A 113,802-nucleotide genomic window follows, 5' to 3' on the forward strand; every position below is an offset into this window, starting at 1 on the left:
CGAACGCGCACCACGCCCACCAGCACCTGGTGTGCGCGCGCTGCGGCACCATCCGGGACGTGCACCCCTCGGGCGACCCGCTGGCGGACCTCCCCGCCGAGCAGCGGTTCGGCTTCGAGGTCTCCGCCGTCGAGGTCACCTACCGCGGGATCTGCCCCAACTGCGCCTCGGCGTGAGGCGGGACGGGCCGATCAGCCGACCGGCCGGCCGGGCAGCGGCGCCGCCCGGCCGCTCCGCCATGACCTGACGAAAGCCCGACCATGACATGACGAAGGCCCGAATCCTGTCGGATCCGGGCCTTCGTTCGCAGTAGCGGGGACAGGATTTGAACCTGCGACCTCTGGGTTATGAGCCCAGCGAGCTACCGAGCTGCTCCACCCCGCGTCGGTGAAGAAACCTTAACCCGCCGCACCCGACCAGCGCAAACCAGTTCACGCGCCCCCTGCGCCACCCCCGTACGGTCAGGCCGACAGCTCCTGCCGCAGCGCCTCGCGCAGCCGCGCCGCCCGCTCCGCGACCTCCGCCGGCCCCAGCTCGACCGCCCGCGTGCACCACTGCTGCCCCTCCGCCAGCTCCCCGCGCCGGGCCATCAGCAGCGCGAGGCGCAGCGCGGCGCGGCCGTGCCCGGCCTCGGCGGCCCGCGTCCACCACAGCGCGGCCTCCGGCTCGCTGCCCTCGCGGGCCAGCAGCAGCCCGAGGTTGAAGGCCCCGTTGCGGCTGCCGGCCTCGGCGGCCTCCCGGTACCAGTGCGCGGCCTGCACGACGTCGCCGCGCATGGCGGCGAGCATGCCGAGCCGCACCTGCGCGCGCCGGTGGCCCTGCCGGGCCGCCCGCTCGTACCACTCCTCGCACTCGGCGAGCTCCGGGCCGCCCGCGCTGTCGTCGTCGGTGGGGCGGTCGAGCAGCGCGCCGAGCCGGAAGGCGGCCTCCGCCCCGCCGCCGCGCACGGCGACCCGCAGATACCGCTCGGCGCTGTCGTCCGCGCCGTCCCGCAGCAGGGCCATGGCGACCTGGAGGGCGGCGTCGGTGTGCCCGGCGGCGGCGGCCCGGCCGTACCACTGGAAGGCCGCGCGGTCCTCGTCCCGCCCGGCGTACAGGATGCCGAGGTTGAACGCGGCGTCCACGCTGCCCGCCTCGGCCGCCTTGGAGAACCACGGCTCGGCCCCGGCGGAGTCGCCGCGCTGGAGCAGCAGCACGGCGAGCGCGTTGGCGGCCTCGCGGTGCCCCGTGTAGGCGGCGCGGCGGTACCACTGCTCGGCCTGCTCGGTGCGGTTCTGCTCGGTGCACAGCAGGCCCAGGTTGTACGCGCCGTTGACGTCACCGGCGTCCAGGGCGGCGCGGTACCAACGCTCGGCGGCCTGCGGCTCGCCCCGGTCGGCGTGCAGCGCGCCCAGCGCGTTGGCGGCGTTGCCGTCGCCCTCCTGGGCGGCGCGCAGCCACCAGACGGCGGCGCTCTCGATGTCGCCCACATCGCGCAGCAGGAACCCGAGGGCGCACGCGGCGCGCGACTCGCCGTCCTTGGCGGCGGTCAGATACCAGCGGCCGGCCTCCTTGTTCTCGCCGCGCTCCTCCAGCAGCGTCCCCAGGTGCAGGGCCGCGCGGCGGTGGCCGCGGGCGGCGGCCTGCCGGTACCACTGCTCGGCCTCGGTCGGCTGCCCGACGACGTGCCGCGTCCCCGTCGCGGGTCCTTGCCGGCCGTCGGAACGGCGCGCTCCGTCGGCGGCGAGGTCGGTACGGGAGTCCGTACGGGAGTCCGGGCCGGCGTCCGGCCGCGCGGCGGAACGGCGGGCGCCCTTGGCGGCGGCCGCGAAGCCCGTGCCGGTGTCGTTCTGGCGCGCCGCCACGCGGCGCGCGCCCTTGGCGGGGAGGCCCGGGCCGGTGTCGCAGTCGTGCCGGGCGGCGGACCGGCGGGCGCCGGTGGACTGGGCGGCGAGGCCCGTACCCGTGTCGGGGCCCTGCCGGGTCGTCGAACGGCGGGCGCCCTTGCCGAAGGTCGCGAAGCCCGTGCCGGTGTCGGCGGGGCGGCGCGCACCGCGGCCGGCCGTGGCGAGGCCGCCGGTGGCGGCGCCGGTGTCGCCGGGCCGGGCGGCGGATCCGGCGGCCCGGTCGGCCCGGTCTCCCGCGGCGGACGGGCCCGTACGTCCGGTCGTACGGCCGTTCGCCGGGCGGTCGCCGCGCCGCTGCGCCTCTCCCGCCCCCGCGCTCGGCGTGTCCCAGCGGCCGGTGTCCCACAGTCCGGTACCCGTGGAGGTGGCCCGGCCGCGTCCCCGGCCCGTGCCGCGCAGGTCGCCGTAGTCGCCGAAGTCGTGCAGATCGCCGAAGTCGTCGAGGGCCTCAAGGGCGGCTGGGCCCAGCGTGAGGCTGTCGCCGGGGCGGGCGAGGGCGACGCGGCGGGCGGCGGGCCCCAGCGGTTCGAGGTTCTCGGGGCCGCGCTCGCGGACGTCGAGGATGCGCGCGAGGCGGTACGCGGCCTCGCGGTGGCCGCGCTCGGCCGCGGAGCGGAACCAGCGCTCGGCCCCGGCGTCGCCGCGGTGCTCCAGCAGGTCGGCCAGCGCGTACGCGCCGAGCGTGTGCCCGGACTCCGCGGACTGGCGCAGCCAGTACTCGGCGGCGGGCTCGTCGCCCCGCTCGCGGTGGTAGCGGCCCAGCGCGTGGGCGGCGGGCGCGGAGCCGGCGACGGCGGCGATCCGCCACCAGCCGGCCGCCTCGTCGGGGTAGCCGCGCTGGTGCAGCAGGACGCCGAGGTTGTTGGCGGCGGCCCGGTCGCCCTCGGCGGTGGCGGCCCGCAGCTGCCGCTCGGCGCCGTCGAGGTCGCCGCGGCGCAGCAGCATCGCGCCGAGCACGCTCATGGCGGCGGTGTCCCCGGCCGCCGCGGCCCGACGGTGGGCGGACTCCGTCTCGTCGTCGGCCGGATCGGGGCCGGCGTATCCGTCCGGTGTCGGCGTCTTTCGCTCGCGCCCGCCCCCGGGCGCTTCCACAAGCCGACGTGTCTCCAACAACCTCGCCCTATCCCCCATGATCCCCATCGTCGCACCACCCACAACCCGCGTACACCTGGTATACCGCAGCCAGTGAGGTCACTTCAGCGTTTTGTCGACTTCCCGACATCGTGGCGTTCCAAACACTGAACGGCGGTCCCGCACAACCCCCACACATGCCCCGGGGCCGCGCCGGCGCCGAGCCGCACCACGCGCACGACAAAGGCCCGGAGTCCGAAGACTCCGGGCCTTGTCCTATAAGTAGCGGGGACAGGATTTGAACCTGCGACCTCTGGGTTATGAGCCCAGCGAGCTACCGAGCTGCTCCACCCCGCGCCGTTGTGTTCCAACCCTACCACGGCGCGGGGCGGTGCCTGCTCAGCTGCCTGGCTTCTTGCCCTTCTCGGCGGCCTCCGCCTCGGCCTTGGCGGCCCTGTTCAGGGCGTCCTTGAGGTCGCTCTGGGCCTTGCCGTACGCGGTCCAGTCCTTGTCGTCGAGCGCCTTCTGACTGGCCTCGTACGCGTCCTGGGCGTCCTTGACCGCCTGCTTGGTCGTCGGGTTCTCCGAGGCCGGCGGCTTCGTCGTATCACCGCTCGGCGGAGTGGTCTCCCCGGACGGCGCCTTCACCCCGAAGACCACGTCGAGCGCCTTGGGCAGGTTGTCCTCGAAGGCCGTCCGCTCCCCGTAGGTGACCAGCACCTTCTTCAGCAGCGGATAGTTGGTGCCCGCGCCTCTCACGTAGACCGGCTCGACGTACAGCAGCCCGTCGTCGAGCGGAACGGTCAGCAGGTTGCCGTACTCGATCTCGGAGTCGCCTCTCTTCAAGATATTGATCTTGTTGGCGATCTCCGGATCTCCGTTGAACTTGCTCTGCACCTGCTGTGGACCGGAGACCGTGGTCTCCGATGGCAGTTTCAGTATTCTGATCTTGCCGTAGTCCGAACTGGTCGCGTTCGCGTCGACGGCCATGAAGGCGCCCAGGTTCTCCCGGCTCTTCGGCGTGAACGTCGTCGTCAGCGAGAACGCCTGCGCCTTCTGATCCGGCATCTTCATGCTCAGGTAGTACGGCGGCACCGCGTTCCCCGACTTGGTGGTCGGGTCGTCCGGCACCTGCCACCGCTCACTGCCCGTGTAGAAGGTCCCCGGGTCGGTGACGTGGTAGCGGGTGAGCAGCTCGCGCTGGACCTTGAAGAGGTCCTGCGGGTAGCGCAGGTGCTGCATCAGGTCCGAGTCGATCTCGCTCTTGGCCTTCACAGTCCCCGGGAACGACTTCATCCAGGTCTTGAGCACCGGGTCCTTGGTGTCCCACTGGTACAGCTTGACCTTGCCGTCGTACGCGTCCACGGTCGCCTTGACCGAGTTGCGGATGTAGTTGACCTGGTTCTGCTGGGCGACCACGGACCGCTGACCGGTGGTCAGGGAGTCCGCCGTGGTGTCGCCGAGCGTGGTGCGGGACGCGTACGGATAGCCGTTGGTCGTCGTATAGGCGTCGACGATCCACTGGACCCGGCCGTCGACCACCGCCGGATAGGCGTCGCCGTCGATGGTCAGCCAGGGCGCGACCGCCTCGACGCGCTCCTTGGGCGTACGGTTGTACAGAATCCGCGAGCCCTCGCCGATCGCGCCGGAGTAGAGGATCTGCGGCTCCCCGAAGGCCACGGCGTAGGCCGCGCGGTTGATCGGGTTGGAGAGGTTCACCCCGCTCTTGTCCTTGTAGCTGAAGCTCTTCTCGCCGTTGTCGCCGGAGTAGTCCAGCTCCTTCTGCGGACCGCCGACGATCGAGTACTGCGTGGTCTTCTCGCCGTAGTAGATCCGCTGCTCGTACGACGGGAGCTTGCCGGTCGTGGGCAGGTTCTTCTCGGTGAAGTCCGGGGCGCCGCCGTCCAGCGTGTCGGTGCCCTTCGCGGTGATGGCCCCGTACCCGTGGGTGTACTTGAAGTGGTCGTTGATCCAGTTGCGCTCGGGGATGCCGTTGATGTTCAGCTCGCGCAGACCGATGACCGTGTCCTGCTCCTTGCCGTCGACCTTGTAGCGGTCGACGTCCAGCGTGGACGGGAACTGGTAGTAGCCGCGGACCTGCTGGAGCTGCTGGAAGGTCGGCGAGACGATGTTCGGGTCGAGCAGCCGCATGCTGGCCGTGTCGTCCGCGTCGGCGCGCAGCTTCTGCTTGTCCTTGTCCTTCAGCTCGCTCTTGCCCGCGTAGTCCTTCACATCGGAACCGTCGATGCCGTACGCCTCACGCGTGGCATTGATGTTCTTCTTGATGTACGGGGCTTCCTTGGCCTGCTCGTTCGGCTGGACCTGGAACTTCTGCACGATCGCGGGATAGAGCCCGCCGATCAGGATCGCGGAGAGCACCATCAGCCCGAAGCCGATCACCGGCAGCTGCCAGGTGCGCCGCCACAGCGTCGCGAAGAAGAGCCCCGCGCAGATCACGGCGATGATGAACAGGATCGTCTTGGCCGGCAGATAGGCGTTCGCGTCCACATAGCGCAGCCCGGTCCAGCCCGCCGTCGACTTCAGTCCGCTGGACTTCACCGTCAGCCCGTACCGGTCCAGCCAGTACGCGACGGCCTTGAGCAGCACGAAGACGCCGAGCAGCACCGACAGATGGCCGGTGGCCGCGGCGGTGGCCCGCCCGCCGGGGCTGGTGATCCGCAGGCCGCCGTAGAGGTAGTGCACCAGGGCGGCGGCGATCAGCGCGAGCACCGCGGCCGCGAAGCCGAAGCTCAGCAGGAAGCGGTACCAGGGCAGGTCGAAGGTGTAGAACGAGATGTCCTTGTGGAACTGCGGGTCCGTCTGCCCGAAGGGGACGCCGTTGATCCACTGGAGCCAGGTGCGCCACTGCCCGGCCGCGGACGCGCCCGCGATCAGCCCGACCAGCGCGGTGACCGCGAGCAGCACCCACTTCTTGTACGGCGCGAGGCTCATGCGGTAGCGGTCGAGGCTCTGCTGCTCCATCGACATCGCGCTGAGCGGCGGCCGCAGCCGGTGCGCCAGCCAGATGTTGAAGCCGACGGCCGCGGCCATCAGCAGGCCGAAGACGGCGAACAGCCCGATCTTGGTCCCCAGCGTGGTCGTGAAGACCGAGGAGTATCTGACCGAGCGGTACCAGAGCCAGTCCGTCCAGAACCCGGCGAACATGACGAAGAGCATGGCCAGCACGGCCAGCACGCCCAAGGTCATGAGCAGGGTCCGGACCCGCCGGGACGGTCGGCCGACTCTCATCCGTGGCCCTGTCGGGCCTCCGCCGCGGTCCGGCATCTGGAAAGCCAAGGTGCGCACCTCGAAGTTCAATGTCGTTGTGGGGTCATTTGTGCGGCCCCGGTGATAGTAGGACCCAGTGTGGCAACTTACTGAGCCTTTACTCAGTTCCCGTTTTCGGTCACCTTCAGGGCACGATATTGACCATGTCCAACCTTCCCGACCCCAGCACCCCCATGGCCGCCAGTCCGCTGACCCGGGCCGTGCTCGAAATCGACGAGTACGCGTCCGGGCTCGGCTGGGATCAGCCGGCCCGCCTTTTCGCCCTGGTCGACACCGCGAAACTCCGCGCTCAGGAGCCCGGTCTCGCCGAACAGCTCGGCCTCGACAACACGGACGGCGAGGGCTCCCCCGCCGCCGCCATCACCCCGATCGAACAGGACGAACTCCCCGCGGGCGTCGCCCTCGACGAATTTCTCGCCACCATCGCCTGGCCCGACCCGGTGACCGGCTGCGCCATGACGGTGGAGCGGCTGATGCTGCCGCCGTCCGCGGAGGGGTCCGTGCCGAACGGCCTCGACGAGGCGCAGCTCGCCGAGTGGGTCGCCGAGCACCCGGACCGCCAGGAGGTCCGTATGACGGTCGCGGTGCTCCGCGACGGCGCGCGCGAGTCCGCGCTGCGGCTGCGCGAGAAGGACTCGCCGACCGAGGTCCTCACCGGCTCCGACCTCGTGCCGGGGCTCGCCGAGGCGCTGTCCGCGACCTTCGAGGCGTAGCCGCCCAAGCCGCGGCCCCGGAGCGGCTCCGGCGGCGGAGCGCTCCGGGGCCCGCCCCCGTCCGTACGGTCAGCCTGTCGTGCACCGCGGCAGGCCGGCCGTGTCCCCCTTGCGGATCTTCTCCAGGGCCTTCAGCGCGTCGCCTATCGTGCCGACCTTCACGAGCCGGAGCCCGTCGGGAGTGTCCTTGGCGGCGGTCGCGCAATTGTCCTTGGGCGTCAGGAAGTAGCGCGCGCCCTTGTCGCGGGCGGCCACGACCTTCATCGCGATGCCGCCGATGGGGCCGACCGCGCCCTTGTCGTCTATGGTCCCCGTGCCCGCCACGAACTTGCCGCCCGTCAGATCGCCCGGCGTGAGCTTGTCGACGATCCCGAGGGCGAACATCAGCCCGGCGCTCGGCCCGCCGATGTCCGGCAGCTTGATGTCGATGGTGAACGGGAACGTGTGGTCGACGGCGGCCTTGATGCCGACGATGGCGCGCTTGTCCTCGGGGGCCTTGGCGGTGGTCAGGGCGACCTTCCGGGTCTCCTTCGGCTCCTTCTTGGCCTTCTCCGCCTCGGCAGCCTCCTTGACCGGCACGACGGTGAAGACGACCTTCTCGCCGGGCTTGTGCTTGGTGACGAGCTTGGCCACGTCCTCGGGCTGCTTGACCGCGGTACCGTCCACGGCCTTGATCACGTCGCCCGCGTGCAGCTTGCCCTCGGCCGGGCTGGCCTTGACGACGGACCCCACGACGATGCGGCTGCCGACCGGGATGCCGACCGCTTTGAGCGCGGCGACCTTCGCGGTCTCCTGGGACTGGCTGAATTCCTCGGCGTTGTCCTGGCTCACCTGGGCCGGGGTCTTGTCGTCCGGGTAGACCGTCTCGTGCGGGACGACGAGGTCGTCGTGGTTGAGCCAGCCGAAGAGGGCCTCGACGAGGTTCATCCGGTACTGGGAGCCGGTGACCCGGACCGTCGTCATGTTGAGGTGCCCGGACGTCGGATACGTCTTGTGCCCGGTGATCTGCAGCACGGGCTCGCCGTCGTGCTCGCCGATGGTGTTGACGGTGGGTCCGGGGGACATGTCCGCGTACGGCACCGGGATCAGCACACCCGCGCAGAGCAGCGCGATCAGCATCAGGAGGGAGGCGAGCATCGTCGCTGTGCGGCGGGGCATGGAACGACAGTACGGGACAGGTCTGACAGCCCACCCGTGGGGCCGGGCCGTCCGTGGCCCGGCCGGTTGACGCGGCGCGGCGATGTGCCGCGGCGTGCCTAGGGTCGGCCGGGCGCCGCCTGGGCGGGTTCCGAACCGGAATCCGGCCGCTCCATCGCCGCACGGAACCGCGCGTAGCCGGCGAGCTCCGCGATATCCCCGTACGTCCGGTTACGAGTGGCCCAACTTCCCCATATGGCAGCGGCGATCGCCGTCGAAAGCGGAATCAGCAACCAGATGAGCGCACCCACATCGGCCTCCCGGCCCCTCAGCGCCTTCCGGCGTGATCCGCCCCGGCGCAACCCGGTGTACATCACCGGATTTCGCGCGCGGACATGCGGACTCCGCCGGTCGCGGCACCAGCCCAACCGTAATCAGCAAAAAAGCAGATTAACCATCCGTCAGGTCAACGCTTATGCCAGGAGAAGGGTTCCGCAACCGGAGCACCACGTTCGGCCCAACGCTCTTTCTGTGCCTTGCCGATGGTCTTGCTGATGGCCCTGCTGACGGTCTTACCGATCGGCCATCGCCCACTCGCCGATTTCCCGCCGATTCCCCGCCCGCGGCTGAGCAGCGCTTCAGCGGTGGCTCGCCATGACCCGCCGCGCCTCGCCGTGCCCCGCCATGGCTGAGCAGCGCCTCAGCAGGCGCCGACCCACTCCTCGGTGCCGTCCGAGAACTGCTGGTGCTTCCAGATCGGGACCTCGTGCTTGAGGTCGTCGATCAGCCTGCGGCACGCCGCGAACGCCTCGGCCCGGTGCGGACAGGAGACCGCGACCACCACGGCCAGGTCCCCCACCGCCAGATCGCCGACCCGGTGGACGGCCGCCATGGCCCGTACCGGGAAGTCCGCCGCGACCTTCTCGGCGACCCGGCGCATCTCCGCCTCGGCGCTCGGGTGCGCGGAGTAGCCGAGACCGGCGACCTCCGCGCCGCCGTCGTGGTCGCGCACCGTGCCGACGAAGAGCGCGGTGCCGCCAGCGGCCCGGTCGCCGACCGCCGCGAAGACCTCGTCCAGGGACAGCGGGGTGTCCCGGACGGCGAGCAGCCGGATGGGGGAGGCGGCGCTCTGCGCGGGGACGGCGGGACGGTCGTGGATGCTTGCCATGCCCCCATCGTGCCGCACCGCACGGCGGCCCCGGCACCGGCCGGGCGTACGGGCAGCGGCTACGGCCCCGGCAGCGGCCGGGCGTGAGGCGGCGCTCCGGCCCCGTGGGCCGGGCCGCTGGGAGGCCCGTACAGGCTCCCCCGTACGAGCCGGGCCCTCTTTGCCCGGGGCCCTCTGGCCCGGAGCCCCTATAGGCGCCGACGTGCCTTGCGGGCGCGGCGGACCAGCGCGGCCGTGCCCACCAGCGCGACCGTGGCGCCGGCGGCCCCCAGCGTGGTGGCGGCGTCCTTGCGGCCCAGCCGGCGGCCCGCGACCGTATGGCGGCCCGAGACCTCCTCCAGCAGCTCGGCGAGCACCTCCTCATTGGTCCACCGGGGCCGCCAGCCCGCCTCGTGCAGCCGGCTGCCGCTGACCACCCAGGGGTGCATGGTGAACGCGAGGTCGCCGGCCGGGGACGGGGTCAGCCCCAGCCGGTGCAGCCGCGAGGCCGCGCCCAGGGCGACCGCCGAGGGCAGCTCCATCCGGCGGATTCCGGTGAGCTCCTCGACCTCTTCCTGTTCCAGCCAGCCGTCGCAGCCCACCGCGAGCTCGCCCTCGGCCTTCTCCAGGGCGGCGAACTCCAGGGCGCTGACCAGGTCCTGCACATGGCAGAACTGCCAGGTGGGCCGGGAGCCGGCGACGACCAGGAGGCGCGGCGACTCGAAGTAGCGGGTGAGCGCGGTGTCCGTGCCGCCGACGAGGACGGCGGGGCGCAGCACCGTGACGTTCAGCCCGGGGTGGGCCCGCGGGGCGCGCTTGGCGAGCCGCTCGATCTCCAGCAGGTCGCCGACGCCCGTGGCGTCGGCGGTGGCGCGCAGCTCGGCGTCCTCGGCGAGCGGCACGTCGTTCTCGGGGAGCGCCCCGTAGACCATCGCCGAGGTGCACAGCACCACCCGGTGCACGCCCGCCGCCGCGGCGGCGGTGAGCACGGTCTGGGTGCCGCGCACGTTGTACGCCGTACGGGCCCCGGGGTCGGTCTCCAGGTCGAGGTCGACGGCGAGGTGGACGACGACGTCCGCCCCGCGCAGCTTGTCCGCGATGGCCGGGTCCCGGACGTCCAGCACGTGCCATGTCGCCTCGGTGACGTCGCCGCGGCGCTCGTCGATGGCGATGACCTGCTTGATCTCCTCGGACTCGGCGAGGCGTTGCGCGAGCAGGGCGCCGATGCCGGCGGCGGCGCCCGTGACGGCCACGACAGGCCGTCGGCCGGACTTCGCGGCACCATGGGCTGTACCGTTTCGCGCTGCGCGAACGTGCGGATCTGGGGAACTCACCAGGCGTCTCCAGAGGTTGTCTTCAGTACGCATGCGCGATGACGCGTACGCACCAGGTGATGTCCATCCTGCCGCAGGCCTCGGGCCGGCGGAGCACCGAGGCCGCAACCGGGCCCGGTGTCTACGCTGGGTTGTGTTGTCGGGCATTCGCCGTCGGCCCCGGGCCGGCGGCCCTACGAGCCGAGGAAACCCGTGAGTGACACCCCATTCGGATTCGGCCTTCCGCCGGAGGAGCCGGAGGACGGCGACGACGGCAAGAAGAAGGGAGGCCAGGGTGGTGGCCAGGGTCCCGCGAATCCGTTCGGGTTCGACGGGACGGGCGGCGGAGACAATCCGTTCGCCTCGATGTTCGGGTCGCTGAACCCGAACGACCTGGGCGCGGCCTTTCAGCAGCTCGGGCAGATGCTCTCGTACGAGGGCGGCCCGGTGAACTGGGACATGGCCAAGGACATCGCGCGGCAGACCGTCGCGCAGGGCACCGCCGACGGCACCAAGGACGCGAGCGTCTCGCCGGGCGAGCGGGCCTGGGTGGACGAGGTCGTGCGGCTGGCGGACCTGTGGCTGGACGGCGTGACCTCGCTGCCGTCGGGCGCGAACACGGCGGTGGCGTGGAGCCGCGCCGAGTGGGTCGAGGCCACCCTCCCGGTGTGGAAGGACCTCGTGGACCCGGTCGCGGAGCGCGTCGGGGCGGCCATGGGCGATGTGCTGCCCGAGGAGATGCAGGCCATGGCGGGCCCGCTGCTCGGCATGATGCGGTCCATGGGCGGCGCGATGTTCGGCACCCAGATCGGGCAGGCGCTCGGTGTGCTGGGCGGCGAGGTGGTCGGTTCGACCGACATCGGGCTGCCGCTGGGCCCGGCGGGCAAGGCCGCGCTGCTGCCGGTCAACGTCGAGGCGTTCGGCAAGGGCCTGGGCGTCCCGCAGGAGGAGGTGCGGCTCTACCTGGCGCTGCGCGAGGCCGCCCACCAGCGGCTCTTCACCCATGTGCCGTGGCTGCGCTCGCACCTGTTCGGCGCCGTCGAGGGGTACGCGCGCGGGATCAAGGTCGACACCTCCAAGCTGGAGGACGTCGTCGGCCAGATCGACCCGTCCCATCCCGAGCAGCTGCAGGACGCGCTCCAGCAGGGCATGTTCCAGCCGGAGGACACCCCGGAGCAGAAGGCGGCGCTGGCCCGGCTGGAGACCGCGCTCGCGCTGGTCGAGGGCTGGGTCGACGCGGTGGTGCACGCCGCGGCGGCCCCGCATCTGCCGTCCGCGGACGCGCTGCGGGAGACGCTGCGCAGGCGACGCGCCTCGGGCGGGCCGGCCGAGCAGACCTTCGCCACGCTGATCGGCCTGGAGCTGCGGCCTCGGCGGCTGCGCGACGCGTCGCGGCTGTGGGCGTCGCTCACCGACGCGCGGGGCCTGGACGGGCGCGACGCCCTCTGGGAGCACCCGGACATGCTGCCGACGGCCGCGGACCTCGACGACCCGGACGGGTTCGTCCACCACGAGCAGATGGACTTCTCCGAGCTCGACAAGATGCTCGGCGAGGCGGCCGGCAGCGGTCCGAGCAAGCCCGACCTCAACAAGCCGGTCATCGACGAGCAGGACCGCCCGGAGTCCGGACCGGCGGAGTCCGGCGCTTCGGAAACCGGCGCTTCGGAAACCGGCTCGCGGGAAGCGGGTGCTTCGGAGACCGGCGAGTCCGGACCAGACCGGCCCGGGTCCGGCAAGGGTCGTGAGGACGACGACACGGCCACGGGCGACGGCAAGAACAAGGGCAAGCACGACGAGGGCGACGCCGACAAGTGACCCTGCACGAGAACGCCGCGCGGGTCCTCGACCAGTGGCCCGCGCCGGATTCGGGCCAGCAGGAGCTGCGGCTGGCCTACCTGGAGCATCTGGCGACGCAGCCGGCCGGAATGTGGAAGGTGTGCCCGGGGGCGCATCTCACGGCGAGCGCGCTGGTCATCGATCCGGCCGGGGAGCGCGTCCTGCTGACGCTGCACCGCAAGCTGAAGATGTGGCTCCAGATGGGCGGACACTGCGAGCGGCAGGACGCGACGCTGGAGGACGCCGCGCTCCGGGAGGCGCGGGAGGAGTCCGGGATCGAGACCGGGCTGACGCTGCTGCCCGGCGGTCCCGTACTGCTGGACCGCCATTCGACGCCGTGCGCCTGGCACCTCGACGTGCAGTACGCGGCACTCGCCCCGGCGGAGGCCGTCGAGGCGATCAGCGACGAGTCGCTGGACCTGCGCTGGTTCGGGTACGACGAGGTGCCGACGGTGGCCGACGAGTCGGTCGTGCGCCTCATGGAGCGCACGCGCTCTCTTCTTTAAGAAGACGGCCGGTATCGGGGCTTTAAGAAGACGGCCGGTATCGGGGGCACCGCTTCGTGAAGCGGCGCCCCCGACCGGTCGGCGGCTCCGTCAGCGGTTGGTCCAGATGTTGCCCTGGTTCTGGCCGTACGCGCCCTGCTGACCCAAGCCGTACTGGGCCGCGAGCCCCTGGCCGATCTCCGCGCCCTGCGGCGGCAGCAGCTCGCTGGGCTGCACGAGCGCGTAGCCCTGCCCCAGGAAGCTCAGCTCCCAGCCCTCCCCCGCGCCGCCGCGCCGCCGCCACACGCCGGACGAATGCGTCTGCGCCTGCATCTGGACGCGCAGCGAGGACGACCAGGCGACGATCGCGTCGGCGTCCGCGTTGACGTACTTGTCCGGGGTGACCTGGAGCATCAGGGGCTTCCCGGAGGTCATCAGGGCCACCTTGCCCTGCCCGGAGATGTTGAGGTTGCACTTGCCCGAGCCGGAGACGCCGAACTGGCTGTCCACGGCGATGGCCTCCCAGTGCAGCGTGGAGTCGAGCGCCAGGACGTACGCGCCGTCGACGGTCAGCCCGTCGTGGTCCACGTCCACCACATGGACGTGCTGGGCGAGGTTGGCGAGGTACACGGTGCCCTGCCCGGAGCAGCGCATCAGGTCCAGGCCCTCCCCCGTGCGGGCGCGCGCGTGCTTCTGCCCCTGCGACTGGTACTCGCCGTCGAACTCGATCAGCCCCTGGTAGGCGACCATGGAACCCTTGCGGGCGAGTACGTCGTCGTGGCCGCTGAGCGCGACGCGCAGCAGCTGGGCGTTCTGGAGCGCGTAGCGGTCCTGGCTCTGGGCCTCGGTGTAGCCGAAAAGCGGGCTCTGCATGGTCTCCTCGTTCCCCCTCAGCCCCGGGCCCGGAGCCGGTCGGCGCTGTCCTCGCTGGGCTGCACCACGACGAATCCCTTGCCGGAGAAGCCCAGCTGGTACGCCTCGCCGCTGCCCCGGCCGATCATCGAGGACGCCTTGAAGCTGCGCTTCCCCTTCATCTTGAGCCCGGTGGACCAGGCGACGAGGGCGTCCGGGTCCACATAGGTCTCGTCCTCGCCGCGCCCGCAGTCCACGACGATCGGGGTGCCGCGCGAGGTGATCGCGACCCAGCCGGTGCCGGAGACGGCGACGTTGAACAGTCCCTGCCCGGCGAACTTCGCCATTCCCTTGACCCGCTGCACGCCCCACTGGAGGTGCGCGTCGAAGGCGAGCAGATTGGTGCCGTTGACGGAGAGCGAGTCGCCGTTCAGGTCGAGGCAGATGACGTCCGCGCCGTAGTCGGCGAGGTAGAGCAGGCCGTCGCCGCGGCAGGTCATGAGGGGCGCGCCCTCGCCGGTCAGCCACTGGGACGCCAGCTGGCGGACGGCCGGCGGATTCGGCTCGTACTGCACGAACCCCTCGTACGCGACCATCGAGCCGGTGCGCGCGAAGAGGTCCTGGCCGCTGCGCATGGCCACCTTCAGCATGCTGCTGCCGTGGTTCTCCATCCGGGCGGCGGCCGGGGCCGGGGCGAAGCCCGAGATCAGTGTCTGGTCCATGACGGGCTCCTTCAGACCTCGTAGGGCTGGACGACGATGAAGTTGCCGGGCGCGCCGCGGAACTGGAGGTTCACGGTCTCGCCGGAGTGTCCCGGGTAGGCGTGCCGGCGCAGCCGGACCTGGCTGGAGATGATCACCTGCGCGGCGGCGGACCAGGCGACGACGGCGTTGCTGTCCGCGAAGGTGGTCGGGGTGACCGGCAGGACGACGGGGGTTCCGTGCGTCTTGACGACGACGGTGCCCTTGCCCTGGAACTGCATGGTGAACAGCGCACCGCCGGGGATGCCGTGGCCCTCGATGCGGCGCACCTCGTGGCGCAGTGACTCGTCGAAGGCGAGCACGGCGTCGGCGGAGACGCAGATCGCGTCGCCCTGGAGCTCGATGGGGTGCAGGTGGGCGGAGTTCTCCGCCAGGAAGACCTGGCCGCGGCCGGTGCAGCGCATCAGCTGCATCTCCTGGCCGGTGGCGTTGCCGACGATACGGCCGGCGAATCCGGCGCCCTTGTAGCCGAAGTCGACCTTGCCCTGGTAGAGCACCATGCTGCCCTGCCGGGCGAGGACGGGCCCGCCGTCGGCGCTCAGATCGACGCGGATCAGCCTGTCGTTCTGAGAGGTCCAGCGCGCTCCGTTCGGCGCCTCCCGGTACCGCGCGAGCGCGGCTTGGACGCCGGGCGCCGTGGTGTTCTCCTGCGGCGCCTGCGCCTCCGGGGGAAACGGCTGCGTCCCGGGGGAGGCGGCTTGCGGGCCTCCGTACGGTGCGGGGTGGCTGGGCTGGACGGTCTGGTCGTACGGGCCCGGCTGACCGGGCACGCCGGGCGGGGGCGGCGGGGGCTGGACGTGCGGCTGTGCCGGGCCGGGGAAGTGGCCGGGCGGCGCGATGGGGGCGGCGATGGTCGGCGCCGCGTGCACCGGTGGGGGCGGCGGCGGGCTCTGCCCCTGGGGCGGGCCGGGCGGCGGTGCGGCGGCCGCCGGGGGTGCGAAGGGCGGCGGTTCGGCCGGCGGCGGGGCGAAGCCCGGTACGGCGGGCTGCGCGGGCGGCTCGGCTTCCTCCGCCAGGACCTCGCCGCCGAAGTTCTTGAGCAGCGCTTCGAGTCCGCCGTCGAACCCCTGCCCGACGGCCGCGAACCGCCAGACGTCCTTGCGGTAGAAGTCGCCGAGCATCACCGCGCGCTCGGTGCTGAACTCCGTGCCGTCGAAGGAGTAGCGGGCGACTTCCTCGCCCCCGGCGACGATGCGCAGATAGCCGGGGCCGACCTGCGACATCTGGCCCGCGCCGTCGATCGTCGCGGTGAAGGAGAGCCGGTGGATCGCGGCGGGCACGCGGTCGAGGGTGACGCGGAACGACTCCGTGTCCCCCGCCTGCGCGCCGAGCTGCTGGATCGCCTCTTCGGGCGATGCGGGCTGGTTGAAGAAGATGAAGTAGCGGTCGTCCGAGAGCCGCTCCTCGGCGTCGAGACCGAACGCGCTGATGTCGAAGGAGAGGCCGGCCCCGGCGATCTGCACGCCCACGTACAGATCGGTCCCCGCCGTCAGGTCACTGATCCTGGCCTTGTGACCGCGCTGGAATTCCCTGGCCATGCGTCAGCCCGTCCCCCGTCCGTACCCTGCCGTGCTTGCGTTGCGACAGGCTAACGGCTGCCCAAGCCGGGCGGCGATGCCGGGGCACCGGGCCCGGTACGGCCGTGGGCCACGCTCGTCCGCCGCGTGGCCGGCCCCCCGCTACGGGCCGCGGCTATTCGCTGCGGGCCGCGGGCAGGTGCGGCAGCCGGTCCGCGGCGACCACGCCCTCCAGGTAGCCCCGGGCCCGCTCGGTGCGGGGGTAGGACTCCAGGAGGCGCCAGAAGCGCGGGCCGTGCCCCGGCACGAGCAGGTGGGCCAGCTCGTGGACGAGTACGTAGTCCACGACGTACTCCGGCATGCCCTGGAGGCGGTGCGACAGGCGGATGCTGCCTTCGGCGGGCGTGCACGAGCCCCACCGGGTGTTCTGGTTGGTGACCCAGCGGACGGAGGCGGGGCGGGCCCGGCCGCCGAGGTACTGGCCGGAGAGCCGCTCCGCGCGCTCGGCCAGTTCGGAGTCGCCCAGCATGCGCTTGTTCTCCTGCGCGGCGAGCTTCTCCAGCATCACGCCCACCCAGCGCTGCTCCTCGGCCTCGGACATCCGGGCCGGGATGAGGACCACGGTGCGGTCGCCCTCGCGGTACGCCGAGACCGTTCTGCGTCGGCGTGTGCTCCGGCGGACCTCGACCGCGTTCGCCCCGGACGAGCGGGACTGCGGGCTCGGGGCGCTGCGCGGTGATCTTGCGGCACTGTGCAGAGGGTCGACGGACACGTCTCGACGTTACCCGCTGGCGGCGACGGAAGTCCCGACCTCGCTCGGTTGTCGGGGGAAACACTCATCGGAGTGCACTACTTGTACGACAAACACGCCTGCCTGTGGATAACTTTCGGCAGCGATTCGCCGGGCCGCCCATGCTGGTTCCGACCGATGGGGGAGGCGATCATGCATCCGATGATCAAGCCCGCGCTGCGGCGCGGCTGGCGCAACCGCGACACCGTGCAGTTCGGGGTGGCGCCCGCACACGCCGTGGTGCTGGGCCCGGTGGACACGGCGACGGGGAGTTTCCTCGACCTGCTGGACGGGACGCGCGGCCTCCCGCTGCTGCGTGCCCAGGCCAAGGCGATGGGGCTGCCCGAGGGCCGGGCGGACTCGCTGGTGGAGCGGCTGGCCGCGGCCGGCCTGCTGGACGATCCGCTGGGCGGCGGGGAGCCCGCGGCCGCGCTGCGCGACACGGGCCCGGCCCTGGACCGGCTGCGGCCCGATCTGGCATCGCTCTCCGTGCTGCACTCGGAGCCGGGCGGCGCGCTGCGGCTGCTGGGGGCGCGCCGGGCGATGCGGGTACAGGTGCGGGGCGCGGGACGGGTGGGGGCCACGATCGCCGCCCTGCTGTCGGCGTCGGGGGTGGGGCAGGTCGATGTGCTGGAAGGGGGGTGCGTCGAGCCGTGGGACACGGTGCCGGGCGGCGTCCGCGCCGAGCAGATCGGTGAGCGGCGCGACGCCGCGGCCCGGCGGATCGTCCGGCAGTCCGCGCCGGGGTCGCGGCCGCGTGCCCGGTCTCGCCAGGACACGCCGCCCGACAGGGCGGGGGTGTCCGACGGAGCGGAGCAGCCGCCGCTGTCGCTGGTGGTGCTCGCGCCACGGGACGGCCTCGCGGCGTACGCGCCGGAACCGGCCGTCGCCGAACCTTTCATCGTGTCCGGGACGCCTCATTTGTACGCGGGTGTCATCGAATGCACAGGGGTGGTGGGGCCGCTGGTGCTGCCGGGCGGCTCGGCGTGTGCGGGCTGTCTGGAGCTGGGCCGGGCCGAGCGCGACCCCACCTGGCCCCGGATGCTCGCCCAGTGGCGGTCGGGTCGGGCGGTGGGGGTGCCGTCCTGCGACGCCGCGCTCGCTACGGTGGTCAGTGGGCTGGCGGCCGTGCAGGCGCTGGCCTTCCTGGACGGCCGGCCGCCGGAATCGGCGGGGGCCCGGCTGGAGGTCACGCTGCCGGGCGCGGGCTGGGCTCCACGGCGTATCGCTCCGCATCCGGCATGCTCGTGCGGAGCAGCAGGATCCGCTCATCCTGAATGCGCCTCGGCCTCGAAGCCGTTGCACGGGACAATGGTCGGGTAACAGTCGTACTCGGCGTGGCTGTTCAGGTAGTTGGAGGGGTGCATGTCTGATCTTCCCCGCAAAGCGGTCACCCGCACCGCCAAGTTGGCCGCGTTGCCACTCGGCTTCGCGGGCCGCGCCACCTGGGGGCTCGGCAAGCGGATCGGCGGCCGGTCGGCGGAGCTCGTGGGGCGCGAGCTGCAACAGCGCACGGCCGAGCAGCTGTTCAAGGTGCTCGGCGAGCTGAAGGGCGGTGCGATGAAGTTCGGGCAGGCCCTGTCGGTCTTCGAATCGGCGCTGCCCGAGGAGATCGCCGGGCCGTACCGGGCCACGCTGACCAAGCTCCAGGAGGCCGCGCCGCCGATGCCGACCCGCTCGGTGCACGCGGCGCTGGAGGAGCGGCTCGGCGAGGACTGGCGGGATCTGTTCACGGAGTTCGAGGACAAGCCGGCCGCCGCCGCGTCGATCGGGCAGGTACACCGGGCGGTGTGGCACGACGGGCGCGAGGTCGCGGTCAAGGTGCAGTACCCGGGGGCCGGCGAGGCGCTGCTGTCGGATCTCACCCAGCTGAGCCGGTTCGCGCGGCTGCTGGGGCCGCTGATTCCGGGCATGGACATCAAGCCGCTCATCTCCGAGCTGCGCGACCGGATCTCCGAGGAGCTGGACTACGAACTGGAGGCGCGGGCGCAGCGCGCCCACGCGCGGGAGTTCGCGCAGGACCCGGACGTGGTGGTGCCGGACGTGGTGCACCAGGGCGACCAGGTGCTGATCACGGAGTGGATGGGCGGGGTGCCGCTCTCCGAGGTGATAGAGAGCGGCAGCCAGGAGGAGCGGGACCGGGCCGGGCAGCTGCTGGCGCGCTTCCTCTTCTCGGGCACGGCCCGTACGGGGCTGCTGCACGCCGACCCGCATCCGGGCAATTTCCGGCTGCTGACGGGCGACGGCTCCGACGGCCCGCCGGAGTCGTGGCGGCTGGGCGTGCTGGACTTCGGCACGGTGGACCGGCTGCCGGACGGGCTGCCGCCGACGATCGGCACGGCGCTGCGGATGACGCTGGACGGCCATGCGGAGGGGGTCTTGGACCTGCTGCGGGAGGAGGGGTTCGTCAAGCCGTCGATCGAGCTGGACCCGGACGCGGTGCTGGACTATCTGCTGCCGATCATCGAACCGGCGCAAGTGACGAAGTTCACGTTCTCCCGGAGCTGGATGCGGGCGCAGGCGGCGCGGATCGCTGACCCGCGCTCCCCTGCCCACCAGCTCGCCCGGCAGCTCAATCTGCCGCCCTCGTATCTGCTGATACACCGGGTGACGACGAGCACCATCGGGGTGCTGTGCCAGCTCGGGGCGTCTGTACGGCTGCGGGACGAGTTGGAGGCGTGGGTGCCCGGGTTCCACGTGGGCGAGGAGTCCGAGGAGGCTTCCGAGGAGGCCCCCGCCTGACCGGGGCCCGCGCCTGACCGGGGCCCGCGCTCACCACCAGGGCGAGTCGAGGCGTCCTTCGATCGCTCTGATGTTGGCGCGGGCGCAGTCGTCGCAGAAGAAGCGGCGGGCGCCGTTCTCGACGGAGCAGGTCCAGGTCGGCGGCGTCCGGTCGGCGGCGGTGCCGCAACGGGCGCACACGACGGGAGTTTCAGGGTCCGACGGCACCTGTTCATGCGTCTTCTGGTCCACTCCCCGACGATATCCCCGCGAACGGTTCGTGCGGGGCACAACCCGGCCGACACCCGACTCACGCCCGATGGACACCCGACCGACACAGCGCGGCGGGCCGGCCCCGTCCTCATCGGGACAGGACCGGCCCGCCATGCCGCGTGGGCTGATCGCTCTGCGTCGCGCGACGAGCGATCCGCCGCTTCGGGCCGTGCGCGTTCGGGCGTGTGGCCGTTGGGCCGTCAGTGCATGACGGCCATGGCCAGGGCGCGGCGGGCGCGGAGCGAGGCACGCTCCGCGCGGCGCTGCATCCGGCGGGCGGTGGCCAGCCGGAGGGCCTTGCGCTCCGTGTCGGCCTCGCGCAGCCGATCGTTCATATGCGCGCGGGCCAAGGCTTCTGGGATGAGTTGCATTTCGAGGGTCCTGTTCTGGCTCGACTCCGTCGCACCGGAGGTGTCACGGGCGGGGGTCTCGGAGATGGGCGGGGTCATGATCTGGTCCTGCTTCTTGGGGTCGTGCGTCGCTGGGCGATCGATGGTGCCGAGGGTGCTCATGCTGTGACCGGGTTCTTGCGCGGACGGCCACGCGGGCGCTTGCGGGCCACCACCACGCCCTGGACGAAGAGCTCGCCGCCCCAGACGCCCCACGGCTCGCGGCGGTCCTTGGCGCCGGCCAGGCACGCCTCGCGGAGGGGACAGGTCTGGCAGAGGGACTTGGCGTACTCCACGTCGGCCGGGGTCTCGGCGAAGAAGACCTCCGGGTCGTAGGAGCGGCAGGGCACGGGTACGCCGAGGTTCTCGATCGCGTCGTCGAGGTCGGTGAGGGCGGTGAGCGGGGCGGGCGGGGTCAAGGAGTCCTCCGTAAGACCGGGCGGGGGGATCAGGTCGGTTGCTACTGACGGGGTGTGTGCCTTGAGTTGCACGGTCTTGTGTTCCTCGTCTGTCGGTCCGGCTTGTGGCCGGACGTATGGCAAAACAAAAGGGCCGCGAAACCCGGTGTGGGTTCCGCGGCCCTGGAAGGTGCCGACCTGATCGCGCCGATCAGGCTGGATCTCTCCAGGGTTCGAGGCCGCGGTAGGCCCACATGTGGTGCTGGTGCTGCGTCTTCGGGTCATTCAGGCTGTTCACGTAGCCGGCGCCCTTGAGCGACTCGGCGGATGCGAAGGCGCCTGCCTGCGCTGCCGCTGCCACTACTGCCTGTGCCTGAGTCGGCCGCTCACGCTCGGTAAAGCGCGATTCCACGACGCCGGACAGACCGGTGGCGGAAAGCGAAGCCAAGGAAGAGCCGCTCGGGCAGAAGGCGACGACCGGGCGATCGGTCAGTTTGGTGATGATCGTGAAGTTGCTCATTTGGTCTTCGCCTCCTCTCGGCGTCTCGTGGGACCGGCTGAACCAGTCCGCGGTTGTTAAGTACAGCACGAAATCATCGGTTCCAGGAAGAGCCGTTGACCTCGTGCTCGGAAGGCTATGGGTATGCCGTCCGCGCGCGCAAACTATTTTTTCTCAGAGTCTTCGGAAGATTTTTCCGCGGCGTCCGCGACATGCTCCGCGCTCGCGGCCTCAGCGGCGCCCGCCGCACCGTCGGCGGCCGTCAGGTCCTCGCCCGCGCACAGCGCCAAAACGTCGGCGCCGAACCTGCCGAGTTTGCGCACTCCCACCCCGGAGATGCCCGCGAGCTGCCCTTCGTTCTCCGGCACCGCCTCGGCGATGGCCAGCAGCGTCTTGTCCGTGAAGATGCAGTACGCGGGCTGCCCGAGCCCCTTGGCCCGCTCGGCGCGCCAGTCGTGCAGCCGCGCGTACAGCGCCTCGTCGAGCTCGGAGGGGCAGTCCTCGCAGCGCATGAGCTTCATCTCGCCCGCGTCCGTCAGCGTGCGGCCGCAGACCCGGCACCGGGCGGGCACCCGCCGCTTGCGGACGGGCGCGCCGGGGCGCTCCACGCCCCCTGCGCCGCCCGCGCTCGACGCCTCGGGCCGCCGGGCCCCCGAGCCGGGCCGCAGGCCGTTCAGGAAGCGGCTGGCGCGGCGCGTGGCGCGGCCGCCGGGGGTGCGGGACAGCGCCCAGGACAGGCCGAGGTGGAAGCGGGCCCGGGTGACGCCGACATAGAGGAGCCGTCGCTCCTCCTCGACCTGCTCGTCGGTCTTGGCGTAGGTGATCGGCATCATGCCCTCGGTGAGGCCGACCAGGAACACGGCGTCCCACTCCAGGCCCTTCGCCGCGTGCAGTGAGGCGAGCGTCACACCTTCGACGGTCGGCGCGTGCTGGGCGTTCGCGCGCTCGTCGAGCTCGACGACGAGGTCGGCGAGGGTCGCGTCCGCCTTGACCCGTACGAAGTCCTCGGCGAGCCGCACCAGGGCCGCGAGGGATTCCCAGCGGTCGCGGACCGAGCCGGCTCCGGCGGGCGGCTCGGGCGTCCAGCCCTTGGTGCTGAGCACCGCCCGCACCTGGGAGGGCAGCTCCACGATGTCGTCGAGCAGGGCGTCGTTGCCCCCGAAGCGGGCGGCCCCGCGCAGCACCGCCCGCGCCTCGCGCACCTCCGTACGCTCGAAGAACCGCTCGGCGCCGCGCAGCTGATAGGGCACCCCGGCGTCGGCGAGGGCGCCCTCGTAGACCGCGGACTGGGAATTGGCGCGGTAGAGGATCGCGATCTCGCTCGCGGGCACGCCCGAGGCGATGAGGTCGCGGACGCGGCGGGCGGTGCCTTCGGCCTCGGCGGGCTCGTCCGCGTACTCCGTGTAGGAGGGTTCGGGGCCGGCCTCGCGCTGCGAGATCAGTTCGAGGCGGTGTTCGGCGGCCCGGCCGCGGGCGTGGGCGAGGACGCCGTTGGCGAGGCTCACGACCTGGGGGGTGGAGCGGTAGTCGCGGATGAGCTTGACCACCGTCGCGTCCGGGTGCCGGTTGCGGAAGTTCAGCAGGTGGTCGGGGGTGGCGCCGGTGAAGGAGTAGATGGTCTGGCTGGCGTCGCCGACGACGCACAGGTTGTTCCGGTCGCCGACCCACAGGTCGAGGAGGCGCTGCTGGAGGGGGCTGACGTCCTGGTACTCGTCGACCACGAAGTGCTGGTACTGGCCGCGCACGGTCTCCGCGATGTCGTGCCGGTCCTGGATCACGCCGACGGTGAGCAGCAGCACGTCCTCGAAATCGATCACGCCGCGGTCGCGCTTGAGCTGCTCGTACGTGGCGTAGATCCGGCCGATCTCGGCCGGGTCGCGGGACGCCTCGCGACCGGCCTTGGCCATGGCGGCCGGATAGTCCTCGGGCACGGTCTGGGTGACCTTGGACCACTCGATCTCGCCCGTGACATCACGCAGTTCGTTGCGGTCGAGGCGGACGCGGCAGCGCGCGGCGGCCTCCGCGACCAACTGGACCTTGCGCTCGATCAGCCGCGGCACGTCGCCGCCGACGGCCTTGGGCCAGAAGTACTGGAGCTGGCGCAGCGCCGCCGAGTGGAATGTACGGGCCTGGACGCCGCCCGCGCCGAGCTGGCGCAGCCGTCCGCGCATCTCGCCCGCGGCGCGGGCGGTGAAGGTGACGGCGAGCACGTTCGCGGGCTGGAGTATCCCGGACCGGACGCCGTACGCGATGCGGTGGGTGATCGCGCGCGTCTTGCCCGTACCGGCCCCGGCCAGCACGCATACCGGACCGCGCAGGGCCGTGGCCACCTCGCGCTGCTCGGGGTCGAGCCCGTCGAGCACCGCGTCGGCAGAGTCCGGAACCTGAGGGAAGAGGGTGGAACGCGTTGCTGCTGTCACCCCGCCATGCTGCCAGGTCCGCTGGGACGACCGTGACGGTTGTCCACAGGCGTCCGGCTCCGGTCGTACTAATACCGGCCGATGCCGACTGATGCCGGGCCCGGCACGGACCGGGGTCGGGCCCGGACCGGGAATGGTCGGCGTCGGTTGCGCGTTCTACCACCGCAATCACGCCAGTACGAAGGAGCGCGAGGACTGATGTCGGGCACTGTGACGATGTACAGCACCACCTGGTGCGGCTACTGCCGCCGGCTGAAGGGCCAGATGGACCGCGAGGGGATCGCGTACACCGAGGTCAACATCGAGCACGATGCCGACTCCGCGGCCTTCGTGGAGAAGGCGAACGGCGGCAACCAGACCGTGCCGACGCTGCTGGTGGTGGCGGAGTCCGGCACCGAGTCGGTCATGACCAACCCGAGCCTGGCCCAGGTCAAGCAGGCCCTCGCCGCCTGACCGCCCGCGTCGAAGGGCCCGGATCCAGCTGGATCCGGGCCCTCGGTGTCTCTGCGGGCCCCGCCGCGGGCGGCGCGGGCCCGCAGGGCGGCTCAGGACTGCGGCAGCGGCTTGCCGTACCAGAGCTCGATGAGCCGGGCCGCGATCGAGATGCCCGTGGGCGGCAGGACCTCGCCGGAGTCGAACGCGGCCCGCAGGTCGTCCCGCGAGAACCAGCGGGCCTCGTGGATCTCCTCGCCGTCCACCTGGATCTCCGAGGACGTGGCCTGCGCCATGAACCCGAGCATCAGGCTGGACGGGAAGGGCCAGGGCTGGCTGGCGACGTACTCGACGTCGCCGACCACCACGCCCGCCTCCTCGGCGACCTCGCGCCGCACGGCCTGCTCGATCGACTCCCCCGGTTCGACGAACCCGGCGAGGGTCGAAAAGCGGCCCTCCGGCCAGTGCATCTGGCGGCCTAGCAGCGCCCGGTCCTCCTCGTCCGTCACCAGCATGATCACGGCGGGGTCGGTGCGGGGGTAGTGCTCGGCGCCGCACGCCTGGCAGCGGCGGATGTGCCCGGCGGCGGCCACGACGGTGCGCTCGCCGCAGCGCGAGCAGAAGCGGTGCAGCCGCTGCCAGTTCTCCAGCGCCACCGCGTGCACCAGGAGCCCCGCGTCGCGCGGCGACAGCAGCAGCCCCGCCTCGCGCAGGCCCGCCGGGCGCGCGGACTGGTCCATCCGGCCGGGCAGCGCGTCCTTCTGGAGCGCGAAGTAGCGGACGCCGTCCTCGTCCTCGCCGAGGAAGTAGCGGTGCGTCTCGGTGACGGGGGCCTCGAAGGCCGGGGTCATGACGAGTTCGGTGCGGCCGTCGGGGGTGTCGTCGATCAGAGCCTGACCGCCGGAGACCACGAAGACCCGCGTCGTGGGGTGGCTCCAGGCCGCGGCCAGCCACGCCTCGTCGAGCCGGTGGTGCGCGGCGCGGTCGATGCCGCTCTCGACGCTGAGCGTGATGGGCCGGCTGTCGGTGCGATCGGTGGTGGTCACGGCTGCTTCCAACTCCCCCTGCGAACGGGTGGTTTACGACTGGGCGTGCGCTGAAGCGCGTACTTGCGCGTCAGCTGTCGGTGGGCCAGTGCTCGGCGAGGTCGCCCCAGAGGTAGGCGGCCGTCTCGACGCCCTTCATGAGGAGGTCCAGTTCGACCTTCTCGTTCGGCGCGTGCCAGCCGTCCGAGGGCACGGAGATGCCCAGGAAGAGCACCGGGACGCCGAGCACGTCCTGGAGGTCGGCGGCCGGGCCCGAGCCGCCCTCGCGCGTGAAGCGGATCTGCTGCTCGAAGGCCCGCCCCATGGCCCGTACGACGGACTGGAGCGCGGGGTGGTCCAGCGGCGTCAGACAGGGGCGGGTCGCGCCCCAGAAAGTGATCTCGTGGCGGATGCCGGCCGGCAGGCGCGCGGCGATCCACTCGCGCACGCTCTGCTGGATCTTCTCGCCGTCCTGGCCGGCCACCAGCCGGAACGACAGCTTCAGCTGGGCGCTGGACGGCACGATGGTCTTCCCGCCGGGCCCCTGGTAGCCGCCGCTGATGCCGTTGACCTCGGCGGTGGGCCGCGCCCAGATCCGCTCCAGGGTGGTGTGCCCGGCCTCGCCGACGGTGGCGTGGGAGTGCGCGGTGCGCAGCCACCGCGACTCGTCGAAGGGCAGCTCGGCGAAGAGCTCGCGCTCGCGGTCGGTCAGCTCCACGACGCCGTCGTAGAAGCCGGGGACGGCGACCTTGCGCTCGTCGTCGTGGAGCGCGGCGGCCAGCCGGGCCGCCTCGGTGGCGGGGTTGGGCACCGCGCCGCCGAAGGAGCCGGAGTGGATGTCCTGGTCCGGCCCGTAGAGGTCGACCTGGCAGTCGGTGAGGCCGCGCATGCCGGTGCAGACCGTCGGGGTGTCCTCCGACCACATGCCGGTGTCGGAGACGATCACGGTGTCGCAGGCGAGGCGGTCGGCTCGGTCGCGGATCAGGTCGGGGAAGTTCGGGGAGCCGGACTCCTCCTCGCCCTCGATGAGGAGCTTGAGGTTGACCGCGGGCGCGGTGCGCCCGGTGGCCGCCAGGTGGGCCCGTACGCCCAGGGTGTGGAAGAACACCTGCCCCTTGTCGTCGGCGGCGCCGCGCGCGTACAGGCGACCGTCCTTGACGACGGGGTCGAAGGGGTCGGTGTGCCAGCCGTCCTCGCGGGCCGCGGGCTGCACGTCGTGGTGCCCGTAGACGAGGACTGTGGGGGCCGCCGGGTCGCCGGAGGGCCACTCGGCGAAGACCGCGGGCGCCCCGGCCGTCTCCCAGATCTCGGTGGTCGTGAAGCCCGTCGCGGTCAGCTTCGCGGCCAGCCATTCGGCGCTGCGGCGGACGTCGCCCGCGTGGCCGGGGTCGGCCGAGACGGAGGGGATGCGCAGCCACTCGGTGAGATCGTCGAGGAAGGCGGTGCGGTGACCGTCGAGGTACGTGCGGACGGCACTGTCCGGGGTGTTGCTCATGACATCGACCCTATCCGCCTGCGACCCGTGCCCATTACCGGGTTTCCTCGCCGCCGGACGGGCCGAGGAGGAGCTGTTCCAGGGCCGCGCGGTCCGGCAGTCCGGCGGGCCGGACGACCTCGCCGCTGCGTACGTACAGGAAGGCCGCCGAGACGGACGACAGCGGCAGTCCGTGCCGCTCGGCCCAGGCGAGGCGGTAGATCGCGAGCTGGAGGGGGTCGGCGTCGCGGCCGTGGCCGGTCTTCCAGTCGACGATCTCGTAGGTGTCGCCCTCGGGGCCGCTCTCCCGGTACACGGCGTCGATCCGGCCGCGGATCACCCGGCCCGCGAGGGTCAGCTGGACCGGCACCTCGACCTGGCAGGGGGTGCGGTGGGCGTACGGGGTGCGCTCGAAGGCTTCCTTGAGGGCGGCCAGGTCGCGTTCGTCGGCGATCTCGGGTTCGTCGTCGGCGCCGCCGGGCAGTTCGTCGGGGCCGAGCAGCGGCAGCGGCAGCGCCTCGAACCGGGACTCCACCCAGGCGTGGAACCGCGTGCCGCGACGGGCCGCGGGCTGCGGTGCGCGGGGCATGGGGCGGGCCAGGTCGCGTGCGAAGCCCTCGGGGTCGGCGGCGAGCCGCAGCAGCTGCGAGGCGCTCAGCGCGGACGGCAGGGGGACGTCCCGGACGGCCGCGCGGGTGCGCCGCAGCTCCCCGGCGAGCGCGTCGAGGTCCCGGTCCCAGGAGTCCGCGAGGCGCTGTTCCTCGGGCGGCAGGGGGGCTTCAGCGGCGTCAGGGGGGAGCACCGGCCGGGCGTCCGTCTCCCCGGCCGCCTCGCCGACCGGGGCGGGGTGCTCGCGCGCGGGCGCCGCGTCCCGGCCGGTAGCGGAATGCACCGGTCCGGCGGGCACGACGACGGGACCAACGCGGTGGCCGTGCCCCGCTTCGGCGCTCTCCATGGGGCGGGTGCGCGGGGCGGGGCCGATGCGCGTGCTGGCGCCCGTACCGGCTTCCGGGCCGCGGCGCGGCCCCGGCAGGGCGGAGGCCGTCGCCGGCGCCTCGGGCGGGTGGCCGCCGGGCCGCTCGGCCGCCGGCCAGTCGTCCCAGAGGCCGGCGCCGCCGTCTTCGGGCTGCGGGCCGCCGTACGGCTCCTCGTCCGGCGGCCCGTCGTACGGGTCCGGCTCGCCGTACGGGTCGTCGGCCGGCGGTTCGTACAGCGGCTCGTCGTCGAGGAGCGGGTCGGCGGGAAACGGCTCGTCCGGGGGCGGCGGGGCGGGCTCCTGATCGGCGTCCGGGGACGCGGTGTGCGGATACGGGCCGTCCCCGCGCTCGTGCGCCCCCTGCCCGCCAGGGGGCCCCGCCATGCGGTTCAGGTGGGCCATGACTGCGTCGGCGGCGGCGTGGCGGCGGGCGAGGGCCTGCGGGTCCAGGGGCAGCGGCCACGCGCGGTCCGCCTCCGACGCGGCGAGCACGGGGTTCTCCGCGCCCTCCTCCGGTGCGTCGGCCCATGCCTCGATCTCGCCGTAGCCCGCCTCGCAGTGCTCGCGCAGGGCCTCCAGGAACGCGGAGGGGCCCCGCGGCTTCTTCTGGGAGGGCCCCCACCAGTGGCCGGAGCCGAGCAGCAGGGAGCGGGGGCGGGTGAAGGTGACGTAGCCGAGGCGGAGTTCCTCGGTCTCCTGGTGGGCCTTTATGGCCGCCTTGAAGGCGGCCATCCCCTTGGCGTCCCACGCCTTGATGTCCGGCAGCGTGCCGGCGTCGCCGCGCAGCGCGTGCGGCAGCACCTTGGCCTGGGCCGTCCAGGACTCGCGGGACTGCTCGCTGGGGAACTGCTTGCCGACCAGCCCGGGTACGGCGACGACGTCCCACTCAAGTCCCTTGGACTTGTGGGCGGTGAGCACCTTGACGGTGTCCTCCCCTCCGGGGAGGGAGCTGTCGAGTCCCTTCTCGTACTGCTCGGCGGTGCGCAGGAAACCCAGGAAGGCGAGCAGCGTGGTCTCGCCGCCCAGGGCGGCGAAGCCCGCCGCGATGTCGAGGAAGCTCGAAAGGGTCTCGCGGCGCCGGGCGGCCAGCGCGTGCGGGGAGGCGGAGAGCTCGACCTCCAGGCCGGTGGTGGCCAGCACCCGGTGCAGGACGTCCATGAGCGGGTCGGCCAGGGAGCGGCGCAGGTCGCGCAGTTCGGCGGCGAGCCGGGCGAAGCGCACCCGGGCCTCGGCGGAGAACGGCAGCCCGTCGTCCGGGGCGGAGGCATCGGCCGCCAGGAAGGTGTCGAGGGCGTCGGCCAGGGAGACCGTCTCGGCCGGGTCGACGCCCTCCACGGCCTCGGCCAGCCTGCGGTCCGGGTCGCTCTCGCCGCCGCCGTAGGGCACGAGCGTACGGGCGCGGCGGCCCAGCAGCGCCAGGTCGCGCGGGCCGATGCGCCAGCGCGGGCCGGTCAGCAGCCGGACGAGCGCGGCGTTGGCCGTCGGGTCCTGGAGGACCTCGCAGACGGCGACGAGGTCGGCGATCTCCGGCAGGTGCAGCAGCCCGGAGAGGCCGACGACCTCGACCGGGATGTCCCGCTCGACCAGTTCCCCCTGGACGCGCGCGAAGTCCCCGGCCGTGCGGCACAGCACGGCGATGCCGCCCGGCCGGGTGCCGGTGCGCACCAGGTGGGCGATGGAGTCGGCGAGCCAGGCCAGCTCCTCGGCGTGGGTGGGCAGCAGCGCGCACCGTACGAGGCCGTCGCGCTCGGCTCCGGGGGCGGGGCGCAGCGCCTCCACGCCCTCGTGGCGGGCGCGCAGCGGGGCGGCGAGGCGGTTGGCGAGGTCGAGGAGGCGGCCGCCGCTGCGGCGGTTCTCGCTGAGCGCGAAGCGCCGCGCGGGGGTGCCGTCCTCGTACGGGAAGTGGTCCGGGAAGTCGTCGAGGTTGGCCACGGAGGCGCCGCGCCACCCGTAGATGGCCTGGCAGGGGTCGCCGACGGCGGTGACGGCGTGCCCCGTGCCGCCCCCGAACAGTCCGGAGAGCAGCAGCCGCTGGGCCACGGACGTGTCCTGGTACTCGTCGAGGAGGACCACCGCGAACTGCTCGCGCAGGATGCGGCCGACCTCCGGCCGGTCCTGGGCCAGCCGGGCGGACAGGGCGATCTGGTCGCCGAAGTCGATGAGGTCGCGGTCGCGCTTCTCCTTGCGGTACCCGCCGATCAGGTCGAGGAGTTCGAGGCGGGCGCGGGCGGCGTCGGGGGCCTTGCGCAGATCGGGGTTGCTGAGCTTGGCGCCTTCCAGGGTGCGCAGCAGCGCGGTGTCATGCGCGCGCAGCCGCTCCGGGTCCACCAGGTGCTCGGAGAGTTCGCCGTCGAGGGCGAGGAGGTCGGCGACGAGGTCGCTGAAGGAGCGGGTGAGCGCCGGGTAGGGGCCGGGCGAGGTGCGCAGGACGCGGGCGGCGAGCTGGAAGCGCGTGGCGTCGGCGAGCAGCCGGGAGGTGGGCTCCAGGCCGATGCGCAGGCCGTGCTCCTTGAGGAGCCGGCCGGCGAACGCGTGGTACGTCGAGATCTGCGGATCACCAGGCGCCTCGTCGGGGTCGATCGGCTCCGGGTCGGTGACACCGGCTTCGACGAGGGCCTTGCGGACCCGCTCGGACAGCTCGCCCGCCGCCTTGTTGGTGAAGGTGAGGCCCAGCACCTGCTCGGGCGCGACCTGGCCGGTGCCGACCAGCCAGACGACGCGCGCGGCCATCACCGTGGTCTTGCCGGACCCGGCTCCGGCCACGATGACCTGCGGGGCGGGCGGCGCGGTGATGCAGGCCGTCTGCTCCGGGGTGAACGGGATGCCGAGGAGCTCCTTGAGCTGCTCGGGATCGGTGATGCGTGCTGCCACTCCAGTGAGGCTAACGGCGCCCACTGACAACCGGCGACCATCAGCCGTCAGGGGGCTCCCGGCCCCCTGCGACACCCTTGCCATCGAACTTGCCATCGAACGAAGCGCTCTGCGCCCCTGTCCCCGGAGGGTGTCACGCGTCACTCCACGATGTGCTGCCCCTCCGGGCGGGCCGTGCAGGAGCTGCGGAAGGAACAGCGGGTGCAGTGCTGGCCCGGGCGGGGGGCGAAGCGTTCGTCGAGTACGCGGCCCGCGGCGGTGGCCAGCAGGTCGCTCACCCACTCCCCTTCGGGGGGTTCCTGGGCCTGCACCTTGGGCAGGGCCTCCCCGCCGTCCTTCTTCGCCGCGCCCTGGCGCAGCTGCACCAGTTCCGCGCCGCCGTCCTCGGGGCGCCGCCCGCCGAACAGGTCGTCGACCGCGCCTTCGCGCACCGCCAGCTGATAGGCGGCGAGCTGCGGGTGGCGGGCGACGTCGTGCGCGGTCACGGCGGCCTTGCCGGTCTTGAAGTCGACCACGTAGGCGCGCCCCTGGGCATCCGTTTCCACGCGGTCCATGGAGCCGCGGATGCGCACCATATAGGCGTCGGTTTTGAGGGTGACGTCGAAATCGTGCTCCGTGGCGACGGTCGAGCGGCCGCCGCGCTCCATGACGTGCCAGCGGAGGAAGCGGTCCAGGGCGGCGCGCGCGTTCTCCTTCTCCTGCCGCGATTTCCAGGGGGCCTCGAAGGCGAGCGCGTCCCAGACGGAGTCGAGGCGCTCCATGAGGACCGCGAGGTCGGCGGGGGTGCGCCCGGACGCCACTTCGTCGGCCAGTACGTGCACGACGTTGCCGAACCCCTGCGCGGCGGTGGCCGGCGCGTCGGCCTTCACCTCGCGGCCGAGGAACCACTGGAGGGAGCAGGTGTTGACGAGCTGGTCCAGGGCGGACCCGGAGAGCGCGACGGGGCGGTCGCGGTCGCGCAGCGGCACCGCGCTGTGCGTCGGTTCGTTCAGGCCCCACCAGCGGTACGGGTGGGCCGCCGGTACGAGCGGCTGCCCCTCGTCGTCGTGCAGCGCCGCGAGTCGGGCGAGCCGCTGGGCGGCGGCGGCCCGCAGCTCGTCCGAGGCTGCGGGGTCGACGGTGGTGGCCCGCAGTTCGGCGACGAGGGCGGCGACGGCGAGGGGGCGGCGCGGGCGCTGCGTGACGTCCACGGGCTCGGTTCCGAGTTCGCCGAGGAAGCGGGAGGGCTGGTCGCCGTCGTCCGCGGCGGCCTTGACCGCGGTGACGACGAGGCGCTCGCGCGCGCGGGTGGCCGCGACGTAGAACAGCCGCCGCTCCTCGGCGAGGAGCGCGCCCGGCGGCAGGGGGTCGGCGAGTCCGTCGCGGCCGATCCGGTCGGCCTCCAGCAGCGAGCCGCGCCGCCGCAGGTCGGGCCAGAGCCCTTCCTGTACGCCCGCGACGACCACCAGCCGCCACTCCAGGCCCTTGGCGCGGTGCGCGGTCATCAGCCGCACGGCCTCCGGCCGCACGGACCGGCCGGAGAGGGTATCGGCGGCGATGTCCTGCGCGTCCAGCTCGTCGAGGAAGTTGAGCGCGCCCCGGCCGCCGGTGCGCTGCTCGGCGCGCGCGGCGGTCTCGAAGAGCGCGCACACCGCGTCCAGGTCCCGGTCGGCGTTGCGCCCGCCGGGGCCGCCTCTGCGGGCCGTACGCTCCAGGCGGTCCGGCCAGGAGGTGCCGGACCACAGCTCCCAGAGCGCCTGTTCGGCGGTGCCGCCGCCGGCGAGCAGTTCGCGGGTCTTGCGCAGCAGATCGCCGAGTATCCGCGCGCCCCGCGCGTACGCCGGGTCGTGCGCCACGAGGCGCTCCGGCTGGGCGAGCGCCTCGGCTATCAGTACGTCCGACGGCCGCGGTACGCCCTTCCCCGCCGCCCGCTCCTCCTCGCGCAGCGCCCGCCCCAGCCGCCGCAGATCGGCCGCGTCCATGCCGCCTAGGGGCGAGCCGAGGAGGGTGAGCGCCGTCTCGACGTCCAGGGAGGAGGGGGGCGGGGCGAGAGCGTCCATGGGCTCGACAGCTTCCGCAGGCTCATCAGCTTCCGCAGGCCCGTCAGTTTCCACAGACTCGTCGGCGTCCGCGGGTTCGTCAGAGTCACGGGCCTCGTCGGTGTCCGCGGGTTCTTCCAAGTCCAGGACCCCGTCGGCGTCCGGGACCTCCTCGGCGGCCGGGGCGGTGCCCGCTGAGAGCGCGTCCCCCGGCCCGTACAGCCCGTGCGGCTCGTGCGAAGCGCCGGTCCCCTCCCCCGGCCCGTACGCCCCCTCCCGTTCCGCCAGCGCGGCCTCCGCCGCCGCCCGCAGGGCCGTGAGCAGCGGGCCGACCGCCGGTTCGTGGCGCAGCGGTATGTCGTCGCCGTCGACCTCGACGGGAACGCCCGCCGAGGTCAGCGCCCGGCGCACGCCGGGGAGGGAGCGCGCGCCGGCGCGTACGAGGACGGCCATGTCGGGCCAGGGGATGCCGTCCTCCAGGTGCGCCCGGCGGAGGATGTCGGCGATGTTGTCGAGTTCGGCGCCGGGGGTCGGGAAGGTGAGGGCGTCGACCCGGCCGCCGGGGCGTACGGCCGCCAGGTCGCGGTGGGCGCGTACGGCGGCGGCCGGGAGGCGGGTGAGGGGCATGCGGCGGGTGAGGAGGCGGGTGGCGGCCAGCAGGTCCGCGCCGGAGCGGCGGGAGGTGGTGAGGACCTCGACGGGCGCCGGGGAGCCGTCCGTACGCGGAAAGGCGTCCGGGAAGTCGAGGATGCCGTTGACGTCGCCGCCGCGGAAGGCGTAGATCGACTGGTCCGGGTCGCCGAAGGCGACGAGGGTCCGGCCGCCGCCCGCCAGGGCGCGCAGCAGCCGCAGCTGGGCCGCGTCCGTGTCCTGGTACTCGTCCACGTAGACCGCGTCGTACCGGGAGGCCAGCTCCGCGGCCGCCTCCGACCGCTCGGCCAGCAGCACCGCCCGGTGCACGAGCTCCGCGTAGTCCAGCACCCCGCGCGCGTCCAGGACGTCCAGGTACTCCGCGAGGAAGGCCGCCGCCGCGCCCCAGTCCGGGCGCCCCGTGCGGCGCGCGAAGTCGTCGAGCGCGCCGGGGCCCAGCCCCAGCTCGCGGCTGCGCGCGAGGACGGCGCGCACCTCGTCGGCGAAGCCGCGCGTGGTCAGGCACGCGCGCAGCTCGTCGGGCCAGCGCACGCCCCCGCGCCCCGCGCGCCCCAGTTCGGCCTGTCCCGCGAGCAGCTCCCGCACGGCGACGTCCTGTTCGGGGCCGGACAGCAGCCGCAGCGGGTCGGCGAAGAGATCGGCGTCCTGGTGGGCGCGGACCAGGGCGTAGCAGTACGAGTGGAAGGTCGTGGCCTGCGGGCCCGTCGCGCCGGCGCCGAGCCGGGCCGCCATCCGGTCGCGCAGTTCGACGGCGGCCTTCCGGCTGAAGGTGAGGACGAGGACGCGCTCCGGGTCGCCGCCCCGCCGTACGCGCTCGGCGACCGCCTCGACGAGGGTGGTCGTCTTCCCGGTGCCGGGGCCGGCGAGGACGAGCAGCGGGCCGCCGGGGTGGTCAACCACCGCGCGCTGCCGTGCGTCCAGCTCAGGAGGGGCCACGGGTCCCGGCCGGGCGCGCACCAGGCGGTAGCCGCCCGATGGCGGTCGCACCTGTGGGTGCGACGAGCGGGACGAGAAGGAGGAGCTCACGTGGATCGCCGGTCCTGGTGGGTGTGCTGGGTGCCTTGCGGCCGTACGTGCCGGGTGGTGGCCGGGGGGTGAGGGCAGTTCCCGACGCTACGCCAGAGGGCCAGTGGGGCGCAGCGCGTCCCGGGAGCCGCCGGTCCGGTGCGGCCGCCTCACCCGTTCGGGCCAGTGGGCGGCAACGGGATCGTGCCCGTACTCCGTACGGGCTCCGATGCGCGTCCGCACCCTCCGGGTGGCGGAAGCTGTCATACGTGAGGAGTACCTTCGCCGCCGCCCCGCCCGGGGGCCCGGCCACCGCCCGGACCGCCGGAGCCGCCGCCGCGCGGCCCGCCGTCGGCCCTGCCGTCCCCGTAGGGACCGCCGCCGCCCCTGTCGCCCTCGTACGGACCGCCGCCGGCCCCACTGCTGTACGGACCGCCGCCGCCCCGCCCGTCGCCCGTACCGCCGTCGGGCCCGCCCTCGTACGGACCGCCGCCGCCCGTATCTCAGCCGTCGTCGGCGCCGCCCCCGCCCCAGCGCGCGTGCCTCATGTCGATCCGCGGCACATGCCCCTCGGCCGAGCGCGCGGCGGCGCGCAGCGGGGTCGCCTCGTCGCGGTAGTGCTCCAGCGCCCGCAGCTCGCTGCCGGGCAGCATGGCGCCGTCCGCGCGGACCACACGCCACCACGGCACGGCGCCTCCGTAGAGCGCCATCACGCGTCCCACCTGGCGGGGGCCGCCCTCGCCGAGCCATTCGGCGACGTCCCCATAGGTCATCACGCGGCCGGGCGGGATCTCTTCGGCGACCGCCAGCACCCGCTCCGCGTACTCGGGGAGTTCGTCGGCCGCCCGTACGTGCTCGCTCATCCGACCCATCCTGCCGTACCCCACCGACAGTGGCCCAGCGCGTTCCTGAATTCGATCACCGTAGGTGTACGGATGTGCGACGGAGCGTACGATCTCGGTTCCGCGCCCCCGAAATGCACCCTGATGCCCCCCTGTACGGCGTGGCCATGCCACCATCTTCCGGGCGGTGACTGGTGATACGAGATCAAGAAGAAACGGACGAGCAGCAGGGCGCGCAGCCTCCCGAGGGGGAGCGCGCCCGCGAAGTGCTGCCCTGCTCCGACGGATCACACGCCTCCGACGAGCACCGCTGCGAGGACGACGAGGCCCATATCGACCGGGTCTCCGGTGACGAACCGCTGCTGCCCGCCCGGGTGCACCGCCCCTCCGACCTGGTCCGGCTCTTCCTCGGCATCCTCGGTCTGGCACTGGTGCTCGCGCTCGCCGCGTTCGCCCACAGCACCACCGCCGGCCTGGAAAAGGACATCGGCGACTCCACCGGCAAGGCGCCGCAGCTCCTGGCCGACTTCGCGGGGCTGACGGCCAATATCGCCGTCTTCATCGTCCCGGTGGCGTTCGCCATGGAACGGCTCATCAAACGCGACGGGCTGCGCATCGCCGACGGCGTGCTCGCCGCCGTCCTCGCGCACGGCGTCTCGCTGGCCACCGACCTCTGGGTGGCCCGCGCCGCCCCCGAGACGATCAGCGACGCGCTCACCCGGGCCGCGCCGAGCGGCGGCGTCACCGACCCCGTGCACGGCTATCTCGCCCCCGTGATCGCCTATATGACGGCCGTCGGGATGTCGCGCCGGCCGCGCTGGCGCGTCGCGATGTGGGCCGTGCTGCTGCTGGACGCCTTCGCGGTGCTGGTCGGCGGCTACACCACACCGTTCTCGATCGCCGTCACCGTGCTGATCGGCTGGACCGTCGCGTACGGCACGCTGTACGCCGTCGGCTCCCCGAACGTACGGCCCACCGGCCAGAACCTCCTCGCCGGGCTGCGCCGCGTCGGCTTCAAGCCGGTGACCGCGCTGCGCTCGGAGGACGTACCGGACGGCGAGCACGCGAGCCACCACGACCGCGGCCGCCGCTACATCGTCACCCTGGAGGACGGCCCGCCGCTCGACGTGACGGTCGTCGACCGCGAGCAGCAGGCCCAGGGCTTCTTCTACCGCGTCTGGCAGCGGCTCGCGCTGCGCGGCTTCACCCAACGCCGCAGCCTCCAGTCCCTGCGCCAGGCGCTGGAGCAGGAGGCGCTGCTCGCGTACGCGGCCATCGCCGCCGGCGCCAACGCGCCCAAGCTGATCGCGACCTCCGAACTCGGTCCGGACGCGGTCATGCTCGTGTACGAGCACATCGGCGGCCGCACCCTCGACGCACTGCCGGACGAGGAGATCACCGACGAGCTGCTGGCGGGCGCCTGGAAGCAGCTCAAGTTCCTCCAGTCGCGGCGCATCGCGCACCGGCGGCTGGACGGCGACGCCCTCCTGGTGGATCGTTCCGGCAACGTGGTGCTCACCGACCTGAGCGGCGGCGAGATCGCCGCGGGCGATCTGGTGCTGCGCATGGACATCGCGCAGCTGCTGACCACGCTGGGCCTGCGGGTCGGGGCCGAGCGGTCGGTGGCCGCGGCCGTCGACATGCTCGGCCCCGATGCCATCGCCGACAGCCTGCCGCTGCTCCAGCCGCTGGCGCTGACCCGCATCAGCCGCGCCACGCTGCGCCAGCTGGCGCGCGAGCGCTCGCAGCGCGAGCGGGAGGCGGTGCTGGAGGCGTCGCATGCCCGTAAGGCGGCCAAGGAGGCCAAGGCCGCGGAGGAGGCAGAGGAGGCGGAGGAGAAGGCGCGGGCGGCCGAGGCGGCCGAGGCCGTAGCGGCTGGAGAGACCGAAGGGGCCGCCCGGGCTGTCGAGGAAGCCGGGGCCGCGGGGGCCGATCAGGTCACTGGGTCCGTCGAGGCCGCCGATGAGGCACGGTCCGGAGCCACGGCCGGGTCGGCCCAGACCGTGAGCATGGCCAAGACCGGTGGCGGAGCCACGGCCAGTAGTGCGGTCAAGGCCGGCAATGGAACCGGCAATGGAACCAGAACCGGCAGTGGGGCCGACGGCGACGCCGAGGCCGGCGGCGGCAGCGACCGCAAGGCGGCCAGGGCCGAGCGGCAGGCGGAGAAGCGGGCGCTCGACGAGGCCGCCGAGGACGCCCGTGAAGAGGACCTGCTCTCCCAGATCCGTCAGCAGGTGCTGCTGATCCGGCCGCAGGCGGCGATAGAGCCCGTCCGGCTGGAGCGGATCAAGCCGCGCACGCTGTTCACCTTCATGGCGGGCACGCTGGCCGCGTACTTCCTGCTCTCGCAGCTCACCAACACCCCGATCGGCGACATCGTCAGCAACGCCAACTGGGTGTGGGTGGCGGTCGCCGTGTTCTTCTCCGCGCTCACCCAGGTCGCCGCCGCGTTGAGCCTGCTGGGGTTCGTACCGGAGAAGGTCTCCTTCCGCCGTACGGTCGTCGCCCAGGTCGCGAGCTCGTTCGTGAAGCTGGTCGCCCCCGCCGCGGTCGGCGGCGTCGCCCTCAACACGCGCTTCCTCCAACGCGCCGGGGTGCGGCCGGGACTGGCCGTGGCGAGCGTCGGGGCGTCGCAGCTGTTCGGCATGGTCTGCCACATCCTGCTGCTGCTGTCCTTCGGGTACGTGACCGGAACGGAGCGCGCCTCGTCGCTGTCGCCGTCCCGGACGGTGATCGGCGGGCTGCTCACGGCCGCGGTCCTCGTGCTCGTCGTCACCGCCGTGCCGTTCCTCCGGAAGTTCGTCGTGACGCGGGTGCGGTCGCTGTTCGCGGGCGTGGTGCCGCGCATGCTGGACGTGCTCCAGCGGCCGCAGAAGCTCGCGACGGGCATCGGCGGGATGCTGCTGCTGACGGCCGCCAACGTGATGTGCCTGGACGCCGCGACGCGCGCCTTCGGCGGGGACCTGAGCTATGCCAGTACGGCGGTGGTCTTCCTCACCGCCAACGCCATCGGCTCCGCCGCGCCGACGCCGGGGGGTGTCGGGGCGGTCGAGATCGCGCTGACGTCGGCGCTGACGCTGGCGGGGATGCCGGCGGATGCCGCGCTGTCCGCGGTGCTGGTGTTCCGGCTGATGGTGTTCTGGCTGCCGGTGATTCCGGGGTGGATCTCGTTCACGTATCTCACCCGCAAGGGAGCCATTTAGTAGTCGGCGCGGTCGGGGGTGTCCTCAAGCGCCGGACGGGCTGGGATGCGGGCGCCTGCCCGTACCCGTGCCGGGCCGGCCGAGGTGGATGCGCGCGCTCGCGCACAAGCGTCCTCAAGCGCCGGACGGGCTGAAATGAACGCGCCCGCCCCCTCCCGCGCACAAGCGTCCTCAAACGCCGGACGGGCTGAAGTGAACGTGCCCGCCCACCACCAGCAGCAACCTCCACGCCGCATTTGCCAGTGCCTTTATCCGATTTACCTTGCATCTACAGGATGAATAGCCATACGGTGCCGCACATGCGGTCCTACACAATTGGCCAGGCGGCGCGCCTCCTCGGCGTCAGTTCCGACACCGTCCGGCGCTGGGCCGACGCCGAGCGGATTCCGACGCGTCGGGACGAGTTCGGCAAGCGGCGCATCGAGGGGACCGACCTGGCGGCCTTCTCGGTCGCGCTCGCGGCGGACGCGAACGGTTCCGACAGCGAGGACTCCGGGTACACCAGCGTCCGTAACGCCTTCCCCGGCATCATCACGGCCGTCAAGCTCGGCGACGTCGCCGCCCAGGTGGAGATCCAGGCCGGGCCGCACCGGCTCGTCTCCCTCGTCACCCGCGAGGCCGTCGAGGAGCTGGGGCTGGCCGTCGGCATGGAGGCCGTGGCCCGTGTGAAGTCCACCAATGTCCATATCGACCGCGCCTGACACCCGGCTTCTGGAGTTTCGATGTCCCGCACGTCCCCCACGTCCCGTACGCCCCGCGCTCCCCGCACCCTCGTACGCCGTGCCGCGCTCCCCGTCCTGGCCGCCACCCTGCTCGTACCGCTCGTCGCGGCCTGCGGCAGCGACGACAAGAAGGACTCCGGGGCCTCGGGCGACGGCAAGAAGAACACCACGCTCACCGTCCTCGCCGCGGCCTCCCTCACCGACGTCTTCAAGCAGGCGGGCGCCGCGTACGAGAAGGAGCACCCGGGCGTCAAGGTGAAGTTCTCCTACGCGGGATCGCAGGAGCTGGCCTCGCAGGTGCGGCAGGGCGTGCCCGCCGACGCCCTCGTCACCGCCGACACCAAGACCATGGACGGGCTCAAGTCCGATTCGGAAACCCCCTCCGTCATCGCCAAGAACCGGCTGACCATCGTCACCGCCAAGGGCAACCCGAAGCACGTGAAGGGCCTCTCCGACCTCTCCAAGAGCGACCTCAAGGTGGTACTCGCCGCGCCCCAGGTGCCCGTCGGCCGCTACAGCAAGAAGGTCCTCGACAAGCAGCACATCAGCGTGAAACCGGCCTCCCAGGAGCCCAACGTCCGCGCCGTCCTCACCAAGGTCCAGCTGGGCGAGGCCGACGCCGGGATCGTGTACGCCACCGACGCCGCCGTGGCGGGCAAGAAGGTCGCCACCGTCGACGTGCCCGACGACCAGAACGCCATCGCCTCCTACCCGGCGGCCGTTCTCAAGGGCTCCAAGCACAGCTCCGACGCCGCCTCCTTCGTGAAGTGGCTGAACACCGACGAGTCGCAGCGGCTGCTGCGCGCCGCGGGGTTCCAGAAGCCGTGACCGCGAACGCCACGCGCGCCCCCGGCCGCACGCGCGCGGTCCGGGGGCGTACGCCTTTCACCCTCTCCGTTCCCGCCGTACTCGCGGTGGTCTTCCTGCTGCTCCCCCTCGCGGGGGTGCTGGCCCGCACGCCCTGGTCCACGCTGACCACCCGGCTCTCCTCGCACGAGGTCAGCCAGGCGCTCGGCCTCTCGCTGTTCGTCTCCGCCTGGGCGCTGCTGCTCGCGCTCGTCCTCGGCATCCCGCTGGCCTGGCTGCTCGCCCGCGTGGAGTTCCCCGGCAAGGCGCTGGTGCGCTGCCTGGTGATGCTGCCGATGGTGCTGCCGCCGACGGTCGCGGGCGTCGCGCTCCTCCAGGGGTACGGGCGGCGCGGGCTGCTGGGCCCGGCGCTGGAGTCGTGGTTCGGCGTCTCCCTGCCGTTCTCCACCACGGGCGCGGTGATCGCCTCGGCGTTCGTCTCCATGCCGTTCCTGGTCATCAGCCTCGAAGGGTCCCTCGCCGGACTGCACCCCCGGTACGAGGAGACGGCGACGTCCCTGGGCGCCGCGCCCCTGCGGGTCTTCCGCACCATCACGCTGCCGATGATCGCGCCGGGGCTCATCGCGGGGGCCGCGCTGTGCTGGGCGCGCGCGCTCGGCGAGTTCGGCGCGACGATCACCTTCGCCGGGAACCTGCCCGGTACGACGCAGACGCTCCCCCTCCAGGTCTATCTGCTGCTCCAGGACGACCCCGAGGGCGCGACCGCCGTCTCCCTCCTGCTGCTGGTCATCGCGACGGTGGTGCTCCTCGCGCTGCGCGGCCGCTGGCTGGGCGGCAAACCGGCCGAGCCGAAGGCCGCCGCCACGGGTTCGACGGACGACAGCGGCGACAACGGCAGCAGCGGGACCGGCGGCACCGGCGGCAGCAGCAGCGACGCCCGGTCGTCCGCCAAGGAGAGCGGCCGGTCCCCCGTCCGCGACCTGCCCAAGCCGGCCCTCGCGCCCCTGCGCACCACCGTCACCGGCGCCACCAACGCCGCGCTCGACGCCCCCGCGGGCACCACCATCGCCGTCGTAGGACCCAACGGCGCCGGAAAGACGACGCTGCTACGGGCGCTGCTCGGCCTCACCCACCGGGCCACCGCGCGGCCCCTCGCCCTGGGCGACGCGGAGGTCTCCGCCGAACCGCCCCACAAGCGCCGGATCGCCTGGGTCCCGCAGGACGGGGCGCTCTTCCCGCACCTCACCGCCCTCGCCAACACCGCGTACGGGCTGCGTGCCCAGGGCACGGCGAAGGCCAAGGCGCACGCGGAGGCGCAGCACTGGCTGGACGCCCTCGGCGTCGGCCATCTCGCCCTCCGCAAGCCGGGCGGTATCAGCGGCGGCCAGGCCCAGCGCGTGGCGCTCGCGCGCGCCCTCGCCGCGCGCCCCCGGCTGCTCCTTCTCGACGAGCCCCTCGCGGCCCTCGACCAGTCCACGCGCGCCCGGGTCCGGCACACCCTGCGCACCCACCTCGCGGACTTCCCCGGCGTCTGCCTGATCGTCACCCACGACCCCGTGGAGGCGGTCTCCCTCGCCGACCGGATCCTCGTGCTGGAGGACGGTTCGACCCTCCAGTACGCGACGCCGACCGAGCTGACCCGGCATCCCCGCTCCCCCTGGGTGGCCCGGATGCTCGGCCGCAACGCCTGGCCCGGCACCGCGAAGGGCGAATCGCTGCGGCTGGCCGGCGGCGCGGACCTCATCGCCGCGGACCCGCTCCCCGCCGAGCACACGCCGGGGCTCGCCGTCGTCGGCCCCGAGGCCGTCTCCCTGCACACCACCCGCCCCGAGGGCAGCCCGCGCAACGTCTGGGCCGGTACGGTCCGCGAGATCGCCGCGCAGGGCGGCCGGCTGCGGGTCCTCGTCGACGGCGAGCCCGAGGTCGTCGCCGAGATCACCCCGTCGGCTGCGGCGGAGCTGGGCCTCGTGGAGGGCGCGGAGGTGTGGGTGAGCGTGAAGGCGACGGAGGTGACGTTCGTACCGCTGTAGGGCGGGGGACGCGTCCGTACGGCGACAAGGCGCGTCCGTACGGCGGCAGACTCGTCCGTACGGCGGCAGGGCGGAGGGCGCGTACGCACGCGGCCCGGGTCTCACCCGTACGGACCGCGAGGCGCGCGCCCGGCGGCGGCCCGACCGGAGGATGGCAGTCCGCGTACGTTCCCGTTCCGCGTACGCCCCGCCGACCTCCGGGAGAGCCGCCGTGTCGAGATCCGTACGGACCGGGGCCCTGTCTTTCGCCGCACTGCTGGCCGTCGCCGCCGTCGGGGGCTGCTCCGACGGCGGCGCGGACAGCGCGCGGGCCGACACGAGCGCCGGCCAGAAGCTGGACTGGAAGTCCTGCCCCGCCCCCAGCGACAGCGAGGACGCCTCCTCGGGCCAGGCGCCCGGCGACTCCTGGGAGTGCGCCACGCTGCACGCCCCGCTCGACTACGGCCGCCCCAAGGGCGACACCATCGGCATCGCCCTGATCCGCGCCAAGGCCACCGACCCGGACCACCGGATCGGCTCGCTCTTCTTCAACTTCGGCGGGCCCGGCGGCTCCGGCATCAGCACCCTCCCCGCCTTCGCCGAGGACTACCAGAACCTCCGCACCCGCTACGACCTCGTCAGCTTCGACCCGCGCGGCGTCGGCCGCAGCGACGGCGTCAAGTGCCTCGGCGACAAGGACCTCGACTCCTACTACGCGGCCGACTCCACCCCCGACGACGCGGCCGAGCGGCGCGCCCTCCTGGACCGCGTCAAGAAGTACGCCGCCGCCTGCGAGAAGAACTCCGGCAAGGTCCTCGCCCATGTGGGGACGTCGAACGCGGCACGCGACATGGACCTGATGCGCGAGGCGCTCGGCGACGCCAAGCTGCACTACTTCGGCATCTCCTACGGGACGGAACTCGGCGGCGTCTACGCCCACTTGTTCCCGAAGAAGGTGGGGCGCGCCCTCCTCGACGGCGTCGTGGACCCGACGAACGACCCCGTGCGGAGCGCCCTGGGCCAGGCGAAGGGCTTCCAGCTCGCGCTCGGCAACTACCTGCGGGCGTGCGCCGGGAGCCGGGACAACTGCCCGACCGAGCGGCAGATCCAGCGGTTGCTGGACCGCTTGGACAAGCGGCCGGCGCCCGCGGCGGACGGCCGTAAGCTCACGCAGTCGCTCGCCAGCGGCGGCATCGCCCAGTCCCTGTACTCGAAGGACTTCTGGGACTACCTCACCGAAGGCGTGGAGGACGCCGAGAACGGCGACGGCAAGATCCTGCTCGCCCTCGGCGACTCCATGAACGGCCGCGACAAGGACGGCGCGTACAGCTCCTTGCAGTCCTCCCTCACCGCCGTCACCTGCGCCGACTTCAAACAGCGCTACACGGCCGACGACATCGCGGGCAAGGTCGGCGAGTTCCGCCGAGCGTCGCCCGTCTTCGGCGACTTCATGGCGTGGAGCCTCACCCAGTGCACCGGCTGGCCCGTGTCCGGCGAGTGGGACACCCCCGAGGTGAGCGCCAAGGGCGCTGCCCCGATGCTGGTGGTGGGCAACACCGGGGACCCCGCGACGCCGTACGAGGGCGCCCGGCGAATGGCCCGCGAGCTGGGCAAGGGCGTCGGCGTCGAACTCACCTACAAGGGCGAGGGCCACGGCGCGTACAACAGCGGCAACGCGTGTGTGAAGCGCGCGGTGGACGCGTATCTGCTGGACGGCACGGTCCCGAAGGACGGCAAGGTCTGCTCTTGAACGAGCGCTGGGCCGGGCGAATCTCGAACGCTGGTCAGAGCTGGTCTTGAGCACTGCTCCGGACAGGTCTTGAGCGCTGGGCAGGACAGGTCTCGAACGCTGGGCAGAGGGGGTCTTGAGTGCTGGTCAGAGCCGATCCGGGCCGTTTCCCCGCCCCGCTGTCAGTGCCCCCAGCTACGATCGCCCGCACAGCAGTCCACCGCTGAGGGTTTCGGGAGGGGGCGGGGGTGGCGGACGGGGGTGCGTCGGGCAGCGCGGCGGTACGGGCGGATTGCGCGGACCGTCCGGCGGTCTACGCCATGCGCACCGGCCGTGCCGCCACCGGCATCGGCCGTGCCGCCACCGGCACCTCGCTCGACGATCCGGGCGCCGTCTTCCCGCGCTTCGTGGAGGCGGCCGCCCGCTTCGCCGACTGCCCGGCGGCCGGCGCGGACGCCTCGCGCTGACGGACGACGTCCGGCCACTTCCGGCAGAGGGCGAGCTCGCGCGCCCGCCCATATGGCATCCTCCGGTCACAGGCTCGCAAATCCGAAGAGTTCGAGCCTGTCGGACAGACAGGCAGGAGACTGACAGACGATGCGGAGCCCCATACGGAGCCGCCCCCGGACCCTGCCCAGGCTTCGGGCCCGGACGCTGGCGGCCACGGCCCTCGTGGTGGCCCTCGCGGCCACGGCGTGCAGCGGCGACGGCGGTGGCGGCGAGGCCGCCGGGGACAAGAAGGGGGACAAGAAGTCGGGCACCTCGTCCCCGTCCGCCCCGACCGGCGGTTCGGGGCTCGGCGCGCAGCGGCTGAGCTGGCACGGCTGCTCGGCCCCCACCACCGCGCAGGGCGGCACCGGCAAGGCCCCGGAGCCGCTCTCGGACGGCACCCGGTGGGAGTGCTCCACGCTCAAGGTGCCGCTGGACTACGCGAAGCCGGACGGGTCCGCCATCGACCTCGCCCTGATCCGCGCGAAGGCCCGTAGCGGCGCCTCCCGCGTCGGCTCGCTCGTCTTCAACTTCGGCGGGCCCGGCGGCTCGGGCGTGGCGACGCTGCCCGGCTTCGCCCGCGACTACGAGGCCCTGCGCGCCGGTTACGACCTCGTCAGCTTCGACCCGCGCGGCGTCGGCGAGAGCTCGGGCGTCAAGTGCCAGAGCGACAAGGAGATCGACGACTCGAACGCGATCGACGCCACCCCGGACGACAACGACGAGCTGAAGGCGGCGCTGGCCGCCAACAAGGCGTACGTCGAGGCGTGCCGGAAGAACTCCGGGAAGCTGCTCGGGCACGTGGACACCACGAGCGCGGCCCGCGACCTGGACGTCCTGCGCCAGGCGCTGGGCGACGACAAGCTGCACTACTTCGGCATCTCCTACGGCACCGAACTGGGCGCCGTCTACGCCCACTTGTTCCCCAAGCGGGTCGGCCACGCGGTGCTCGACGCCGTCGTCGACCCCACCCAGGACCCGCTCCAGGGCGACCTCAACCAGGCCAAGGGGTTCCAGCGCGCGCTGGAGGACTACATGCGGGACTGCGCGGAGAGCGTCACCGGCTGCCCGACCGGCAGCGGCCCCGAGGAGGGCACCAAGCGGATCACCGCGCTGCTGAAGAAGCTCGACTCGGAACCGCTGCCCACCCGCGACGGCCGCAAGCTGACCAAGGACCAGGCCGTCAACGGCATCGCGTCCGCGCTGTACTCCAAGGAGACCTGGCAGTACCTCACCCGCGGGCTCCAGGAGGCCACGACCCTGGGCAGCGGCAACTACCTGCAACTGCTCGCCGACTCGCTCTCCGGGCGCGACCGCAACGGCCACTACAGCAACCTCCAGGCCGCGAACCGGGCGATCACCTGCGCCGACGCCCAGCAGCGGTACGACGGCAACGACGTGCAGGCGTGGCTGGCGAAGTTCCGCAAGGCGTCGCCGGTCTTCGGCGAGTCCACCGCGTGGTCGCTGCTGAGCTGCGCCGGCTGGCCCGTGGAGGGCCGCTGGAAGACCCCGGACGTACGGGCCGCGGGCGCGAGTCCGGTCCTCGTCGTGGGCAACACGGGCGACCCGGCCACCCCGTACGAGGGCGCCCGGCGAATGGCCCGCGAGCTGGGCAAGAGCGTGGGCGTCGAGGTCACGTACAAGGGCGAGGGCCACGGCGCGTACAACAGCGGCAACGGCTGCATGACGCGGACGGTGAACGACTACCTGCTGCACTCCAAGGTCCCCGGGAACGGCAAAACCTGCTCGTAAGGCCCGAAGGGCCTGAGACCCGGAGACCCGGAGGCCCGGAGACTCGCAGAATCGCAGACCCGGAGACCCGGAGACCCGCAGGCCCGAAGCCCCTCAGGCCCGGAGGAACAGCGCATGACGGCGGGGCCCGCTCACCTTCTCCATTCCAGGTGAGCGGGCCCCGCGGGCCGTACGCGTTCGAGGAGGGCTAGTAGACCGGCTTCTCCGGCTCGATCTGGTTGACCCAGCCGATGACGCCGCCGCCGACGTGGACGGCGTCCGAGAAGCCCGCGGACTTCAGGACCGCGAGGACTTCCGCGGAGCGGACACCCGTCTTGCAGTGCAAGACGATCTTCTTGTCCTGCGGAAGGTCCTGAAGGGCGGTGCCCATCAGGAACTCGTTCTTGGGGATCAGCTTGGCGCCGGGGATCGAGACGATCTCGTACTCGTTCGGCTCGCGGACATCGATGACCTCGATGTTCTCGCCCTCGTCCAGCCACTCCTTGAGCTGCTTCGGCGTGATCGTCGCACCGGCCGCGGCCTCCTGGGCCTCCTCGCTCACGACGCCGCAGAACGCCTCGTAGTCGATCAGCTCGGTAACGGTCGCGTTCTCGCCGCAGACCGCGCAGTCGGGGTCCTTGCGGACCTTGACCTGGCGGTAGGTCATCTCCAGGGCGTCGTAGATCATCAGGCGGCCGACCAGCGGTTCGCCGATGCCGGCGAGCAGCTTGATGGCCTCGTTCACCTGGATCGAGCCGATGGAGGCGCAGAGCACGCCCAGCACGCCGCCCTCGGCGCAGGAGGGGACCATGCCGGGGGGCGGGGGCTCCGGGTAGAGGCAGCGGTAGCAGGGGCCGTGCTCGGACCAGAAGACCGACGCCTGGCCGTCGAAGCGGTAGATCGAGCCCCATACGTACGGCTTGTTCAGCAGCACGCAGGCGTCGTTGACGAGATAGCGGGTGGCGAAGTTGTCGGTGCCGTCCACGATCAGGTCGTACTGGGAGAAGATCTCCATGACGTTCTCCGCCTCAAGGCGCTCCTGGTGGAGAACGACGTTCACATACGGGTTGATGCCCTTGACCGAGTCGCGGGCGGACTCGGCCTTGGGCCGGCCGATGTCGGCCTGGCTGTGGATGATCTGGCGCTGCAGGTTCGACTCGTCGACCTCGTCGAACTCCACGATGCCCAGGGTGCCGACGCCGGCCGCGGCGAGGTACATCAGGGCGGGCGAGCCGAGGCCGCCCGCGCCCACACAGAGCACCTTGGCGTTCTTCAGCCGCTTCTGCCCGTCCATCCCGACGTCCGGGATGATCAGATGGCGCGAGTACCTGCGGACCTCATCGACGGTGAGCTCGGCAGCCGGCTCGACCAGGGGTGGCAGCGACACGGGGACTCCGTTGGTCGGTGGACGGGACCGGCCCCGCTCCCGCGGGGCACTTCTCCCCGTAACACTGCCACGCCCCTCCTCATTCCGAGACACCAGGTCCGATGCGCGAGACGATCTCGTCCCAGTAGCCGGGCAGCGACTCCCAGGCGCCGCCCCCGCCCGCCCCGCCCGCCGCTCCCGGGCGCGGCGAACGGTCCGTGAAGTAGACCGTTCCCGCGCCCTGCCAGCGGGCGATGCGCAGGGCCTCCTCCAGATGCGGGCCCGGCACACCGTGCACGAGGTGGCAGAACCGCTCGGGCGGGTAGTCGGCGGTCCACTCGGCGACCTGGGACCACCGGTAGTCGGACCACGCCCCTTCGAACGTCACCAACTGGTCCCCGCTCTCCACATATCCGGGGAAGGGCTGCGAGCCGTGGGCGAGGACGACGTACGCGCGGTCGAGCAGCGCGCGCAGGGTGGCGGCCGTGCGGCGCACCTCCGGCAGGCCGGAGCGCTCCGTGGGGCAGCGGTCCAGATAGAACCCGTCGACCTTGTACCAGTCCAGGAAGCGGTGCGCGTCCGAGATCAGTTCGCCGAAGGGGCGCGCGCCCGACCGCGCGTCCAGATGGCCCAGGACCCGCACCCCGGCGTCGCGCAGCCGCCCGGCGACGGCCAGGCAGTACGGGTCCGGGCGGGCCCCCGGGCCCTGGGCGACGTTGAGCACGCACCAGTCCAGCGGCACGTCGGAGCCGAGCAGTTCGCCCCACTCGGCGGGCGCGACCATCGGGTGGGCGTAGCCCGGCACCCCGATCCCGAGCCGCTGGGCGACGGGCGGCCGTGCGGCACCCGACCGGCCGACCGCATCCGGCCGGCCCGCCGCACCCGACCGGCCGGCCACTCCCGCCCGTTGTACCCGTGCCGTGATCCCACGAGGCGTCAGATACGGCATGCCGCCTCCATCCAGATGTCCGCGAGGGACTCCTCCAGGGCGATCCGCGGCCGCCAGCCGAGCCGGTCGCGGGCGGTACGCACGTCCGCCTGCTGCCAGCTGCCGCAGCCGTCCGGGTAGGGGAAGGCGGGCGCGCCGCCCGGGTGGTCGCCCGGCCCGCCGCGCAGCGCCGGCGCGTCCATCTCGTGCAGCGCCCCGGTGAACCCCGCGACGCGGGCGAGGACGGCCGCCGCGTCGCGCAGCCGCACCGCGCGGCCCGTACCGATGTTGACGACGCCCTGCGCCGCCGACAGGGAGGCGGCGTGCACGGCGCGGGCCACGTCCCGTACGTCCACGAAGTCCCGCTGCACGCCGAGACCGCTCAGCTTCAGCTCGCCCTCGCCGCTCTGCATCGCGCGCCGCATCGCCTCCGCCAGCCGCCCCAGCGGCGATCCGGCGGGGGTGCCGGGGCCCACGGGCGAGAAGACCCGCAGCACCACGGCGTCGAGGTCCGAGCCCAGCACCAGCTCCGTGCCGGCGAGCTTGCTCACGCCGTACGGGCCGCCGGGGCGCGGCACCGCGTCCTCGGCCGTCGAGGAGCCCGGCTGCGAGGGCCCGTACTCCGCCGAGCAGCCGATCTGCACCAGGCGCGCCCCGCAGCCGCTGCGCCGCAGCGACTCGCAGACCGTGGCGACGGAGACGGTGTTGTGCCGGGTCAGCTCGCGGGCGCCGCCGCGCGTGGTGCCCGAGCAGTTGATCACGACGCCGGGGTGCACGGCGTCCAGGAACCGGGTCAGCGCGCCGGGGCTGCCCGTGGACAGGTCGAAGCGGACGTCGGCGTCGTCACCGCGGCCGAGCGCCGTGAGCTGGACGGCGGGATCGGCGAGCAGCCGGTCGGCCACGTACCGGCCGAGATAGCCATTGGCGCCGAGCAACAGGGCCCTCATCGGTCACGCCCTCGCTCCCGCTCGGCCGGCCCGGAGGGTTCCGGGGCCCCCGTGTCCACTCTGCTGGTGCGTCGAACGGTCATGTGCGTTGCTCCTCAAGGTGATGGGCACCCGGCCGGGACCACCCCGGCCGAGCGATCGGACACGACGGCCCCACTGCCCGCCGTCGGCGAACGGGCAGGCGGGGACGCTGCGGCCGGTGAGGGCCGCTGGACGGGCCGGGGACGCGACGGGGCCTTCGGCGTACGCGCCCGGGGCGGTGCCGAGGAGGCCGTCGGGGTCTCCGCCGGGTTCACGGACTCCGCGCGCCGGGCGTACGGGCTCCCGCTCGCGCCGGGCGCGAAGGCCGGCGCAAGCACGGCGTACGGCCCCAGGCCCCGCCCGGGCCACCGGCCCGGTCGGACGGGCTCCCGTACGCGCCGCGCGTACCCGCCCGTGGGCGTACCGCGTACGAACCGACGCGGCCGCCCGGACCGCCGGCCCGCCCGCGTGCGGCGTACGGACATCCGTCCCGGCGGGTCCGCCGATCCGCCCTCGCACGGCGTACGCCCCCCGCGCCCCGTCTGGCTCGCGGCCCCCGAGGGCGTGCGGCAGACGGGCTCCCGCGTACGCCGAGCAGGCGGCCCCGCGCGCGTACGCCGCACGGACTCCTGCCGCCATCGGCCACGCGCTCCTCGCCCTCACCCCGGCCCCGCCCGTCACATCCGCCCCGTTCGGGACGTGGTGTGGGCCGAGGCCCGGGTGAGGGCGAGGAGCGCCCGCACCAGGAGGGCCAGGGCAGCGACGGTGCAGGCGGCGATGGGGACGGCGGCCGGGCCGTGGGCGGTGACCGCCGAGGCGACCGGGCGGGCGACCGCCTCACAGCCCGGCAGGCGGGCGATGAGCACGGCGCACACGGCGGCGGCCTCGGCGCAGCAGACCGTCGCCATGCCGGTGACCGCGATACTGGCGAAGCCGTGCGCCGCGAGCAGCCGGGCGGTGAAGAGGAGTGCGGCGAGCGACGCGGCGGCGGCCATGTCGCCCCAGACGACGAACGGCCGCTCGCCCAACGCGAGACGAGCCGCCGGGACGAGCGCGAGCACCGCGCACAGGAACAGCGCGACAGCCCCCGCCAGGAGCGGCCGGACCCGCCCGGCGAACTCCGCGAGACCTCGACTGTCCGTGAGCGCCCGGCGGGACCGTACGGCGAACCAGTGGGCGCACCACGCGGCCGGCGGCACGGCGAACGCCAGGGCCAGGGCGATGGGCGCGCCATCATGACCGGGGTGCTCGGCGGTGGGCAGGGCGTCCGGGCCGCCGGCGAGGACCTCGGCGAGCAGCCAGTCGCCGAAGAGCGCGTACCCGATCAGCCAGCCGACCGACAGCGCACCCGAGAACCCGCCGCCCCTGCCCGCACAGAACCGGAGCGCCACCGCCGCCACGGCGGCCCCACACGCGCCGACGCCGACGCGCGCCTCCGGGGCCTCTCCCCCGACGCACGACAGCGCCGCCACGGTCGCGGCGCACGCCGCTCCTGGCAGCAGATGCAGCGCGGCGCGCCGCACGCGCGCACCACGGGAACGGCGCGGGGCGACGGATTCGCCTACAGAGACGACGGTTTCGCCTACATAGGCGACAGATTCGCCTACATAGGCGACGGATTCGTCGTCAGGGGCGTCGTCGCGCGGCACGCGCGCGTACAGCTCCTCGGCGAGCGCGAAGACGTCCCGGTGGCGGCAGTTGGCGGCTATCCGGTCCGTGACTCCCCGCTCCTCCAGCCCAGCGGCGATCTCCAGCGGGTCGACGGCCCGCGCGCACAGCTCGCGGTGCTGGCGCATGAGCGCCTTGACGGGATCGGCGGGCCCGCGCGGGGGCTGACGAGCCGGACTTGTCGACCGGGGCCGATCCCGCGTTTCCGGCCGCTCCGGGGCCTCGTCCTGGTCCAGCGCGCCAAGGGGGCCGCCCTTAGCATCCGAAAGCACGGCTACGGGCTCGCTCCCGGCAGCCGCGCCCTGTGACGTCGTACGGGCCCGGCTCCCCAACTCCCGCCGCGCGCCTAGGCGGCCAGCCCGCCCGTCCGGCAGTGCGGATACAGGCTCAGCCCCGACAGCCGTGCCGTCCGGCGGCGTCGTCATACGGGTCTGTTTCACGCGTCCTCCTCGAACCGGCGGGACGGCTCGGGCCCGCGAGCCGCGCCGGGCCCGCGAGCCGACTCGGAACGGCGAACCGACTCGGGCCGGCAAGCCGACGCACCCACCGCTTCGGCCGCCCCCGGCCCTCGGTCCAGCGCGTCCGCCGACGCCCCCTCGCACCCGGCCGCACCCCGAGCCCAGCCGGGCACGTGCGCCGCGCTCTCGTCGGCCGCCGGCTGCCGCGTCCGGACCGCCGTGCCGCTCCCCGGCAGCCACTGCCGGAAGCGGGCGGTGCGCCCAGAGACGGAGGCCGACGCCGACCAGTGGCCCGGGACGTGGGTCTCGGCGGGACGGGCGAAGGGGAGGGGCTGGCCGTCGGCGCCCACGGACGCGCCGCGTACCGGGCAGTGGGCGACGAGTTCCAGGTAGATGCCGTGGAAGGCGGCGGTGTTCCGCTCGGCGGTGAAGAGTTCCAGGGCACGGGCGCGAGCCGCGGCGCCGAGGCGGGCGCGGCGCTCGGGGGCGCGCAGCAGGTCGACGCAGGCTTCGGCGAGGGCGTGCGGATCGCGGGGCGGGACCACCAGGCCCGTGCCGCCGATGACTTCGCGGACCGCGCCGACGTCCGTGGAGACTGTGGCCCGGCCTCGGAACATCGCCTCAGCGAGGGGGAACGGGAAACCCTCCGCGACGCTGGACAGGACGACGACGCTGCCCGCCGCGCACGAGTCGGCCAGGAGCGCGGGCCCGGGGCCGTCCGGCTCCTCGAAGGAGACCGTGCCCTCGTCGGGGAAGAGCTCGGCGGCGAGCGCCCGGCAGCGTCCCAGATAGGCCGTCGCCCCCCGCTCCGGCGCCGGGGCGCCGACGATGCGCAGCCGGGCGTCCGGCTCGGACGCGCGGATCAGCGCGAAGGCGTGCAGGAGGCCGACGAGGTCCTTGGCGGGGGCGATCCGGCCGGTCCACAGGAGAGTCCGGCCGTCGTCGTCCGCGCCGCCCTCCCCCACCTCGGCGTAGGGGCGCGCGTCCAGGCCGGGGTGCACGGTGCGCACGCGGGCGCGGTCCGCGCCGCAGCGCTCCTGCCAGCGCCGGGCGTGCGCGTCGCCGCAGGTGATGAGCGCGGCGGCGGCGTACACCTCGGCGGCCAGCAGCCCGTGGAAGGCGGCGAGCAGAGACCGCGCGGCCGGTGCCTGGCCGCCTGGCGCGGACGAGGGGGTGAGGTAGTGGGCGCGCAGCCGCACGTCGTGCTCGGTGACGAGCAGCGGCGTACCGAAGAAGCGTTTGGCCAGGAGTCCGGGGAGGGCGACGGCCCCTCCGGTGGTCGCGTGGCACAGGTCGACTCCGGCGAGCCCCCGGTCGCCGCCGCGTCCCCCATCACCGTCGGGCCCCCCGTACCAGTCGAGCGAGAGGGGGCGCAGGGCGCGTTCCAGCAGCGCCGTGGTGGTGAGCAGGTCGCCGACGTGCGCGCCGTGCGCGCGGCCGGTCGCGCCCGGCGCGTGGCAGGCGGCTTCGAGGAGGCGTACGGCGTCCTCCGAGCGGAGGGCGCGGGACAGTCCGCCCGCGTCACGGGCCAGTTCGGCGAGGCCGTAGAGGCCACTGGCGAAACGGTCCGCCAGCCACGTGGAGCCCCCAGAACCGCCGGGACGACCGGCACCGCCGAGACGGTCAGGACCACCGGGACTGCCAGGACCTCGCGAACCGCGAAGCCCGTGAGCGCCGCCATCATCACCGGGCTCGCCAGCGCCGCCGGCCCCCTCGCCGTTCACGGAAGCCCCGAAGGCGGCAGCGGCGGAGGCCGCCCCGACAGCGGCCGCGAGTTCCCCGAAGTGCTCCGCGAACCGGCGGCGTTCGCGCCGTCCGTACGGCCGGGAAGCCCCCATGGCGGCCGCCGGTCGGCCCGACAGTGATGCCGTACGGACCCGGCCCACGCGACCGGGCCGGTCTCCGGCCGAGGCGGCGGCCCCCCGCGAGGCGGTGCCCCTCAGCGCAGAGACGCCGCCGACACCGGGAACGCCGGAGGCCCCGGAATCCCCAGAAACCCCGAGGGCATCCGAAATCTCGAAGATCTCGAAGTCGTGCCGCGCGAGCCCGCGTACGAGCCGGTCGCACCACTCCGGCCCCTCACCACCCGGATGCGGATATCCACCCTCCGTAAGCAGTCCAACGCGCACGAGCGCACCCCCGTCCTCCCCTTGGGCAGCCGCCGAACGGCAGCGAGTGCACGCTATGCGGGGCCGCGGGTGGCGCGACGGACGGTTGTCCATCGCGCCACCGGAAGGGGTGAACAGGCGTAACTTTCCCGGCGGTGGGGCGTTTGGGGGCGCTACACGGCGGCCTCGACCGGCGCCAGGGACGGCGCCGCGGCCAGCAGGCCCCGGGTGTACGGGTGCCGCGGCTCGTCGTAGACCGCGTCCGCCGGACCCTCCTCGACGATGCGGCCGTCCTTCATGACGACGACACGGTCACTCACCTGGCGTACTACGGCGAGGTCGTGCGCGATGAAGACGAGCGCGATCCCCGTCTCCCGCTGCACGTCTCCCAGCAACTCGACCACCTGGGCCTGCGTGGTGACGTCGAGCGCCGAGACGGCCTCGTCGCAGACGATCAGCTTCGGCTCGGGTGCCAGCGCCCGCGCGATGCCGACGCGCTGCCGCTGGCCGCCGCTGAACTCGTGCGGGTAGCGGTGGTACGCGTCCGGGTCCAGCCCCACCCGGGCGAGCAACTGCCGTACGCGCTCGACGATCTCACTACCCGTCAGTTCCCCGGCCGTACGCAGCGGGTCGGCGATCGACTCGCCGATGCCGCGCCGGGGATTGAGCGAGGAGACGGGGTCCTGGAAGACCATCTGCACCTCGCCGCGGAAGCCGCGCAGTTCGCGCTCGCGCAGACCGCCGATGTCCTGCCCCCGGTACCGCAGCGCGCCGCCGGAGGGTTCCAGCAGCCGTACGAGCATCCGGCCCAGCGTCGTCTTGCCGCTGCCGGACTCCCCGACGACGCCCACGGTCTCCCCCGGCCGAATGGTCAGCGAGACCTCGTCCACGGCCGTGACGGCGCGCTTCCCGCGCCCGAACTCCCTTCTCAGCGCCGTCGCTTCGAGCAGCGGCTCCCCATCGACCGACGCCGCCCCTTCGCTCGCCCGCCGCACGTCGAGACGCGGCACCGCGGCCAGCAGCGCCCGCGTGTAGCCCTCGCGCGGCCCGTCCAGCACCGCCCGCGCCGGGCCGTGCTCGACCCCGCGCCCCTCCTTCATGACGAGCAGTTCGTCGACGTTGCCGGCCGCCACCCCGAGGTCGTGCGTGACCAGGAGCAGCCCCATGCCGGTCTCCGCGCGCAGTTCCCGCAGCAGGCCGAGGATCTGCGCCTGCACGGTCACGTCCAGGGCCGTCGTCGGCTCGTCGGCGACGAGCAGGCGCGGCTCGCAGGCCAGCGCCATGGCGATCAGCGCGCGCTGGCGCATGCCGCCGCTGAACTCGTGCGGGCGGGCGCGGGCCCGTCGCTCGGCGTCCGGGATGCCGACGCGGTCGAGCACCTCGACGGCGCGCGCCCGCGCGGCCCGCCGCGACGCACCGCGCCGGTGCACGCGGTACACCTCGGCGATCTGGTCGCCGATCGCGGCGTAGGGGTCGAGGGAGGAGAGCGGGTCCTGGAAGACCATGGCCGCCACCGGGCCGCGCAGGGCGCGCAGTTCGGCGTCCCCGGCGGCGAGCACGTCGCGGCCCGCGACCCGTACCGCGCCCGTGACCTCGGCGCCGGTGCCCCGGTGCAGTCCGAGCAGCCCGTACGCGACGGTGCTCTTGCCGGAGCCGGACTCGCCGACGATGCCGAGGGCGCCGCCGGGCGGCATGGTGAAGGAGAGGCCGTCGACGGCCCGTACGGCCGCGCCCTGTCCCACGGGGAAGGCGACGGAGAGGTCCGCGACCTCCACCAGCGGCTCGGGGATGTCGCGAGGGCTCATGCGAGGACCACCCTTCGGTCGGCGACGGCGTACAGCATGTCCGCCACGATGTTGGCGACGACGACGGCCGCGCCCGTGACCAGCACGACGCCCACCACGACCGGCAGGTCGATGGTCCGGGTGGCGTGCACGAGCAGCTGCCCGAGCCCTGGCAGCCCGAAGAGCGTCTCGGTCAGGACGGCGTTGCCGAACATCGAGCCGAGGTCGAGCGCGGTGAGTGCGATGACCGGCGGCAGCGCGCCGCGCAGCGCGTGCTTGCCGACGATGGTCCGCTCGGCGACCCCGTACGCCCGGAACGTACGGATGTGGTCCTCGGCGAGCGTCTCCAGCATCGAACTGCGCGTCAGCCGCGCGTATTTGGCGGACTCGATGAGGGCGAGCGCCGTCCATGGCAGCAGCAGGTTCCAGGCCCACTGCTCGGGGTCCTCGGTCAGCGCCACGTAGGAGGGGAAGGGCAGCCAGCCCAGGTACGCGCAGAAGAGCATGAGCAGCAGCAGCCCGATGATGAAGACGGGCGTGGCGGTGCCGGCCAGGGTCAGCCAGGTCAGCACCCGCTCGGTCGCGCCGCCGCGGCGCAGCGCGGAGAGCAGCCCGCTGCCGACGCCGAGCAGCAGCCACAGCACCATGGCGCCGAGCGCGAGCGAGGCGGTGACGGGCAGCCGCTGCGCGATGAGGTCGGTGACCTGCTGGTCGTTCTGGTAGGAGAGGCCGAAGCAGGGGGCGTCGCAGTGCAGTACGCCCGTGCCGGTGGAGTAGTCGTGGCCGGCGACGAGCCCTTGCAGGAAGTGCCAGTACTGCACGTACACGGGGTCGCCGAGGGCCAGTTGCTCGCGGACCTGGCGGATCTGTTCGGGGTTGCAGCGCGGTCCGCAGGCGAGCCGGGCGGGGTCGCCGGGGGCGATGTAGAAGAGCGCGTAGATGACGAGCGAGAGGGCGAAGAGCACGATGACCGCGCCGATGGCCCTGCGCAGCAGGTAGCCCCTCATGCGGGAGTCTCCTTCTTCCGCCGGACCGGCCGGGCCGTGCGTCCCGCGCGCCCCGTCCGGCCGACCCTCAGCCGGGACGCGGCGCGCGGGTCGAGGGCCGTGCGCAGCCCGTCGCCGAGGACCGTGAAGGCGAGCACGGTGATGAACAGGAGGAGCGCCGGGAGGAGTACGTACATGGGGTCGGCGCGGAACCAGGTGGTCGCGGTGGACAGCATCTGCCCCCAGGAGGGGGTGGGCGGCGTGACGCCGACGCCCAGGAAGGACATTCCGGCCTCGGTGACGATGTTGGTGGGCAGCAGGATCGCGGCGTAGGTGATGACGGGCGCGGCGAGCGCGGGCAGCAGTTCGCGGCGGGCGACGCGCAGCCGCGAGGCGCCGCCGAGCCGGGCCGCGGCGACGTAGTCGAGTTTCTTGAGGGTGAGGGTCTGGGCCCGTACGATCCGCGCGGTGCCGCCCCAGGCCAGCAGCCCGATGACGATGACGAGCAGCACCGGGCGCGGGAAGGAGGACGGCACGACGGCGGTGACGCCGATGGCGAAGACGAGCATGGGCAGCGCCACCATCACGTCGCTGAAGTGGCTGAGGACGCTGTCCACGAGCCGGTTGCCGAGCCCGGCGGCCAGCCCGACCGCGACGCCGATGAAGACCTGGACGAGCGTGGCTCCGGCGGCGACGGCGAGCGAGACGCGGGCGCCGTAGAGGAGCCGTACGAACAGGTCGCGGCCGGTGCCCGGTTCGACGCCCAGCCAGTGGTCGCCGCTGACCCCGCCGTACGAGCCGAGGGGCACCCCGCCGCGCGCGGAGTCGACGAGGTGGTCGTGGTAGGCGTTGACGTCCTGGCCCTCCAGGGCGCCGAGCAGCGGGGCGGCGAGCGCGAGGACGACCAGCAGGGCGAGGACGGCGGCGGCGATCAGCGCGGATTTACGGGCCCGCAGCCGCCGCCATACCTGATGGGCGCCGGAGGGCGGGGCCGGTGGCGCGGCTGCCGCGGGCCGCTCTTCGAGAGTCCCGGCGCTCACTTGACCGCGACCTGGGAGATGTCGAGGACGCCGGTCCAGTCGCTGATCACGATGTTCTTGGCGTCCTTGCCGTAGAGCCGCTTGTAGACGGGGTGGAACAGCGGGACGGTCAGGGCCTGTTCGCCGATCTTCTTGTCGAGGGCACCCCAGCGCTTCGCGGCGGCGTCGTGGTCGGTGATCTTGTTGATCTCGTCGATCTCGTCGTTGACCGCGGGGTCGTCCAGGCGGGCCGAGTTGAAGTTGGCGCCGTCCTCCACGATCTGCCGGCCGTCGAAGATCGGCGCGAGGAACGGGCCGCCGGAGGGCCAGTCCGCTCCCCAGTGGCCGAGGAAGAGGCCGGGCTGGGTCTTGGTCGAGTGCACCCGCTGCTTGTAGTCGTTGTCCTCCAGCCCCTGGAGCTTGACGGCGATCCCGGCCTTCTTGAACCCGGCCTGGAGCGCGGTCGCGATCTCGGGGCTGGCCTCGAAGTCCTGGGCGGTGGAGTGGGTGAGGGTGATGCTCAGCGGCCCCTTGGAGGCGCCCTGCCCGTATCCGGCCTCCTTCAGCAGCTCGCGCGCCTTGTCGGGGTCGCCGGTCTTCCCGGCCGGGAAGTGGTCGTACGGGGTATAGCCGAGGGCCTTCTGGTTCGGCAGGAAGGTGGTGGCGGCCTCGGCGAGCGAGGAGCCGCCCGCGGCGTTGACGACGCTGGTGCGGTTGACCGCGTACGAGATCGCCTGGCGCACCTTCGGGTCGTCGAACGGCTTGGTCCGCGGGTTGAAGGCGAGGTAGTTCGTATAGCCGAAGTGGCCGGTGCCGACCCGGTCCGCGAGCTGCTTGTCGCCGCTGACCTGGGCGAGTTCGGCCGGGCCGAGGTTGGTGTCGGTGGTGATGGCGGCGGCGTCCGGGCCGGTTCCGGTGGACAGCCGCTGGTTGATGACGGCGGGGTCCAGCCCCGACTTCACGTCGATCCGGTCGGGGTAGGCGTGCCGCTGACCGTCGGTCTTCGCGGACCAGTGGGGGTTGCGTTCCAGCAGCAGCCGCTCGCCGTCGCCGGTGCTGCGGACGACCTTGTACGGGCCGGAGGAGACGGGGTGCTCCTCGTACTTGGTGCCGGTGTCCTTGGCCTTGGGGACCGGTGTGAACTGCGTCTGCGTGGCGAGGTAGGGGAAGTCGCCCTCGGGCTTCTTGAGGTGGAAGACGATGGTCTTCGCGTCCGGCGTCTCGATGGACTTGAGCCCCTCGCCGCTCTTGTCCTTGTAGGGCCCCTGGTAGTGCTCGCCGCCGACCAGCCAGTCCCTCAAGTAGGGCGCTCCGCCGGAGAGTTCACCGGCGAAGGAGCGCTCGATGCCGTATTTGACGTCGGCGGTGGTGATCGGCGAACCGTCCTCGTAGGCGAGGCCGTCCTTGAGCTTGTACGTCCAGACCTTGGCGTCCTCGCTGGGCGTGCCGAGGTCCGTGGCGAGGTCGGGGACGACCTTGGTGCCGGCGGCGCCGTCCGCGCGGTTGCGGGTGGTGAGGGTGCGGAAGACGAGGGAGGGGATGTTGCCGCCGCCGGAGGTGTAGAGGCGGGCCGGGTCGAAGTCCTTCTGCGGTTCGCGGTTGAGGACGGTGAGCGTGCCGCCCTGCTTCGGGGCGCCGGCCGCGCCTCCGCTCTTGGCGTCGCCGGCCTCCTTGGGGCCGCAGGCGGCCACACCCCCGACGAGGGCGATTCCGACGGCGGCGGCGGCCGCGCGGCGCGATATGAGGGGCAGTTGACGCATGGCTGAGGACGCCTTTCGAAAGGTGGCGGCACGAAGCACCCACGGAAGGCGGCAGGGAGGAGCCCGTATGCGGTGGCCGGGCGCTGGACCGCCCCCGGCGGGCACTCGGAGATCAGGGAGTGAGACGCGGGGGAAAGCGTGAAGGCTTGAAAAAGCGCGGTCTCAGCGACAGAGAATGTCGGCGATCGCATGCGCGGCCACGCCGATCAGCGCCAGCTCGAAGCCGGCGTCATCGGGGGCATGGCGATGCGACATGCGGAGAATCCTGGACGAATATCCGTTCGCTGGCAAAAACGTCCCAGGATCAGAGACTTCCGGTATCACCCATTGAGATCGTCACCCTTCGGGGTGCGGCCAGGGGTTGGCCCGGCAAGTCGCGCCGTCCAGCGTCAGGAACTTCGTCTGCTGCATCATCACGGGCGCGAGCGCGCCCTGCTTCGGGCAGGTCTCGTGGTTGCGCCCGAGCCGGTGCCCGACCTCGTGGTTGATCAGCATCTGCCGGTAGGCGTGCATCTTGTCGTCGCCGTAGGTCACCGCGCCGCGCGCCCACCGGTAGGCGTTGATCATCACGCGCTCGGTGGCCGCCGAGTCGCACGAGACGTTGTCCTGGGTGGTGTCCAGGCCCGACTTCGCGCACCACTTCGCGGTGGTACCGGGGCTGGCCAGGCTGATCACGAAGTCCGCGTGGCCGGACGAGACCCGCTCGAAGGTCCGCCGGCCGCCGTGTGCCCAGCTCCGGTCGTCGTTCAGGGTCTTCTGCACGGCCTCGGCGAACAGCGCGCCGTTCAGCCCGAGCCCCTTCTCCACGTCCACCCGGTAGCGCAGCACCTCGCCCTTGCCGGGCGCCTTGTCGTGCCCCGGCACCGGCTCGAACTCCCCGGACGCCTGGAGCTTCGCGTCCAGCGGGAACACCTGCGCCATCTGGACGTCGTACGCGGCGTGGTTCTCGACCGTGCCCGGCGGGGGCGCCGGCCGGCTCTTCGTGCGGGGTGCGGCGTCCGTGTGCTGCCGCTCGGAGCCGCCCGCCGCCCGCGTGGCGCCGCCCTTGCCGTCCTGGTGGTGCGTGACCTGCCCGGAGACCACGACGGCCAGGACCGCCGTGACGGCCGCGGCGGCGACGCCGGTGAGCGTCCGGGCGAGGCCGCCCTTGGCCGCGCCCGTGCGCCGCTCCGGGGCCCGGCTCGCCGGCGCCTCCTGACCGGCGGGCACCGGCGGGACCGTGGGTCCGACGATCGGCCCGGCGGGTCTCGCGTCGTCCTTCACCTGGTCGGGCGCTCCTGCGGCGAACACATCGTCCTCGTTTCGCCGGCGGCCCCCATCGCGCGGGCGGTCCCCGTCGCGCCGGTGGTCCTCATGGTCGAAGGTGTCGAAAGCGTCGATGAACTCCTGGCGCGGGCTCGGCACCAGGCCGGCCGCCATCGGGCCCTGCGCCCGCGGTTCCGGCCGCGCGGCCCGGGGCCTGCCGAAGGCGGAGAAGTCCTGCTCGCCGCCGCGCTGGTGCGACTCGTCGGCGGGCTCACCGGCCTGACGGCCGATCACCCCCCAGCCGCCGCCGGGTTCACGGGCCTCCGGGTGGCCGGCGGGGCCCTCGTCCAGCCCGCGCGGCGACGGCGACGGCGCGCCGCCCGTCTCGGTCTCGTTCCGGGACGCGCGGCGGCGGCGCCCCGTCCCGGGGGCGGCGGGCGCCGCCGGCCGCGGGGTGTCCGCCGCCTGCCCGGCCTCCGTGCCGCGCGCGCTGTGTTTACCCACGGGGCGCCCCGTCCCCTCCCATGTCGCGTGCGTGCCGCGCATCGACGTCGTCCAGCAGTTCCTCGAAGGCCCGCGCCACTGTCTCCGGCTCCTCCATCATCGCGACGTGTCCCGCTTCGACGAGCTCCAGCAGCCGCGAGTCCCGGAAGGACCGGCTCGCCCGGCGTGCCATGCGGAAGCCGACCAATTGGTCCCGCATGCCGTAAACGAGCAGAGTGGGCGCGAGGACTCGCTCCGCCTGCCGCCACAGGGAATGCTGCCCGCCGAGGGTATAGGCGTCGACGATGCCACGCGCCGAACGCATCATCACATCCCAGAAATAAGGAAGCCCGAGCCGCCGCTCGTACTCGGCGACCGCGTCCTCGAAGGTCTCCGTCGAGACCCGCCCCGGGTCGCCGTAGCAGAGCGCGAGCACGTCGCGGGTGCGCCGCTCCGGCGTCCAGTCCCTGGTCGCGCGGACGAAGAGCGGCACCATCCCCGGCACCGCCAGCAGCGCCGTGGGCACGGCGGTGCGCTGCGGGCGCAGCTCGGGCAGCGCGGGCGAGATGAGCGTGGCCGTACGGACCAGGTCCGGCCGCACCGCCGCGACGCGGGTGGCGACGGCGCCGCCCAACGAGTTCCCGACCAGGTGCACCGGGCCGCGCTCGCTCGCGTCGAGGTAGCGGATGACGGCCCGCGCCTGTCCGGTGACGGAGTAGTCGCCGTCGTCCGGCGGCGGGGAGTGGCCGAACCCCGGCAGGTCGAGGGCCTCGCCGTCCACCCGGTGCGCGAGCCGCGCCATCAGGTCGGACCAGTTCTGCGACGAGCCGCCGAGCCCGTGCACGTACAGGGCGGGCGCCAGACCCTCGGCCAGAGGCGGCCGGGAACGGACGACCAGGGTGAGGCCGGGCAGGGTCACGGTCCGCAGCGCCTCCCCCGCGCCGCTTCGGACAGAACCCCCGGGCGGCACCGTGGGGACGGTGCGGGCATCCGGCGACTCGGTCGAAGACATGCGGGCAATGTTACGAGACGATCACGCCGCGAGCTCGTGTGTGCGCCGTCACAGATCGCGTGGCGGCGCGGACGCGCCTCTCCTAGGCTCGGAGGCAGGGCGCACGCCCGGCGGCCCGTGTGAAGGGCGCGCGCCCGGGAAAGGGGCCCACCATGCCTGTAGACCCGACCCACCCGGACACTTTCGACGACTACGCCGAGGACACCGACGGCGGCGGCGCTTCCGGCGCGTCGGAGATCGACGTCGAGGCCCCCGAAGCCGACACCGCCGAGCAGCGCGCCGACCTCACGCCCCACCGCGACGAACCCCTGAGCGGTGTCGACACCGACACGGCCGACGCCGGGGACGCGGCCGAGCAGGCCCGCGTGGTCGACGCCGACGAGGACGACTACCGGTGACGGGGCGACTACGAATGAGAAAGGAGCTTTGTCGGCAATCTCCGCTTTATCGATCTCGCACTGTGCTCAGAGCGTGAAATTCTCCGCCCGGACCGCGCGCCGGCGTGTTACCCAAAAGTACGATGGCGAGCGCGGTGCACACCGTGCATGGAATGGATCTTGGGAGGCGGCGTGACAGCCATCGAGCAGACCGAGGCGCGCCCGCGGGGCACACGCCTGCCGCGCCGGGCCCGACGCAATCAGCTCCTGGGCGCGGCCCAGGAGGTATTCGTCGCACAGGGCTACCACGCGGCGGCGATGGACGACATCGCCGAGCGTGCCGGTGTCAGCAAGCCCGTCCTCTACCAGCACTTCCCCGGCAAGCTGGACCTCTACCTGGCCCTGCTGGACCAGCACTGCGAGGCCCTGCTGCACGCCGTGCGCACGGCCCTCGCCTCCACGAGCGACAACAAGCTGCGCGTCGCCGCGACGATGGACGCCTACTTCGCGTACGTGGAGGAGGAGGGCGGCGCGTTCCGGCTCGTCTTCGAGTCCGACCTGACGAACGAGCCCGCGGTGCGCGAGCGCGTCGACAAGGTGTCGCTGGAGTGCGCGGAGGCGATCTGCGCCGTCATCGCCGAGGACACCGGCCTCTCCAAGGACGAGTCGATGCTGCTGGCCGTGGGCCTCGGCGGCGTCTCCCAGGTCGTCGCCCGCTACTGGCTCTCCAGCGGCAGCACGGTGCCGCGCGACACCGCTGTGCAACTGCTCACGTCGCTGGCCTGGCGCGGCATCGCCGGCTTCCCGCTGCACGGCACGGACGGGGCCTGAGCCTCCTGGGCGCGGGACGGCCCGGCCGCTGATCGTCTGTTCGCTGCGGGCGTGCGGCCCGCGCCCCGCCACATGCCCGTACCGGGCTAATGTGTGCTGCGTACGGCGCGGCTGACCGCGCACCCAACTGACCGTCGGAGGGACAAAAGCCGTGGAGGTCAAGATCGGCGTGCAGCACGCGCCCCGCGAGATCGTTCTGGAGAGCGGGCAGTCTGCCGAGGAGGTCGAGCGCGCGGTGTCCGAGGCGCTGGGCGGCAAGGCGCAGCTGCTGAGCCTCATGGACGAGCACGGACGCAAGATCCTGGTGCCGGCCGAGCGACTCGCGTACGTCGAGATCGGCGAGCCGACCGCCCGCAAGGTCGGTTTCAGCGCGCTCTGATCAGCGTTCGGCGTTTCGACGGCGGGGCCCCGGTGGGAATCACCGGGGCCCCGCCGTTGTCGTCACCAGTACAAGCACCGCCGCGGAGACGTCTTCACGGACTCCCGGAGGTGGGAGAGCGGTAGAGGGTTGTTCGATATGGCCCTTGGGTAAGACCGGCTACGACCGATTTGCACTTGCGCTTCGGCCGTAGCGGGAGGGATCGCACCATGATTTTCCTGGAAGCGTTCGGCTCAGTCCTCATTGGCTTCGCCATGGCCTTGGCCGCCGTACGGCGCCTGCCGGACCGTTTCCCCTCGCGCCCCCTCACCCTCGGCACGGGACCGGTCGGGGCACTCTTCGGCACGCTGCTCGCGCACGCGGTCCTCGGCCCCGGTCACGCCATCGCGACGCTCATCGCGGGAGCCGCGCTCGGCGTGGCCCTGCTGTCGCTGCTCCTGCGCCCCGCGAGCCGCGTCCGCCGATCAGTGACGGCCTGAAGGACCGGACGGCCGCCCGGCCGGCCCTGACGCCCGTTCGACCGGCGCGCGGGGCCCGTCAGCGCGTCGGTCGCCCTCACGTCCACGGCTCCTACCGGGGCCGGGCGCGTACCGGCGCCGAGGCCGCCGGACCGGCCGACCCCCGACACCGTGATGCCGGGAGGTCGTGATGCCGGGAGGCCGTCGTGCCGCGAGGCCGTCGCGTCGACAGTCCCGTCAGGCGGCGAGGCCGAGTGCGGCCATGCGCTTGGTGTGGGCCTCCGTGATGCGGGAGAACATCTTGCCGACCTCAGCGAGGTCGAAGCCGTCGGCGACCCCGCCCACGAGCATCGTCGAGAGCGCGTCGCGGTCCGCGACGACCCGCTGCGCCTGCGAGAGCGCCTCGCCCATCAGCCGCCGGGCCCACAGCGCGAGCCGCCCGCCGACCCGCGGCTCGGCCTCGATCGCGGCCCGCACCTTCTCGACCGCGAACGTCGCGTGCCCGGTGTCGTCCAGCACGGTCAGCACCAGGCCGCGCGTGTCGGAGTCGAGCCGGGCCGCCACCTCCCGGTAGAAGTCGCTGGCGATCGAGTCGCCGACGTACGCCTTGACCAAGCCCTCCAGCCAGTCGGACGGCGCGGTCTGGCGGTGGAACTCGTCCAGCGCGGCGGCGAACGGCTCCATCGCCCCGGTGGGCTCGGCGTCGATGGCCGTCAGCCGGTCCCGCAGCCGCTGGAAGTGCTGGAACTCGGCGGACGCCATCTTCGCCAGCTCCGCCTTGTCGTCGAGGGAGGGCGCCAGCTTCGCGTCCTCCGCGAGGCGCTCGAAGGCGGCCAGCTCGCCGTAGGCGAGCGCGCCCAGCAGATCGACGACCGCGGCCTTGTACTGCGGTTCTGCGGATGCCTCGGCCCAGTCCTGGGCAGCGATTCCGGTGTGTTCTTCGGCGGCGGCAGCGGCGTTGTCAGGCGTCTCCATGGTCCGCACAATAGCCCGCTCGTCAGGAGAGGGAACCCCCTGGTCAGCCACGTGTGCCACACTCGTACAAAGGTTTGCCCCAACACATATGCACGATTCCGGGGTACAGTGGTATTGCGCCTGCCGAGTATCGGCGGGCCGTCCCTATGCTGTGTCTTCCGGAAGCAAGCCTCCCGGACTCCAGCGGATGCCCGGTCGGTGGCCCGATCGGCTTCCACCCGACCGCCCCTCAGCGCGGCGCGTACGAGCTGTACGCACGCCAAGCAGGGAACCGCTCGCGGCACGTGCGCACGAGCGAAGGCAGTGGTCCCGCGTCATCCGGCCCCTCCACGGCCGGCCGAGTACCCGGCGCGGTACGACCCCCTTCGCCGCCTCGCTCCGCGTCTCACAGAAGAGGCAAGATTCTGTCCACTTTCCGAGACCTCGGGATTCTTTCCGAGACGGCCGAGGCCCTTGAGGCCGTCGGCATCGTGTCCCCCTTCCCCATCCAGGAAATGACGCTCCCGGTCGCCCTCAGCGGCTCCGACGTCATCGGCCAGGCCAAGACCGGCACCGGCAAGACGCTGGGCTTCGGCCTGCCGCTGCTGGAGCGCGTCACCGTCCCCGCGGACGTCGAGGCGGGCCGGGCCACGCCCGGGCAGCTGACCGACGCCCCGCAGGCGCTCGTGGTCGTCCCCACCCGCGAGCTCTGCCAGCAGGTCACCAACGACCTGCTGACCGCCGGCAAGGTCCGTAACGTGCGCGTTCTCGCCATCTACGGCGGCCGCGCCTACGAGCCCCAGGTCGAGGCCCTCAAGAAGGGCGTCGACGTGATCGTCGGCACGCCGGGCCGGCTGCTGGACCTCGCGGGCCAGAAGAAGCTCGACCTCTCGCACGTCAAGGCGCTCGTCCTGGACGAGGCCGACGAGATGCTCGACCTGGGCTTCCTGCCCGACGTCGAGCGGATCATCACCATGCTGCCGGTGAAGCGCCAGACGATGCTGTTCTCGGCGACCATGCCGGGCGCGGTCATCGGCCTCGCCCGCCGCTACATGTCGCAGCCCACGCACATCCGCGCCACGTCGCCGGACGACGAGGGCCAGACCGTCCGCAACACCACGCAGCACGTCTTCCGCGCCCACTCCATGGACAAGCCAGAGCTGGTTTCGCGCATCCTCCAGGCCGACGGCCGGGGGCTCGCGATGGTCTTCTGCCGTACGAAGCGCACGGCCGCCGACATCGCCGACCAGCTCGCGCGGCGCGGCTTCGCGTCCGGCGCGGTCCACGGCGACCTCGGCCAGGGCGCCCGCGAGCAGGCGCTGCGCGCCTTCCGCAACGGCAAGGTCGACGTGCTGGTCTGCACCGACGTCGCCGCCCGCGGCATCGACGTCGACAACGTGACGCATGTCATCAACTACCAGTCCCCCGAGGACGAGAAGACCTATCTGCACCGCATCGGCCGTACGGGCCGCGCGGGCAAGTCCGGCACGGCGGTCACCCTGGTCGACTGGGACGACATCCCGCGCTGGAAGCTGATCAACAAGGCGCTGGACCTGCCGTTCGACGAGCCGGAGGAGACCTACTCCACCTCCGAGCACCTCTACGAGCTGCTGTCCATCCCCCAGGGCACCAAGGGGATACTGCCGCGCGCCGAGCGCACGCGGGCCGGGCTGGCGGCCGAGGAGATCGAGGACCTCGGCGAGACGGGCGGCCGTGGTCGCGGCCGCAAGCCCGCCACGGCGGCGCCCGTCGTGACGGAGGAGCGCCCGGCGCGGAACCGCACCCCGCGGCAGCGCCGCCGCACGCGCGGCGGCTCGACGACGGACGCGGAGGCCACGGCATCGCCCGTGACCCCTGTGACCGCCGAGACTGCCGAAACCGCCCAGGAAGCCGTCGCCGAGGGCGCGCCCAAGACTCCCCGGACGCCGCGCCGCCGTCGCCGCACCCGCAACGGCTCGGGCGGTTCCGCGGCGGCAGCGCCGCAGGCCACGACCGCCGCTCCGGCCGCTCCGGCCGCTCCGGCAGCGAGCACCACCACTGCGGAGGCCCCGAAGGCCGCACACGCCGCGGACACGGTGACCGCGAAGAGTGCGCACGCCGCGACCACCGCGGACGCTGTAGCGGCCAAGCCCGTCAGCGCCGCACGGCCCACCTCCGCACGGCCCGCTGCCGGTTCCGCCGCCGTCGAGGCGGCCGTGGTCAAGCCGCGCCGCCGTGCGCGCGTCGCCAAGCCGGCGGTGGACGAGCCGTCCTTCATCACCGTCGAGAGCACGATCGCGAGCATGGCCGCCGAGGCGGAGTCGAACTCCACCGCCAAGGCGAAGCGCACGCGGTCCGCGAAGCCGAAGGCCGAGGCGGCCGAGACCACCGTCGCCGCAGCCGAGGGCGCGGACGCGGCCGCCGAGACCCCGGCCAAGCCGAAGCGCACCCGCGCCACGAAGCCCAAGGCCGCCGAGGCAGCCGTGGCAAGCGACGAGGTCAAGCCCAAGCGCCGCGCCACCAGGGCCGAGACCGCCGTGGCGACGGCTGAGGGCACGGACGCGGCGGCTGAGGCCCCCGCGAAGCCGAAGCGCACCCGCACCACGAAGCCCAAGGCCGCCGAGGCAGCCGTGGACACGGCGGAGGCCGCCGCCGAAGCCCCCGCGAAGCCCAAGCGCACCCGCGCCGCCAAGCCCAAGGCCGCCGACGCGGCCGAGGCCGCCGTGGACAGCGCCGAGGCCAAGCCCAAGCGCGCCCGCACCACCAAGGCCAAGGCCGCCGAGGGCACGGACGCCGCCGCCGAGGCTCCCGAGAAGCCGAAGCGCACGCGCACGGCCAAGCCGAAGGCCGACGTGGTAGAGGGCTCGGTCGAGGGCGCCGTAAAGGGCGCCGAGGCCAAGCCGAAGCGCCGCACGACGCGGGCCGCGAAGCCGGTGGCCGATGACGGCGCGGACGCGACCGCCGAAGCCCCCGTCAAGCCGAAGCGCACCCGCGCCGCCAAGCCCAAGGCGGCGACCGAAGGCTGACCCGCCGGCACGGCGACGCCGAAGGCCCGTATCCCCGAACAAGTACGCCGGGGAGCGGGCCTTCGCCGTGTTCGCGGCCCTCGCCCCTTGGGCGGCGGCTGCCTGACGGCGGCAGCGGGGCGGCGGATAGCCTCAGGGCATGAGCAGGCCGCCGATACTCACCTTGCCCGCGTGCGCCCGTGCGTACCGACTGAAGACCGAGCGCGGCGCGTTCGCCGTGTGCGACGCGCGCCCCCCGTCGGCCGAGCCGCGGGCCACCGCCCTGCTCGTCCCCGGATTCACCGGCAGCAAAGAGGACTTCAACGCGCTGCTGGAGCCCTTGGCGCAGGCCGGGTTCCGGGTCGTGTCCGTCGACGGCAGGGGCCAGTACGAGAGCGAGGGCCCGGCCGACGAGACCGCGTACGGGCTGGACGAGCTGGCGGCGGACGTCCACGCGCAGGCCGCGGCGCTCGGCGACGGTCCGGTGCATCTGCTCGGCCACTCCCTCGGCGGGCTGATCACGCGCGCAGCGGTGCTGCGCGACGCGTCCCCGTTCCGGTCGCTGACCATCATGAGCAGCGGCCCGGCCGCCGTTTCGGCGGAGCAGCAGGCTCGTACGAAGCTGCTCATCGACGCCCTGTCCACGCGGGACAAGGAGGCGGTGTGGCAGGCGATGCGCGCCATGGACGCCGAGAACGCGGCGGACGCCGGGACTCCGCCGGCCCTGGACGAGTTTCTGCACCGTCGCTGGATCGGCACCGAAGCCGCTCAACTCATCGGTACGGGGCGGCAGTTGATCAGTGAGCCGGACCGGGTGGCGGAGCTGGCGGCGGTGGCGCTGCCGAAGCACGTGGTGTCCGGCGCGGTCGACTACGCCTGGCCGGTGCCGCTGATGGACGAGATGGCCGAGCGGCTGTCGGCGCGCCGCACGGTGATCGAGGGGGCGGAGCACTCCCCCAACGCGGAGCGTCCGAAGGAGACGGCGGCGGCGCTGGCGGCGTTCTGGTCGCGGCACTGAGCCCGCGGGCTCGTTCGACGCGGCGGGACGGCCTGTGAGGGCACCAGGTCAGTACTGGGCCTGAAGGTGTCCCCAGAAGCCGTCCCGCAGGGCGCGGCGCAGGTCGGCGTGGCCCCGTAGCGAGAGCCCGAGCAGTCCCTCCGCCTCCACCAGCAGCTCCTGGTCGACGGGGCCCGGCAGGTAGGGGTGGCCGGGCAGCAGCTCGGCGAGGGATTCGCGACCGCGTTCACCGAGCCACCGCGCCGCGACCTGCGCGCCCACGAACCGCACCTCGTCACGGCTGGGCGCCGGCCCGTCGCCGCCCCCGGCGCCCGGGGCCGGATCGGCGTACGGCTCCTGCGGGCACGTGCCCGCACGCCGCACCACGTACGGCTTGCAGAAGTCGAGGTCGAACGTGCGCTGGCTGTCGACCTCCCACAGCAGGGGGTCGGCCTGGTTGCGCCCGCAGGCGGCCTCGATGCCCCACAGGTGCACCCGCGCGCCGTAGCCCTGCGCGGCCTCGACGGCCGAGACCAGGTCCTCGTCGCCGCCGATGAGGGCGGCGTCGCTGATGGCGCGGTGCCGGGCGAGCGACTCCAGGTCGGTGCGGATGAGCGAGTCGACGCCCTTCTGCTGGTTGTTGGCGTTGAGGTTGCCGAGCCGCACCTTGACGTCGGGGAGCTCGGCGATGCGCTGCTGCTCGGCGGTGTGGATGCGGCGGCGGGCCCCGTCGTACCAGTAGACGCGGAGCAGCCGGCTGTCGGCGAAGATCGTGCGCGCCTTGTCGATGAAGGCTTCGATCAGCCCTTCCGCGTCGAGCTCGAAGGCGCGCCGGTCCTCGGTGCCGGCGATGAGTCTGCCCGCGGCGGCGTAGACATAGCCGGCGTCCACGAAGATCGCGTGCGTGGAGGGGGTGGTCGCCACTTCGGCGAGTACGCGCGTGAGCAGCTCATTGGCGCGTTCGATGCCGGTGGCGATCGTGGTGAGGTCGATGGGCCCCGAGGGCTTGGCGTCGTTCATACCCGCCTCATTGTCCGGGGGTCCGCTCGGCAGGCACAACCGGCCACTTCACCAGCAAATACTTAGGCTCCCGAAAATTTTCTTTAGCGTAGGGAATCTTTTCATACTGCACCTCGTTGTACCCACCAGGAACGGGGCGCACAGCTGCGCCGCGCACCACTACTCATCAGTTCTCCTCAGGAGGATCAGACGAAGGGAGAAGCCATGCGCTTCGAGATCATGCGACTGGACGATGTGGACGGCAGCGCCGTCGACAGCACCGTCGTGGACGCCGCCTCCGTCAATCGGATCGTGCAGCAGGCCGCAGCGATCGGCCAGCGCATCTATATCCGTCCGGCCGACACTGCGGCCCGGTAACGCCTTACGCAGCACATATATAACACCGATACAACGCCGAGCGCCCCGTACAAGAAGGTACGGGGCGCTTCGTGGTCTCCGGGGCGGGCACGGAGACCCACACACCTCATGACGCGGCGTACGGGCGCGCGGCCCGGTCGGCCGCACGGCGCCGTGCACGGCCTACGCGGCGCCGTTCACGACCTGGGTGACGCCGTTGATGATCTGCTGCACCGCGAGCGCGGAGAGCATCATGCCGGCGAGCCGCGTCACCAGCACCACACCGCCGTCCTTGATCACGCGGATGATCAGCAGCGAATAGCGCATCACCAGCCACAGCACCACGTGCATCGCCGCGATGGCGGCCCAGACGGAGATCTGCTCGCCGACGCCGTTCGCGTGCTGCACGGCGAGGATCACCGAGACGATCGCGCCGGGCCCGGCCAGCAGCGGCATGCCCAGCGGCACCAGCGCGACGTTGACGTCCTTCGTCTGCGTCGGCTGCTCGGACTTCCCGGTCAGCAGGCTGAGCGCGACGAGCAGCAGCAGCAGCCCGCCCGCGATCATCAGCGCGGGCGGCGTGATGTGCAGCCGGCCCAGGATCTGGTGGCCGAAGAGGCCGAAGACGGCGATGACGCCGAACGCGACGGTGGCCGCCTGCCAGGCCATCTTGCGCTGGATCTTGGCGGGGCGGCCGGAGGTGAGGGCGAGGAAGATGGGCGTGATGCCGGGCGGGTCCATGATCACAAATAGCGTGACAAAAAGGGATCCGAAGACAGCGAAGTCGAACACAGTGATGGCCTTGCACGAGGTGGTACGAGTGAGAGGGGGGAGGTATGGGAGCGCGGACAGCGCTACGGGCCCACGGCGGCGCTACGGGCCGCCTGCCGTACGTACGGACGTGGCTTGCGGACGCTGCTTACGGACCCGGCGGGGTGGCTCAGCCGCCCGCGCCGGGCACGGGGAAAGCGCCGGTCGCGCGGCGCGTGATCTCGCCGTAGATCTCCGGGTCGGTCGTGAACTCGCCGAGTTCACACGCCTTGCGGCTGCCGTGGTAGTCGCTGGAACCGGTGGTCAGCAGCCCGAGGTCGGCGGCGAGCCCGCGCAGCCGGGCGCGGGTCGGCTCGTCGTGGTCCATGTGGTCGACCTCGATGCCGTCGAGGCCGGCCGCGGCCAGCTCGGCGATCGCGCTCTCCGGTACGCACCGGCCGCGCTTGACGGCCATCGGGTGCGCGAAGACGGTGACGCCGCCGGCGGCCTTGACCAGGCGGATGGCGTCGAAGGGGTCGAACTCGTACTTGTCGACGTAGGCGCGCCCGTCGTTGGCGATCCACTGCGGCGTGAAGGCGTCGGAGACGCTGTCGACGACGCCCAGCTCGACGAGGGCCGCGGCCACATGCGGCCGCCCGACGGCCCCGTCGCCGGCGATCGCCGCCACCCTCTCCCAGGTGATCGGGACGCCGAGCTCCTGGAGCTTGACGACCATGCCCTGGGCGCGGGGCACCCGGCCGTCGCGTACGAGCTCGCGCCCGCGCCACAGCTCGGGCTCCCGAGGATCGAAGAGGTAGGCGAGCATGTGCATGCCGATGCCGTCGCCGTCCGGCGACTCGGGCGCCCAGCGGCAGGACAGCTCGGCGCCGGTGACCAGGGTCAGCCCGGCGGGCAGCGCCGCGACGGCCTCCGCGTAGCCGCCGACGCTGTCGTGATCGGTCAGCGCCACGACGTCCAGCCCGGCCGCGGCGGCGTTGCGCACCAGTTCGGCGGGGGTGTCCATGCCGTCCGAGGCCGTGGAGTGGGTGTGCAGGTCGATGCGCACGGCACGGCTCCAGACTCGGCTCGGGACACTGAGGGGACCTGATCAGGATAACCGCCGTTCGAACACGGCCGTGCCGCCGGACGCACCCGGCCCCTCACGCACCCCAGCCCCCGCGCCTACTCCAGTCCGTACGCACCCCGGCCCCGGACGCACCCCAGTCCAGTGCGGGGGCTGCGGCCCGTACCGCGCGAAAGCCCCGTCAGCGGGCGTCGGGCGGGGCGATGACGCGCGGCGACAGCGCGCCGCACGGCAGCAGGTCGACCTCGGCGCCCGCTTCGCGCAGGTCGGTCAGGACCAGCTCGTCGTACATCATCAGCCCGGACCGCTCCGGCCAGACCACCGCCCACAGCCACAGCCCGCGCGCCTCGCCCGCGAAGACCGCGCGGTCGTCGGGCGCGCCCTCGACGTGCCAGAGCGGGGTGGGCCGGCCGGCCGCCAGGACCTTGGCGTCGGGCGGGCGGTTGACGCACATGTACGGGCCGGGGTCGGGGCCCGCGATACCGGCGTAGCGCGCGCCGAGGCCGACGCCCAGTTCCTCCGCCACGAGCACCAGCTCCCCGGGGCCGCCGAGCGGGCCGGGGCCCGAGCAGGCCACCGCGGTGGCGCGGCCGCCGCCGCGGTCGTCGCCCGCGCAGGCCACTCCGGTGAACAGCCAGCCGACGGGCAGCGGCCACGGCATCCAGACGGGGACGCGGGCGCGGTTCACCACGACGGCCAGCGCTTCCACGCTCGGCGGCACGACCGGCTGGAGGGGGTGCACGATGCCGTGCACGCCGCACTGCCAGGTGTCGGCAAAGAGACCGGGCGCTCGCACCCGGCCACCGCACTTCGGGCAACTGGGTTCGCCCCTCATAGGGACCAACGGTCCTCTCCGGTGGTCGCCGCGTCAAGGACGATCACCCACTGATCACCCGGCCGGGCGTCGGCCACCCGCGAGAACCAGGCCCTCCGCCCGAAAGAAATAGATGGCACTTGCACTTATTAGGGTCTCTAAATTATTGTGTGTAAACAGCAACGATCTCCGCGGAGACCAGCACACCACATCGGTCACACGCCGGACACGCATCGACGCGCCCGGAGAAGGGTGGGGCACGCATGAAGCAGCACAGTGCCGGAGAGGATCCGTTCGACGAAGGCGCGACCAGTCTGCTGCGCCAGCCGAAGGCCGTCTGGGCCACGGCGGGCGCGTCGGTCGTCGCCTTCATGGGCATCGGACTCGTGGATCCGATCCTCCCCTCCATCGCCAAGGGCCTGGACGCCTCCCCCAGCCAGGTGTCCCTCCTCTTCACCTCGTACTTCCTGATCACCGCCATCGCGATGCTGGTCACCGGCTTCGTCTCCAGCCGCATCGGCGGCAAGAAGACGCTGCTCGCCGGCCTGGCGCTGGTCATCGTCTTCGCCGCCCTCTCCGGCACCTCCGGCTCCGTCGGCGAACTGGTCGGCTTCCGGGCCGGCTGGGGCCTGGGCAACGCGCTCTTCGTCTCCACCGCCCTCGCCGTCATCGTCGGCGCCGCGGCCGGCGGCAGCGCCGCGGCGATCCTGCTGTACGAATCCGCCCTCGGGCTCGGCATGGCCTGCGGCCCGCTGGTCGGCGCGATCCTCGGCGACATGAAGTGGCGCTATCCGTTCTTCGGCACCGCCGTGCTGATGGCCGTCGGCTTCATCGCCATCACCGCGTTCCTCAAGGAGCAGCCGAAGCCGGCCCGCAGGACGTCGCTGCTGGACCCGGTCAAGGCGCTGGGCCACCCCGGCCTCGCCTCCGCCGCGGCCTCGGCCTTCTTCTACAACTACTCGTTCTTCACGGTGCTGGCCTTCACGCCGTTCGTGCTGAACATGTCGCCCTACAAATCCGGCGGCGTCTTCTTCGCCTGGGGCGTGCTGCTCGCGGTCTTCTCCGTGCTCGTCGCCCCGCGGGTCCAGGCCCGCTTCGGCTCGCTGAAGGTGCTGGGCGCCTCGCTCGTCCTGCTCGCCGTGGACCTGCTCCTCCTCGGCTACGGCAACCACACCGTGGCCATCGCCTGCACGATCGTCTCGGGCGCGTTCATCGGCCTGAACAACACCGTCTACACGGAGCTGGCGCTCGGCGTCTCGGACGCGCCGCGTCCGGTGGCCAGCGCGGGCTACAACTTCGTGCGCTGGTTCGCGGCCGCCGCGGCCCCCTTCCTCGCACCGAAGATCGAGGGCTGGACCGACATCCACATCCCGTTCGTGGTCGCCGCCGCCACCGCGGTCATCGGCGCCGCGATCGTCTGGGCCCGCCGCCGCCCGCTGACCGTGGAGGCCGAGGAGCTGGAGCCGGCCCACGCCACGGAGGACGGCGTCTCGGTCTTCGCGAGCTGAGTTCCGCCCACCGGGACCCGCTCCCCACCCATACCGCCCCGCCGCGCGCGTTTCCCCCACCGCGCGGCGGGGCTTCCACGTGCCCGTAGTCGCTGGGGAACGGCGGGCGTCAGTCGCCCAGCGGGACGCTGCCGCGCAGCGGGTCGCGCAGGTCCGTGCCGTGCCGGAGCCACCGCTCCTCCAGCGCCGCCGCGCCGTGCACACGCTTCCAGGCCGCCTCGTTCGCCGTCATCGGCAGCAGCGGCAGGAAGGCCACCGGGGACATCGGGTCCCCCAGCTCCAGGTCCGCCACGAGCCCGCCGCCCGCGCCGACGAGTACGGACGTGAAGGGCGCGCCGGGCCAGAGCGGCTCGCCGACGTCCAGGGAGCCGCCGGGGGCCACGACGACGCCCTCGACCTGCGGCGAGGCCGCGAGGACGGCCAGCGGGCGGAGCACCCGGTCGGTGTCGGCGCGGCCCGTGCGTACGGAGAACACCAGCTCCGCGCGGGGCCCGCGGACCGGGTCGGCGAGGATGTCGGCCGGGTCGGCCATCGGCTGGGCGGACATGCCGAGAGTGGCGTAGCGGACCGTGCCGCCGCCCTCCGCCGCCCCGGCTCCGGTTTCGGCCACGAAGCGCAGCACCTCGATGCGGTCCGTTCCCAGGAAGGTCACCGCGGCCCGTGCGTCCGGTTCGCCCAGCGCCGTACGCAACCGGGCCTCGACCTGCTGAAGAACGTCTGCCATGGAGCGAGCATAGAACGCGTATCGAACGGACAAAGGCGGACCGGGCCCCTTGTCGTGGCTGCTAGCCTGGCCGCTGGTGTCAGGGAGTTACGTCAGTCCCCCAACGGGGACCGGCCGGAGGAGGTGGGGCTGCGGTGGGTGATCCAAGTCGACCGTGCAGTACCGACAGTTCTCCCGTTCTCCCGCTCGGTATGCGTCCCCCGGTGATCTGAAGCCTTCCGTACCCGGCTTCTCAAGCCTCAAACACCGGAAGTCCTTTCGCGTCCGCAGCACTTGACGGAAGAGCGCCTTCGTCTCGCTTGTTCCGTGTTCCCCGCGAACTGCCGACAGCCTCATCGCACGGAACGCCGCCCGCTTCGCGGACGTGGCCTGGTTCAAGGCCGCACGTCCACGTTCCGGGCCGCGTTGCGCTCCGCGCCCGTCGCTGCCGGCCGGCCCGTGAAGGAGTCAGCCTTGTCGATGATTCGCGACCTGCGCGCCGCCGTCCGCCCTGCCCTGCGGCGCGGCCACGCCCCGTACGACTACGACACCACCCGCGACCCGTCCGCCAGCAGCGCCGTCGTCGACTGCGCCGTGTACCGCGACGGCCGCCGCGTCAGCGAGCACGTCAGCCCCGCCGAGGCCATGCGGCGGGTGCGCACCGAGAGCGGCGGCGGCTTCGCATGGATCGGGCTGCACGAGCCCACCGAGCGGGAGTTCTCCGGCATCGCCCAGGAGTTCGGGCTGCACCCGCTCGCCGTCGAGGACGCCGTCCACGCCCACCAGCGCCCCAAGCTGGAGCGGTACGACGACACGCTGTTCACCGTCTTCAAGACCATCCACTACGTCGAGCACACCGAACTCACCGCCACCAGCGAGGTCGTGGAGACCGGCGAGGTGATGTGCTTCACCGGCCGGGACTTCATCATCACCGTGCGGCACGGCGGGCAGGGGTCGCTGCGGGCGCTGCGGCACCGGCTGCAGGACGACCCGGAGCTGCTCGTCAAGGGCCCGTCGGCCGTGCTGCACGCCATCTCCGACCAGGTCGTCGACGGCTATATCGCGGTCGCCGACGCGGTGCAGGACGACATCGACGAGGTCGAGATCGATGTGTTCTCGGCCCCGGCCAAGGGCAGTTCGCGGGGCGGCGACGCGAGCCGGATCTACCAGCTCAAGCGCGAGGTGCTGGAGTTCAAGCGGGCGGTCACCCCGCTGATACGGCCGATGCAGGTGCTCAGCGAGCGGCCGATGCGGCTGGTCGACCCGGACATCCAGAAGTACTTCCGTGACGTCGCCGACCACCTCGCGCGCGTGCACGAGCAGGTGGTCTCCTTCGACGACCTGCTCAACTCGATCCTCCAGGCCAATCTGGCGCAGGCGTCCGTGGCGCAGAACGAGGACATGCGCAAGATCACCTCCTGGGCGGCGATCTTCGCGGTGCCGACCATGATCGCCGGGGTCTACGGCATGAACTTCGAGCACATGCCCGAGCTCAAGTGGAAGTACGGCTACCCGGCCGTCATGATCGTGACCGTCGTGATCTGCTTCACGATCCACCGCGGCTTCAAGCGCAACGGCTGGCTCTGACCGGCCGCTGTCCGAGCCCCCGCATAAGCTGGCGCGTATGACGCAGACGCGGGCGCTGATCGAAGAGGCCACCAAGAAGTCCGGCCTGGTCTGGGTGCGGGGCACCGGGGCCGCCGCCCGGGCGCTGTGGCACGTATGGCACGAGGGCGCGCTGCACCTCGTCGGCGACGGGCCGGGCGAGCAGCCGCTCACGGGCCTCGGCCTCGCCGACGGGTCCACGGCGACCGTCACGGTCCGCAGCAAGGACAAGGGCGGGCGGCTCGTCGAGTGGACGGCCCGCGTCAGCGAGCTCGCGCCGGACAGCGAGGCATGGGCCGCGGCCGTCGCGGACCTGAAGGGCAAGCGGCTGAACGCGCCGGACGCCGACCGGATCGAGGAGCGCTGGGCCCGCGAGTGCCGCGTCCTGCGGCTGGAGCCGAGCGGCGACACGGCGGAGCTGCCGGACGGGTCGCTGGCCGCCACGCCGGTCGTCACGGCCGCTACGACCCGTGAGCCCGTGCCCGCGGGCCTCCCGAAGCTCCTGGCGCGGGGCCGCAAGGCCGCCCGCAAGGCGGGCAAACGCTGACCGGGGCGCTGCCCCGGCCACGGCTGTGTCCTACAAGGGACGCGGGGAGGTAGTCCCCTGACGGACTGTGTCCGCGGACGGCCGTGCCCCACAAGGGCACGGGAGCCGCGCGAGCGGCCACGGACGGCCCACAGCCGTCCGATTCGGTGGAGGCGGGTGCGGACGCGCCTAGTTTCCGCGCGGGATCTTCCGGCCGTAATCGACCATCTGGTCCTTGGCCGGCGCGGCCAGCGCGAAGTCCTTGTCCCATTCGGCGAGCTGGACCACGCCCGCACCACCGGCACGCTGCAAGCGCAGCGGATAAGGCGTGCCCTTGAGCGCGACGTCGAGGGACCCGCCGTCACCGCCGCCCCCGCTGATCCGGATCGTACGGACACCCCCGACGGAGCCGTGGTCGCCGCGGGAGAGCTTCCCGTGCAGCCCCAGGACGCCGTCCAGCAGCACGGCCTTGTCGGTGAAGCCGCTGAGCTCCTTGTACGAGGGGTCGCCGGAGGGGACCTTCACGTACTTGGCGTCCAGCTTGTCGGCGGCGGAACCGCCGCTCTGTTTGCCCTGCTGGTCCTTCTGGTGCGACCAGAAGGCGGCATCGGCCTTCAGGTACAGGTCCGCGCCGATGCGCAGCAGTTGGAAGGTGCTCGCCTCGCTGGCGACCTTGCCGCTGCCGCCGTTCTTCTTGAGCCGCATGTCGAGCTTGTACGTGTGGCCGCGGCTGACCAGATTGCCGGTGAGGTGGACCGCGCTCGCGCCCTCGGCCGCCGTGCGCGCCTTGGTCGCGATGGCCGACGCCTCCAGTTTGCCCACGCCGTTCGTGCCCGCGTCGGGGTCCTCGGCGCACCCCGCGAGCGCCGCCGCCAGGCCTGCGCACATCGTCCCCACGAGGACCGCGTTCCGGGTTCGCACGTCTGCTCTTGCCTCCTGATGCCGCTGCAGTACGGAGCGTACCCGTGCCGTCCAGGGGCACCCGTCAGGAGCCGTACGGCCGCCGTCCCCACGGCGGCACGCACCAGGTCACGCTAGCCTGAAACTGACATCGAGCCAGATATGAGGAGGAACACGACATGGCGTCTGGCGCCTCCAGGGTGTTCATCTCACACCTCTCGGGAGTCGCCGTCTTCGATCCCAACGGCGACCAGGTGGGACGGGTCCGCGACCTCGTCGTGATCCTGCGCGTCGGCGGCCGGCCGCCACGCGTGCTGGGGCTGGTGGTCGAGGTGGTCAGCCGGCGCCGGATCTTCCTCCCGATGAGCCGGGTGACGGGCGTCGAGTCCGGACAGGTCATCACCACCGGCGTGGTCAACATGCGCCGCTTCGAGCAGCGCGCCTCCGAGACCCTCGTCCTCGGCGAGCTGCTCGACCGCAGGGTGCGGCTGGTGGACAGCGGCGAGGAGGCGACCGTCTTGGACGTGGCCATGTCCCAGCTGCCGGCCCGCCGCGACTGGGAGATCGACAAGGTCTTCGTCCGCAAGGGCAAGGGCGGCGCGCTGCGCCGCAGGGCGGAGGCGCTGACCGTCGAGTGGTCGGCCGTCACCGGTTTCTCCCTCGAAGAGCACGGGCAGGGCGCGGAGAGCCTGCTGGCCGCCTTCGAGCAGCTGCGCCCGGCCGACCTCGCGAACGCCCTGCACCACCTCTCCGCCAAGCGGCGCTCGGAGGTGGCCGCGGCCCTGGACGACGACCGGCTCGCGGACGTACTGGAGGAGCTGCCCGAGGACGACCAGGTGGAGATCCTCGGCAAGCTCAAGGAGGAGCGCGCGGCCGACGTGCTGGAGGCCATGGACCCCGACGACGCCGCCGACCTCCTCTCCGAGCTGCCGGAGGACGAGAAGGAGCGGCTGCTGACGCTGATGCAGCCGGGCGACGCGGCGGACGTACGGCGGCTGCTGTCCTACGAGGAGCGGACCGCGGGCGGCCTGATGACCACCGAGCCGGTCGTGCTCCAGCCCGACGCCACCGTCGCCGACGCCCTGGCCCGGGTGCGCAACCCCGACCTGTCCCCCGCGCTCGCCGCCCAGGTGTACGTGTGCCGGCCACCCGACGAGACGCCGACCGGCAAGTACCTGGGCACCCTGCACTTCCAGCGGCTGCTGCGCGATCCGCCGTTCACGCTCGTCAGCTCGATCGTGGACAGCGATCTGCTGCCGCTGCCGCCGGACACCCCGCTGACCGCCGTCACCAGCTATCTGGCGACGTACAACATGGTCTCCGCCCCCGTCGTCGACGAGAACGGCTCGCTGCTGGGCGCGGTGACCGTCGACGACGTCCTGGACCATCTGCTGCCCGACGACTGGCGCGAGCGGGAGCTGCACGGGACGCCGGGCCCGGAGTTCGAGCCGGAGGGGGCCGACGATGAGTGGTAACCGTCTCGACCAGCCCAGGGACCGGCGGCGCAGCCTGCTGCCCGCCTACGACCCGGAGGCGTTCGGCCGCTTCTCGGAGAAGATCGCGCGCTTCCTCGGCACCGGCCGCTTCATCGTCTGGATGACGGTCGTCATCATCCTGTGGGTGGTGTGGAACACCTCGGCCCCGGTCCACCTGCGGTTCGACCGCTATCCGTTCATCTTCCTGACGCTGATGCTGTCGCTCCAGGCTTCGTACGCGGCCCCGCTGATCCTGCTGGCGCAGAACCGGCAGGACGACCGGGACCGGGTCAATCTGGAGCAGGACCGCAAGCAGAACGAGCGCTCCATCGCGGACACGGAGTATCTGACGCGGGAGGTGGCCGCGCTGCGGATGGGGCTCGGGGAGGTGGCGACCCGGGACTGGATGCGCTCCGAACTCCAGGATCTGCTCAAGGAGATCGAGGAACGCAGGCCGCGGGAGCCGGACCGGGAGCGCTGACGGCGGGGCCGCGGCGGCCACTGTTGTGGCCGCTGTCGCGACCACCGCCGGGACGGCTGCCGCCACCGCCGTTGTGACCCCGCCCACCGCCGTCCACCTGTGCTCCGCCGCGGGCCGGTACCGCCGTACCATCGTCGGTATGGCTACCGACACGCCCCAAGCCCCCGCGCCGAGCGAGGACGCGGTACGCGCCGCGCTCGCGACGGTGAACGACCCCGAGATCCACCGCCCCATCACCGAGCTGGGGATGGTCAAATCGGTGGAGATCGCGGCGGACGGCTCGGTCGCGGTCGCGGTCTATCTGACGGTCTCGGGCTGCCCCATGCGCGAGACCATCACCTCGAACGTACGAGAGGCCGTCGCCGCCGTAGAAGGCGTGCGCGGCGTCTCCGTCGAGCTGGACGTGATGAGCGACGAGCAGCGCAAGGAGCTGGCCACCGCGCTGCGCGGCGGCACCGCCGAGCGCGAGGTGCCGTTCGCCCAGCCCGGCTCGCTCACCCGCGTCTACGCGGTGGCCTCCGGCAAGGGCGGCGTCGGCAAGTCCTCGGTGACGGTCAACCTGGCGGCGGCGATGGCGGCCGACGGGCTCAAGGTCGGCGTCGTGGACGCGGACATCTACGGGCACTCGGTGCCGCGCATGCTGGGCGCGTCCGGCCGTCCCACCCAGGTCGAGAACATGATCATGCCGCCGTCGGCTAACGGCGTGAAGGTCATCTCGATCGGCATGTTCACCCCCGGCAACGCGCCTGTGGTGTGGCGAGGGCCGATGCTGCACCGGGCGCTCCAGCAGTTCCTCGCGGACGTCTACTGGGGCGACCTGGACGTGCTCCTGCTCGACCTGCCGCCGGGCACCGGCGACATCGCGATCTCCGTGGCGCAGCTGGTGCCGAACGCCGAGATCCTGGTCGTGACGACGCCGCAGCAGGCCGCCGCCGAGGTCGCCGAGCGGGCCGGCTCCATCGCCGTGCAGACCCACCAGAAGATCGTCGGCGTGGTCGAGAACATGTCCGGGCTGCCCTGCCCGCACTGCGACGAGATGGTGGACGTCTTCGGCACGGGCGGCGGCCAGCGGGTCGCCGAGGGGCTGACGAAGACGACCGGCACGCAGGTGCCGGTGCTGGGCTCCATCCCGATCGACGTGCGGCTGCGCGAGGGCGGCGACGAGGGCAAGCCGGTGGTCCTGACCGACCCAGAGTCCCCGGCGGGCAGCGCGCTGCGGACGATCGCGGGCAAGCTCGGCGGCCGGCAGCGGGGGCTGTCGGGGATGTCGCTGGGGATCACCCCGCGCAACAAGTTCTGAGCGGACGACGGTAAGGGGCGGCACCCCATGGATGCCGCCCCTTACCGTTGCCGTGTGCTCAGGCGGACCGCCGACCGCTCCGTACGCGCTCAGCGCTCGTACGAGGCGATGTCCTTGATCACCGAGAAGCCCAGCCCGTACGCGCTCATGCCACGCCCGTACGCGCCCACATGGACCCCGTCCCCCGTCGATCCGGCCAGCACCCAGCCGTACTCGGACTCGCGGTAGCGGAAATCGGTCGGCACGCCCTCCACGGACAGCGACAGCAGCGACCAGTCCGGGCCCTCCAGGTCGTCCGCCAGCTCCCAGGCGATCGACGTCTGCTGGTCCAGCCAGTCCTGGCGCAGGCCGCGCTCCATCTTCGCGGGCCAGGTACAGGCCAGCAGCCCGGAACCGGCCAGCCAGGCGGCCGAGGAGACCGAGGTGGCCTCCAGCACGCCCGTACCGTCCGCGCTGCGCCGTACCGGGCGGTCCGCGATGGTCACCACGACCGCGAAACGCTGCTGGTCCGGACTCTGGTCCAGGCGCAGCGAGGGCTCCTCGCCGTGGCCGATGGAACCGTGCTCGACCGTGTCGTCCGCGGCGGAGCCGACCTGCATCAGCCAGCGGCTCCCGGTGTACGCGTCGTCCAGGCCGTACCAGGGGAACGAGGCCAGCAGATACCCGTCGACGGACCGCCGGGCGCGGGGCGCTCCTCGCGGCGCTTCCCGCGCCGCCGCCGCGGCCTCACCCTCGGGCGCCTCGGCCGTACCGGCTCCCTGCGCCTCTACCCGACTCGTCGTCTCCATCTGCGCGGCGCCTCCTCATTACCCCGTTGTCGCGGACGGCCCGCCTCCGCGGGCGTCGTCCCGGACAAAGGGAGGATAGCCATACTGGCCCGCTCCGTAGGGCATACGGGGGATCAGGTGGCGTCGGGATCGAAGGGCGGGCGCTCGTCGGCGGCCGGCTTCTCCCGTTTCTTCAGCAGGTCGGGACCGCTGCCGGCGGGCGCGGACGGCGACGCGGGCGAGGCGGCCGGCGGTACGTCCTCCTCGCGGCCGTGCACGGCGTCCGTGACCTCCGCCATCTCCTTGCGAAGGTCGAAGCCGTTGCGGATCTCCTTGAGGCCCAGCTCGTCCTTGTCCAGGACGTGCTTGCGCACGAACGTCTTCGGGTTGAGGTCCTCGAACTCGAAGTCCTTGAACTCCGGCCCCAGCTCGGAGCGGATGTCTTCCTTCGCGCTGTCCGAGAACTCCCGGATCTTCCGTATGGTCCGCGAGACGTCCTGGATCATCTTCGGCAGCTTGTCCGGGCCGAAAATGAGCACCGCAAGGATGACGAGCGCGACCAGCTCTAGGGGTCCTATGTCGAAGAACACCTTGCAGCTCCTTGATACGTCTGTGGCCGACGGGCCAGGCCGCCTATCACGGTACCTGGCCGCGCGTGCCGTACGGGAGACACCCGGACCAACATCAGGCCAAAGCTCCGGCCCGGCGTGCCGCCCGGACGGGCTTCTGGGGCCCCGGAGTCAGCTGCCACTGGCGGAGCCGAGCGTCAGCCGCACCGTGCGCGCCTGCCCGTCGTGCTCGACCGTCAGGTCCAGCACGTCTCCCGGACGGTGGCTGCGGATCTTGACGATCAGCTCCCGGCCGCTGCGCACCGGCGCCGCGTCCAACTTCGTGATCACGTCGCCCGGCTTGAGGCCCGCCTTGTCGCCGGGGCCGTCCGGGGTGACGGCCGGACCCTTCACGCCCTTGGTGTTCACCCGCGCGCCCTCGCCGGAATAGGCCATGTCGACGGTGACGCCGATCACGGGGTGGGTGGCCCGGCCCGTATTGATCAGCTCCTCGGCCACCCGCCGGGCCTGGTTGACCGGTATCGCGAAGCCCAGCCCGATGGAGCCCCCCTGGCTGCCGCCGAGGCCGGAGCCGTCGCCCACGGAGCGGATGGCGCTGTTGATCCCGATGACCCGGGCTTTCGCGTCCACCAGAGGGCCGCCCGAGTTGCCGGGGTTGATCGGCGCGTCGGTCTGCAGCGCGTCGACATAGCTGATGTCGCTGCCGTCCGACTTCTCGCCGCCGGCCGTTATCGGGCGCTCCTTGGCGCTGATGATCCCCGACGTCACCGTGCCCGCCAGCTCGTAGGGCGCGCCGAAGGCGACCACCGGGTCGCCGACCTGTGCCGAGTCGGAGTTGCCCAGGGCCAGGGGCTTCAGGCCGGAGGCTCCGGCGACCTTGATGACCGCCAGGTCGTAGCCGCTGTCCCGGCCGACGACGGTGGCCTTCGCGGTCCGGCCGCCGTTGAACGTCACCGATATCTCGCCGTCGTCGCCCGCCGGCTCCACGACGTGGTTGTTGGTGAGGATGTGCCCCCGCTTGTCCAGCACGAAGCCGGTGCCGGTGCCCTGCTCGCTGGCGCCGCGCACATGGATCGTCACGACCCCGGGCAGCACGGCGGAGGCGATGCTCGCCGTCGAACCGGGGGCCCGGCTGGTCCGCTCGGCCGACGCCTGCGGGAGGCTCACATCGACGATGTTGCCGTTCCGCTCCAGGTACGAGCCGATGCCGCCGCCGATGCCGCCGGCCACCAGCGCCACGACGATGATCGCGGCGGTCAGCCGGCCTCGCCCCCACGGCTTGCCCTCCGGCGGCTCGGGCCGCGGCTCGCCCCAGGGGTCGTACCCCTGCCACTGCGCCGGCGGCGGAGGCGGCGGCCCGGACGGCGGTACGAACGCACCGCCGTATCCCGCCGCGCTGTGGCCGTGAGCGCCGTGCGGCCCGTACGAGCCGTCGGCGGCAGCCGTCATGCCACTGCCGTGCGGGCTGTGCTGCCCGTACGCACCGGGCTGCTCGTACGAGCCGGGCTGCCCGTACGAACCGTCGGAGGGCAAGCCGTGCGGGCCGTCTTGGCCGTACGGACCACCGGCCGGAGGCGCCGTCGGCCGCTGTACGGGCGGCGCGGGCGCCCACGGGCCGGGGCCACCGTACGGGGGCGTCCCGTACGGGTCGGGGTCGTGCAGGGGCTTGCTGGGGACGGCCTGACCCCCAGTCGCGGCCGGAAGGCTGACGGTGGGGCGGTCGGGCTGGGGCTGACCGACGGGCGGCTGGCCGCCCGCCGGTGCGTCAGCCGCCGGAAGCGGCGGCTCCGGCTCCGTCCGGACCGAGGCCGGCTCACCGGCGACCGGTGCAGGGGCAACAGGAGCAGCAGGGGCGGCAGCGGCAGCCGGCTCGCCGGAAGGCGCCCGGTCGGCGACCGGGCCGGCCGCAGGCGGCTCGGCCGCAGCCGCCTGGCCGGCTGCGGGCGGCCCGCCCGCAGCCTCGTCCCCCGGGGCCCCCGAGGAGCCCATGGCCTGCTGCGGACGGCTCCACCACTTCGGCTTGGGCCCGGGGGCCGTGGCCTTTGCGTCGTCCATGATCTCCCCACAGTTCGCCTGCGACCCGGCTCGGGCCTGTCGGTCGGTCGCATGGCCCACCTGGAGATTCAACCAGGTCGGCGCGGGTTCGCGCAGGGGGCCGTCAGCGGTGCGGGGTGAGCGCGGAGGCGGCGTTGGCGGTGAGGAGCCGGGGAGCGGCGTCGGCCGGCGGCAGGACGGCCGGGGCCTGGACGGGAGCGGGGACGTTGGACGGGCCCGACGCCGGCTGTTCGACCGTCGTGGCCGACCGTACGAGCGGCGGAATCGTGCTTCCGGGGCGCGGGGGCGCCGCGAACGGGCCCATCGGCGGCTGCGCGTGCGTCGTCGCCGTCGGGAACGACGACCCGAACCGCTCCCCCGGCGCGCTGAACATGCCGGGCCGGTCCCGCGAAGCCGCCGCGAGCCCGATCTCCCGGCGGGCGCCGTCGGTGTTGAGCGTCCCGAACGACGTGGTCCCCGGCGCGTCCGACTGGGCGCTCGGGGAGTCCATGGCCGCGTCCAGCGGCAGCGCGCCGCCGAGCGCGAACGCGGCGAGCGAGACCGCGCCGGCGGCGGCGAAGGCGAAGCGCCTGCCGCGCGGGCCCGGCCGCTCCACCTCGTGGATGCGGAAGCCGCGCTCACGAGGCTGCGGGGCGATCGCCGGCAGCAGCGTCAGCCCCTCGCCCATCGCGCCGAGAGCGGCGTCTCTTCCCGGGCCGCCGAACGGCGGCCCGCCCCTGTCGTCCCCGGGCCCGCCGCCGGGCAGGCTCTGGAGCCGCGCGAGAAAACCTTCCGAGGGCGGCGGCGCCGCGGTCTCGGCGAACACGCTCTTGAGCCGGCGCTGGGCGTCGGCCTCCGCTTTGCACTTTCCGCACGTAGCCAGGTGCGCGAGCACCCGCTCCCGAGAATCGTGCCCCAACTCCCCGTCGACCAGGGCCGCGAGGCGGTCGCCGAGATGTTGCTCGGCGGGGGACTGACCGCCTGATCCGGTCACGCGATTCCTACCTCCCCACTCAGCGGAGCCACGGTCGCGACGGCACGCTGCTCGGCCCGGGCGGCGGGCGAGCGGTGCTGGAGAGCCTTGCGCAGGTGCGAGCGGCCGCGGTGGATGCGGCTGCGCACGGTGCCGAGCTTCACGCCGAGGGTGGCGGCGATCTCCTCGTAGGACAGCCCTTCGATGTCGCAGAGCACGACGGCCGCGCGGAACTCCGGCGCGAGCGTGTCCAGCGCCTGCTGGACGTCGGCGTCGAAGTGGGTGTCGTTGAAGTGCTGCTGGGGGGAGGGCTCGCGACTGGGGAGCCGCTCCGCCGCGTCGTCGCCGAGCGCGTCGAAGCGGATGCGCTGGCGGCGGCGGACCATGTCGAGGAACAGGTTGGTGGTGATGCGGTGCAGCCAGCCCTCGAACGTGCCCGGGGTGTACGTGGACAGCGAGCGGAAGACCCGGACGAAGACCTCCTGCGTGAGGTCCTCGGCGTCGTGCTGGTTTCCCGTGAGGCGATACGCGAGGCGGTAAACCCGTGCGCTGTGCGTGCTGACGATCTCCTCCCACGTGGGAGGGGTCCACGCCGGCGCATCCGCATCGGTGGCGAAAGTCGCGGTGGCTGCGGAGTTTGCGGTGCGGGAACGGTCAGCGGTGTTGGTCACGGATTTCGGCTCGCCGGAGGACCTCCGGAAGCGCCTCAGCACTCCCTTGCGGTCGCCGGCCGAAGCCGCACCTCCCCTATCGGCTCTGGCGGTGTCCAGTAGAGCCCCTACCATATCCACCTCGCCCGTTAGCTCCGGATAAGCATTTTTGACCTGCATTTGGTCCAGGTTCATCGGCTTCCCCCACCCCTTACCAACGCCCGGTCCCATCTGCGGGTTCCCGTGGGCAGCGGATACAGTCACGGTTGCGTGGACGACGGGGACAGAGGAGAGGGCCATTACCGGCAACCGGCAGACGAGCTGGGCATTCGCGGATGCGTTCGTCGCCGAGGACGAGGTGTTGCGCTGGGCCCGGGACCGGGCTCGTGAGGCAGGTCTCCACTCGGTGTCGTCCGGCACCGGCGCCGCGCTGCGCCTGCTCGCCGCCACGGTGGACGCCAAGGCCGTCGCCGAGATCGGCACCGGCACCGGGGTGTCCGGCATCCACCTGCTGCACGGCATGCGCCCGGACGGCGTCCTGACCACCGTAGACAGCGAGCCGGAGCGGCAGCAGTTCGCCCGCGAGGCGTTCCGGGCGGCGGGGTTCGCGGGCAACCGGGCCCGGTTCATCCCCGGCCGCGCCCTGGAGGTCCTGCCGCGTCTCGCCGACGGCGGCTACGACCTGGTCTTCTGCGACGGTGACCGGCTGGAGTGCCTCGACTACCTCGCCGAATCGTTGCGTCTGCTGAGACCCGGCGGGCTGGTCTGCTTCGAGGGCGTGTTCGCCGACGGCCGCACCGTGGACTCCGCAGCCCAGCCCGCCGAGGTGCAGCGGCTGCGGGAACTGCTGCGGGCCGTACGTGAGTCGACGGCCCTGCTGCCGTCGCTGCTGCCGGTGGGCGACGGCCTGCTGTGCGCCGTCAAGCGCCCCTGATCGGCTGCCGAGCCAAGCCGCTGCCCCAGACCCAGATCGGTCCCCCAGACCGCCGAACCGGCCGCGAATGCACCGGGCGCGAAAGAACCGGCCACGGAAATTCGGACAATCCAGCAAGGGGCACGCCACAAGGGGCGTTCAGGAATCGTGCGCCGGGAACCCGGGAACAACGGAAGGGCGGCGAAAATGCCACCGCCCCACCGCTCGGTTCACACCGGAACGGCAGGGCAGCGCAGAAAAACGCGGGCCAAATGTGTCAGCCGACGACCTTCTTCAGGGCATCCCCGAGGGCGTCCGCCTCGTCCGGTGTCAGCTCGACGACAAGCCGACCGCCGCCTTCGAGCGGAACGCGCATGACGATGCCCCGCCCCTCCTTGGTCACCTCGAGCGGGCCGTCGCCCGTCCGCGGCTTCATGGCCGCCATGCTCGTTCCCCTTCCTGAAACCAGCTCATCGCAGCCGACAACCCAGGTGTCACCGGCATCGAACACATTGCTTCAAGGCCATTATCCCGCATCGAACGACCCGATGACCAACATCGGTCGGCATCCCTTGTGCAACGCGCTCGCGCAAAACCACCCAATTCGGCGATCCGACTGCGATACTGCGCCGCCATCGCGTGCCTGTCCCGGCCCGATTCTTTGACGCAGGTCACATGTCCACCTCCGGCGATCTCCGGCATGCTGAGCGCTGCGCGCCGCCGCCGCGGACCGCCGCGGCGCGTACCGAGCCCCGAGGGAAGGGATGCACCATGGCCGACACCGTGCTCTACGAGGTGACCGACGGACTCGCGACGATCGCCTTGAACCGACCCGACGCCATGAACGCGCTGAACACGGAGGCGAAGGTCGCGCTCCGCGACAGCGTGGGGCAGGCGGCGGCGGACCCGGCGGTGCGGGCCGTCCTGCTGACCGCCACCGGGCGCGCCTTCTGCGTGGGCCAGGACCTCAAGGAGCACATCGGCCTGCTGAGCGAGGACAGCGAGCACGGCGAGAGCCGCACGATGAGCACCGTGCGTGAGCACTACAACCCCATCGTCACCGCGCTCGCCGAGATGCCGAAGCCGGTCGTGGCCGGGGTCAACGGAGTCGCGGCGGGGGCCGGAGCCGGGTTCGCGCTCGCCGCCGACTACCGGGTCGTCGCGGACACCGCCTCCTTCAACACCTCGTTCGCCGGGGTCGCGCTCACCGCCGACTCGGGCGTCTCCTGGACGCTGCCGCGCCTCATCGGTCACGGCCGCGCCGCCGACCTGCTGCTCTTCCCGCGCAATGTCGGCGCCCAGGAGGCGTACGAGCTGGGGATCGCCAACAAGGTCGTCCCCGCCGCCGAGTTGGCCGCCGAGGCCGAGGCCGTGGCGCGCCGGCTCGCCGCGGGACCGACCGCCGCGTACGCGGCGATCAAGGAGTCGCTGGCCTACGCCGGCGGCCACGGCCTCACCGAAACGCTGGAGAAGGAGGACGAGCTCCAGACGCGCGCGGGGGCCTCGGCGGACCACGGCATCGCGGTCGCGGCCTTCGTGAAGAAGGAGAAGCCGACGTACCTGGGCCGCTGACACCGGGACGCCCGCCCCTGACGGGGCCCTGAGCCCCGTCAGGCCCTGTCCACCGCGTCGCGCACGTGGCAGGCCGCCAAGTGGTCGTTGACGAGGCCGCAGGCCTGCATGAGGGCGTACGCGGTCGTGGGGCCGACGAAGCGGAAGCCGCGCTTCTTAAGGTCCTTGGCCAGTGCCGTCGACTCCGGTGTGATCGGCGGCACATCGGCGAAGGTGCGCGGGACCGGGCGGCCGGCCCGCTCGGGCGCGTACGACCAGATCAGCGCGTCCAGCTCGCCGGCCGGCAGCTCCGCGGCGACCTTGGCGTTGCTGATCGTGGCCGCGATCTTGGCGCGGTTGCGGATGATGCCGGCGTCGGCGAGCAGCCGCTCCGCGTCCGCGTCCGTGAAGGCCGCGACCTTCTCGATCCGGAAGTCCGCGAACGCGGCCCGGAACCCCTCCCGGCGGCGCAGGATCGTGATCCAGGACAGCCCCGACTGGAACGCCTCCAGGCACATCCGCTCGTACAGCGCGTCGTCCCCGTGCACCGGACGGCCCCACTCCGTGTCGTGGTACGCGCGGTAGTCGGCCATCGAGTCGGCCTCCATCCCCCAGGGGCAGCGCGGCACCCCGTCCGGGCCGTACGCCACGCCGCTCATGACGCGGCTCCCTGGTCCTGCGCGCCCGGTTCGTCCGGCCGGTCGGGCTCGGCGGTGCTGGGCAACTCGCCCTTGAGCAGCTCCGGGCCGCCGACCGCGGCGGCCTGCGCGCCCGCGAGGGCGGCCTCCAGCTCGGCGATCCGGGAGTCGCGCTCGGTGAGCTCGGCCGCCAGCCGGTCGAGGGCGTCGTCGGCCTCCGCCATGCGGTAGCCGCGAAGGCCGATCGGCAGCCGCAGCGACTCGACGTCGGTGCGGTGCAGCGGCCGGTCCTCGGGCAGCGGATCGCCGATCCGGTCCGGCTCGGCCTCGCCCAGCACGCCGCCACCGCCGTCGCCGCCCGCGACGGCGAGCGTGACCGCGCCCACCACCACGACCAGCGCGATGAGAAAGAACCAGAACACGACCATCTCCCCGCAGTGCGCCCGCACCCCATCGGCCGGCGCCCCGTGGGCCGGCCCGGCGTACGTCTTCCGTCCGTCCCGATCGTGCCATGCCGCACTGACAACGGTCCCTCACGCGCGGCTCCCCGGCCCCGCCGGGCCGGGAGGGGGCAGAGCTCGAAGGGCTGGGAGCCGCAGAGGGTTAAGGTCGCTGCCGGACCACGTGCGAAGGAGTTACGGAATGCTGCGGCTGGGACGGCGCGAGTTCGGGGAACACGAACCCGTGATCATGGCGATCGTGAACCGGACGCCGGATTCCTTCTACGACCAGGGCGCCACCTTCAGCGACGGCCCGGCGCTCGAACGCGTCGAGCGGGCGGTGTCGGAGGGCGCCGCCATCATCGACGTCGGCGGGGTCAAGGCCGGCCCCGGCGAGGAGGTGAGCGCCGCGGAGGAGGTGCGGCGCACGGCGGGTTTCGTGGCCGAGGTGCGCAAGCTCCATCCGGACGTGGTGATCAGCGTCGACACCTGGCGGCACGAGGTCGGCGAGGCGGTCTGCGAGGCGGGCGCGGATCTGCTCAACGACGCGTGGGGCGGGGTGGATCCGGCGCTGGCCGAGGTCGCGGCCCGCCATGGGGCGGGGCTGGTGTGCACGCACGCGGGCGGGGCCGAGCCCCGGACGCGGCCGCACCGGATCGCCTACGAGGACGTGATGGCGGACATTCTGCGGGTGACGCTCGGGCTGGCCGAGCGCGCCGTGGAGCTGGGCGTGCGGCGCGACGCGATCATGATCGACCCGGGACACGACTTCGGGAAGAACACCCGGCACTCGCTGGAGGCGACCAGGCGGCTGGAGGAGATGGCCGAGACGGGCTGGCCCGTGCTCGTATCGCTGTCGAACAAGGACTTCGTCGGCGAGACGCTCGACCGGCCGGTCAAGGAGCGGCTGATCGGAACGCTCGCGACGACGGCGGTCTCGGCGTGGCTCGGCGCTCAGGTGTACCGCGTGCACGAGGTCACCGAGACGCGGCAGGTGCTGGACATGGTGGCCTCCATCGCGGGCCACCGGCCCCCGGCGGTGGCCCGCCGGGGGCTCGCCTGAGCCGTACGGACGGGCCGGGGGCCGCGTAGCCGGGGTCCCGGCCCCAAGGCCCCCAGGCGGGCCGAGACGCCCAGCCGAGCGCCCCGACAGCCCGCCCCTGCGGCCGGTTCAGGCCCCCGCGCCCGGGCTCAGGCCCCCGCTTCCTTCGTGACCAGGGCGATGGCCTCGTCGATGTCGTCCGTGATGTGGAAGAGCTCCAGGTCCCGCTCCGCCGCCTTGCCCTGGGCGATCAGCGTGTGCGTCACCCAGTCGACCAGGCCCTGCCAGTACTCCGTGCCGAAGAGCACGATCGGGAAGCGGGTGACCTTCTTCGTCTGGACGAGGGTGAGCGCCTCGAAGAGCTCGTCCAGGGTGCCCAGCCCGCCGGGCAGCACGACGAACCCGCTCGCGTACTTCACAAACATCGTTTTTCGGACGAAAAAATACCGAAAGTCGACGCCGATGTTCACGTACGGGTTGAGCCCCTGTTCGAAGGGCAGCTCGATGCCCAGGCCCACGGAGACGCCGCCGGCCTCCGTCGCCCCCTTGTTCGCCGCCTCCATCGCGCCCGGCCCGCCGCCGGTGATCACCGCGAAGCCGGCCTCGACCAGCCCGCGCCCGATCTGCACCCCGGCCTCGTACTCCGCCGAGTCCTTGGGCGTACGGGCCGAGCCGAAGACGCTGATGGCGGGCGGGAGTTCGGCGAGCGCGCCGAAGCCCTCGACGAACTCGGACTGGATGCGCATGACCCGGAACGGGTCCTCGTGCAACCAGTCCGTCGCCCCATGGGTGTCCAGCAGGTGCTGGTCGGTGGTCCCCGGCTGCATCTGGTCCTTTCGGCGCACCACCGGTCCCCGGCGCTGTTCGTGCTGTGCGCGCGCTCCTTCGGGGTTCCCCATACTGTGCTCCCTCTGCTGCGGATCTTTGCAGTTCAGGGTAGGCCCACAAGGGTTTCGCGCAGGGCCACTTCAGCGAGACAGCCAGGCGCGCAGCCGCTCTTCGGCCTCCAGCACGGCCGCGGTCGCGACGTGCTCCTCGCGGGTGTGGGCCAGCTTCGGGTCGCCGGGGCCGTAGTTCACGGCGGGCACGCCGAGCGCGGAGAAGCGCGCGACGTCGGTCCAGCCGTCCTTGGCGGCGACCTCGGCGCCGACCGCGTCGACGAACGCCGCCGCGGCCGGGTGCGCGAGCCCGGGCAGCGCGCCGGGCGCGCTGTCGGTCAGGACGACCTCGAAGCCGTCGAAGACCTCCCGTACGTGCGCGAGGGCCGCGGCCTCGTCGCGGTCGGGCGCGAAGCGGAAGTTGACGATCACGGCGCAGGCGTCGGGGATGACGTTGCCCGCGTTGCCGCCCTCGATCAGCACGGCGTTGAGGCACTCGCGGTAGAGCAGGCCGTCGATCTCCGCGTGCCGCGCCTCGTAGCCGGCGAGCCGGTCGAGGATCGGCGCGGCCTTGTGGATGGCGTTGTCGCCGAGCCAGTCGCGCGCGGAGTGGGCGCGCTTGCCGGTCGTCTCGACGCGGACCCGCAGGGTGCCCTTGCAGCCGCCCTCGACCCGGCCGTCGGTGGGCTCCAGCAGCACCGCGAAGTCGCCCGCCAGCCACTCGGGGTGGTGGTCGCCGAGCCGCTTCAGCCCGCTGAGCTCCGCGGCGACCTCCTCGTTGTCGTAGAAGACGTAGGTCACATCGCGGTTGGGGGCCGGCAGGTTGGCGGCGACGCGCAGCTGCACGGCGACGCCGGACTTCATGTCGGAGGTGCCGCAGCCCCACAGGACGCCGTCGGCGTCGAGCCGCGAGGGCACGTTGTCGGCGATGGGCACGGTGTCGATGTGTCCGGCCAGCAGGACCCGCTCGGCGCGTCCCAGGTCCGTACGGGCCACGATCGCGTCGCCGTCGCGCTCGACGCTCAAATGCGGCAGGGCGCGCAGCGCGTGCTCGACGGCGTCGGCGAGCGCTTTCTCGTCCCCGCTCACGGAGGGGAAGTCGACGAGCTGTGCGGTGAGTGCTGCGGCGTCGAGGGACAGGTCCAGTGCGGCGTGATCCATGCCGCGACTCTAGCGGGGGCCTCGGACAGTACGCCCGGCCCTCCCCTCAACTCCGCCTCAAGGCTGAAATACGGTCTCATCCGGCACAGAAGATTCTTATGTCTCTCCAGTACCGTATGCGCCATGTCCCGCACCTCCCCCGCACCGCGGGGCCGTTTGCTGCGCCTTGCCGCCGCCTGCGCCGTTCTGCTGGCGCTGGCCGGCTATCTGATCGCCCACTTCATGACGGCCGGGCCGGGGGCGCCCCGCTGCACCGCGGCGGCCGGCGGGAAGGACTTCTCGCTCGATCCGGAGCAGGCCGTGAACGCGGCCACGATCGAGGCCGTCGGCTCCGCCCACCGGCTGCCGGAGCGGGCGGTGACGATCGCGCTGGCCACCGCGATGCAGGAGTCGGGGCTGCGCAACATCAAGCACGGGGACCGGGATTCGGTCGGCCTCTTCCAGCAGCGGCCGTCCCAGGGGTGGGGCACGGCGCGACAGATCATCGACCCGGTGTACTCGGCGGGGAAGTTCTACGACCACCTGGTCGAGGTGGACGGGTACGAGCGGCTGCCGCTGACCGTGGCGGCGCAGCGGGTGCAGCACAGCGCCTTCCCGGAGGCGTACGAGAAGCACGCGGCGGACGCCGCGCTGCTCGCCTCGGCGCTCACCGGCCGGCCGGCCGCGTCGTTCACCTGCACGACCAGTCCGTCCGACGGCGAGCCGGGTTCCGCGTCGGCGGTGCGGACCAAGTTGCGGACCGACTTCGGCATGGCGCTGCGCCCGGTCGAGGGGACCGGGTCCGGCACGGGCGCGCATACGGTCACGGTGCCGGTGAAGGGGAGCGGCGGGTCCGACGGGCCGCGGCGCGGCTGGGAGTTGGCGCGGTGGGCGGTGGCGCACGCGGAGGAGTTGCGGATCGAGAGCGTCTCCTTCGGCGGCCGGCGGTGGGCGTCGGCGCATTCCGGCGACGGCTGGCAGAAGTCCGCCGACGCCGCCGCCACGGATGTACGAATCACCACCGCGCAATAGTGCGCCGGGTCCCTCGAAGGCGGCATGCGCAGTGCCGCCGAATGAGGTGTGCAACCCGTCAAGGTGACGCACACTCAATCGAGTCAACTCCCTTGTGACTCAAGGGGAGTGACGTTTCCTCCACCATTCCTGGGCCACCGTTTTCGCCCGGTTTTCGGCAGAGCCGATAATGCGACGCATTGCAGATTCTTTACCTGGGCGCACCGCAACCTTCCGGGGGCTCACGCGGTAGTCACTGCGTCCGGTCGCCGGACAGCAAGCGTTCTTATCTCTCCCGTCGAAGGAGCAACATGTCTCTCCCCCTCTCGCGTCGGATCGCCCGGGCCGCGCTTCTGGTCGCAGCGGCAGCTCCGGTGATCGGCGCGGCCGGTGCCGCGAGCGCGGCGGCCCTGCCGAGCGCCCCGGCTCTGGGCGGGCTGTCCGCCGTCGACGGCGGACAGCTCGGCAACGCGGTGGACGGCGCCTCGCAGAAGGCGACCAACGTGGCGGGCGACGCCGGCAGCAAGGCCGTGAAGAAGGCCGTGCCGGCCGCGGGCAAGGTCGTCGGCAAGGCCGGCAAGACCGCCCTCCCGGCCGCGCAGAAGGCCACGGGCGACGCGGGCGGCCTCCTCGGCAGCACCGCCAAGGGCGCGACCGAGGGCGGCCTGCCCACCGGCCCGCTGCCGAAGGGCCTGCCGCTGGGCGGCTGACCGACCGCGGGAGGCCGGGCGCGCTCCGCGCGCACCGTGGCCGCCCAGCCGAAGGGGCCCGAGGAGCGTCTGCTCCTCGGGCCCCTTTCGTACACGCCGCGCCCCAGGGCCTCCTGGTGCCGCACGCGCGGACGGGCGCCCCGCGCGCGTACCGGCCGAAAACCCGAAATGGCCTCCCTGAGGGACGCCGAAGAGCGTCCCGCGCGCGTACCGGCCCGTACGCCCGTGCCGGCCGTCCCCTCAACACCTGGGCGCGGCCGCCGGGCCGCTACTCCGTCAGCCGCTGTACGGCCGCGTCCACGCGCTCGTCCGTGGCCGTCAGGGCGACCCGCACGAAGCGCTCCCCCGCCGTCCCGTAGAAGTCGCCCGGCGCGACGAGGATGCCGCGCTTCGAGAGGTCGCCGACCGTGTCCCAGCACGGCTCGTCCCGCGTCGCCCACAGGTAAAGCGACGCCTCGCTGTGCTCGATCCGGAATCCGGCGGCCTCGAAGGCCGCCCGCAGCACGGTCCGCCGGCGCGCGTAGCGGGCGCGCTGCTCGTCCACGTGCGCGCGGTCGCCGAGCGCCACCGCGGTGGCCGCCTGCACGGGCGCGGAGACCATCATTCCGCCGTGCTTGCGGATCTGGAGCAGCTCGCCGAGCACGGCCGCGTCGCCGGCCGCGAACGCGGCGCGGTAGCCCGCCAGGTTGGAGCGCTTGGAGAGCGAGTGGACGGCCACGATGCCCTCGTACGAACCGCCGCAGACGTCCGGGTGCAGCACCGAGACCGGTTCGGCCTCCCAGCCCAGCTCGATGTAGCACTCATCACTGAAGACCAGCACCCCGTGCTCGCGCGCCCACTCCACCGTGCGCCGCAGCTCGTCGGCGCCGAGCACCCGGCCGGTCGGGTTCGAGGGCGAGTTGAGCCAGAGCAGCTTGAGTCCCGCCGGGTCCAGCTCCCAGGGGTCGTCGTAGACGACGGGCTCCGCGCCGGCCAGCCGCGCGCCGACCTCGTACGTGGGGTAGGCGAGGCGCGGGTAGGCCACCTTGTCGCCGGCGCCGAGCCCGAGCTGGGTCGGCAGCCAGGCCACCAGCTCCTTCGAACCCACCACCGGCAGCACGTTGGCGTGCGCCAGGTCCCGCGCGCCGAGCCGCTCCGCACACCAGCCGGTGAGCGCGTCGCGCAGCGCGGCCGTGCCCCACACCGTCGGATAGCCGGGGCTGTCGGCCGCGTCGGCGAGCGCGCGGCGGACCAGCGCGGGAACGGGGTCCACGGGCGTGCCGACCGACAGGTCGACGATGCCGTCGGCATGGCCGGCGGCCGCCGCCTTGTACGGTTCGAGCCGGTCCCACGGGAAGCGGGGAAGCCGGGCGGAGACTGCGCCCACGGTGCTCTCTTTCCTCACGTCGTGCTCAAAACGCCTCGGTCCCGCGCGGCGGGCAGGCCGTACGGGACCGGGGCGGCGCGCTGCGTACCCGCTTACTGGTTCTGCGGGTCCAGCGCGGCGATGAAGGGGTGGTCGCGCTCGATCAGACCGAGCTTCGAGGCGCCACCAGGCGAGCCGAGCTCGTCGAAGAACTCGACGTTCGCCTTGTAGTAGTCCTTCCACTCCTCGGGAGTGTCGTCCTCATAGAAGATTGCCTCGACCGGGCAGACCGGTTCACAGGCGCCACAGTCGACGCATTCGTCCGGGTGGATGTACAAGGACCGGGAGCCCTCGTAGATGCAGTCGACGGGGCACTCCTCGATGCACGCCTTGTCCTTCACGTCGACACAAGGCTGCGCGATGACGTAGGTCACGCTGTCGTTCCTCCTCGGTAGGGCTCATCTCGCGCGGGAGCGCGGCGTCGTCGATGCCCGCACCTAGTATCTCCGTTCCCGGGCAAGAGACGCACAAGAGGGGTGGAGAGAGCTGTGGAATTCACCACGGGCGGACGGTTCGAGGTTCGGATCACCCCTGCTGATGTGGGGAAAAGGGTATCGGTGCGGCGCGTCATCGACACCAGCGGGATGACGGAGAAATTCACCGACACTGTCGGCGTTCTCACATCATGGTCGGAGGGTGTGCTGCGGATCACACGAAGATCCGGCGAAACCATCCCTGTGGACGAGGCGACGCTGGTCGCGGGGAAGGTCGTGCCGCCGGCCCCCGCCCGGCGCCGCGTCCCCGCCACGAACGCCGAGGAACTCGACCGGGTCGCGGCCCGCGCCTGGCCGCCGGTGGAGAGCGAGCGCCTCGGCGGCTGGCTGCTGCGCGCGGCGGCGGGCTTCACCCGGCGCGCCAACTCGGTGCTGCCGCTGGGCGACCCCGGACTGCCGCTGGACGCGGCGCTGCGCCGTACCGCCCAGTGGTACGCGGCGCGGGGGCTGCCCCCGTACGTACAAGTCAGCGAGGGCACGGTGGGCGCCGGCCGGCGGCTGGCGGACGCGCTGGCGGAGCACGGCTGGCGCGCCGAGGGGTCCGCGCTCATACGGATCGGGGCGCTCGCGCCCCTCGCGGACACCGGGGCGGACCTCTCGTCCGTAGCCCTCTCGCGGGTTCCGGGCGAGGACTGGCTGCGGCGGTACGGGCGCCTGACGCGGCACGGCCCGGAGGCCGCCGAGGTGCTGGGCGGCGGCCCGTCCGTCTGGTTCGCGACGGTGCCGGGCGAGGGCGGCGAGCCGCCCGCCGCTATCGGGCGGTGCGTCGTGGACGGCCGCTGGGCGGGGTTCACCGCCATCGAGGTCGATCCGGGGCGCCGGCGCCGCGGGCTGGCCTCGGCCGTGCTGGCGGCGCTCGCGGACAAGGCGCTGAGCGAGGGCGCCTCGGCGGCGTATCTCCAGGTGGAGGAGGAGAACGAGGGCGCGCACGCGCTCTACGACCGGCTGGGCTTCGTCACCCACCACCGCTACGACCACTGGCGTGGCCCCGTATAAGGAGTGTGCGGGTCCACCGCCCCGAGTGGGTACGAGGCACATATGTACGACACCACCGGCCGACGGCAGCGGTTCGCGGAGGCGGCGCGCGAGGAGCGCCCCGACCTCGCGCTGCTCTGCCTGCTGCTCGCCGCCGAGGCCGATGCCGGGCTGGACGAGTCCGGCATCGACGCCGCACAGATCGAACTCGACCGGCTGGCCGGGCAGCTGCCCTCGCCGGCCTCCGCCCGGCTGCGGCCGGAGCCGGCGAGATGGGCCCGCGCGCTCGCCGAGCTGCTCGGCGAGCGGCACGGCTTCCAGGGCGGCCCCGCCGACTACCGCAGGCTGGAGTCCTCGCTCCTGCACGAGGTGCTGCGCAGGCGGCGCGGGCTGCCGATCCTGCTGTCCGTGGTGTGGCTGGAGGTGGCGCGGCGGGCGGGCGCCCCGGTGTACGGGGTGGCGCTGCCCGGCCACTTCGTCATCGGGTTCGGCGATCCGTACGGGCCGCACGCGCTGGCCGACCCGTTTGACGGCGGGCGGCCGCTCTCCGACGACGACGCCGGGCTGCTCGTGGCGGGCGCGACGGGCGCACCGCTCTCCCCCGCCATGCTCTCCCCGGCGGAGCCGCTGGAGATCGTGCAGCGCATCCTGAACAACATCCGGGCCTGGGCCACGGCCCGCCCGGAGCGCAGCGACGTCCAGCTGTGGGCCGTCGAGCTGACGCTGCTGCTACCCAGCCACCCGGCCCGGCTCCGGTACGAACACGCCCAGCTGCTCGTACAGCGCGGGGACTTCACGGGCGGCGCCCGCGAGATGGAGGAGTACGCGGACGTGATCGCGGCCATGGAGCCGAGCGCCGCCGAGTCCGTACGGCGTCAGGCGCGCTCGGCGCGGGCGATGCTGAACTGAGCCGGGCGGGCGGACGGCAGCGGCTCAGGCGGCCGGGGCCGGGCGCCTCTCAGCGGTGGCCAGGGAGGAGCGCGTACGAGCCGGCCTCAGGCGGCCTGGGCCTCCTCCGCCGCATCCGCCGCATCCGCCGCGGCGATCGGCACGTCCACGGCGCGCGGCGCCCCGGCGAGGCGCTGGGCGGCCTCGGCACGCCGCACCACCAGCACCGCCGCGTCGTCCCGCAGCTCACCGCCCGTGTACGCGTCGAGGTCGGCGCGGAGCGTGCGGGCGAGGTCGGCCGGGCTCAGGTGCGTCCAGCCGGCCAGCCGCTCGCGGAGCGGGTAGAACTCCCCGGTCGCGTCGCGCGCCTCGGTCACCCCGTCCGTGCACAGGACCATCCAGTCGTCCGCGTGCTGCGCCATGTCCGCGGCCCGGCGCGGCCGGCCGGTGAGCCCGCCCAGCCCGAGCGGCAGCCCGGCGTCGGGCGGCAGCCGCTCCTCCACCCGGTCGCCGCGGATCAGGTAGTAGGGGATGTGGCCGCAGGAGAGCACCCGGCCCTCGCCCGGCGCCGTCATCTCCAGCAGCAGCGCGGTCACGAAGCGCTCGTCGGCGCCGGTGCGGGAGAACGCGTCGTTGTGGCGGACGAGCGCGGCCTCCAGGTGCTCGGCGACGTCCTCCAGGTTCCGTTCGTGGTACGCGGCCTCGCGGAAGGAGGTGAGCACGGCGTGCGCCGCTCCGATCGCGGGCATGCCCTTGCCCTGCACGTCGCCGATCACGATCCGCAGCCCGTACGGGCTCTCGACGGCCTCGTAGATGTCGCCGCCGACCCGGGCGCCCTCCTGGGCGGAGTTGTAGAAACCGGCTACGCGCAGCGCCCCGGCGTCGATGGGCAGGTCGCGCAGCAGCGTGCGCTGTACGGCGTCGGCGACCATGCGGGTCCGGTCGTAGACGGCCTCGCGCTCCGTGAGGGCCCGCGAGAGCGACATGGCGCAGACGCCGATGAGCAGCGCCGCGAAGAAGGCGACGAGGGTGCTGGCGACGGACCAGTCCGGCGCGACCACGCGGTACACGAGCGTCTGGGCGACGGTGTACACGGCGGCCACGAGGACGGTGCCGCGGTAGGAGCAGCGGCGCGCGGCGATGAGCGGGGCGACGGCGGCGAACATGATCACGCGCAGCTGGGGCCCGGTGAGCGCGTCGGCCGCGGCGAGCGCCACGATCGTGGTGACCAGGACCGCGGCGACGAGTCGCCCGCCGTCAGGCGAATGCTTACGGGGCATGGCGGCGGCGGATTCCTTCCTCGGACGAGCGGGATGCGGGCGAGCGGCCGGACTCGCACGCGCGACTCCAGTATCGATTGTCCCGTGCAGTGAACACAGCACGTAGGGACATAAGTCCTCACTGGTCCGGACCGGGCGTTCCTACAGCCAGCCCTTGTCGCGGGCGATGCGGACGGCCTCGGCGCGGTTGCGGGCGGTGGTCTTCTGGATGGCCGTGGACAGGTAGTTGCGGACCGTGCCGGGCGACAGGCTCAGGACCGCGGCGAGTTCCGCGTTGGTCGAGCCGTCGGCGCAGGCGCGCAGCACGTCCTGCTCCCGGTCGGTGAGCGGGTTCGCCCCATCGGTGAGCGCCGCGACCGCCAGCGTGGGGTCGATCACCCGCTCGCCGCGCAGCACGCGGCGCAGGGCGTCGGCGAGCTGCGCCGCGGGCGCGTCCTTGACGAGGAACGCCTCGGCGCCGGACTCCATGGCCCGGCGCAGATAGCCGGGCCGCCCGAAGGTCGTGAGGATCACCACCTTGACCTCGGGGAGTTCCCGCCGGAGCAGCAGGGCCGCGTCGAGCCCGGACATGCCGGGCATCTCGATGTCGAGCAGCGCCACGTCGGGGCGGTGCGCCCGGGCGGCGTCCACCACCTCGTCGCCGCGCGCCACCTGGACGGCGACCTCGATGTCCCCCTCCAGCCCCAGCAGCGCGGCCAGCGCCTCTCGCACCATCGACTGGTCCTCGGCGAGGAGAACTCTTATGCGTCGGGCGGGCCGCTCGCCCCCGGGATCGGTCATGCGCGCAAGCGTAGCCAGCGGCGCGGCCTCCCCCTTCCCGTCAGCTGCCGAGCCGCGTGGTCAGGGCCCCACCTCCAGGTCCGGAGCGACGGGGGCGACACGCCGGGACAGCGGTACGGACGCCCGCAGCACGAAGCCGCCGCGCTCCCCCGGTCCCGTCTCCAGGCGGCCGTCGGCGAGCTGGAGCCGTTCCGAGAGGCCCGTCAGCCCGTTTCCGTACTCGCCCTCGGGGCCCCGGCCGTCGTCCGCGACGGTCAGCCGCAGCTCGTCGCCGCGCTCCTCCAGCGTCACCACGCAGGACCGCGCGCCGCTGTGCCGCACCACGTTGGTGACGGCCTCCCGCAGCGCCCAGGCCAGCGCGCCCTCCTCGTCCAGGGGCAGGTCGGGGTGGTCGGTCGCGACCCGGGACAGGTCGGCGTTGACGCCCGCGGCGGCCAGGGTCGTACGGGCGCCCGCCACCTCGGCCTCCAGAGTGGGGCGGCGGAAACCGCTCACCGCCTCCCGTACGTCCACGAGCGCCTGCCGGCTGACCCGCTCGATGTCCGCGACCTGCTGGGCGGCGCTCTCGGGGCTGGCCGGGAGCATCCGCCCGGCCAGCTCGCTCTTCAGGGTGATCAGCGAGAGCGAATGGCCGAGGAGGTCGTGCAGGTCGCGGGCGAGCCGCAGGCGCTCCTCGTTGGCGGCGAGATGGGCGACGGTGGCGCGGGCCTCGCGCAGCGCCCGGGTGGTGCGGACCATCTGGCGCACCCCGGTCATCGCGAAGCCGCCGAGGAAGGAGGGGATCAGCAGGGCCGCCAGCAGGGTGCCGGCGTCGCCGTCCATGGTCAGCCCCACGGCGAGCAGCACGACGGTGACGAGCGCGATCGAGATGCGGGCTCCCCGTGTCGGCAGCACCGCGCCGCAGGCCACGGAGACGTAGACGCAGAGCACCAGCCAGGGCGGGCCGAGGGTGAGGGCGAGCACGACCCCGAGCGCCATGAGGACACCCAGCGCCGCCAGGACGCGGGCCCCGCGCAGCGGGAGCACGGTGTTGCGGAAGACGAGGACGAGATAGCCGGTGACGAACACGGCCAGCCCGGCCCAGCCGAGCACGGAGCCGCCCCCGCTGTGGTGGCCGTCGAGCAGGTCGGAGATCGGCGCGGCCATGTAGGCCAGCCAGATGCCGATCCACAGCAGCTTGATTATCACCTGTCGGCCGTGCTCGGGCTCCTGGGCGATGGCGAGCCCCCGGCCGGGCTCGTCGTCCTCTTCCGTGAGGTACCGCCACAGCCTGCGGCGCCGCGGAAGACCGGCCCGTTCGCCCCGTTCAGTCATGCTCGTGCCCTCTCCTCGGCCGTCAGGCCTTGCGGGTGTCCTTGCGGTACAGCCAAGCGGCAGCGCCGGCGAAGAGCACAAGATAGACGGCGAGCAGGGCGACATCCTTGGCGTGCGGGGCGTTGCCCAGCTCGATGGCCTGGCCGAGCCCGGCGTACGCGTGGGTGGGCATCCAGTCCGCGATGTTCTGCAGCCACTGCGGGAACGTCGTGGTCGGCATCCACAGGCCGCCCAGGACCGACAGACCGAAGTAGATGATCATCGTGATGGGGCGCACCGCGTCGCCCGTGGCGAGGTAGCCGACGGCCACGCCCAGCGCCGCGAAGACGATGCTGCCCGCCCAGATCGCGACGACCAGCGCGCCCCACTGCCAGGCCGCGTCCAGCCGCACGCCCTTGACCGTGACGGCCACCAGGAAGACAACGACGATCGACGGGAGGGTCACCACGGCGGCCGAGGCTATCTTCGCGGCCACGTAGCCGCGGCCGGGCAGCGAGGTCAGCCGCAACTGGCGCACCCAGCCCTTCTCGCGCTCCTTGGCGATCCGCTCGCTGTTGCCCATGAGGACGGCGGTGATCGCGCCGAAGGACGCCATGGACACCATGAAGAGCAGCGGCAGCGACAGATGGGTGTCGCCGATCGGCTCCGAGGTCTTCGCGCCGCCCGCGATCAGCAGGTAGAGCGCGGAGGGGTACAGCACCGAGAAGAACATGAACTTCTTGTTGCGCAGGGTGCGCTTGATCTCCAGCTTGACCAGGGTGTTCATCGGTTTCCCCCCTCCTCGGCGGTGGCTGCGTCGGTGATCGCTATGAATGCCTGCTCCAGGCCGAGCCCGGCGACCTCCAGGTTGCGCGGGTACAGGCCGAGTCCGTAGAGCGCGTGCACCGTCGCGTCGGCGTCGTGCGACTGGATGCGGACCGTACGGCCGGAGACCTCCGCGGCCGACAGGCACGGCAGTCCGCGCAGCGCCGTCTCGTCGATGGGGCCCTCCAGGTCGAAGACGATGCGCCGCGCGCCCGCCTTCGCCTTGATCTCGGCCGCCGAGCCGTCCGCGAGGACCCGGCCCCGGTGCAGCACGATCACCCGGTCCGCGATGGCGTCGGCCTCTTCGAGGTAGTGCGTGGCGAACAGGACCGTACGGCCGGCCTGCGCCTGCTCCCGCATCGCGCCCCAGAACGCCTGACGTACCGTCACATCCATGCCGGTGGTCGGCTCGTCGAGCACGATCAGGTCATTGGGTCCGGCCGTCGCGAGCGCGAACCGCACCCGCTGCTCCTGGCCGCCTGAGAGCTTGTTGACCATCCGGTCGGCGATATCGGTGATGCCCGCGGTCTCCATCACCTGCCGCGCCGAGTACGCGCGCGGGTGCAGGTCGCACGCGAGCTGCACGATCTCGCGGACCTTCACGTCCTCCATCAGGCCGCCGCTCTGGAGCATCGCGCCGACCTTGCCCCGCATGATGGCCTGCTGCGGCGAGGTGCCGAAGACCTCGACGGTGCCGGAGTCCGCGTTGCGCAGCCCGAGCAGCAGGTCGAGGGTCGAGGACTTGCCCGCGCCGTTGGGGCCGAGCAGCGCCACCGTCTCGCCCGGGAACAGCTGGAAGTCCAGGTCGCAGACGGCGCGCACGCTGCCGTAACTCTTGTTCACATTGCCGAAGCTGACCACGGGAGCGTCAGTGCGGCGCTCGTCCCCCGTGCGTTCGATCGCTGAAGTGGTCATGAGGACAACCTTCGCGGACGCGGGCGGCGCGCGGCAGTGTCAGCGGTCGTGAACTCGGGATGACAGATGTCATGGGTCGCGCCATGACCGAGCCCCCGCACCGGCGGTGCGGGGGCTCTCGGGCCGTGCGGTACGGACTCGTCAGGTGCCGTTGACCGGGATGACGCCGATGCGCTCGGCGGGCGTCTTGCCGACCAGCGCCTTGCCGAGGGCCACCGCGACGTCCTGCGGGGTGACCGGGGTCTTGGAGCCGTTGCCGCGCTGGATCAGGACGCCCTGGAAGGTCGTCCCGTACAGCTCCTTGAGCACGGGCAGGTTGTAGCTCTGGACGAGCTGCCCGTTGACCACCTTGACCGAAAGGATCTTCGGCAGCGACAGCGCCGGGCTGAACGGGATGCTGTGCGCGGGGTCGGTCTGGACGTGGACGAGACCGGACATCGCGGGCTTCGCGAAGTCCTTCATCAGCCGGTCGACCTCGGCGTTGCTGACCGCCGGCTGCCGGCTGGTGCTGGGCAGCGCCGTGACCTTGTCCTGACCGGTCTCCGCACGCCGGCGATAAGCGTCGGTCACGGCCCCGATGGCCTTCTTGGTGTCCAGGCCCTGGTGCGCCTTGCCGTAGACCGGCACGGCCTTGCCGGGCTCGAACTTGATGGTGCCGTCCTTCGCCCCCGCCGTGCCGCCGGCCAGCGTGTCGAGAGCGGAGGTCATCTTCTCGTCGTCCGCGACGATCGTCGGCTCGGCCTTCCGGGCCCCGCCGAACAGCGAGCCGATGACGGTGACCGGGTTGTACTCCCGGCCCGCCAGACCGCGCACGGTGGCCTGGGTGTCGACCGTCAGCCCCGCGATGGACGGCTTGAGCTCGCTCTGCTTGCCGCCGATCGACACCTTCAGGGGCGCGGTCTTGCGGTTGCCCAGCGCCTTGTCGAGCTTCTGGACCGCGGCTTCCTTCGTCGTGCCGCCGATGTCGACGCCGAGGACGGTGGTGCCGGCCGGCACGTCCGAGTGGTCGAGCAGCAGGCCCGCGCCGTACGCGATGCCGACGAGCGCCACGAGGCCGCCGCCGAGCAGCACGATCTTGGAGCGGCCCTTCTTCTTCGCCTTCTTCGGCGCGGCCTTCGCGGCGGCCGGTGCGGGCGCCGCCGCACCCGGCTTGGGCGCCGGGACCGCGACGCGCGGCGCGCCGCTGTCCACCGCGCCGCCGCCCTGCCCGGGGCCGCTCTGTCCGGGCGTGCCGGAGACCTGGCCGTCGGCCATCGCCGCCGCCGGGAAGAGCGGCTTGGCGCGGGCCTCGGAGGGCGGTACGACCGGGATGCCGCTGACGAGGGTGTCGCTGGACGTACGGTCCGCCGAGGCGCTCGCCGCACCCGGCGCCTTGGCCTGCGCGTCGAACGAGGGCTTCCCGTCCTGCCCGAAGGGGGCCTGCGGGGTCAGCCGCGCGGTGTCGTCGCCGCGCGAGGGCGCACCGCCGGGGCCGCCGGGGCCCGAGCCGGGTGCTGTCCCGGCGTCCGCGGCGCCCCCTTGGGGACGCGAGCCGAAGGCCGTGTCAGGTCCGGACCCGAAGGGGGAGGCGGAGCCCGCACCGGCCCCCGCACCCGCGCCGAAGCCCGCACCGGGGCCGCCGGAGCCCGCGCCGGACCCGAAGGCCGGACCCGTGCCGGGCGCGCCGGAACCGAAGTCCGCACCGGGACCGCCGGAGCCCGCGCCCGCGCCGAAGCCCGGACCCGTGCCCGTACCGGGTACGCCGGAGCCCGGACCGGCGCCCGTGTCCGAGCCCGAGCCGAAGCCCGGACCGGAACCCGCGCCCGCACCGCCGGAGTCACGCCCCGCGCTGAAGCCCGAGCCCGCGCCGGACCCACTGCCGCGGCCCGCTTCCGGGCCGGAGCCGAAGGCCGGGCCGGCGCCGGGGGCCGTGCCCGCCGGGCGGGCGGGCGGCGTGCCAGGGAAGCCGCTCGGCGGCTGTACGCGCGGGGAGCCGGCCGCCGGCGTGTCCGTACGAGCCGGGGGGCCGTCGGCGGAGAAGGGGAGGTCGGAGCGGCCGCCGATGCCCGGGGCCTGGAACTCCTGGGTGGTCTCGGCCGCCGCGGCCGGGCGCGGCGTCGCGCCGGTCGTCGAGGAACCCGACGCTCCGGAGGACGCGGCGGGCTTGCGCGGCGCGAACCAGTCGCTGGTCTTCTCCTTCTGCCCCGAAGGCTGCCCCGGGCCCTTTCCGGGGTTCTGTCCCGAGCCCTGCCCCGGGGCCCCGGGCGCGCCCGAAGGCGCTCCGGGCCGCAGCGGGTCGGGCTCCGTGCGCGGCCCCGGCGGGACCGGGGGCGCCGCGGCGGCGGGCGCGCCCGGCCTGGGGTGGGCGCCCGTGCGCTCGCCGCCCTTGCCGGAACCGGCGCCGGCGCCGTTGCCGCCCCCGGTCTGGGTCGGGTCGTCCGCGACCGACGTGCGCATCACGACTGGCGGAATGGGCCGCGAGCCCGGGATGTTGATCCGAATCCGGGTGGTCAGCGTGGTCTCGGTCTTCGGCTCCTCCGGCTTGGGTGCCACGGTCGGCTCCTCTGCGCCTGCGCCGACTTCGTCCTGCGTGGGATGCAGCGACGGATACTGGCGGGCTCCGTACGGCGGGGTCCCCGACGGGTACGCGGTGCCACCGCGCCCCTGGGACCCAGAGGACGAACTGTCAGATTCACGGCTCAATGCAGGTTCTCCCAGTTAGCTCCGCCGCCCGTCATGACCTCGTGCGGGCGGCTCGGCGGCGCGCACCACCATACTGGCCGCCGCACACGCCCACTTGACGTCCGGCGGGCGGCCGTCGCGAGCGGGGGTCGGGTACGGGGCTCGACGGACCGATTTCCGCAATCGGACGTCAAGCGGAAAACGTCACGTCACTTACCAAGTCGGGCTGTCGATCTGTCCGGTTGCGCCGCTTTCGGGAGCGTGGCACACATCACAGCCGCGAACATCCCCCCCAGCAGGAAAACGTAGGTGCCGAGCCCCGCCCCGAAGAGGAAGTCGCCCTCCGGCCGGGTCGCGGTCAGCAGCAGCACGACGATCAGCCAGCCCGCGCCGGGCGCGGCCCCGCCGACCCTGCTGCCGGTCGCCTTCACCCCGCCGTAGCAGAGGGCCGCCAGGCCCAGCAGCGCGAGCAGCAGCCCGCCGGGGAACCAGCCGGCCTGTACGAGCGCGCCCGCGATCCCGACCAGCGCGCCGAGCACGAGCAGGCCGAGGTACGCGGCGATCCGCCCCGCGGTCATCGGCTTGGCCAGGCCCGTACCGAAGACCGCCGCGCGAGCCGCCTGGGCCGAGGCCCCGGCGGACCCGCCGGGATTGCCCGCCCCGGCGGATCCGCCGGACGCGGCCTTCGCGCGCTTCGCACCGTCGCCCGCGGCCGTCACAGCGCCACCCCCGCGAACAGGTCGTCCTCGCGAGCGGCGCCGGCCGTACCCCGTACGAGCTGGTAGTACTCGGTCGAGAGGAGCGGCTGCCCCAGGTCGTTCGAGAGCGCGAAGAAGGGGCCGTCCACGGCGATCTGGGTGGCGTGGGCGCGCATCGCGGCGGTCTTGGCCGCGCTGTGCGCCGAGCCGTCGATCGCCGCCGTGATGTCGGCGTCGTCGACGACGCCCGGCACGTCCTCGGTGGAGGCGATCTCGGGGAAGGGGCTCTCCTTCCCGGCGGCGCGCAGCCGTGCGATGCCCTCCTCGATGACGGAGAGCGGTATGCGGTTCCAGTAGATCTTCGCGATGGCGTGGGCCGCGCCGAGCTCCGGCCGGAAGGCGGGGTCGGCCGCCAGGTCGGCGGCGCGCATCGCGACGCGGTGCGCCTGGATGTGGTCGGGGTGGCCGTAGCCGCCCTCCGGGTCGTAGGTGATCAGCACCTGCGGGCGCACCTCGCGGATCACCTCAACGAGGTACCCGGCGGCGTCGTCCGGCTCCGCCCGCCAGAAGGAGTCGGGGCGCTCGTTCTGCGGCGCGCCCATCATCCCGGAGTCGCGGAACCGGCCCGCGCCCCCGAGGAAGCGGTGGTCGGCGACGCCCAGCGCCCGCATCGCGGCGGCCAGCTCGCCCACGCGGTACGGGCCGAGGGCGTCGTCCCGGTCGGCGGCGAGGTGCGCCAGCTCGGGCGGGATCACCTCGCCCTCCTCGCCGAGGGTGCAGGTCACGAGCGTGACATGGGCGCCCGAGGCCGCGTACGTGGCCATGGTCGCGCCATTGTTGATCGTCTCGTCGTCCGGGTGGGCGTGCACCAGGAGGAGTCGGCGGGCCGGAAGGTCACTCATGGGGAACAGCGTACGAGCCGCGCGCCGCCGGCGAGCGGCGGGAACCGGCTCACCGCCGCCCGCTCAGAACTTGAGGTTGCCGATCATCCCCGCGACGTTCGTGGTCAGCTGGTGGAGGGTCGGGGCGACGGACGAGCTGGCCAGGTAGAACCCCAGCAGCATGCAGACCGCCGCATGACCTGCCTTCAGTCCGGACTTCCGGACCAGCAGGAAGACGATGATCGCCAGCAGCACCACCGCCGAAATCGAGAGTGCCACAGCGGTTCACCTCCAGGGACGCGCGGTCGGATGGACAGCATGGAACGCAGGCATGGGAAAGCCAAGGAAAGGCATACCCACTATGCGCGAGTGATCATAACTTTCCGTACGCGCGCATGAGTCGGTGCACGGGAGCAGAACGGGGCGCACACCCGCCTCGGCATCGGCATCGGTACCCGGCGGATATGCCCCTGTCCGTAGGCCAGTTGATGTTTCAAGCGGCAAGATCGCGTGAAGGTCCCCTGGCTGTGGCCGAAACCGTGGGTCCAGGAGAGGAAACGTAGGGTCAGAGCATGACTTTTCCGCGGCAGCACGCGCGTACCCAGCGCTTCTCCCTCGGCGCCCCGCGCGCCTTCACCGTGTCCCCCGACGGTTCTCGTGTCGTCTTCCTGCGCTCCCGAACAGGCACCGATCGGGCGAACGTCCTATGGGTCCTCGACCTCGACGAGAACCGCGAGTATCCGGCGGCGGATCCGGGGGAGCTGCTCGGCGGCGCGGGCGAGCGGCTGTCCGCCGAGGAGCGCGCCCGGCGCGAGCGCACCCGCGAGGGCTCGGCGGGCGTGGTGGGCTACGCGACGGACGCGGCGGCCGAGTCGGCGGCGTTCGCCCTCTCCGGCCGGCTCTTCGCCACCGACCTGCGGTCCGGCGCGGCGCGCGAACTGCCCGTGCCCGGACCGGTGGCCGATCCGCGCCCCTCCCCCGACGGGCGGCACATCGCCTACGCCGCGGGCGGCGCGCTGCGGCTCGTCGCCGCGGACGGCTCCGGAGACCGCGCCCTGGCCGGGCCCGAGGGCCCTGAGGACCCCGCCGTCTGGGGCCTGGCCGAATTCATCGCCGCCGAGGAGATGGACCGCTACCGCGGCTTCTGGTGGTCCCCCGAGAGCGACGCGCTGATCGCCGCCCGCGTCGACGACTCCCCCGTGCACCGCTGGTGGATCGCCGACCCCGCCAACCCGGACCGCGAGCCCGCCGAGCAGGCGTACCCGGCCGCCGGCACCCCGAACGCCGACGTCTCCCTCGCCCTGCTGCGCCTCGACGGCACCCGCACGGACATCGTGTGGGACCGCGATCGCTACCCCTACCTCGCACGCGTCCACTGGTCCGCGGACGGGCCGCCGCTGCTCCTCGTCCAGGCCCGCGATCAGCGCTCTCAACTGCACCTGGCCGTGGACGCCGAGACCGGCGCCACCCGGATGCTGCACGCCGACGAGGACCCGGTGTGGCTTGATCTTTTCCCCGGCGTGCCCGCCTGGACGCCGGACGGACATCTGCTGCGGATCGCGGACGAGGGGGGCGCGCGGGTGCTCGTCGTCGGCGACCGCGCCCTGACCGGACCGCAGTTGCACGTACGGTCCGTGCTGGACGTGGGCGGCAACGACGTGCTCGTCTCCGCGTCCGCCGGACCCGAGGCCGCCGCCCCGGAGACCGGCGAGGTGCACGTCTACCGCGTCAACGAACTGGGCGTGGAGCGCGTCTCGCAGGGCCGGGGCGTGCACGCGGCCGTACGCTCCGGCGACGTCTGCGTCATAGTCTCCGCGGTGCTGGAGCGCGCCGGGGCGGCCGTCGAGGTGCTGCGCGACGGCAAGCGGGCCGCCGCCGTGGACTCGTACGCCGAGAAGCCGGAGCTGACCGCACGCCCCGAGCTGACCGAGGCCGGGCCGGACCGCATCCCCTGCGCCGTCCTGCTGCCCACCGGCTACCGCGACGGCGACGGCCCGCTCCCCGTCCTCATGGACCCCTACGGCGGCCCGCACGGCCAGCGCGTCGTCGCCGCGCACAACGCGTACCTGACCTCGCAGTGGTTCGCCGACCAGGGGTTCGCCGTGGTCGTCGCCGACGGCCGGGGCGCCCCGGGCCACTCGCCCGCCCGCGAGAAGGCCATCCGCGACACCATGGCCGACGTGGTCCTCGACGACCAGGTCGCGGCGGTACGGGCGCTCGCCGACCGCTACCCGCTGGACCTCGGCCGGGTCTCCATCCGCGGCTGGTCGTTCGGCGGCTATCTCGCGGCCCTCGCGGTGCTGCGCCGCCCGGACGTCTTCCACGCGGGCGTCGCGGGCGCGCCCGTCACCGACTGGCGGCTGTACGACACCCATTACACGGAGCGCTACCTCGGCCACCCGGACGAGCAGCCGGGGGTGTACGACGCCAACTCGCTCGTCACGGACGAGGGGCTGTCGGGCGCGGCGGAGGAGGCCCGGCCGCTGATGATCGTGCACGGCCTCGCCGACGACAACGTGGTGGCCGCGCACACCCTGCGGCTGTCCTCGGCGCTCCTCGCGGCGGGCCGCCCGCACGAGGTGCTGCCGCTGTCGGGCGTGACGCACATGACGCCGCAGGAGCAGGTGGCCGAGAATCTGCTGCTGCTCCAGGTGGACTTCCTCAAGAGGTCGCTGAAAATCGACTGATCCTTGAGCGGTCGGTGGGAAAAGCGGCCGACCATTCCCCTGATCGGCGGTCCGGAAACTCGTTCGGCCCGCGAGGCAGCCTGATCCGCGTCCCACCCTGTCCTGTCGGAGGAGCGTGACAGGGGCGACGCGGACAGGAACTCGACGGCAGGGACCCGGCGGTGGCGGGCGGCGGCGAGCCGGGCTTCGAGGAGTTCGCCGCCGCCACGGCTGCCGCGGGTCGCGTGGCTGCTCACGGGCGACGCCCGTCAGGCCGAGGGCCTGCTGTACGAGCGGGCGTCCGCGGGCCGGCGGGCGCGCGAGTCCCCGACCGCCGCCGGTCCCGGGCGTGCGGCCCGGACCGTTCATCCGAGACTGCCCATCCAGTCGCCGGAATATCCCAATACCCCTCGCGCACCTCGCTATTCAGTTCCCAGCCGTGTACCGAAAGCCATTGTCAAGCACGCCCGCACCTCGATCTGCAAAACCTTCGCTCAAGATACGAAGGAACGCCGCATCCGCCGCTGACGCCCTCTTGACCGGCCTGCGGATTCATTGCAAAAGTCCGGTCAACTCGCGGCGCACACAGCGCCCGCGACGGCTCCACGAGTTGACAGTGCGGACGACAGTGCGGACGACCAGTGCGGGGGCTTCACGCGATGACGAGTCCTTCCCAGGCCGCGGCGGCGGGCGCCGGCGGCGCCTCCCCTCTCGACCCGCTGAATGTCACCCCGGACGGCGGCGGGGATTCGGGAAAACTGGTCGGGAGGTCGCCGGGCCAGTTGATGTGGCGGCGGTTCAAGCGCGACCGCACGGGCGTCGTCTCGGCGTTCGTCGTGCTCTTCTTCCTGCTGGTGGCCGTCGCCGCGCCGCTGATCTCCAAGCTGTACGGGAAGGACCCGACGACGACGTACGGGCTCGACGAGCCGGGCCTGCTGAATGAGTTCGGATATCCGATCAAACCGAACGGCGGGATTTCCGGCGACTTCTGGTTCGGCATCGAACCGACCCTGGGCCGGGACGTTTTCACCCAGCTCGTCTACGGAATCCGCACCTCGCTGCTGATCGCCACGATCGCCACCGTGCTCTGTGTGGTCACGGGCGTGCTGATCGGCGTCACCGCCGGCTATATCGGCGGCCGGACCGATTACTTCCTCGGCCGCTTCATCGATCTGCTGCTGGCTTTCCCCAGCCAATTGTCCTTCGTCGCCTTCACCCCCGTCGTGTACTCCCTCTTCGTCTCCCCGGAGAAGGAGACGCCCACCTATCTGCGGGTGGTGACGCTGATTCTGGTGCTGTGGCTGCTCGGCTGGATGGGAATGGCCCGGCTGCTCCGCGGCCAGGTGCTCAGCCTGCGGGAACGGGAGTTCGTGGAGGCCGCGAAGGTCACCGGGGCCGCGCCGTGGCGCATCATCACCAAAGAGCTGCTGCCCAATCTGTGGACGCCGATCCTGGTGCAGACGACGCTGATGCTGCCGACGCTGGTCACCGTGGAGGCGGGGCTGTCCTTCCTCGGCGTCGGGATCGTCGAGCCGACCCCCGACTGGGGCCGCATGTTCAAGGCGGGCGCCGATTACTACGAAAGCGATCTCACCTACATCTTCTTCCCGGGCATCGCCATGATTGTTTTCGTGGTCGCCTTCAACCTGCTCGGGGATTCGGTCCGGGACGCATTCGACCCGAAGACGAACCGTTAGGCGACGCCCCGGATATCCACACCACAGGTGTGCACGCCACGGATATCCATCCGACACCCGAGGCAGGAGCAATTCATGACTTCGTCTCCCCGGCGCAGAGCCCGGCTCGCCGCCGTCGCCCTGGCCACCGGAGCTCTCGTGCTCACCGCCTGCAGCAGCGGCGGCGGGGGCGGTGGCGACAAGAAGGAACAGGGCCCGTCCTCGGACAAGAACAAGGCCTCCAATTTCACGATCGGCACCGAGGCCGATTCGAAGGGCCCCGCCCCCGAGGTGCCCGGCGCCAAAAAGGGCGGCGCCGTCACCGTTCTCCAGCGGGACGCCTTCAACCACCTCGACCCCGGCCAGATCTACTACTCCGACATGCTGACCGCCCAGATGCTCTACAACCGCTCCCTCACCTCCTACAAGGTGGACCCCTCGGGCAAGGCCAAGGTCGTCGGCGACCTCGCCACCGGCCCCGGCACCGCCTCCGACGGCGGCAGGACCTGGACGTTCAAGCTCAAGGACGGGCTGAAGTTCCAGGACGGCTCGCCGATCACGTCCAAGGACGTGCGGTGGGGCATCGAGCGGCTCTACGCCGACTTCGAGACCGACGGCCCGATGTACATCCCGCAGTGGCTCTCGGGCGACGGGACCTCCTTCCGCAAGGCGCTGCCGGACGGCCCGTACAAGGGCGATCACCTGCCGTCCTCGGTGCTGGACACCCCCGACGCCAAGACCGTCGTCCTGCACTTCCGCAAGCCGCACGCGGACACCCCGTTCGCCACCGCGATGCCCAACGTCGGGGCGGTGAAGGCGGCCAAGGACACCCAGCGCAAGTACGACAACGCGCCCTTCTCCTCCGGCCCGTACCAGGTCGCGGACTTCAAGGTCGGCAAGTCGCTGACGCTGGTGAGGAACCCCAACTGGGACCCGGCGACGGACCCGATCCGGCACCAGTACGCCGACCGGTTCGACATCAGCTTCGGCCACCAGCCTCAGGACCTGACGCGCCGCACCCTGGCGCAGCAGGGCGGCGACAAGAACGCGATGTCGTTCACCAACGCCGTCGACCCCGGCATGACGCAGAACGTGCTGGACGACGCCGGGACCAAGGCCCGCCGCTTCGTGGAGATCCAGCCGTACGTCGACTACATCAGCTTCAACATGACGCGGCTCAAGGACGTCAAGGTCCGCAAGGCGCTGGCGTACGCGATGCCCAACGGGCAGATCCTCCAGCAGAACGGCGGCACGACCGCCGGCACCATCGCCACCAACTACCTGTCCCCGGCGATGGACGGCTACCAGGCCACCGATCCGTACGGGAAGAAGACGCACCCGGCGGGCGACGCGGAGAAGGCCAGGGCGCTGCTGAAGGAGGCCGGGAAGGTCGGCCAGGAGATCGTCTACGCCTACCGCAACACGGACGTAGAGCAGAAGGTCGCGGTGGTGGTGACCCAGGCGCTCCAGAAGGCCGGTTTCAAGGTCCAGAAGAAGGAGGTCGACGCCAATACCTGGCGGACGGCGACCTCCCAGGTGGACAACAAGTTCGACATCTACCGCTCCTCGTGGGGCGCGGACTGGCCGGTCTCCTCGACGGTCGTGCCGCCGCTCTTCGACGGCCGGGTGATCGCGGACGGCAGCCAGAACTACGGGCACCTCGACAACCCGAAGGTCAACTCCGAGATCGACCGCATCAACGCGATCACGGACATCAAGCAGGCCGCGCCGGAGTGGATGAAGCTCGCCGACAAGATCTTCACGGAGGACGTGCCGGGCGTCCCGACCTTCTACAACCGCCAGTTCTCGCTGTGGGGTTCGGGGCTCGGCGGCGTCAAGTACATGCCGGTGTACGGCTCGGTCGACCCGACCGGCGTCTACGTGAAGTAGCGGAAGCAGCAGACGTAACAGCAAGCAGCACCGGCCGCACGTACGGCCGTGCCCGCCGGTCACCGAGGCGGGCACGGCCCCCTCCCACCAGCCAGGACGCCCCGCGCGCCCGTACCGGAACGCGCCCGTACCGGAAGAACCGCGATGCCATGCTCCGTTTCCTCGCCCGCCGTTCGCTCGGCGCGCTCGTCATCATCCTGCTGATCAGCGCGATCACGTTCTTCCTGTTCTTCGCGCTGCCCTCCGAGCCGGCCCTGATGTCCTGCGGCAAGAACTGCACGCCGGACGCGCTCGCCGTCATCAACAAGAACCTCGGCCTGGACCAGCCCGTGCCCGTCCAGTACTGGCACTACATGATCGGCATCTTCGCGGGCCGCGACCTGACCGTCGGCCACTGCCCGGCCCCCTGCTT

At 72.8% G+C, this 113,802-nt stretch carries 96 protein-coding genes, 2 tRNA genes and 2 pseudogenes (2 of these 100 only partly in view); 38 read left to right on the top strand and 62 right to left on the bottom strand.

The window, feature by feature from the left end; genetic code table 11:
• On the top strand, window positions 1-176 hold the 3' end of the coding sequence (locus AB0I22_RS03020) for a Fur family transcriptional regulator (RefSeq protein WP_030878544.1). It extends 241 nt beyond the left edge of the window; 176 of the gene's 417 nt are visible here — the last part of the coding sequence; the start codon falls outside the window, past its left edge; the stop codon is at window positions 174-176.
• Window positions 177-310: 134 nt separating this feature from the next.
• Here AB0I22_RS03020 and AB0I22_RS03025 read toward each other — a convergent pair.
• The 4 genes from AB0I22_RS03025 to AB0I22_RS03040 all read right to left on the bottom strand — a co-directional run bounded on the left by AB0I22_RS03025 (window position 311) and on the right by AB0I22_RS03040 (window position 6,242).
• Window positions 311-384, bottom strand: a tRNA-Met gene (locus tag AB0I22_RS03025).
• Window positions 385-461: 77 nt separating this feature from the next.
• Window positions 462-3,026 (bottom strand): tetratricopeptide repeat protein, encoded by a 2,565-nt coding sequence (locus AB0I22_RS03030; protein WP_363128840.1) that lies wholly within the window; start codon window positions 3,024-3,026, stop codon window positions 462-464.
• Between the two features lie 214 nt (window positions 3,027-3,240).
• Window positions 3,241-3,314: transfer RNA gene (locus AB0I22_RS03035), tRNA-Met, on the bottom strand.
• A gap of 42 nt (window positions 3,315-3,356) precedes the next feature.
• Window positions 3,357-6,242: a UPF0182 family protein gene (locus AB0I22_RS03040; protein WP_363129093.1), complete on the bottom strand. Its 2,886-nt coding sequence runs from the start codon at window positions 6,240-6,242 to the stop codon at window positions 3,357-3,359.
• 146 nt (window positions 6,243-6,388) lie between these two features.
• On the opposite strand from AB0I22_RS03040, the gene AB0I22_RS03045 reads away from it, so the two are divergent.
• Window positions 6,389-6,958: a PPA1309 family protein gene (locus tag AB0I22_RS03045; protein WP_363128841.1), complete on the top strand. Its 570-nt coding sequence runs from the start codon at window positions 6,389-6,391 to the stop codon at window positions 6,956-6,958.
• A 69-nt stretch (window positions 6,959-7,027) separates the two neighbouring features.
• Here AB0I22_RS03045 and AB0I22_RS03050 read toward each other — a convergent pair whose 3' ends face one another.
• The 4 genes from AB0I22_RS03050 to AB0I22_RS03065 all read right to left on the bottom strand — a co-directional run bounded on the left by AB0I22_RS03050 (window position 7,028) and on the right by AB0I22_RS03065 (window position 10,576).
• A complete protein-coding gene (locus AB0I22_RS03050) occupies window positions 7,028-8,116 on the bottom strand; it encodes a PDZ domain-containing protein (protein ID WP_363128842.1) in 1,089 nt (362 codons plus the stop codon).
• 98 nt (window positions 8,117-8,214) lie between these two features.
• Entirely contained in the window at window positions 8,215-8,406 is a 192-nt protein-coding gene (locus AB0I22_RS03055; protein ID WP_363128843.1) for a hypothetical protein, read from the bottom strand.
• A gap of 389 nt (window positions 8,407-8,795) precedes the next feature.
• Window positions 8,796-9,263, bottom strand: coding sequence for a molybdenum cofactor biosynthesis protein MoaE (locus tag AB0I22_RS03060; protein ID WP_363128844.1), 468 nt, complete (start codon window positions 9,261-9,263; stop codon window positions 8,796-8,798).
• 188 nt (window positions 9,264-9,451) lie between these two features.
• Window positions 9,452-10,576 carry an NAD-dependent epimerase/dehydratase family protein gene (locus tag AB0I22_RS03065; RefSeq protein WP_363128845.1) on the bottom strand — a complete coding sequence of 375 codons (1,125 nt, stop codon included), beginning with the start codon at window positions 10,574-10,576 and terminating at the stop codon, window positions 9,452-9,454.
• A 192-nt stretch (window positions 10,577-10,768) separates the two neighbouring features.
• On the opposite strand from AB0I22_RS03065, the pseudogene AB0I22_RS03070 reads away from it, so the two are divergent.
• Window positions 10,769-12,118 (top strand): annotated as a pseudogene (locus AB0I22_RS03070) (zinc-dependent metalloprotease); the annotation flags it as partial.
• A 248-nt stretch (window positions 12,119-12,366) separates the two neighbouring features.
• Entirely contained in the window at window positions 12,367-12,897 is a 531-nt protein-coding gene (locus AB0I22_RS03075) for an NUDIX hydrolase (protein ID WP_363128846.1), read from the top strand.
• A gap of 90 nt (window positions 12,898-12,987) precedes the next feature.
• Here AB0I22_RS03075 and AB0I22_RS03080 read toward each other — a convergent pair whose 3' ends face one another.
• The 4 genes from AB0I22_RS03080 to AB0I22_RS03095 all read right to left on the bottom strand — a co-directional run bounded on the left by AB0I22_RS03080 (window position 12,988) and on the right by AB0I22_RS03095 (window position 16,778).
• Window positions 12,988-13,749, bottom strand: coding sequence for an AIM24 family protein (locus AB0I22_RS03080; RefSeq protein ID WP_363128847.1), 762 nt, complete (start codon window positions 13,747-13,749; stop codon window positions 12,988-12,990).
• Between the two features lie 17 nt (window positions 13,750-13,766).
• On the bottom strand, window positions 13,767-14,450 hold the full coding sequence (locus AB0I22_RS03085; protein WP_363128848.1) for an AIM24 family protein: 684 nt from the start codon (window positions 14,448-14,450) through the stop codon (window positions 13,767-13,769).
• An 11-nt stretch (window positions 14,451-14,461) separates the two neighbouring features.
• Window positions 14,462-16,027, bottom strand: a complete 1,566-nt coding sequence (locus AB0I22_RS03090; RefSeq protein ID WP_363128849.1) for a TerD family protein — start codon at window positions 16,025-16,027, stop codon at window positions 14,462-14,464.
• A gap of 154 nt (window positions 16,028-16,181) precedes the next feature.
• Complete coding sequence (locus AB0I22_RS03095) at window positions 16,182-16,778, bottom strand: M48 family metallopeptidase (RefSeq protein WP_363128850.1); 597 nt, start codon at window positions 16,776-16,778, stop codon at window positions 16,182-16,184.
• A 171-nt stretch (window positions 16,779-16,949) separates the two neighbouring features.
• On the opposite strand from AB0I22_RS03095, the gene AB0I22_RS03100 reads away from it, so the two are divergent.
• Together AB0I22_RS03100 and AB0I22_RS03105 are read left to right on the top strand one after the other, a co-directional pair.
• Window positions 16,950-18,119, top strand: coding sequence for a ThiF family adenylyltransferase (locus AB0I22_RS03100; RefSeq protein ID WP_363128851.1), 1,170 nt, complete (start codon window positions 16,950-16,952; stop codon window positions 18,117-18,119).
• 42 nt (window positions 18,120-18,161) lie between these two features.
• Complete coding sequence (locus AB0I22_RS03105) at window positions 18,162-19,538, top strand: AarF/ABC1/UbiB kinase family protein (protein WP_363128852.1); 1,377 nt, start codon at window positions 18,162-18,164, stop codon at window positions 19,536-19,538.
• 30 nt (window positions 19,539-19,568) lie between these two features.
• On the opposite strand, the gene AB0I22_RS03110 is transcribed toward AB0I22_RS03105, so the two are convergent.
• The 5 genes from AB0I22_RS03110 to AB0I22_RS03130 all read right to left on the bottom strand — a co-directional run bounded on the left by AB0I22_RS03110 (window position 19,569) and on the right by AB0I22_RS03130 (window position 23,496).
• Window positions 19,569-19,769 (bottom strand): hypothetical protein, encoded by a 201-nt coding sequence (locus tag AB0I22_RS03110; protein WP_363128853.1) that lies wholly within the window; start codon window positions 19,767-19,769, stop codon window positions 19,569-19,571.
• 221 nt (window positions 19,770-19,990) lie between these two features.
• Window positions 19,991-20,302, bottom strand: a complete 312-nt coding sequence (locus tag AB0I22_RS03115) for a hypothetical protein (RefSeq protein ID WP_363128854.1) — start codon at window positions 20,300-20,302, stop codon at window positions 19,991-19,993.
• A complete protein-coding gene (locus AB0I22_RS03120) occupies window positions 20,299-20,670 on the bottom strand; it encodes a WhiB family transcriptional regulator (RefSeq protein WP_030878493.1) in 372 nt (123 codons plus the stop codon). The genes AB0I22_RS03115 and AB0I22_RS03120 overlap by 4 nt, the downstream gene beginning before the upstream one ends.
• Window positions 20,671-20,788: 118 nt before the next feature.
• On the bottom strand, window positions 20,789-21,097 hold the full coding sequence (locus tag AB0I22_RS03125) for a hypothetical protein (RefSeq protein ID WP_363128855.1): 309 nt from the start codon (window positions 21,095-21,097) through the stop codon (window positions 20,789-20,791).
• Window positions 21,098-21,240: 143 nt separating this feature from the next.
• Entirely contained in the window at window positions 21,241-23,496 is a 2,256-nt protein-coding gene (locus tag AB0I22_RS03130) for an ATP-dependent DNA helicase UvrD2 (protein ID WP_363128856.1), read from the bottom strand.
• 198 nt (window positions 23,497-23,694) lie between these two features.
• Here AB0I22_RS03130 and AB0I22_RS03135 point away from each other — a divergent pair, with 198 nt between their 5' ends.
• A complete protein-coding gene (locus AB0I22_RS03135) occupies window positions 23,695-23,949 on the top strand; it encodes a glutaredoxin domain-containing protein (protein ID WP_363128857.1) in 255 nt (84 codons plus the stop codon).
• A 92-nt stretch (window positions 23,950-24,041) separates the two neighbouring features.
• Here the strand turns inward: AB0I22_RS03135 and nudC are convergent, their stop codons facing one another.
• The 5 genes from nudC to AB0I22_RS03160 form a co-directional block, all read right to left on the bottom strand.
• Entirely contained in the window at window positions 24,042-24,974 is a 933-nt protein-coding gene (gene nudC / locus AB0I22_RS03140) for an NAD(+) diphosphatase (RefSeq protein ID WP_363128858.1), read from the bottom strand.
• 70 nt (window positions 24,975-25,044) lie between these two features.
• Window positions 25,045-26,448 (bottom strand): dipeptidase, encoded by a 1,404-nt coding sequence (locus AB0I22_RS03145; protein WP_363128859.1) that lies wholly within the window; start codon window positions 26,446-26,448, stop codon window positions 25,045-25,047.
• A gap of 34 nt (window positions 26,449-26,482) precedes the next feature.
• Window positions 26,483-30,274, bottom strand: coding sequence for a UvrD-helicase domain-containing protein (locus AB0I22_RS03150; protein WP_363128860.1), 3,792 nt, complete (start codon window positions 30,272-30,274; stop codon window positions 26,483-26,485).
• 140 nt (window positions 30,275-30,414) lie between these two features.
• Window positions 30,415-33,969 carry an ATP-dependent DNA helicase gene (locus AB0I22_RS03155; RefSeq protein WP_363128861.1) on the bottom strand — a complete coding sequence of 1,185 codons (3,555 nt, stop codon included), beginning with the start codon at window positions 33,967-33,969 and terminating at the stop codon, window positions 30,415-30,417.
• Window positions 33,970-34,451: 482 nt separating this feature from the next.
• Window positions 34,452-34,820, bottom strand: a complete 369-nt coding sequence (locus AB0I22_RS03160) for an MGMT family protein (RefSeq protein WP_363128862.1) — start codon at window positions 34,818-34,820, stop codon at window positions 34,452-34,454.
• Between the two features lie 302 nt (window positions 34,821-35,122).
• Between AB0I22_RS03160 and AB0I22_RS03165 the strand changes: the two genes are divergently transcribed.
• The 7 genes from AB0I22_RS03165 to AB0I22_RS03195 all read left to right on the top strand — a co-directional run bounded on the left by AB0I22_RS03165 (window position 35,123) and on the right by AB0I22_RS03195 (window position 45,501).
• Window positions 35,123-37,993 (top strand): lysylphosphatidylglycerol synthase transmembrane domain-containing protein, encoded by a 2,871-nt coding sequence (locus AB0I22_RS03165; RefSeq protein WP_363129094.1) that lies wholly within the window; start codon window positions 35,123-35,125, stop codon window positions 37,991-37,993.
• Window positions 37,994-38,292: 299 nt separating this feature from the next.
• The gene (locus tag AB0I22_RS03170; protein ID WP_363128863.1) at window positions 38,293-38,694 is read left to right on the top strand and encodes a helix-turn-helix transcriptional regulator; all 402 of its coding nucleotides are present in this window, start codon (window positions 38,293-38,295) and stop codon (window positions 38,692-38,694) included.
• Between the two features lie 21 nt (window positions 38,695-38,715).
• Complete coding sequence (modA, locus tag AB0I22_RS03175) at window positions 38,716-39,543, top strand: molybdate ABC transporter substrate-binding protein (protein ID WP_363128864.1); 828 nt, start codon at window positions 38,716-38,718, stop codon at window positions 39,541-39,543.
• Window positions 39,544-39,629: 86 nt separating this feature from the next.
• Window positions 39,630-41,552, top strand: a complete 1,923-nt coding sequence (locus AB0I22_RS03180) for an ABC transporter permease (protein WP_363129095.1) — start codon at window positions 39,630-39,632, stop codon at window positions 41,550-41,552.
• A 211-nt stretch (window positions 41,553-41,763) separates the two neighbouring features.
• Window positions 41,764-43,281: an alpha/beta hydrolase gene (locus AB0I22_RS03185; RefSeq protein ID WP_363128865.1), complete on the top strand. Its 1,518-nt coding sequence runs from the start codon at window positions 41,764-41,766 to the stop codon at window positions 43,279-43,281.
• A 227-nt stretch (window positions 43,282-43,508) separates the two neighbouring features.
• The gene (locus AB0I22_RS03190; protein WP_363128866.1) at window positions 43,509-43,727 is read left to right on the top strand and encodes a hypothetical protein; all 219 of its coding nucleotides are present in this window, start codon (window positions 43,509-43,511) and stop codon (window positions 43,725-43,727) included.
• Between the two features lie 130 nt (window positions 43,728-43,857).
• Entirely contained in the window at window positions 43,858-45,501 is a 1,644-nt protein-coding gene (locus tag AB0I22_RS03195; RefSeq protein ID WP_363128867.1) for an alpha/beta hydrolase, read from the top strand.
• A 187-nt stretch (window positions 45,502-45,688) separates the two neighbouring features.
• On the opposite strand, the gene moeZ is transcribed toward AB0I22_RS03195, so the two are convergent.
• The 12 genes from moeZ to AB0I22_RS03255 all read right to left on the bottom strand — a co-directional run bounded on the left by moeZ (window position 45,689) and on the right by AB0I22_RS03255 (window position 61,265).
• Entirely contained in the window at window positions 45,689-46,867 is a 1,179-nt protein-coding gene (moeZ, locus tag AB0I22_RS03200) for an adenylyltransferase/sulfurtransferase MoeZ (RefSeq protein ID WP_363128868.1), read from the bottom strand.
• 79 nt (window positions 46,868-46,946) lie between these two features.
• Window positions 46,947-47,795, bottom strand: a complete 849-nt coding sequence (locus tag AB0I22_RS03205; RefSeq protein WP_363128869.1) for a spherulation-specific family 4 protein — start codon at window positions 47,793-47,795, stop codon at window positions 46,947-46,949.
• Window positions 47,783-48,721 carry an NAD-dependent epimerase/dehydratase gene (locus tag AB0I22_RS03210; protein ID WP_363128870.1) on the bottom strand — a complete coding sequence of 313 codons (939 nt, stop codon included), beginning with the start codon at window positions 48,719-48,721 and terminating at the stop codon, window positions 47,783-47,785. The genes AB0I22_RS03205 and AB0I22_RS03210 overlap by 13 nt, the downstream gene beginning before the upstream one ends.
• Window positions 48,722-49,419: 698 nt before the next feature.
• Window positions 49,420-50,538 (bottom strand): hypothetical protein, encoded by a 1,119-nt coding sequence (locus tag AB0I22_RS03215; RefSeq protein WP_363128871.1) that lies wholly within the window; start codon window positions 50,536-50,538, stop codon window positions 49,420-49,422.
• A gap of 308 nt (window positions 50,539-50,846) precedes the next feature.
• Complete coding sequence (locus tag AB0I22_RS03220; RefSeq protein ID WP_363128872.1) at window positions 50,847-52,997, bottom strand: glycosyltransferase; 2,151 nt, start codon at window positions 52,995-52,997, stop codon at window positions 50,847-50,849.
• 152 nt (window positions 52,998-53,149) lie between these two features.
• A complete protein-coding gene (locus AB0I22_RS03225; protein ID WP_363128873.1) occupies window positions 53,150-54,781 on the bottom strand; it encodes an ABC transporter ATP-binding protein in 1,632 nt (543 codons plus the stop codon).
• Entirely contained in the window at window positions 54,778-55,767 is a 990-nt protein-coding gene (locus AB0I22_RS03230) for an ABC transporter permease (RefSeq protein ID WP_363128874.1), read from the bottom strand. The genes AB0I22_RS03225 and AB0I22_RS03230 overlap by 4 nt, the downstream gene beginning before the upstream one ends.
• Window positions 55,764-56,786: an ABC transporter permease gene (locus tag AB0I22_RS03235; RefSeq protein ID WP_363128875.1), complete on the bottom strand. Its 1,023-nt coding sequence runs from the start codon at window positions 56,784-56,786 to the stop codon at window positions 55,764-55,766. The genes AB0I22_RS03230 and AB0I22_RS03235 overlap by 4 nt, the downstream gene beginning before the upstream one ends.
• A complete protein-coding gene (locus tag AB0I22_RS03240; protein WP_363128876.1) occupies window positions 56,783-58,525 on the bottom strand; it encodes an ABC transporter substrate-binding protein in 1,743 nt (580 codons plus the stop codon). Before AB0I22_RS03240 ends, AB0I22_RS03235 begins: the two co-directional genes overlap by 4 nt.
• A gap of 162 nt (window positions 58,526-58,687) precedes the next feature.
• Window positions 58,688-58,780 (bottom strand): Ms4533A family Cys-rich leader peptide, encoded by a 93-nt coding sequence (locus AB0I22_RS03245; protein ID WP_342668325.1) that lies wholly within the window; start codon window positions 58,778-58,780, stop codon window positions 58,688-58,690.
• 81 nt (window positions 58,781-58,861) lie between these two features.
• Complete coding sequence (locus AB0I22_RS03250) at window positions 58,862-60,316, bottom strand: DUF3152 domain-containing protein (RefSeq protein WP_363128877.1); 1,455 nt, start codon at window positions 60,314-60,316, stop codon at window positions 58,862-58,864.
• A complete protein-coding gene (locus AB0I22_RS03255) occupies window positions 60,267-61,265 on the bottom strand; it encodes an alpha/beta fold hydrolase (protein WP_363128878.1) in 999 nt (332 codons plus the stop codon). Before AB0I22_RS03255 ends, AB0I22_RS03250 begins: the two co-directional genes overlap by 50 nt.
• Before the next feature lie 152 nt (window positions 61,266-61,417).
• On the opposite strand from AB0I22_RS03255, the gene AB0I22_RS03260 reads away from it, so the two are divergent.
• The 4 genes from AB0I22_RS03260 (at window position 61,418) to AB0I22_RS03275 (ending at window position 63,331) form a co-directional block, all read left to right on the top strand.
• Window positions 61,418-61,663, top strand: coding sequence for a hypothetical protein (locus AB0I22_RS03260; RefSeq protein WP_363128879.1), 246 nt, complete (start codon window positions 61,418-61,420; stop codon window positions 61,661-61,663).
• Window positions 61,664-61,834: 171 nt separating this feature from the next.
• Window positions 61,835-62,473, top strand: a complete 639-nt coding sequence (locus tag AB0I22_RS03265; protein ID WP_363128880.1) for a TetR/AcrR family transcriptional regulator — start codon at window positions 61,835-61,837, stop codon at window positions 62,471-62,473.
• A gap of 151 nt (window positions 62,474-62,624) precedes the next feature.
• The gene (locus AB0I22_RS03270) at window positions 62,625-62,852 is read left to right on the top strand and encodes a DUF3107 domain-containing protein (RefSeq protein WP_363128881.1); all 228 of its coding nucleotides are present in this window, start codon (window positions 62,625-62,627) and stop codon (window positions 62,850-62,852) included.
• A 209-nt stretch (window positions 62,853-63,061) separates the two neighbouring features.
• The gene (locus AB0I22_RS03275) at window positions 63,062-63,331 is read left to right on the top strand and encodes a hypothetical protein (protein WP_363128882.1); all 270 of its coding nucleotides are present in this window, start codon (window positions 63,062-63,064) and stop codon (window positions 63,329-63,331) included.
• A gap of 216 nt (window positions 63,332-63,547) precedes the next feature.
• On the opposite strand, the gene AB0I22_RS03280 is transcribed toward AB0I22_RS03275, so the two are convergent.
• On the bottom strand, window positions 63,548-64,285 hold the full coding sequence (locus tag AB0I22_RS03280) for a ferritin-like fold-containing protein (RefSeq protein ID WP_363128883.1): 738 nt from the start codon (window positions 64,283-64,285) through the stop codon (window positions 63,548-63,550).
• 494 nt (window positions 64,286-64,779) lie between these two features.
• Between AB0I22_RS03280 and AB0I22_RS03285 the strand changes: the two genes are divergently transcribed.
• Together AB0I22_RS03285 and AB0I22_RS03290 are read left to right on the top strand one after the other, a co-directional pair.
• Window positions 64,780-67,269 (top strand): DEAD/DEAH box helicase, encoded by a 2,490-nt coding sequence (locus AB0I22_RS03285; RefSeq protein ID WP_363128884.1) that lies wholly within the window; start codon window positions 64,780-64,782, stop codon window positions 67,267-67,269.
• A 139-nt stretch (window positions 67,270-67,408) separates the two neighbouring features.
• Window positions 67,409-68,266 (top strand): alpha/beta hydrolase, encoded by an 858-nt coding sequence (locus AB0I22_RS03290; RefSeq protein ID WP_363128885.1) that lies wholly within the window; start codon window positions 67,409-67,411, stop codon window positions 68,264-68,266.
• A gap of 48 nt (window positions 68,267-68,314) precedes the next feature.
• Here AB0I22_RS03290 and AB0I22_RS03295 read toward each other — a convergent pair whose 3' ends face one another.
• Window positions 68,315-69,265: an NYN domain-containing protein gene (locus AB0I22_RS03295; RefSeq protein ID WP_363128886.1), complete on the bottom strand. Its 951-nt coding sequence runs from the start codon at window positions 69,263-69,265 to the stop codon at window positions 68,315-68,317.
• A 204-nt stretch (window positions 69,266-69,469) separates the two neighbouring features.
• On the opposite strand from AB0I22_RS03295, the gene AB0I22_RS03300 reads away from it, so the two are divergent.
• The gene (locus tag AB0I22_RS03300) at window positions 69,470-69,622 is read left to right on the top strand and encodes a hypothetical protein (RefSeq protein WP_268974256.1); all 153 of its coding nucleotides are present in this window, start codon (window positions 69,470-69,472) and stop codon (window positions 69,620-69,622) included.
• Window positions 69,623-69,784: 162 nt separating this feature from the next.
• On the opposite strand, the gene AB0I22_RS03305 is transcribed toward AB0I22_RS03300, so the two are convergent.
• The 3 genes from AB0I22_RS03305 to AB0I22_RS03315 all read right to left on the bottom strand — a co-directional run bounded on the left by AB0I22_RS03305 (window position 69,785) and on the right by AB0I22_RS03315 (window position 72,270).
• A complete protein-coding gene (locus AB0I22_RS03305; protein WP_363128887.1) occupies window positions 69,785-70,393 on the bottom strand; it encodes a MarC family protein in 609 nt (202 codons plus the stop codon).
• Window positions 70,394-70,541: 148 nt separating this feature from the next.
• Complete coding sequence (locus tag AB0I22_RS03310) at window positions 70,542-71,417, bottom strand: PHP domain-containing protein (RefSeq protein ID WP_363128888.1); 876 nt, start codon at window positions 71,415-71,417, stop codon at window positions 70,542-70,544.
• A 199-nt stretch (window positions 71,418-71,616) separates the two neighbouring features.
• A complete protein-coding gene (locus tag AB0I22_RS03315; RefSeq protein WP_363128889.1) occupies window positions 71,617-72,270 on the bottom strand; it encodes a DUF6758 family protein in 654 nt (217 codons plus the stop codon).
• Window positions 72,271-72,512: 242 nt separating this feature from the next.
• On the opposite strand from AB0I22_RS03315, the gene AB0I22_RS03320 reads away from it, so the two are divergent.
• A complete protein-coding gene (locus AB0I22_RS03320; RefSeq protein ID WP_363128890.1) occupies window positions 72,513-73,757 on the top strand; it encodes an MFS transporter in 1,245 nt (414 codons plus the stop codon).
• Window positions 73,758-73,866: 109 nt separating this feature from the next.
• Here the strand turns inward: AB0I22_RS03320 and AB0I22_RS03325 are convergent, their stop codons facing one another.
• Complete coding sequence (locus tag AB0I22_RS03325; protein WP_363128891.1) at window positions 73,867-74,481, bottom strand: suppressor of fused domain protein; 615 nt, start codon at window positions 74,479-74,481, stop codon at window positions 73,867-73,869.
• Between the two features lie 453 nt (window positions 74,482-74,934).
• On the opposite strand from AB0I22_RS03325, the gene AB0I22_RS03330 reads away from it, so the two are divergent.
• Both AB0I22_RS03330 and AB0I22_RS03335 read left to right on the top strand, forming a co-directional pair.
• On the top strand, window positions 74,935-76,047 hold the full coding sequence (locus tag AB0I22_RS03330) for a magnesium and cobalt transport protein CorA (protein ID WP_363128892.1): 1,113 nt from the start codon (window positions 74,935-74,937) through the stop codon (window positions 76,045-76,047).
• A gap of 37 nt (window positions 76,048-76,084) precedes the next feature.
• Window positions 76,085-76,612 carry a hypothetical protein gene (locus tag AB0I22_RS03335; protein WP_363128893.1) on the top strand — a complete coding sequence of 176 codons (528 nt, stop codon included), beginning with the start codon at window positions 76,085-76,087 and terminating at the stop codon, window positions 76,610-76,612.
• Between the two features lie 168 nt (window positions 76,613-76,780).
• Here the strand turns inward: AB0I22_RS03335 and AB0I22_RS03340 are convergent, their stop codons facing one another.
• On the bottom strand, window positions 76,781-77,512 hold the full coding sequence (locus tag AB0I22_RS03340) for a hypothetical protein (RefSeq protein WP_363128894.1): 732 nt from the start codon (window positions 77,510-77,512) through the stop codon (window positions 76,781-76,783).
• A gap of 158 nt (window positions 77,513-77,670) precedes the next feature.
• On the opposite strand from AB0I22_RS03340, the gene AB0I22_RS03345 reads away from it, so the two are divergent.
• The 3 genes from AB0I22_RS03345 (at window position 77,671) to AB0I22_RS03355 (ending at window position 80,747) form a co-directional block, all read left to right on the top strand.
• Window positions 77,671-78,966, top strand: coding sequence for a CBS domain-containing protein (locus AB0I22_RS03345; protein WP_363128895.1), 1,296 nt, complete (start codon window positions 77,671-77,673; stop codon window positions 78,964-78,966).
• Complete coding sequence (locus tag AB0I22_RS03350) at window positions 78,956-79,447, top strand: DUF1003 domain-containing protein (RefSeq protein ID WP_363128896.1); 492 nt, start codon at window positions 78,956-78,958, stop codon at window positions 79,445-79,447. The genes AB0I22_RS03345 and AB0I22_RS03350 overlap by 11 nt, the downstream gene beginning before the upstream one ends.
• Window positions 79,448-79,586: 139 nt before the next feature.
• Complete coding sequence (locus AB0I22_RS03355; RefSeq protein WP_363128897.1) at window positions 79,587-80,747, top strand: Mrp/NBP35 family ATP-binding protein; 1,161 nt, start codon at window positions 79,587-79,589, stop codon at window positions 80,745-80,747.
• Between the two features lie 89 nt (window positions 80,748-80,836).
• Here AB0I22_RS03355 and AB0I22_RS03360 read toward each other — a convergent pair whose 3' ends face one another.
• The 5 genes from AB0I22_RS03360 to sigE all read right to left on the bottom strand — a co-directional run bounded on the left by AB0I22_RS03360 (window position 80,837) and on the right by sigE (window position 85,875).
• Complete coding sequence (locus AB0I22_RS03360; RefSeq protein ID WP_363128898.1) at window positions 80,837-81,535, bottom strand: hypothetical protein; 699 nt, start codon at window positions 81,533-81,535, stop codon at window positions 80,837-80,839.
• Between the two features lie 113 nt (window positions 81,536-81,648).
• Window positions 81,649-82,104 carry a sec-independent translocase gene (locus AB0I22_RS03365; protein WP_363128899.1) on the bottom strand — a complete coding sequence of 152 codons (456 nt, stop codon included), beginning with the start codon at window positions 82,102-82,104 and terminating at the stop codon, window positions 81,649-81,651.
• 150 nt (window positions 82,105-82,254) lie between these two features.
• The gene (locus tag AB0I22_RS03370; RefSeq protein WP_363128900.1) at window positions 82,255-84,138 is read right to left on the bottom strand and encodes a trypsin-like peptidase domain-containing protein; all 1,884 of its coding nucleotides are present in this window, start codon (window positions 84,136-84,138) and stop codon (window positions 82,255-82,257) included.
• A gap of 103 nt (window positions 84,139-84,241) precedes the next feature.
• Entirely contained in the window at window positions 84,242-85,111 is an 870-nt protein-coding gene (locus tag AB0I22_RS03375; RefSeq protein WP_363128901.1) for a zf-HC2 domain-containing protein, read from the bottom strand.
• Window positions 85,108-85,875, bottom strand: coding sequence for an RNA polymerase sigma factor SigE (gene sigE, locus AB0I22_RS03380; protein ID WP_363129096.1), 768 nt, complete (start codon window positions 85,873-85,875; stop codon window positions 85,108-85,110). Before sigE ends, AB0I22_RS03375 begins: the two co-directional genes overlap by 4 nt.
• A 135-nt stretch (window positions 85,876-86,010) precedes the next feature.
• Here sigE and AB0I22_RS03385 point away from each other — a divergent pair.
• Window positions 86,011-86,674, top strand: a pseudogene (locus tag AB0I22_RS03385) (O-methyltransferase).
• Window positions 86,675-86,930: 256 nt separating this feature from the next.
• Here AB0I22_RS03385 and AB0I22_RS03390 read toward each other — a convergent pair.
• Complete coding sequence (locus tag AB0I22_RS03390) at window positions 86,931-87,098, bottom strand: DUF3117 domain-containing protein (RefSeq protein ID WP_003966491.1); 168 nt, start codon at window positions 87,096-87,098, stop codon at window positions 86,931-86,933.
• A 326-nt stretch (window positions 87,099-87,424) separates the two neighbouring features.
• Here AB0I22_RS03390 and AB0I22_RS03395 point away from each other — a divergent pair, with 326 nt between their 5' ends.
• A complete protein-coding gene (locus AB0I22_RS03395; protein WP_363128902.1) occupies window positions 87,425-88,225 on the top strand; it encodes an enoyl-CoA hydratase-related protein in 801 nt (266 codons plus the stop codon).
• 38 nt (window positions 88,226-88,263) lie between these two features.
• Here the strand turns inward: AB0I22_RS03395 and AB0I22_RS03400 are convergent, their stop codons facing one another.
• Together AB0I22_RS03400 and AB0I22_RS03405 are read right to left on the bottom strand one after the other, a co-directional pair.
• The gene (locus tag AB0I22_RS03400) at window positions 88,264-88,863 is read right to left on the bottom strand and encodes a DNA-3-methyladenine glycosylase I (RefSeq protein WP_363128903.1); all 600 of its coding nucleotides are present in this window, start codon (window positions 88,861-88,863) and stop codon (window positions 88,264-88,266) included.
• A complete protein-coding gene (locus AB0I22_RS03405; protein WP_363128904.1) occupies window positions 88,860-89,270 on the bottom strand; it encodes a DivIVA domain-containing protein in 411 nt (136 codons plus the stop codon). The genes AB0I22_RS03400 and AB0I22_RS03405 overlap by 4 nt, the downstream gene beginning before the upstream one ends.
• A gap of 214 nt (window positions 89,271-89,484) precedes the next feature.
• Here AB0I22_RS03405 and folP point away from each other — a divergent pair, with 214 nt between their 5' ends.
• Complete coding sequence (gene folP / locus AB0I22_RS03410; protein ID WP_363128905.1) at window positions 89,485-90,345, top strand: dihydropteroate synthase; 861 nt, start codon at window positions 89,485-89,487, stop codon at window positions 90,343-90,345.
• A gap of 128 nt (window positions 90,346-90,473) precedes the next feature.
• Here folP and AB0I22_RS03415 read toward each other — a convergent pair whose 3' ends face one another.
• Complete coding sequence (locus AB0I22_RS03415; protein ID WP_363128906.1) at window positions 90,474-91,223, bottom strand: TIGR00730 family Rossman fold protein; 750 nt, start codon at window positions 91,221-91,223, stop codon at window positions 90,474-90,476.
• A 69-nt stretch (window positions 91,224-91,292) separates the two neighbouring features.
• Window positions 91,293-92,363: a succinyl-diaminopimelate desuccinylase gene (gene dapE / locus AB0I22_RS03420; protein WP_363128907.1), complete on the bottom strand. Its 1,071-nt coding sequence runs from the start codon at window positions 92,361-92,363 to the stop codon at window positions 91,293-91,295.
• A 123-nt stretch (window positions 92,364-92,486) separates the two neighbouring features.
• Between dapE and AB0I22_RS03425 the strand changes: the two genes are divergently transcribed.
• Together AB0I22_RS03425 and AB0I22_RS03430 are read left to right on the top strand one after the other, a co-directional pair.
• Complete coding sequence (locus tag AB0I22_RS03425; RefSeq protein ID WP_363128908.1) at window positions 92,487-93,374, top strand: hypothetical protein; 888 nt, start codon at window positions 92,487-92,489, stop codon at window positions 93,372-93,374.
• A 290-nt stretch (window positions 93,375-93,664) separates the two neighbouring features.
• Window positions 93,665-94,063 carry an ATP-binding protein gene (locus AB0I22_RS03430; protein WP_363128909.1) on the top strand — a complete coding sequence of 133 codons (399 nt, stop codon included), beginning with the start codon at window positions 93,665-93,667 and terminating at the stop codon, window positions 94,061-94,063.
• Between the two features lie 268 nt (window positions 94,064-94,331).
• Here AB0I22_RS03430 and dapC read toward each other — a convergent pair whose 3' ends face one another.
• Together dapC and fdxA are read right to left on the bottom strand one after the other, a co-directional pair.
• On the bottom strand, window positions 94,332-95,429 hold the full coding sequence (gene dapC / locus AB0I22_RS03435; protein WP_363128910.1) for a succinyldiaminopimelate transaminase: 1,098 nt from the start codon (window positions 95,427-95,429) through the stop codon (window positions 94,332-94,334).
• A gap of 92 nt (window positions 95,430-95,521) precedes the next feature.
• Window positions 95,522-95,842, bottom strand: coding sequence for a ferredoxin (gene fdxA, locus AB0I22_RS03440; protein ID WP_363128911.1), 321 nt, complete (start codon window positions 95,840-95,842; stop codon window positions 95,522-95,524).
• A gap of 114 nt (window positions 95,843-95,956) precedes the next feature.
• On the opposite strand from fdxA, the gene AB0I22_RS03445 reads away from it, so the two are divergent.
• Window positions 95,957-96,958 (top strand): GNAT family N-acetyltransferase, encoded by a 1,002-nt coding sequence (locus AB0I22_RS03445; protein ID WP_363128912.1) that lies wholly within the window; start codon window positions 95,957-95,959, stop codon window positions 96,956-96,958.
• 42 nt (window positions 96,959-97,000) lie between these two features.
• Window positions 97,001-97,846, top strand: a complete 846-nt coding sequence (locus AB0I22_RS03450; RefSeq protein WP_363128913.1) for a transglutaminase-like domain-containing protein — start codon at window positions 97,001-97,003, stop codon at window positions 97,844-97,846.
• Between the two features lie 86 nt (window positions 97,847-97,932).
• On the opposite strand, the gene AB0I22_RS03455 is transcribed toward AB0I22_RS03450, so the two are convergent.
• From AB0I22_RS03455 to AB0I22_RS03495, 9 genes are all read right to left on the bottom strand, one after another.
• On the bottom strand, window positions 97,933-99,105 hold the full coding sequence (locus AB0I22_RS03455; protein WP_363128914.1) for a PP2C family protein-serine/threonine phosphatase: 1,173 nt from the start codon (window positions 99,103-99,105) through the stop codon (window positions 97,933-97,935).
• 141 nt (window positions 99,106-99,246) lie between these two features.
• A complete protein-coding gene (locus tag AB0I22_RS03460) occupies window positions 99,247-99,885 on the bottom strand; it encodes a response regulator transcription factor (protein WP_363128915.1) in 639 nt (212 codons plus the stop codon).
• Window positions 99,886-99,945: 60 nt separating this feature from the next.
• The gene (locus AB0I22_RS03465) at window positions 99,946-101,199 is read right to left on the bottom strand and encodes a sensor histidine kinase (RefSeq protein ID WP_363128916.1); all 1,254 of its coding nucleotides are present in this window, start codon (window positions 101,197-101,199) and stop codon (window positions 99,946-99,948) included.
• Between the two features lie 22 nt (window positions 101,200-101,221).
• On the bottom strand, window positions 101,222-101,965 hold the full coding sequence (locus tag AB0I22_RS03470) for an ABC transporter permease (protein ID WP_363128917.1): 744 nt from the start codon (window positions 101,963-101,965) through the stop codon (window positions 101,222-101,224).
• Window positions 101,962-102,918, bottom strand: coding sequence for an ABC transporter ATP-binding protein (locus tag AB0I22_RS03475; RefSeq protein ID WP_363128918.1), 957 nt, complete (start codon window positions 102,916-102,918; stop codon window positions 101,962-101,964). The genes AB0I22_RS03470 and AB0I22_RS03475 overlap by 4 nt, the downstream gene beginning before the upstream one ends.
• Before the next feature lie 141 nt (window positions 102,919-103,059).
• Entirely contained in the window at window positions 103,060-105,450 is a 2,391-nt protein-coding gene (locus tag AB0I22_RS03480; RefSeq protein WP_363128919.1) for a hypothetical protein, read from the bottom strand.
• Window positions 105,451-105,788: 338 nt separating this feature from the next.
• The gene (locus AB0I22_RS03485; RefSeq protein WP_363129097.1) at window positions 105,789-106,157 is read right to left on the bottom strand and encodes a DUF6113 family protein; all 369 of its coding nucleotides are present in this window, start codon (window positions 106,155-106,157) and stop codon (window positions 105,789-105,791) included.
• Between the two features lie 137 nt (window positions 106,158-106,294).
• Window positions 106,295-107,179, bottom strand: a complete 885-nt coding sequence (gene mshB / locus AB0I22_RS03490) for an N-acetyl-1-D-myo-inositol-2-amino-2-deoxy-alpha-D-glucopyranoside deacetylase (RefSeq protein ID WP_363128920.1) — start codon at window positions 107,177-107,179, stop codon at window positions 106,295-106,297.
• Window positions 107,180-107,242: 63 nt separating this feature from the next.
• Entirely contained in the window at window positions 107,243-107,437 is a 195-nt protein-coding gene (locus AB0I22_RS03495; RefSeq protein ID WP_030878306.1) for a hypothetical protein, read from the bottom strand.
• A gap of 293 nt (window positions 107,438-107,730) precedes the next feature.
• Between AB0I22_RS03495 and AB0I22_RS03500 the strand changes: the two genes are divergently transcribed.
• The 4 genes from AB0I22_RS03500 to AB0I22_RS03515 form a co-directional block, all read left to right on the top strand.
• The gene (locus AB0I22_RS03500; protein ID WP_363128921.1) at window positions 107,731-109,845 is read left to right on the top strand and encodes a prolyl oligopeptidase family serine peptidase; all 2,115 of its coding nucleotides are present in this window, start codon (window positions 107,731-107,733) and stop codon (window positions 109,843-109,845) included.
• Between the two features lie 638 nt (window positions 109,846-110,483).
• Window positions 110,484-111,521: an ABC transporter permease gene (locus tag AB0I22_RS03505; protein ID WP_363128922.1), complete on the top strand. Its 1,038-nt coding sequence runs from the start codon at window positions 110,484-110,486 to the stop codon at window positions 111,519-111,521.
• A 75-nt stretch (window positions 111,522-111,596) separates the two neighbouring features.
• On the top strand, window positions 111,597-113,390 hold the full coding sequence (locus tag AB0I22_RS03510; protein WP_363128923.1) for an ABC transporter substrate-binding protein: 1,794 nt from the start codon (window positions 111,597-111,599) through the stop codon (window positions 113,388-113,390).
• Between the two features lie 149 nt (window positions 113,391-113,539).
• Window positions 113,540-113,802, top strand: partial view of an ABC transporter permease gene (locus AB0I22_RS03515; protein WP_363128924.1) — the 5' end (the start) only. It continues 718 nt past the right edge of the window; the window shows 263 of its 981 coding nt (coding positions 1-263); the start codon lies at window positions 113,540-113,542; the stop codon falls past the right edge of the window.

Source organism: Streptomyces sp. NPDC050610 (assembly GCF_040654875.1).
In the GTDB taxonomy this organism is placed as follows: Bacteria; Actinomycetota; Actinomycetes; order Streptomycetales; family Streptomycetaceae; genus Streptomyces.

Coding starts and splice junctions, on each gene's coding strand:
- dapE (WP_363128907.1), bottom strand. CDS start 92,363: ATGGATCACGCCGCACTGGACCTGTCCCTCGACGCCGCAGCACTCACC.
- AB0I22_RS03345 (WP_363128895.1), top strand. CDS start 77,671: ATGGCGTCTGGCGCCTCCAGGGTGTTCATCTCACACCTCTCGGGAGTC.
- AB0I22_RS03255 (WP_363128878.1), bottom strand. CDS start 61,265: ATGTCTTCGACCGAGTCGCCGGATGCCCGCACCGTCCCCACGGTGCCG.
- AB0I22_RS03315 (WP_363128889.1), bottom strand. CDS start 72,270: ATGAGGGGCGAACCCAGTTGCCCGAAGTGCGGTGGCCGGGTGCGAGCG.
- folP (WP_363128905.1), top strand. CDS start 89,485: ATGCTGCGGCTGGGACGGCGCGAGTTCGGGGAACACGAACCCGTGATC.
- AB0I22_RS03080 (WP_363128847.1), bottom strand. CDS start 13,749: ATGCAGAGCCCGCTTTTCGGCTACACCGAGGCCCAGAGCCAGGACCGC.
- AB0I22_RS03300 (WP_268974256.1), top strand. CDS start 69,470: ATGCGCTTCGAGATCATGCGACTGGACGATGTGGACGGCAGCGCCGTC.
- AB0I22_RS03355 (WP_363128897.1), top strand. CDS start 79,587: ATGGCTACCGACACGCCCCAAGCCCCCGCGCCGAGCGAGGACGCGGTA.
- AB0I22_RS03045 (WP_363128841.1), top strand. CDS start 6,389: ATGTCCAACCTTCCCGACCCCAGCACCCCCATGGCCGCCAGTCCGCTG.
- AB0I22_RS03090 (WP_363128849.1), bottom strand. CDS start 16,027: ATGGCCAGGGAATTCCAGCGCGGTCACAAGGCCAGGATCAGTGACCTG.
- sigE (WP_363129096.1), bottom strand. CDS start 85,875: ATGGTAGGGGCTCTACTGGACACCGCCAGAGCCGATAGGGGAGGTGCG.
- AB0I22_RS03405 (WP_363128904.1), bottom strand. CDS start 89,270: ATGGTCGTGTTCTGGTTCTTTCTCATCGCGCTGGTCGTGGTGGTGGGC.
- AB0I22_RS03060 (WP_363128844.1), bottom strand. CDS start 9,263: ATGGCAAGCATCCACGACCGTCCCGCCGTCCCCGCGCAGAGCGCCGCC.
- mshB (WP_363128920.1), bottom strand. CDS start 107,179: ATGAGTGACCTTCCGGCCCGCCGACTCCTCCTGGTGCACGCCCACCCG.
- AB0I22_RS03100 (WP_363128851.1), top strand. CDS start 16,950: ATGCATCCGATGATCAAGCCCGCGCTGCGGCGCGGCTGGCGCAACCGC.
- AB0I22_RS03500 (WP_363128921.1), top strand. CDS start 107,731: ATGACTTTTCCGCGGCAGCACGCGCGTACCCAGCGCTTCTCCCTCGGC.
- AB0I22_RS03030 (WP_363128840.1), bottom strand. CDS start 3,026: ATGGGGATCATGGGGGATAGGGCGAGGTTGTTGGAGACACGTCGGCTT.
- AB0I22_RS03245 (WP_342668325.1), bottom strand. CDS start 58,780: ATGTCGCATCGCCATGCCCCCGATGACGCCGGCTTCGAGCTGGCGCTG.
- AB0I22_RS03280 (WP_363128883.1), bottom strand. CDS start 64,285: ATGGAGACGCCTGACAACGCCGCTGCCGCCGCCGAAGAACACACCGGA.
- AB0I22_RS03430 (WP_363128909.1), top strand. CDS start 93,665: ATGTCTCTCCCCCTCTCGCGTCGGATCGCCCGGGCCGCGCTTCTGGTC.
- AB0I22_RS03135 (WP_363128857.1), top strand. CDS start 23,695: ATGTCGGGCACTGTGACGATGTACAGCACCACCTGGTGCGGCTACTGC.
- modA (WP_363128864.1), top strand. CDS start 38,716: ATGTCCCGCACGTCCCCCACGTCCCGTACGCCCCGCGCTCCCCGCACC.
- AB0I22_RS03335 (WP_363128893.1), top strand. CDS start 76,085: ATGACGCAGACGCGGGCGCTGATCGAAGAGGCCACCAAGAAGTCCGGC.
- AB0I22_RS03505 (WP_363128922.1), top strand. CDS start 110,484: ATGACGAGTCCTTCCCAGGCCGCGGCGGCGGGCGCCGGCGGCGCCTCC.
- AB0I22_RS03370 (WP_363128900.1), bottom strand. CDS start 84,138: ATGGACGACGCAAAGGCCACGGCCCCCGGGCCCAAGCCGAAGTGGTGG.
- AB0I22_RS03320 (WP_363128890.1), top strand. CDS start 72,513: ATGAAGCAGCACAGTGCCGGAGAGGATCCGTTCGACGAAGGCGCGACC.
- AB0I22_RS03260 (WP_363128879.1), top strand. CDS start 61,418: ATGCCTGTAGACCCGACCCACCCGGACACTTTCGACGACTACGCCGAG.
- AB0I22_RS03125 (WP_363128855.1), bottom strand. CDS start 21,097: ATGAGCAACTTCACGATCATCACCAAACTGACCGATCGCCCGGTCGTC.
- AB0I22_RS03085 (WP_363128848.1), bottom strand. CDS start 14,450: ATGGACCAGACACTGATCTCGGGCTTCGCCCCGGCCCCGGCCGCCGCC.
- AB0I22_RS03460 (WP_363128915.1), bottom strand. CDS start 99,885: ATGACCGATCCCGGGGGCGAGCGGCCCGCCCGACGCATAAGAGTTCTC.
- AB0I22_RS03285 (WP_363128884.1), top strand. CDS start 64,780: ATGACGCTCCCGGTCGCCCTCAGCGGCTCCGACGTCATCGGCCAGGCC.
- AB0I22_RS03145 (WP_363128859.1), bottom strand. CDS start 26,448: ATGAGCAACACCCCGGACAGTGCCGTCCGCACGTACCTCGACGGTCAC.
- AB0I22_RS03105 (WP_363128852.1), top strand. CDS start 18,162: ATGTCTGATCTTCCCCGCAAAGCGGTCACCCGCACCGCCAAGTTGGCC.
- AB0I22_RS03360 (WP_363128898.1), bottom strand. CDS start 81,535: ATGGAGACGACGAGTCGGGTAGAGGCGCAGGGAGCCGGTACGGCCGAG.
- AB0I22_RS03295 (WP_363128886.1), bottom strand. CDS start 69,265: ATGAACGACGCCAAGCCCTCGGGGCCCATCGACCTCACCACGATCGCC.
- AB0I22_RS03425 (WP_363128908.1), top strand. CDS start 92,487: ATGTCCCGCACCTCCCCCGCACCGCGGGGCCGTTTGCTGCGCCTTGCC.
- AB0I22_RS03290 (WP_363128885.1), top strand. CDS start 67,409: ATGAGCAGGCCGCCGATACTCACCTTGCCCGCGTGCGCCCGTGCGTAC.
- AB0I22_RS03325 (WP_363128891.1), bottom strand. CDS start 74,481: ATGGCAGACGTTCTTCAGCAGGTCGAGGCCCGGTTGCGTACGGCGCTG.
- AB0I22_RS03350 (WP_363128896.1), top strand. CDS start 78,956: ATGAGTGGTAACCGTCTCGACCAGCCCAGGGACCGGCGGCGCAGCCTG.
- AB0I22_RS03195 (WP_363128867.1), top strand. CDS start 43,858: ATGCGGAGCCCCATACGGAGCCGCCCCCGGACCCTGCCCAGGCTTCGG.
- AB0I22_RS03395 (WP_363128902.1), top strand. CDS start 87,425: ATGGCCGACACCGTGCTCTACGAGGTGACCGACGGACTCGCGACGATC.
- AB0I22_RS03390 (WP_003966491.1), bottom strand. CDS start 87,098: ATGGCGGCCATGAAGCCGCGGACGGGCGACGGCCCGCTCGAGGTGACC.
- AB0I22_RS03040 (WP_363129093.1), bottom strand. CDS start 6,242: ATGCCGGACCGCGGCGGAGGCCCGACAGGGCCACGGATGAGAGTCGGC.
- AB0I22_RS03455 (WP_363128914.1), bottom strand. CDS start 99,105: ATGCCCCGTAAGCATTCGCCTGACGGCGGGCGACTCGTCGCCGCGGTC.
- AB0I22_RS03250 (WP_363128877.1), bottom strand. CDS start 60,316: ATGCGCGGCACGCACGCGACATGGGAGGGGACGGGGCGCCCCGTGGGT.
- AB0I22_RS03415 (WP_363128906.1), bottom strand. CDS start 91,223: ATGGGGAACCCCGAAGGAGCGCGCGCACAGCACGAACAGCGCCGGGGA.
- AB0I22_RS03400 (WP_363128903.1), bottom strand. CDS start 88,863: ATGAGCGGCGTGGCGTACGGCCCGGACGGGGTGCCGCGCTGCCCCTGG.
- AB0I22_RS03210 (WP_363128870.1), bottom strand. CDS start 48,721: ATGAGGGCCCTGTTGCTCGGCGCCAATGGCTATCTCGGCCGGTACGTG.
- AB0I22_RS03470 (WP_363128917.1), bottom strand. CDS start 101,965: ATGAACACCCTGGTCAAGCTGGAGATCAAGCGCACCCTGCGCAACAAG.
- AB0I22_RS03240 (WP_363128876.1), bottom strand. CDS start 58,525: ATGCGTCAACTGCCCCTCATATCGCGCCGCGCGGCCGCCGCCGCCGTC.
- AB0I22_RS03205 (WP_363128869.1), bottom strand. CDS start 47,795: ATGCCGTATCTGACGCCTCGTGGGATCACGGCACGGGTACAACGGGCG.
- AB0I22_RS03230 (WP_363128874.1), bottom strand. CDS start 55,767: ATGAGGGGCTACCTGCTGCGCAGGGCCATCGGCGCGGTCATCGTGCTC.
- AB0I22_RS03465 (WP_363128916.1), bottom strand. CDS start 101,199: ATGACTGAACGGGGCGAACGGGCCGGTCTTCCGCGGCGCCGCAGGCTG.
- AB0I22_RS03215 (WP_363128871.1), bottom strand. CDS start 50,538: ATGCGCCAGCACCGCGAGCTGTGCGCGCGGGCCGTCGACCCGCTGGAG.
- AB0I22_RS03485 (WP_363129097.1), bottom strand. CDS start 106,157: ATGACCGCGGGGCGGATCGCCGCGTACCTCGGCCTGCTCGTGCTCGGC.
- AB0I22_RS03475 (WP_363128918.1), bottom strand. CDS start 102,918: ATGACCACTTCAGCGATCGAACGCACGGGGGACGAGCGCCGCACTGAC.
- AB0I22_RS03115 (WP_363128854.1), bottom strand. CDS start 20,302: ATGAGCACCCTCGGCACCATCGATCGCCCAGCGACGCACGACCCCAAG.
- AB0I22_RS03050 (WP_363128842.1), bottom strand. CDS start 8,116: ATGCCCCGCCGCACAGCGACGATGCTCGCCTCCCTCCTGATGCTGATC.
- AB0I22_RS03225 (WP_363128873.1), bottom strand. CDS start 54,781: ATGAGCCCTCGCGACATCCCCGAGCCGCTGGTGGAGGTCGCGGACCTC.
- AB0I22_RS03275 (WP_363128882.1), top strand. CDS start 63,062: ATGATTTTCCTGGAAGCGTTCGGCTCAGTCCTCATTGGCTTCGCCATG.
- AB0I22_RS03160 (WP_363128862.1), bottom strand. CDS start 34,820: ATGGGTCGGATGAGCGAGCACGTACGGGCGGCCGACGAACTCCCCGAG.
- AB0I22_RS03510 (WP_363128923.1), top strand. CDS start 111,597: ATGACTTCGTCTCCCCGGCGCAGAGCCCGGCTCGCCGCCGTCGCCCTG.
- AB0I22_RS03450 (WP_363128913.1), top strand. CDS start 97,001: ATGTACGACACCACCGGCCGACGGCAGCGGTTCGCGGAGGCGGCGCGC.
- AB0I22_RS03170 (WP_363128863.1), top strand. CDS start 38,293: ATGCGGTCCTACACAATTGGCCAGGCGGCGCGCCTCCTCGGCGTCAGT.